This is a genomic window from Agrobacterium sp. BT-220-3, from assembly GCF_025910175.1.
GTDB classification, from domain to species: domain Bacteria; phylum Pseudomonadota; class Alphaproteobacteria; order Rhizobiales; family Rhizobiaceae; genus Agrobacterium; species Agrobacterium oryzihabitans.
Map to the genome: position 1 here is coordinate 1 of NZ_JAPAIX010000005.1, position 115,343 is coordinate 115,343.

104 protein-coding genes are annotated in these 115,343 nt (G+C 59.3%); 29 read left to right on the top strand and 75 right to left on the bottom strand.

Annotated elements, in window-relative coordinates; genetic code table 11:
• The first annotated feature begins 1,205 nt into the window (after positions 1-1,205).
• On the top strand, positions 1,206-2,201 hold the full coding sequence (locus tag OK142_RS14945; protein ID WP_498683598.1) for a ParA family protein: 996 nt from the start codon (positions 1,206-1,208) through the stop codon (positions 2,199-2,201).
• Complete coding sequence (locus tag OK142_RS14950) at positions 2,198-3,049, top strand: SIR2 family protein (RefSeq protein WP_498683600.1); 852 nt, start codon at positions 2,198-2,200, stop codon at positions 3,047-3,049. The genes OK142_RS14945 and OK142_RS14950 overlap by 4 nt, the downstream gene beginning before the upstream one ends.
• Before the next feature lie 90 nt (positions 3,050-3,139).
• Here OK142_RS14950 and OK142_RS14955 read toward each other — a convergent pair whose 3' ends face one another.
• Entirely contained in the window at positions 3,140-3,313 is a 174-nt protein-coding gene (locus OK142_RS14955) for a hypothetical protein (protein WP_498683603.1), read from the bottom strand.
• Between the two features lie 488 nt (positions 3,314-3,801).
• Between OK142_RS14955 and OK142_RS14960 the strand changes: the two genes are divergently transcribed.
• Positions 3,802-4,089 carry a hypothetical protein gene (locus tag OK142_RS14960; RefSeq protein WP_082185956.1) on the top strand — a complete coding sequence of 96 codons (288 nt, stop codon included), beginning with the start codon at positions 3,802-3,804 and terminating at the stop codon, positions 4,087-4,089.
• A gap of 63 nt (positions 4,090-4,152) precedes the next feature.
• Here the strand turns inward: OK142_RS14960 and OK142_RS14965 are convergent, their stop codons facing one another.
• Together OK142_RS14965 and OK142_RS14970 are read right to left on the bottom strand one after the other, a co-directional pair.
• Entirely contained in the window at positions 4,153-4,422 is a 270-nt protein-coding gene (locus tag OK142_RS14965) for a DUF1488 family protein (protein ID WP_216332278.1), read from the bottom strand.
• Positions 4,419-4,712 carry a hypothetical protein gene (locus OK142_RS14970; RefSeq protein ID WP_082184723.1) on the bottom strand — a complete coding sequence of 98 codons (294 nt, stop codon included), beginning with the start codon at positions 4,710-4,712 and terminating at the stop codon, positions 4,419-4,421. Before OK142_RS14970 ends, OK142_RS14965 begins: the two co-directional genes overlap by 4 nt.
• Before the next feature lie 114 nt (positions 4,713-4,826).
• On the opposite strand from OK142_RS14970, the gene OK142_RS14975 reads away from it, so the two are divergent.
• The 3 genes from OK142_RS14975 to OK142_RS14985 all read left to right on the top strand — a co-directional run bounded on the left by OK142_RS14975 (position 4,827) and on the right by OK142_RS14985 (position 5,826).
• Positions 4,827-5,063, top strand: coding sequence for a hypothetical protein (locus OK142_RS14975; RefSeq protein WP_498683605.1), 237 nt, complete (start codon positions 4,827-4,829; stop codon positions 5,061-5,063).
• Between the two features lie 199 nt (positions 5,064-5,262).
• Positions 5,263-5,472, top strand: a complete 210-nt coding sequence (locus OK142_RS14980) for a cold-shock protein (RefSeq protein WP_003504088.1) — start codon at positions 5,263-5,265, stop codon at positions 5,470-5,472.
• Positions 5,473-5,601: 129 nt separating this feature from the next.
• Positions 5,602-5,826, top strand: a complete 225-nt coding sequence (locus OK142_RS14985; RefSeq protein WP_003499608.1) for a hypothetical protein — start codon at positions 5,602-5,604, stop codon at positions 5,824-5,826.
• A 195-nt stretch (positions 5,827-6,021) separates the two neighbouring features.
• Here OK142_RS14985 and OK142_RS14990 read toward each other — a convergent pair whose 3' ends face one another.
• The 13 genes from OK142_RS14990 to OK142_RS15050 all read right to left on the bottom strand — a co-directional run bounded on the left by OK142_RS14990 (position 6,022) and on the right by OK142_RS15050 (position 20,963).
• Positions 6,022-7,617 (bottom strand): EAL domain-containing protein, encoded by a 1,596-nt coding sequence (locus OK142_RS14990; protein WP_498683608.1) that lies wholly within the window; start codon positions 7,615-7,617, stop codon positions 6,022-6,024.
• Positions 7,618-7,735: 118 nt separating this feature from the next.
• Entirely contained in the window at positions 7,736-7,963 is a 228-nt protein-coding gene (locus OK142_RS14995) for a hypothetical protein (protein WP_498683610.1), read from the bottom strand.
• A gap of 96 nt (positions 7,964-8,059) precedes the next feature.
• Positions 8,060-8,506, bottom strand: coding sequence for an SH3 domain-containing protein (locus OK142_RS15000; protein ID WP_313608208.1), 447 nt, complete (start codon positions 8,504-8,506; stop codon positions 8,060-8,062).
• Between the two features lie 126 nt (positions 8,507-8,632).
• A complete protein-coding gene (locus OK142_RS15005) occupies positions 8,633-11,401 on the bottom strand; it encodes an autotransporter family protein (protein ID WP_498683612.1) in 2,769 nt (922 codons plus the stop codon).
• A gap of 465 nt (positions 11,402-11,866) precedes the next feature.
• Entirely contained in the window at positions 11,867-12,790 is a 924-nt protein-coding gene (locus tag OK142_RS15010) for an SRPBCC family protein (protein ID WP_003499602.1), read from the bottom strand.
• Positions 12,787-13,128, bottom strand: a complete 342-nt coding sequence (locus OK142_RS15015) for an ArsR/SmtB family transcription factor (protein ID WP_003499601.1) — start codon at positions 13,126-13,128, stop codon at positions 12,787-12,789. The genes OK142_RS15010 and OK142_RS15015 overlap by 4 nt, the downstream gene beginning before the upstream one ends.
• 131 nt (positions 13,129-13,259) lie before the next feature.
• Positions 13,260-15,050, bottom strand: coding sequence for an ABC transporter ATP-binding protein (locus tag OK142_RS15020; RefSeq protein WP_498683614.1), 1,791 nt, complete (start codon positions 15,048-15,050; stop codon positions 13,260-13,262).
• A gap of 432 nt (positions 15,051-15,482) precedes the next feature.
• Positions 15,483-16,472, bottom strand: coding sequence for a Bug family tripartite tricarboxylate transporter substrate binding protein (locus OK142_RS15025; protein ID WP_137039795.1), 990 nt, complete (start codon positions 16,470-16,472; stop codon positions 15,483-15,485).
• A gap of 105 nt (positions 16,473-16,577) precedes the next feature.
• On the bottom strand, positions 16,578-17,273 hold the full coding sequence (locus tag OK142_RS15030; protein WP_498683617.1) for a superoxide dismutase: 696 nt from the start codon (positions 17,271-17,273) through the stop codon (positions 16,578-16,580).
• 181 nt (positions 17,274-17,454) lie between these two features.
• Positions 17,455-17,784, bottom strand: coding sequence for a GCG_CRPN prefix-to-repeats domain-containing protein (locus OK142_RS15035; protein WP_082184731.1), 330 nt, complete (start codon positions 17,782-17,784; stop codon positions 17,455-17,457).
• A gap of 245 nt (positions 17,785-18,029) precedes the next feature.
• A complete protein-coding gene (locus OK142_RS15040; protein WP_003499592.1) occupies positions 18,030-19,070 on the bottom strand; it encodes a sensor histidine kinase in 1,041 nt (346 codons plus the stop codon).
• A gap of 4 nt (positions 19,071-19,074) precedes the next feature.
• Complete coding sequence (locus tag OK142_RS15045; RefSeq protein WP_003499590.1) at positions 19,075-19,512, bottom strand: response regulator; 438 nt, start codon at positions 19,510-19,512, stop codon at positions 19,075-19,077.
• Positions 19,509-20,963, bottom strand: a complete 1,455-nt coding sequence (locus tag OK142_RS15050) for a sensor histidine kinase (RefSeq protein ID WP_137039792.1) — start codon at positions 20,961-20,963, stop codon at positions 19,509-19,511. The genes OK142_RS15045 and OK142_RS15050 overlap by 4 nt, the downstream gene beginning before the upstream one ends.
• A gap of 218 nt (positions 20,964-21,181) precedes the next feature.
• Here OK142_RS15050 and OK142_RS15055 point away from each other — a divergent pair, with 218 nt between their 5' ends.
• On the top strand, positions 21,182-21,556 hold the full coding sequence (locus tag OK142_RS15055) for a response regulator (RefSeq protein ID WP_003499586.1): 375 nt from the start codon (positions 21,182-21,184) through the stop codon (positions 21,554-21,556).
• Positions 21,557-21,597: 41 nt separating this feature from the next.
• Here the strand turns inward: OK142_RS15055 and OK142_RS15060 are convergent, their stop codons facing one another.
• The 9 genes from OK142_RS15060 to OK142_RS15100 all read right to left on the bottom strand — a co-directional run bounded on the left by OK142_RS15060 (position 21,598) and on the right by OK142_RS15100 (position 33,299).
• The gene (locus OK142_RS15060) at positions 21,598-22,614 is read right to left on the bottom strand and encodes an HWE histidine kinase domain-containing protein (RefSeq protein ID WP_003499585.1); all 1,017 of its coding nucleotides are present in this window, start codon (positions 22,612-22,614) and stop codon (positions 21,598-21,600) included.
• The gene (locus OK142_RS15065; protein ID WP_035243215.1) at positions 22,604-23,059 is read right to left on the bottom strand and encodes a response regulator; all 456 of its coding nucleotides are present in this window, start codon (positions 23,057-23,059) and stop codon (positions 22,604-22,606) included. The genes OK142_RS15060 and OK142_RS15065 overlap by 11 nt, the downstream gene beginning before the upstream one ends.
• A complete protein-coding gene (locus tag OK142_RS15070; RefSeq protein ID WP_498683621.1) occupies positions 23,052-25,262 on the bottom strand; it encodes an ATP-binding protein in 2,211 nt (736 codons plus the stop codon). Before OK142_RS15070 ends, OK142_RS15065 begins: the two co-directional genes overlap by 8 nt.
• Before the next feature lie 148 nt (positions 25,263-25,410).
• The gene (locus OK142_RS15075; protein WP_003499579.1) at positions 25,411-27,222 is read right to left on the bottom strand and encodes an ABC transporter ATP-binding protein; all 1,812 of its coding nucleotides are present in this window, start codon (positions 27,220-27,222) and stop codon (positions 25,411-25,413) included.
• Between the two features lie 4 nt (positions 27,223-27,226).
• Positions 27,227-29,011: a gamma-glutamyltransferase family protein gene (locus OK142_RS15080; RefSeq protein ID WP_498683622.1), complete on the bottom strand. Its 1,785-nt coding sequence runs from the start codon at positions 29,009-29,011 to the stop codon at positions 27,227-27,229.
• Positions 29,012-29,033: 22 nt separating this feature from the next.
• Positions 29,034-29,906, bottom strand: a complete 873-nt coding sequence (locus tag OK142_RS15085; protein WP_498683623.1) for an ABC transporter permease — start codon at positions 29,904-29,906, stop codon at positions 29,034-29,036.
• An 11-nt stretch (positions 29,907-29,917) separates the two neighbouring features.
• Positions 29,918-30,865, bottom strand: coding sequence for an ABC transporter permease (locus OK142_RS15090; RefSeq protein WP_006311351.1), 948 nt, complete (start codon positions 30,863-30,865; stop codon positions 29,918-29,920).
• A 67-nt stretch (positions 30,866-30,932) separates the two neighbouring features.
• Positions 30,933-32,441 carry an ABC transporter substrate-binding protein gene (locus OK142_RS15095; protein WP_003499569.1) on the bottom strand — a complete coding sequence of 503 codons (1,509 nt, stop codon included), beginning with the start codon at positions 32,439-32,441 and terminating at the stop codon, positions 30,933-30,935.
• Between the two features lie 84 nt (positions 32,442-32,525).
• Positions 32,526-33,299 carry a FadR/GntR family transcriptional regulator gene (locus OK142_RS15100; protein ID WP_003499567.1) on the bottom strand — a complete coding sequence of 258 codons (774 nt, stop codon included), beginning with the start codon at positions 33,297-33,299 and terminating at the stop codon, positions 32,526-32,528.
• A gap of 250 nt (positions 33,300-33,549) precedes the next feature.
• Between OK142_RS15100 and OK142_RS15105 the strand changes: the two genes are divergently transcribed.
• The 4 genes from OK142_RS15105 (at position 33,550) to OK142_RS15120 (ending at position 36,204) form a co-directional block, all read left to right on the top strand.
• Entirely contained in the window at positions 33,550-35,028 is a 1,479-nt protein-coding gene (locus OK142_RS15105; protein ID WP_498683626.1) for a PAS domain S-box protein, read from the top strand.
• A gap of 138 nt (positions 35,029-35,166) precedes the next feature.
• Positions 35,167-35,346 (top strand): CsbD family protein, encoded by a 180-nt coding sequence (locus OK142_RS15110; RefSeq protein WP_003499564.1) that lies wholly within the window; start codon positions 35,167-35,169, stop codon positions 35,344-35,346.
• A gap of 7 nt (positions 35,347-35,353) precedes the next feature.
• The gene (locus OK142_RS15115) at positions 35,354-35,701 is read left to right on the top strand and encodes a BON domain-containing protein (RefSeq protein WP_498683627.1); all 348 of its coding nucleotides are present in this window, start codon (positions 35,354-35,356) and stop codon (positions 35,699-35,701) included.
• Positions 35,698-36,204, top strand: coding sequence for a DUF992 domain-containing protein (locus OK142_RS15120; protein ID WP_003499560.1), 507 nt, complete (start codon positions 35,698-35,700; stop codon positions 36,202-36,204). The genes OK142_RS15115 and OK142_RS15120 overlap by 4 nt, the downstream gene beginning before the upstream one ends.
• A 49-nt stretch (positions 36,205-36,253) precedes the next feature.
• Here OK142_RS15120 and OK142_RS15125 read toward each other — a convergent pair whose 3' ends face one another.
• Positions 36,254-36,970 (bottom strand): aspartate/glutamate racemase family protein, encoded by a 717-nt coding sequence (locus tag OK142_RS15125; protein WP_035224947.1) that lies wholly within the window; start codon positions 36,968-36,970, stop codon positions 36,254-36,256.
• A gap of 22 nt (positions 36,971-36,992) precedes the next feature.
• Positions 36,993-37,622 carry a flavin reductase family protein gene (locus tag OK142_RS15130; RefSeq protein ID WP_498683629.1) on the bottom strand — a complete coding sequence of 210 codons (630 nt, stop codon included), beginning with the start codon at positions 37,620-37,622 and terminating at the stop codon, positions 36,993-36,995.
• Between the two features lie 130 nt (positions 37,623-37,752).
• Between OK142_RS15130 and OK142_RS15135 the strand changes: the two genes are divergently transcribed.
• Positions 37,753-38,430, top strand: coding sequence for a GntR family transcriptional regulator (locus OK142_RS15135; protein WP_498683630.1), 678 nt, complete (start codon positions 37,753-37,755; stop codon positions 38,428-38,430).
• 8 nt (positions 38,431-38,438) lie between these two features.
• On the opposite strand, the gene OK142_RS15140 is transcribed toward OK142_RS15135, so the two are convergent.
• The 7 genes from OK142_RS15140 to OK142_RS15170 all read right to left on the bottom strand — a co-directional run bounded on the left by OK142_RS15140 (position 38,439) and on the right by OK142_RS15170 (position 46,878).
• On the bottom strand, positions 38,439-39,464 hold the full coding sequence (locus OK142_RS15140) for an ABC transporter ATP-binding protein (RefSeq protein ID WP_498683632.1): 1,026 nt from the start codon (positions 39,462-39,464) through the stop codon (positions 38,439-38,441).
• Positions 39,461-40,444, bottom strand: a complete 984-nt coding sequence (locus OK142_RS15145; RefSeq protein WP_498683634.1) for an ABC transporter ATP-binding protein — start codon at positions 40,442-40,444, stop codon at positions 39,461-39,463. Before OK142_RS15145 ends, OK142_RS15140 begins: the two co-directional genes overlap by 4 nt.
• Positions 40,437-41,930, bottom strand: a complete 1,494-nt coding sequence (locus tag OK142_RS15150) for an amidohydrolase family protein (protein ID WP_498683912.1) — start codon at positions 41,928-41,930, stop codon at positions 40,437-40,439. Before OK142_RS15150 ends, OK142_RS15145 begins: the two co-directional genes overlap by 8 nt.
• The gene (locus OK142_RS15155) at positions 41,930-43,123 is read right to left on the bottom strand and encodes an amidohydrolase family protein (RefSeq protein ID WP_080840133.1); all 1,194 of its coding nucleotides are present in this window, start codon (positions 43,121-43,123) and stop codon (positions 41,930-41,932) included. The genes OK142_RS15150 and OK142_RS15155 overlap by 1 nt, the downstream gene beginning before the upstream one ends.
• A 5-nt stretch (positions 43,124-43,128) precedes the next feature.
• Entirely contained in the window at positions 43,129-44,079 is a 951-nt protein-coding gene (locus OK142_RS15160; RefSeq protein ID WP_498683635.1) for an ABC transporter permease, read from the bottom strand.
• Between the two features lie 18 nt (positions 44,080-44,097).
• Complete coding sequence (locus OK142_RS15165; RefSeq protein WP_003499543.1) at positions 44,098-45,066, bottom strand: ABC transporter permease; 969 nt, start codon at positions 45,064-45,066, stop codon at positions 44,098-44,100.
• A gap of 246 nt (positions 45,067-45,312) precedes the next feature.
• The gene (locus tag OK142_RS15170; protein WP_035224936.1) at positions 45,313-46,878 is read right to left on the bottom strand and encodes an ABC transporter substrate-binding protein; all 1,566 of its coding nucleotides are present in this window, start codon (positions 46,876-46,878) and stop codon (positions 45,313-45,315) included.
• A 167-nt stretch (positions 46,879-47,045) separates the two neighbouring features.
• On the opposite strand from OK142_RS15170, the gene OK142_RS15175 reads away from it, so the two are divergent.
• Positions 47,046-48,533 (top strand): amidohydrolase family protein, encoded by a 1,488-nt coding sequence (locus OK142_RS15175; RefSeq protein WP_498683639.1) that lies wholly within the window; start codon positions 47,046-47,048, stop codon positions 48,531-48,533.
• Between the two features lie 242 nt (positions 48,534-48,775).
• Here the strand turns inward: OK142_RS15175 and OK142_RS15180 are convergent, their stop codons facing one another.
• The 7 genes from OK142_RS15180 to OK142_RS15210 all read right to left on the bottom strand — a co-directional run bounded on the left by OK142_RS15180 (position 48,776) and on the right by OK142_RS15210 (position 56,586).
• Complete coding sequence (locus tag OK142_RS15180) at positions 48,776-49,792, bottom strand: porin (RefSeq protein ID WP_498683640.1); 1,017 nt, start codon at positions 49,790-49,792, stop codon at positions 48,776-48,778.
• A gap of 490 nt (positions 49,793-50,282) precedes the next feature.
• Complete coding sequence (locus tag OK142_RS15185; protein WP_498683642.1) at positions 50,283-52,457, bottom strand: putative bifunctional diguanylate cyclase/phosphodiesterase; 2,175 nt, start codon at positions 52,455-52,457, stop codon at positions 50,283-50,285.
• A 227-nt stretch (positions 52,458-52,684) separates the two neighbouring features.
• Positions 52,685-53,620, bottom strand: coding sequence for a 2-hydroxyacid dehydrogenase (locus OK142_RS15190; RefSeq protein ID WP_216332240.1), 936 nt, complete (start codon positions 53,618-53,620; stop codon positions 52,685-52,687).
• A 23-nt stretch (positions 53,621-53,643) separates the two neighbouring features.
• Entirely contained in the window at positions 53,644-54,375 is a 732-nt protein-coding gene (locus OK142_RS15195; protein WP_498683644.1) for an amino acid ABC transporter ATP-binding protein, read from the bottom strand.
• Positions 54,356-55,015, bottom strand: a complete 660-nt coding sequence (locus OK142_RS15200; RefSeq protein ID WP_003499527.1) for an amino acid ABC transporter permease — start codon at positions 55,013-55,015, stop codon at positions 54,356-54,358. The genes OK142_RS15195 and OK142_RS15200 overlap by 20 nt, the downstream gene beginning before the upstream one ends.
• Positions 55,012-55,716 carry an amino acid ABC transporter permease gene (locus OK142_RS15205; protein WP_082184744.1) on the bottom strand — a complete coding sequence of 235 codons (705 nt, stop codon included), beginning with the start codon at positions 55,714-55,716 and terminating at the stop codon, positions 55,012-55,014. The genes OK142_RS15200 and OK142_RS15205 overlap by 4 nt, the downstream gene beginning before the upstream one ends.
• 66 nt (positions 55,717-55,782) lie before the next feature.
• Positions 55,783-56,586, bottom strand: a complete 804-nt coding sequence (locus OK142_RS15210; protein ID WP_216332238.1) for a transporter substrate-binding domain-containing protein — start codon at positions 56,584-56,586, stop codon at positions 55,783-55,785.
• 295 nt (positions 56,587-56,881) lie between these two features.
• Here OK142_RS15210 and OK142_RS15215 point away from each other — a divergent pair, with 295 nt between their 5' ends.
• Both OK142_RS15215 and OK142_RS15220 read left to right on the top strand, forming a co-directional pair.
• Positions 56,882-57,202, top strand: coding sequence for a hypothetical protein (locus OK142_RS15215; RefSeq protein WP_216332236.1), 321 nt, complete (start codon positions 56,882-56,884; stop codon positions 57,200-57,202).
• Positions 57,203-57,377: 175 nt separating this feature from the next.
• Complete coding sequence (locus OK142_RS15220; protein WP_498683648.1) at positions 57,378-58,400, top strand: LacI family DNA-binding transcriptional regulator; 1,023 nt, start codon at positions 57,378-57,380, stop codon at positions 58,398-58,400.
• A 163-nt stretch (positions 58,401-58,563) separates the two neighbouring features.
• Here the strand turns inward: OK142_RS15220 and OK142_RS15225 are convergent, their stop codons facing one another.
• From OK142_RS15225 to OK142_RS15255, 7 genes are all read right to left on the bottom strand, one after another.
• Positions 58,564-59,592 (bottom strand): trans-3-hydroxy-L-proline dehydratase, encoded by a 1,029-nt coding sequence (locus OK142_RS15225; RefSeq protein ID WP_498683650.1) that lies wholly within the window; start codon positions 59,590-59,592, stop codon positions 58,564-58,566.
• Between the two features lie 10 nt (positions 59,593-59,602).
• Positions 59,603-61,312, bottom strand: a complete 1,710-nt coding sequence (gene lhpI / locus OK142_RS15230) for a cis-3-hydroxy-L-proline dehydratase (protein WP_498683651.1) — start codon at positions 61,310-61,312, stop codon at positions 59,603-59,605.
• Positions 61,313-61,324: 12 nt separating this feature from the next.
• The gene (locus OK142_RS15235) at positions 61,325-62,566 is read right to left on the bottom strand and encodes an NAD(P)/FAD-dependent oxidoreductase (protein ID WP_498683653.1); all 1,242 of its coding nucleotides are present in this window, start codon (positions 62,564-62,566) and stop codon (positions 61,325-61,327) included.
• The gene (locus OK142_RS15240; protein WP_003499507.1) at positions 62,566-63,288 is read right to left on the bottom strand and encodes an amino acid ABC transporter ATP-binding protein; all 723 of its coding nucleotides are present in this window, start codon (positions 63,286-63,288) and stop codon (positions 62,566-62,568) included. Before OK142_RS15240 ends, OK142_RS15235 begins: the two co-directional genes overlap by 1 nt.
• Entirely contained in the window at positions 63,281-63,934 is a 654-nt protein-coding gene (locus OK142_RS15245) for an amino acid ABC transporter permease (RefSeq protein ID WP_003499505.1), read from the bottom strand. Before OK142_RS15245 ends, OK142_RS15240 begins: the two co-directional genes overlap by 8 nt.
• A 12-nt stretch (positions 63,935-63,946) precedes the next feature.
• The gene (locus OK142_RS15250; protein WP_003499503.1) at positions 63,947-64,612 is read right to left on the bottom strand and encodes an amino acid ABC transporter permease; all 666 of its coding nucleotides are present in this window, start codon (positions 64,610-64,612) and stop codon (positions 63,947-63,949) included.
• A 71-nt stretch (positions 64,613-64,683) separates the two neighbouring features.
• Positions 64,684-65,490 (bottom strand): ABC transporter substrate-binding protein, encoded by an 807-nt coding sequence (locus OK142_RS15255; protein WP_003499501.1) that lies wholly within the window; start codon positions 65,488-65,490, stop codon positions 64,684-64,686.
• A gap of 466 nt (positions 65,491-65,956) precedes the next feature.
• Here OK142_RS15255 and OK142_RS15260 point away from each other — a divergent pair, with 466 nt between their 5' ends.
• A complete protein-coding gene (locus tag OK142_RS15260) occupies positions 65,957-66,994 on the top strand; it encodes an Ldh family oxidoreductase (RefSeq protein ID WP_498683660.1) in 1,038 nt (345 codons plus the stop codon).
• A gap of 259 nt (positions 66,995-67,253) precedes the next feature.
• Here the strand turns inward: OK142_RS15260 and OK142_RS15265 are convergent, their stop codons facing one another.
• From OK142_RS15265 to ftsZ, 3 genes are all read right to left on the bottom strand, one after another.
• Entirely contained in the window at positions 67,254-68,219 is a 966-nt protein-coding gene (locus OK142_RS15265; protein ID WP_498683661.1) for a dihydrodipicolinate synthase family protein, read from the bottom strand.
• A gap of 108 nt (positions 68,220-68,327) precedes the next feature.
• Positions 68,328-69,026 (bottom strand): GntR family transcriptional regulator, encoded by a 699-nt coding sequence (locus OK142_RS15270; RefSeq protein ID WP_031234148.1) that lies wholly within the window; start codon positions 69,024-69,026, stop codon positions 68,328-68,330.
• Positions 69,027-69,317: 291 nt separating this feature from the next.
• Complete coding sequence (ftsZ, locus tag OK142_RS15275) at positions 69,318-70,280, bottom strand: cell division protein FtsZ (protein WP_003499495.1); 963 nt, start codon at positions 70,278-70,280, stop codon at positions 69,318-69,320.
• Between the two features lie 378 nt (positions 70,281-70,658).
• Between ftsZ and OK142_RS15280 the strand changes: the two genes are divergently transcribed.
• Positions 70,659-71,102, top strand: a complete 444-nt coding sequence (locus OK142_RS15280) for a response regulator (protein ID WP_498683663.1) — start codon at positions 70,659-70,661, stop codon at positions 71,100-71,102.
• 480 nt (positions 71,103-71,582) lie between these two features.
• Here the strand turns inward: OK142_RS15280 and OK142_RS15285 are convergent, their stop codons facing one another.
• The 11 genes from OK142_RS15285 to OK142_RS15335 form a co-directional block, all read right to left on the bottom strand.
• The gene (locus tag OK142_RS15285) at positions 71,583-71,729 is read right to left on the bottom strand and encodes a DUF1127 domain-containing protein (RefSeq protein ID WP_003499491.1); all 147 of its coding nucleotides are present in this window, start codon (positions 71,727-71,729) and stop codon (positions 71,583-71,585) included.
• Between the two features lie 159 nt (positions 71,730-71,888).
• Complete coding sequence (locus tag OK142_RS15290; protein ID WP_216332220.1) at positions 71,889-72,491, bottom strand: hypothetical protein; 603 nt, start codon at positions 72,489-72,491, stop codon at positions 71,889-71,891.
• Positions 72,492-72,626: 135 nt separating this feature from the next.
• Positions 72,627-73,745 carry an ABC transporter permease gene (locus tag OK142_RS15295; protein ID WP_216332218.1) on the bottom strand — a complete coding sequence of 373 codons (1,119 nt, stop codon included), beginning with the start codon at positions 73,743-73,745 and terminating at the stop codon, positions 72,627-72,629.
• Positions 73,742-76,519, bottom strand: coding sequence for a ribosome-associated ATPase/putative transporter RbbA (gene rbbA, locus OK142_RS15300; protein ID WP_498683665.1), 2,778 nt, complete (start codon positions 76,517-76,519; stop codon positions 73,742-73,744). Before rbbA ends, OK142_RS15295 begins: the two co-directional genes overlap by 4 nt.
• 11 nt (positions 76,520-76,530) lie before the next feature.
• Positions 76,531-77,595: an HlyD family secretion protein gene (locus tag OK142_RS15305; protein WP_035224903.1), complete on the bottom strand. Its 1,065-nt coding sequence runs from the start codon at positions 77,593-77,595 to the stop codon at positions 76,531-76,533.
• 412 nt (positions 77,596-78,007) lie between these two features.
• Complete coding sequence (locus tag OK142_RS15310) at positions 78,008-79,381, bottom strand: alpha-glucosidase/alpha-galactosidase (protein WP_498683667.1); 1,374 nt, start codon at positions 79,379-79,381, stop codon at positions 78,008-78,010.
• Positions 79,382-79,403: 22 nt separating this feature from the next.
• A complete protein-coding gene (locus OK142_RS15315) occupies positions 79,404-81,074 on the bottom strand; it encodes an ABC transporter ATP-binding protein (protein ID WP_498683669.1) in 1,671 nt (556 codons plus the stop codon).
• Positions 81,075-81,086: 12 nt separating this feature from the next.
• The gene (locus OK142_RS15320; RefSeq protein ID WP_498683670.1) at positions 81,087-82,223 is read right to left on the bottom strand and encodes an ABC transporter permease; all 1,137 of its coding nucleotides are present in this window, start codon (positions 82,221-82,223) and stop codon (positions 81,087-81,089) included.
• 1 nt (position 82,224) lies between these two features.
• Positions 82,225-83,232 carry an ABC transporter permease gene (locus tag OK142_RS15325; RefSeq protein ID WP_498683673.1) on the bottom strand — a complete coding sequence of 336 codons (1,008 nt, stop codon included), beginning with the start codon at positions 83,230-83,232 and terminating at the stop codon, positions 82,225-82,227.
• 143 nt (positions 83,233-83,375) lie between these two features.
• Complete coding sequence (locus OK142_RS15330; RefSeq protein ID WP_498683674.1) at positions 83,376-85,463, bottom strand: ABC transporter substrate-binding protein; 2,088 nt, start codon at positions 85,461-85,463, stop codon at positions 83,376-83,378.
• A 108-nt stretch (positions 85,464-85,571) separates the two neighbouring features.
• Positions 85,572-87,038 carry an alpha-glucosidase/alpha-galactosidase gene (locus OK142_RS15335; RefSeq protein ID WP_498683676.1) on the bottom strand — a complete coding sequence of 489 codons (1,467 nt, stop codon included), beginning with the start codon at positions 87,036-87,038 and terminating at the stop codon, positions 85,572-85,574.
• Between the two features lie 197 nt (positions 87,039-87,235).
• Here OK142_RS15335 and OK142_RS15340 point away from each other — a divergent pair, with 197 nt between their 5' ends.
• Positions 87,236-88,129: an AraC family ligand binding domain-containing protein gene (locus OK142_RS15340; RefSeq protein WP_498683678.1), complete on the top strand. Its 894-nt coding sequence runs from the start codon at positions 87,236-87,238 to the stop codon at positions 88,127-88,129.
• 76 nt (positions 88,130-88,205) lie between these two features.
• Complete coding sequence (locus OK142_RS15345; RefSeq protein WP_498683680.1) at positions 88,206-88,673, top strand: hypothetical protein; 468 nt, start codon at positions 88,206-88,208, stop codon at positions 88,671-88,673.
• A gap of 12 nt (positions 88,674-88,685) precedes the next feature.
• Here the strand turns inward: OK142_RS15345 and OK142_RS15350 are convergent, their stop codons facing one another.
• The 3 genes from OK142_RS15350 to OK142_RS15360 are packed head-to-tail and all read right to left on the bottom strand — an operon-like array spanning position 88,686 to position 93,242.
• Positions 88,686-89,597: a DMT family transporter gene (locus OK142_RS15350; RefSeq protein ID WP_498683681.1), complete on the bottom strand. Its 912-nt coding sequence runs from the start codon at positions 89,595-89,597 to the stop codon at positions 88,686-88,688.
• Positions 89,594-91,996: a PIG-L family deacetylase gene (locus OK142_RS15355; RefSeq protein WP_498683682.1), complete on the bottom strand. Its 2,403-nt coding sequence runs from the start codon at positions 91,994-91,996 to the stop codon at positions 89,594-89,596. Before OK142_RS15355 ends, OK142_RS15350 begins: the two co-directional genes overlap by 4 nt.
• Positions 91,997-92,015: 19 nt before the next feature.
• Positions 92,016-93,242, bottom strand: coding sequence for an ROK family transcriptional regulator (locus tag OK142_RS15360; protein WP_498683684.1), 1,227 nt, complete (start codon positions 93,240-93,242; stop codon positions 92,016-92,018).
• A gap of 245 nt (positions 93,243-93,487) precedes the next feature.
• Here OK142_RS15360 and OK142_RS15365 point away from each other — a divergent pair, with 245 nt between their 5' ends.
• Genes OK142_RS15365 through OK142_RS15390 form a run of 6 tightly spaced genes read left to right on the top strand, consistent with a single transcriptional unit; the run spans position 93,488 to position 100,004 of the window.
• Positions 93,488-94,753 carry a sugar ABC transporter substrate-binding protein gene (locus OK142_RS15365; RefSeq protein WP_003499460.1) on the top strand — a complete coding sequence of 422 codons (1,266 nt, stop codon included), beginning with the start codon at positions 93,488-93,490 and terminating at the stop codon, positions 94,751-94,753.
• A gap of 15 nt (positions 94,754-94,768) precedes the next feature.
• On the top strand, positions 94,769-95,710 hold the full coding sequence (locus OK142_RS15370; RefSeq protein WP_003499458.1) for a carbohydrate ABC transporter permease: 942 nt from the start codon (positions 94,769-94,771) through the stop codon (positions 95,708-95,710).
• A complete protein-coding gene (locus OK142_RS15375; protein WP_003499456.1) occupies positions 95,707-96,549 on the top strand; it encodes a carbohydrate ABC transporter permease in 843 nt (280 codons plus the stop codon). The genes OK142_RS15370 and OK142_RS15375 overlap by 4 nt, the downstream gene beginning before the upstream one ends.
• A gap of 4 nt (positions 96,550-96,553) precedes the next feature.
• Entirely contained in the window at positions 96,554-98,068 is a 1,515-nt protein-coding gene (gene argH, locus OK142_RS15380) for an argininosuccinate lyase (protein ID WP_313613444.1), read from the top strand.
• Positions 98,068-99,108, top strand: a complete 1,041-nt coding sequence (locus tag OK142_RS15385) for an ABC transporter ATP-binding protein (protein ID WP_003499452.1) — start codon at positions 98,068-98,070, stop codon at positions 99,106-99,108. Before argH ends, OK142_RS15385 begins: the two co-directional genes overlap by 1 nt.
• Positions 99,105-100,004 carry a carbohydrate kinase family protein gene (locus OK142_RS15390; RefSeq protein ID WP_498683687.1) on the top strand — a complete coding sequence of 300 codons (900 nt, stop codon included), beginning with the start codon at positions 99,105-99,107 and terminating at the stop codon, positions 100,002-100,004. The genes OK142_RS15385 and OK142_RS15390 overlap by 4 nt, the downstream gene beginning before the upstream one ends.
• Before the next feature lie 12 nt (positions 100,005-100,016).
• Here the strand turns inward: OK142_RS15390 and betC are convergent, their stop codons facing one another.
• Together betC and OK142_RS15400 are read right to left on the bottom strand one after the other, a co-directional pair.
• Positions 100,017-101,531 (bottom strand): choline-sulfatase, encoded by a 1,515-nt coding sequence (gene betC, locus OK142_RS15395; RefSeq protein ID WP_498683688.1) that lies wholly within the window; start codon positions 101,529-101,531, stop codon positions 100,017-100,019.
• A 14-nt stretch (positions 101,532-101,545) separates the two neighbouring features.
• A complete protein-coding gene (locus tag OK142_RS15400) occupies positions 101,546-102,499 on the bottom strand; it encodes a choline ABC transporter substrate-binding protein (RefSeq protein ID WP_498683689.1) in 954 nt (317 codons plus the stop codon).
• 94 nt (positions 102,500-102,593) lie between these two features.
• Between OK142_RS15400 and OK142_RS15405 the strand changes: the two genes are divergently transcribed.
• On the top strand, positions 102,594-103,490 hold the full coding sequence (locus OK142_RS15405; protein ID WP_216332195.1) for a choline sulfate utilization transcriptional regulator: 897 nt from the start codon (positions 102,594-102,596) through the stop codon (positions 103,488-103,490).
• Positions 103,491-103,520: 30 nt separating this feature from the next.
• Here OK142_RS15405 and OK142_RS15410 read toward each other — a convergent pair whose 3' ends face one another.
• From OK142_RS15410 to OK142_RS15435, 6 genes are all read right to left on the bottom strand, one after another.
• A complete protein-coding gene (locus OK142_RS15410) occupies positions 103,521-104,972 on the bottom strand; it encodes an aldehyde dehydrogenase (RefSeq protein WP_498683691.1) in 1,452 nt (483 codons plus the stop codon).
• 16 nt (positions 104,973-104,988) lie between these two features.
• A complete protein-coding gene (locus tag OK142_RS15415) occupies positions 104,989-105,711 on the bottom strand; it encodes an ABC transporter ATP-binding protein (RefSeq protein ID WP_498683692.1) in 723 nt (240 codons plus the stop codon).
• A complete protein-coding gene (locus tag OK142_RS15420) occupies positions 105,704-106,432 on the bottom strand; it encodes an ABC transporter ATP-binding protein (protein WP_137039754.1) in 729 nt (242 codons plus the stop codon). The genes OK142_RS15415 and OK142_RS15420 overlap by 8 nt, the downstream gene beginning before the upstream one ends.
• Entirely contained in the window at positions 106,429-107,337 is a 909-nt protein-coding gene (locus tag OK142_RS15425) for a branched-chain amino acid ABC transporter permease (protein WP_498683693.1), read from the bottom strand. Before OK142_RS15425 ends, OK142_RS15420 begins: the two co-directional genes overlap by 4 nt.
• Positions 107,334-108,206, bottom strand: a complete 873-nt coding sequence (locus OK142_RS15430) for a branched-chain amino acid ABC transporter permease (protein WP_137039752.1) — start codon at positions 108,204-108,206, stop codon at positions 107,334-107,336. Before OK142_RS15430 ends, OK142_RS15425 begins: the two co-directional genes overlap by 4 nt.
• 70 nt (positions 108,207-108,276) lie before the next feature.
• A complete protein-coding gene (locus tag OK142_RS15435) occupies positions 108,277-109,491 on the bottom strand; it encodes an amino acid ABC transporter substrate-binding protein (protein ID WP_498683694.1) in 1,215 nt (404 codons plus the stop codon).
• 133 nt (positions 109,492-109,624) lie between these two features.
• On the opposite strand from OK142_RS15435, the gene OK142_RS15440 reads away from it, so the two are divergent.
• Together OK142_RS15440 and OK142_RS15445 are read left to right on the top strand one after the other, a co-directional pair.
• A complete protein-coding gene (locus tag OK142_RS15440; protein WP_498683695.1) occupies positions 109,625-110,500 on the top strand; it encodes a helix-turn-helix transcriptional regulator in 876 nt (291 codons plus the stop codon).
• A 129-nt stretch (positions 110,501-110,629) separates the two neighbouring features.
• Positions 110,630-110,806 carry a hypothetical protein gene (locus OK142_RS15445; protein ID WP_080600467.1) on the top strand — a complete coding sequence of 59 codons (177 nt, stop codon included), beginning with the start codon at positions 110,630-110,632 and terminating at the stop codon, positions 110,804-110,806.
• 227 nt (positions 110,807-111,033) lie between these two features.
• On the opposite strand, the gene katG is transcribed toward OK142_RS15445, so the two are convergent.
• Positions 111,034-113,205, bottom strand: a complete 2,172-nt coding sequence (gene katG / locus OK142_RS15450; protein ID WP_498683697.1) for a catalase/peroxidase HPI — start codon at positions 113,203-113,205, stop codon at positions 111,034-111,036.
• 215 nt (positions 113,206-113,420) lie between these two features.
• Here katG and OK142_RS15455 point away from each other — a divergent pair, with 215 nt between their 5' ends.
• Positions 113,421-114,341 (top strand): hydrogen peroxide-inducible genes activator, encoded by a 921-nt coding sequence (locus OK142_RS15455; RefSeq protein WP_498683699.1) that lies wholly within the window; start codon positions 113,421-113,423, stop codon positions 114,339-114,341.
• On the opposite strand, the gene OK142_RS15460 is transcribed toward OK142_RS15455, so the two are convergent.
• Complete coding sequence (locus OK142_RS15460; RefSeq protein ID WP_498683701.1) at positions 114,321-115,313, bottom strand: DUF535 family protein; 993 nt, start codon at positions 115,311-115,313, stop codon at positions 114,321-114,323. The genes OK142_RS15455 and OK142_RS15460 overlap by 21 nt on opposite strands.
• Positions 115,314-115,343 lie beyond the last annotated feature (30 nt).

Below are 115,343 nucleotides of genomic sequence, written 5' to 3' on the forward strand. Positions count from 1 at the left end.
CATAATAACAATATCATGATATTGTTATTATGATCGATCGCCACTCAAATCTGAAATCAACTCTAATCAAATCCATCTCGGCCATATAGTTTTCACACATAACAATCCTCCACTCAAAACAGCAAATTCAACATAAAATTCATATATTTACGCGCAATCGCCCCGCAATCCGCAAATTGCAGACCGTAAAAGTCGATTTTGTCAATAGATTCTTACCCGCTTCAAGTCGCGCATATATAATTCATTGCGGTATATATTTTATATGTTTATACGCTGGTTATTATATAAATATACATTTATGGAAGCCACCCCGATCGCATCGGACCTACCCTATTCATATCTGTCAACGAATCCATATTCTCCTTTTGATTGTATAAATATTGCTTTTTGAGCTGCCGATTTCGAAACTTTGCCCTGGCATAAAGAGATCGTGCCAGCTTTCTCCTCATCAAGGCAGTATCCACCCGAGCGGCAAGAACGTACATCTCGTAGAGACCCATCAAACACACCTTTCCTATCACGCGACGCGTTTGCGACCGTGTTATGAGCTTCATCTCTTTTTTCCATCAGCCTTTCAGCTCGATGGACATTTCAACGGGGCACTGAAAATTGCCGCCTATGGAAATGAATGACACTTATCAGTGCCCCGCTTCAGCGGTTTATGCCTGTCAGAGCATGTCCTTCAGCCAATGCGTTTCGGAGAAATAGAGAGGCCCACCACAAACCCGCTTCCATCTCTCCTCCAGTCATTGCCGGAGAACTTTCTCATCAGGCACCGAAATATGAGAGTGACGTCCTCTCTCACAACCGGCGCTGGTTCGGCTTCAAAACCGGAATGTCTCCCGGTTCATCGCAGAACAGGTGCAGTATAGAGCAGGTGAACAGGGTGGGGATGAACGGGGAAGGGAAAAACTTCCTAAAGGCCAAAAGACAAAGCCTTAAGTGAATTTTCCCGGCAGCAGCATAGTTTATCATTTGACCCAGATAAGTACATAGTCCAAAATACAACTTAGCATAACAAGCGTGAATCGTTGACAACCTACCCCATTCTTCGAAAGAGATAATCCGACATCATCAAAATAAATCTCAGCCTCGTAGGAACCGGTTGACAAGCGGCACAGTACGCGCTGAAGGCCGTATCTGTTCTCCACCACTCATCACGCGCAAGTATCTTCAATAAGCTTAACTGAAAATGGATCCGGTTCATGGCGGTATCAATTGCATTTTTTAATAACAAAGGCGGAGTGGGAAAAACAACTTTGCTTTGCAATGTTGCTGCTTATGCCGCTGAAGAGCGTAGCTTAAAAGTTCTTGTGATAGATGCAGATCCGCAATGCAACGCTACACAATATATGTTCGACGATAAGAAACTTTCATACTTCTATGAAGAAACCTCGTCATTTACAGTTTACAACGTTATCCGACCGCTATCCCTCGGAAAAGGATACAGCCGTGACCTTAGCGTAACCACAAGCCCACGGTTTGGGGTAGATGTCCTTCCGGGAGATCCGCGACTTGCGCTCACAGAAGACTTGTTAGCCAAAGATTGGGGTTCTGCTATCGGGGGTGATTCTCGGGGAATGAGGACCACTCTTATGTTCGCTGAGTTGATGAAGCGATGTGATCATTACGATATAGTATTCTTTGATGTTGGCCCTTCTTTGGGATCAATTAATCGCGCAGTTTTGCTTGCCAGTGACTTCTTTATTGCACCTATGTCGATTGATATATTTAGTGTGAAAGCAATCGACAATATCGCAGCTTGGATGTCAAAGTGGCGCAAGCAATGGGAAGTTGGCGTTATAAATGTCGATGACCCGGATGAAGTCGACACCAAGCTCGCTCGAAAACTAGGTTTCCTTGGATACGCCTCCCAGCACTATATTGCCAAAGCCGATGGGTCAGGTGCCAAACGTGCCGTGAATGCTTACGAAAAAATCATGAAACAATTTGAGGACATAGTAGCAACTCAACTCTCCTCAATATCACCATCGCCTGAGCCTATTAATAACTTCCTACTTGGAGCAATTCCCAATCTGCATAGCCTGATCCCCATGTCCCAGTCGGCGCGCGCACCTGTGTTCGGACTCAAGGCGAACGACGGCGTCCGCGGTGCGCATTTTTCTAAGGTCAAAGACGCACGAGAAACGTTCGGTGTTGTGGCAGAAGAAATTCTTGATCGCATAGGGATTGCCCAATGATCGCATGGCCGGACCAGTTGAAGAGGGACATACTGTCAAGGAGAGTTGTTGTCTTTTTAGGAAGCGGAGTTTCCAAGAATTCTTTAGGAAGAGATGGGGTAACTCGTCCTCCACTTTGGACCGAATTCCTTCAAGCCGGACTTGACCGTATTGGCCCAAGAGGAACCTCTCACATCAAACGCGCAATAAAAGACAACGATCTCCTTCACGCGTGTGAATGGATAAAAGTCAAGATGGAAGAAGAGTGGGAACCCTTCTTACGAGACTGCTTTGTGAATCCAGGGTTTTCTCCGGCTGATATTCACAAAGTAATCTTCAAATTAGATCAAAGAATTTACCTGACCCCCAATTTCGACCAAATTTTCGAAAATTTCGTCACTGCTGAAACGGGTGGCCAAGTAACTGTAAAACGGTATTCTGACCAAGATGTGCATAATTTTCTTCGAGAGGATCGAACACACATCATCAAAGTTCATGGCTCAATAGATCACCCGACTGAGCTGATATTCTCAAATCATGACTATGCAAAAGCAAGGGTAGCTCACTCTGCCTTCTATGACGTTCTCGATGCCTGTCTCCTGTCACATACCTTTCTAATCATTGGATGCGGCGTGTCCGATCCAGATCTTTCACTTTTACTAGAAAACCAGAGGTTTAACTTCCCAAATTCACGGCCGCATTATCTTGTCACATCGTCGCGCATGGCACCAGAGATGGTCAAGTCACTTCGATCGAACAGGAACTTGAAATGTTTGTGTTATGACCCTCGTGACAATCATGACGAACTACTTATGTCTTTGAGGGAATTAACGGAGATAATGGACAATGTTCCTCCGCCCCCAATTTAATTCGGAGATGGACCACGTTTATTTTATCGCATTAGGTCCGTTGACGAGCAACTCGGGGCAACAGTGCTCAATGAGAAACTTAGTTCGCAGTTATGCCAACGCGCCCATTGCTTGCGGTGCAACGACCGAGGACAACCGCGGCGTAAAATATCGGTGTTTCGCACCGCCGTACGGATCCTGGATGTTGAGATCTTTAAGGTGTGCCGCGGCGATATCCGCCGCTGAAACTCCGGCAAGCTCGTGCCGGTCCATGAAGATAGGCATTGGTTTCCTCCCAAGAGTATATCGTTGCCTGCTCTTCCAGCCAGTTTACGACTTCACCAAACCATCGTCTATCGCCCGCGTGGGTGACCCTGACATAAGGGCCTCACCGGAGAGGGCGATGGTTGTTCGCGTGACAATTTCGGAGTGCGTGCCATGGTTATCGCGAAAAGAGACCGGAGGCCTTTGATCAGCACTCCCAAACTACCAAATTGCTTCATTGCTAAACGAGCAGAACAGGTCCATTATAATCACTCCAGCAGCCGTATCACGGGCGCTGCTGTTTAAGGGTTGAATACCCTGGCCCTGACAAAGGAGGACGCCATGTCTTCCATATTTCACCAACCCACGAAACATGATCTCGCAACTGTGGCTGGCTACGTCTTGTCTGCGGCAAGCCTTGTGCTGATCGTTTACATCCTCTTCGGAGCATAGTTGCGATAACCGGCTGCAAATGCGCCGGTTCAATGCAACGGAAAGCGGTGTTCGACATGATCGAAAGAACCACAGAGACCGAAATCACATTCACGCATCCATTCCGACTGGAAGCCCTCACGGAACCTCTGGGAGCGGGTACATATCGCCTGGTCGTGGACGAGGAATTGATAGAAGGTTTGAGCTTCACGGCATATCGCCGGGTGGCGACGCATCTGGAGATACCCGCGATTTCCATCGCGGTGGCCCGACGCCAGTTCCTGCAGGTATCATCAGCCGAGATTGATGAGGCATTGGCTCTAGATGGCGCGAGCGCAGACGTTAGCCCGCGTGTCGTTCCCTAATTGCGCCATGGTCGAGCATCGCCGCACGGGTAATCCCGGCGAAGGGAGATCAGGCGCAACCGCCTAGCCGATGTCAGAGGCAGTCAGGATATTCATATTGCGACGCGATTTGGCGTAGACCTTCTGTGCCGCCGCGTAGATGGCCGTGCGCATCGCATCGAAAGAGGAAAGGCATTGAGCTTCCGACATGCTCATGGCATGTCCCCGGCCCTTGGCGAGCGCCTCCGCCTCGACAAAAAACCGGATTTCGAACATGCCGTCATGGCCGAAAAAGCGAACCGCTTTACGCACCTCGTCAAAACTGCGGGCCGTGTTGGGGAAAGCGAGCGTCATGATTTGCTCCCCGTGCGTTCTTTCCTGCGCATGGCGTTACGCCGGTTGAGGGACAGCATGCCGTCGGTCGCTTCCGCTATGCTGAGATGGGTCAGCCTGCGGCCGCCGATGCGCACCGGCACGCCGGTGAAGACATGGTATATCGTCCAGCTCTGATCCCGCTCGATCCGTCTTCCATATTGGGTCTCGAGCGTATCGGAGACGGGAGCGCCGCCTTCGTTCTCCCACGTCTCTATCCTCAGCGCCTGGCGCCGGTGTTCGTTACACGTTTCCATGGTGTTGCCTTTCATATGGAACTTGCACGCGGATTTCGTTCGCGTGGAGCCCGTTTCATTCTACGCCGCTATTGCCATGTTCCGCCGGACGAACGTTACGCGGAGGCATAAAGAAATGGCTGATGGTGTATGATCGCCGCTACCGGCACGCGCCTGTCGCAATGGGTAAAACTTCGCGGCATCGTCAAAAATGACACCGCAGCGCTTACGCAAACATTTGCAATCGGACGAAGAAAAGAACACGGCGCCTCTCTGACACCGCAGCGCCATGCGGCCAGCATGACGAAGCCAAATCATGCGCCCGGATTGCGCGGAAAACAAGGCGATGAGCGTCCACACGCCGCATGGGATAACACAACTTTTTGATGAGATGAAATATCGTCAAAAACCAATAGTTGACACCCCGACGGAGGCAGGATATAAGGGGCAATCGAATTTGCTTGCTTAGCTTTGCTTGTCACGCGTCTGGCACCGCGTTCTGAACGAACCTTTCCTTTCAAAATCGCTATCATCATCCGCAGCGCATGAGTGCTGTGGTTTCTCTATTGCTATGAAAGGGTTCATCATGACCACTGGCACAGTTAAATGGTTCAATTCCACCAAGGGCTTCGGCTTCATTCAGCCTGACAATGGCGGCGCCGATGCGTTCGTCCACATCTCCGCCGTTGAGCGCGCCGGCATGCGCGAACTCGTCGAAGGTCAGAAGATCGGCTTCGAGCTTGAGCGCGACAACAAGTCGGGCAAAATGTCGGCTTGCAATCTGCAGGCTGCCTAAGGGTCTGTGCTTCCCTTTGACCACGGATGTACTGGCACTGCCGGAAGCACGCCAACCCAATCAAGGCCAGGCAAATTGCCTGGCCTTTTGTTTTTCGCTTGCTCTCCGAGCATCATCATCGGAACACCCATGACAGAAAAATACAGTATTTCCCGCCAGAAGGCCGAACTCGCCTTCAGCCACATCCAGACACCGTTCTTCGCGAAGGAAAAAGCGCTTGAGGAGCTCGATTCCATTGCGCAATCCCGTGATGCAAAGACCCTGCGCCTTCGGGAAGCCCGTCTTGCGAAGGAATTGTCGGATCGTACCGCGGCAACATCCGCTCTGCTCGCCAAACGCGCCCGCGCACGTTGATCGATATCCGCACCGTGATCGCCGCTCGGTCAAGACCTGCCTAGACAACTTGACCACCGGCCGGAACGCCGCGAGCATGAAAGCGTTGCAGCCTTTCCGCGCCTAGTTCGAAGTCCATCTCAGCGGCGAGGTGATCAAGCAAGAACCGGCCGAATAACGCCCAATACCCGGGATTCGCGACGTCTTCGCTTTGACCTAGACAGACGCCACCTGAATGACCTCGGGAGCCGAGCCGTATCTCGATTTGTTTTGCCGGTGAAAAACGATGAATTCTTCGGCTGGAAGCGGTCTGGAAAAGAGCCAGCCCTGACCGAAGTCAACACCATGTTCCCGCAGATAGGCCGCCTGCTCTTCTTTCTCGATACCTTCCGCAACGGAAAACAGCCCAAGCTCGCGCGCCATCTCGATGATATGGAGCGTCACGGTGCTGGTCGCCGTGTTCCTGCCGATCGTATCAACGAAGGATTTGTCGATCTTCAGGGCGTCCAGCGGCAATCCCTGAAGATATTGAAGGCTGGAATAGCCGGTTCCGAAATCGTCGATTGCGACTGAATGCCCCGCTTTGCGTGCTCTATCCAACGTGATGCGCGCCGCATCGATGTCGATGAAACCGCGCTCCGTCGCCTCGAGCCATATCTGCTCCTTGCGGATACCCGCACGGGCAAGACGCAGATCGATGAAGTCCAGTATCCGGCCCGATTTCACATCTTCGGCGCAGAGATTGATGGCAATATGCGAACTGCGGTCCCGAACGAGCATGGGGCCGAGATCTGCAATGATGGCTTCGACGACCTGATCGGTGATGGGCTCAATCAGCCCCGTTTCTTCCGCAAGCGGAATGAAACGGTCCGGCCTTACCAGCGTGCCGTCCGGCCGCCGCCAGCGGACGAGCGCTTCGGCGCCAACGCATATATTGGTCTTAAGCTCGATAATCGGTTGATAATGAACAATGAATTCACGGTTTCGAACCGCGATTTCCAGCTCGGTTTCCGGCGAGAGCCGCTTGCGCGACATCCAGATGACGATGCCGACGATGAAGAGCGCAATAAATGCGCCGATCGGCAAAAGCACTGTCAGCTCCCGCACGAGCTTCGTTCGCATCGCCTCCCTCGGCTCGAGAACGATTGCCGTCAGCCCATCTTCCGTCACCACCGAATAAAGCGACGTGTCGGTCATGCCGCGGCCGTCTTTTGCAGGGAGCGCGGAAAGAACCCCTGCATCGGGCAGGTTCTGCGTGCTGATGATCTGGCCTTTATCGTTGAGGAGCGCCAGGGACATCCTGTCTCGCAGCACAATATCAGCAAACCGGGAGGGGGCGACGAGCGCATTGTGATGGCCGAGGTGCAGGCTCGTCATCTGGTCGCCGTGGCTGATGCCGGGCTGGATACGCAACGTCACTTCAAGGCCCTCCGGCGTGACGTAGTCAACGTGGGATTTGGCTACATTGCCAGCGGCGCGGCCCCAGGAGGTGCATTTGATGAAGCCGTTCTCGAAGTAGCCGATCTCCGCGATCGACGGAACGTTGATCGTCCCGATCCGCATCTGCGCAATATGCTGATCCGAACAGGCTGGAAGGTGCGCGGCTTCGATTGCCTCCAATGCGCCCTTCGCCTCCCTGAAGGTATTGCCGGCGCGCACAAGCGATCTTTCGGCAACGAGATCAAGAATGTAGAGTTCTTTCTGGATGGCAACGCGCCAGGACGTCCAGGCCATGGCGGCAATGGGCAATGCGGCTCCGACTATGGCCAGAAATATCCCCATGGCTATTACACGCCAACGTCGCGCCTGCATCATCACTCTCCAAATGGTAGTCTGGGCATCAGTGTCGCAATCTCCTTAATTTTTGCTGTTCAGCGAAACGGTGAAAACCGGGGAACGCAAACTTTGGTTCCTGCCCTCGACGCGGCCTTCAAATCACTGAGACTGCAGGAATGCAGGGCCGATGATAGTTTTCCGCGCCACATTGCCGTTTGCGCTCAATAGCGCGGATCGCTGCAAGTTGCCGCTGCAACTGGGCGATCTGCGTGCTTGATGAAAGCCGGATGCCTGCCGCAGCGCAGCTTTGGGCCTGCGCTGCCGTTTGGCCAATGACCAGCGGAAACAAAAGGAAAATCACCGCTGGCCAGATCCGTGTCATGGCATGACACCCGGCACATGGGACGGACGGTCAGAAATTTCCCGCCTGTCATGTCCAGGAAGCAATGCGCTCATCGCCGGTTTTCCCCGTTCCTGCTCATCGGGGCTGCGGTCTTGGAGGACGCGGGCGATGGTCCCCGTGCGGCGGTCTTGGCGGACGCGGACGATGCTCCCAATGGGGTGGTCTTGGCCGATGGCCCCAATGGGGAGGCTGCGGTCTGTGGACGATAACCGGCAGCCCGATGATCGGACCGACATGAATGACGGCTTGTCGCCGGTTCTGGTATGTGGCCTGAAGATAGTTGCTGGAGGCCCAGCCTCGCTGGCCGGCAAAGATGACTTCGCACCAGCTATAGCCATTCAGGCACCCACGGATGGTGAGCGTGGCACCGGCAGGAATAGTCCCTATCCGGGCATATTGCGTGCCCGGCCCCGTCCTAATATTCACATTGCCCGTCGCATTGGCATTGGCCGCTTCCGCCAGTGATGGCAGCGAAGCGGCCACCAGCAAGGCAAGCGATGCAATAATCTTCTTTACCCGCATTTTATTCCCCCAGATTGTGCTCGGGCCCTGAACCCGATGCTTCACAAGTCGGCATAAATACCGCTCCAGATTCGTCTCTTACGCATTGTTCCAATGTCTTCGCACGCACCTCTGTCGCCCGGCGGGCTACCACTTGATGCTGAGACCGACGTTCCCTTCGATGACGCGCTTCCGTTCACCGCCTAGATTGGTGGTGTAGTCCACCGTCGCAAACAGGCTGACCCTTTCCGTCAGGCTGGCGACGACGCCTGCGCCGAGTTCCAGCGAGGTACCGCCGATTTCGGTGACGATGGGATCGTTGGCGAAGCGGGTGGTCTGGTCGGAGGAAAAGCTGTGCCAGAGATTTGCCTTGAGATAGGGCTGAATGAGACCGCTGCTGGTTTGATAGTTACCCTGCAGCCTGGCGCCCAGTCGTCCGGTAAAGGCACTGTCTGAATCGAATCCGACCGAGGAAAAGCGGTCGGCTGCATCGTCGAGGGAAAGGTTTTGCCAGATGATCTGGGCCTGCGGCTCCAGCGTCCAGTCCTCTGAAAGAGCGATCGGGTAACCGCCCTCAAGGGAGGCCGTAACGCCGGTGCCGTCAATATCCAGCCGTTCCCCGGCTCTTGACGTAGCATCACCGCCGAACCACGTGCCCATCAGAACGGCATCGACATACCAGCCCTGAGCACCGATATGCGTCCAGTATCCACCGACGCTCGTGCCGCTGATATCGACATCGCCCACGGCAAGGTTGTTCCACCCCAGCGCCTGGCCTTTGATATCGCCGTTCATCTTGGAATAACCGACAAACAGGCCGAAGCGGTCGGAGCCCCCTGCCTCGCTTTCACGGCCGAGCAGGTCCTGCCCTGCCTGGAACCCGAAAAGGTTGCCGTCGAAACTCGGCGAGACGGTCCCATCCCATTTCAGCTCGGTATTCTGGCCGAAGGTGCGCGCCCAGCTTGTGGGCATCCATCCGTCATCCTCCAGCAAAGCCTGTTCGCCGCGCCGTTCATGGAAGTTGCCGAGTGTCGAGAGTGCCAGATAGTGCGCAAGCGGCTGCACGGCCGAATAGGCCGGAACCTCGATACGGTAGAGCGGCACGATATCGGCAATCACCGGCGTCGCGCCGGGCGTTGGCGGCACGGCGGAGGCGCTCGGGATCAAGGCAAGCGTGGTTGGCGGTACGGGCGGCGCAGGCGGGGGGCTTGCTGCCGCTGCGGCCTGTGGGGCGGGCGGAGCTTCCGGCTCCGGATCGCCCGCATTGATTGGAGGCGTGGGGTCCGTCGGGTCCGTCGTCGCGCTTCCCTCCGTCGGTATCGGCGTGGGTGGCAGTTGCGAGGCCGGGGGCGCGCCGGTGATGTCCGGTGCCTCAGGCTCTGGCGTCACAATTGGCTGAAGCGGGTCCGGCGCGCCTGCAATCGCCCCGCCACCCGAAACGATCGTCGAGCGAAGATACCAATTGTCCTGAGTGCCGGCCGAAACACCGCCTTTGAACAGGTAATATTCGTAGGCGCCGGCAGCAACACGGCTGTTGAGCGCAAATGCGCTGCCAGCGGTTGTTCCTCCGTTCACGGACTCGACAACCATGATGCCGTCAGCAGTCGTGCTCGCCCCGGCCCCTCCGGCATTGACCACGTTCATCCCCGTGCTTCCAGAAGCCGTGCCGCCATCGATGACCAGCCTGTCGGAGGCGGAGCCATCGCCGCCAAGGACGGTATCGAGAAAGATCTGGCCGCCATTGCCCACGTAATTGCCGGAGATCGTGAAGGTGTCCGAGGCATTGCCGCCGCCATTGGTGAGATCGATACGGCCTGAATTCACCAGATTGGCGAAAGCACCGGCCGTGAAAGCGGAGACTCGTCCATTCGCACCGCCGCCATAGACCGTGCTGGCGGAATCTATGGAAAGCGTACCCGTTCCGGTGCCGCTGTCGCCAAGTGTCAACGTCCCGTCGAACACAAGCTCGCTGTCATTGGTGAGGTTTATTGTCTCCCAGCTGTCGAAGCGGGCAACCCCTCCCGTCTTGACGTTGCTCATCGTCAGGGTATCGGTCCCCAGACCACCGCTTATCTGCGTGGTCGCGCCGATATGGGCGTTGGCCAGATTGGTGAGCGTGGCGGTGTCGTCATCGGCGCCAAGGTCGATGGCGCCATAGATGATGCCACCGCCATTCCAGTTGAACCTGTCGTCACCGAAGCTCAAAAGCACATTGCCGCCAACCGTGCCGCCGGTAACGGTCACGCTGTCGGTTCCGCCGCTGACGCTGATATTGCCGCCGATCGTGCCACCGGAGAGAATGATCGTGTCATTGCCAAAACCGGTCACCAGATTTCGATCGATGACGCCTCCCGACATGTCGAAGACGTTGTCGTCAAGTTTCATGTTGACGCGGCCGATACGGCCACCCGTCATGGTGGCGATATCGCCATCATCGAACGCATCGATGATGCGTCCGTCAGACATGAAGAACGTGTCGAGATTGTCGCCCTGGTTGAGGGACTGGATCGTCCCGCCCGTCATCCGGAAATCGTCGACGCCGCTGCCTTGCTGCACATTGCCGGTAACGGTGCCGCCGGAAATCACGAAGGCGTCGTTGCCGCCCCCCTGAACCACCGCGCCATCTATGGTGCCGGAATAAATCTCGATCCTGTCGGTGGCGCCTCCAAAGGTGACGTTACCGGCGATTGTTCCCGTGCCGCCGGCCGGAAGAAGCAGCGTATTGTTGCCGCCGGTATCATTCAGCCCACCCACCGATGTCCCGGTGTCGCAGATATAATTGTCGTCGCCCGCCGTCGGCGTAAAGATGCAGGCTGCATCCACGGGTTCCGAGTAGAAAAAAATCGCACCCGAAACCAATGCGGTTCCAGAACAGAGAAATCGTCTTAAGCCTTTCAGCTGGCAACGATAATTCATCGGCGGCCCCCCGTCGAATTGAATGATTTCCCAACCCATTCCATTTGACGAATGCGAGTACGACACAGACAAACCGGTGCCGCAACCCTAAGGAGTTGCCGCGAAAACTTCTACAAAACCGAGAGACGATGGCAGGCCAAATAAAAGCCGAGGACCTCACCCGTTGGATCAGTATCTCTTCGTTCAGGCGCGGCAAATATCAGATACGACAAGATGTTCACTGCCAGACAGCGTGGCGATTTGCGTTTTGTCAATTCGCGACCCATTGGGAAAAGCTGCGCCCGTCCGGAACTGGACTTGCAGACAAAGGCAATTTTGAATTTTATCTTTCCATTATATTCGAATTGACGACAATAAGGTTTTTATTGTCGTCCAAAACCATCGCGCACAACTCAACTTTAATCACAAAAAAGTGATGGAAACTTCCTCGAATCCAAGGCCCGCCAAGGGTCAGCCTCTTGGATTTTACAATGCGAAAACAAAGCGTTCCAGTTTGCCGAGCGTCTGCTGACCCAGTTCGATGGCGCCGAATCCCTTCGCCTCCTGGAACTCGGCCTCGGTGCTGAACACCATGCCGAGCACAACTTTCGTCGCGCCATCCTGATCCTCGAAAGAGGCCCAGGCGTCGGCATGTTTCGGCCCGTTTTCTCCCCAGAGCAGCGTATAGCCGATCCTGTCTTCGGCCCGGACCTCGATATAACGATGATGGTTGGGATAGACCGTGCCGTCGGGGCCGATCATGTCGAACACCCATTCACCGCCGGTTCGCAGATCGATCCTCGCGGTGCGACAGGAAAAGCCTTCCGGGCCCCACCATTGCGGCAGCGTCTCGGCGTTCATCCAGGCGTTCCAGACGATGTTGCGCGGCGCCCTTATCGTTCGCTCCAGCACCATGGTCCGTTTGGCCACCTCGGCCAGATTGTCCAGACCGGCACTGAACCCCTGCCGGTAACCCGCCTGCATATCGGCGGCCAGCGAGGAAAGCTGAACGGTTACGGTGAGCCGGCTGCCCTCATCCACGGCTGAAAGATCAGCCGTCACCAGCGCCGCCGACTGCGTCACGCCGCCTGACGAAACCACCTCGTAATTCACACTGCGAGTACCCGGCTGCAGCTCCAGCCATCCGCACTCACAGCGGATATCCGGCTGCCCCTTGACCTTGCAAAGCGAAACTTCACGCCCGCCCACCCTGGTGTCGGCCTCCAGAAACTCCACGGTCACGGAGGGTGTCGGAGCAGCCCAGACGGCCCGCGCGGCAGGTGACGTCCAGACTTGCCAGAGGACCGATAATGGAACAGCGATCACCCGTTCGAAGCTCAGCGTCGCAAAACGGCCGTCGCCAAGATGGGGCTCGGCACGTGTGCCGTCCTGATTGAGTTTAGACATCATTCCGAGCGCTCCTTCGCAGCCTGCATTGCAAATGCCTCCAACCGGTTGAGCCGGCTCTCCCATGTGGCCCGCTGTTCATCGAGCCATGTCCGCACCGGCTCCAGGGCTTCGGGCACGATTGCGCAGGTGCGCACCCGCCCGTCCTTGGAGGTGCTTATCAGCCCCGCTTCTTCCAGCACCGAAAGATGCCGCATCACCGTGGGCAGACGCAGCCCCGTGGGAGCGGACAATTCCATGACCCGCGCCGGACCCTGCGCAAGCTGGGTCAGAATCGACCGGCGCGTCGGATCGGCGAGAGCCTGAAAGATCAGTGACAGTTCGGGTGAATGCTTAGCCATAATACTAACTATCACGCGGCGTGGCTCTGGCGCAAGAAAAAACTTCGTTGATTCGCTAAGTGTTTCTTCTGGAGCGTTTGCCCGCTGATCGCACCAAAGAAAACGCCGGAGCAATGCCCCGGCGTTTCATTTCAGGCCACCAGACCCTTGGTCAGTTCCAGCGCCTGCCGCTCGAACAGTCGGCGATAGATGCCGTCATTCAGCCGGATCAGCGCCTGATGGTCGCCTTCTTCGACAATCTTGCCCTTGTCGAAGACCAGCAGACGGTCCAGCGCCCGCACGGTGGAAAGCCGGTGCGCGATGACCAGCGTGGTGCGGCCATCCATCAGGCGTTCCATCGCCTGCTGGATCTGCACTTCGCTTTCGCTGTCGAGGCTCGATGTCGCCTCATCCAGAATCAGCACCGGCGCATCGGCAAGGAAGGCCCGGGCAATGGCGACACGCTGGCGTTCACCACCCGACAGTTTGACACCGCGTTCGCCCACCATCGTTTCATAGCCCTTGGGGAGAGACATGATGAAGTCATGGGCGCTCGCCTGCTTCGCCGCCTGCTCGATCTCACGCCGCGAGGCGCCTGGCCGGCCATAGGCGATGTTTTCCGCCAGCGTGCGGTGAAACAGGATTGGCTCCTGCTGCACGATGGCGATCTGGTCGCGCAAACTCGATTGCCTGACGCTGGCGATATTCTGGCCGTCTATGCGGATTGCGCCCGCATTGATGTCGTATAGACGCTGGATGAGCTTGACGAAGGTCGTCTTGCCCGAACCCGAATGGCCAACCAGACCCACGCGCTCGCCCGGCTTGATGGTGACCGAGAAGTCCTCATAAAGCGGATCAGGATGCGCGCCATATTGAAAAGTGACGTTATCGAAAACGATCTCGCCCTTCTCGATCTTGATCCGTCTGGCGTCCGGCCTGTCTTCGATGCCAAGCGGCATCTTGTCGAGCAGCACCAGCTCTTCCATGTCGTTCACGGCACGTTGCAGGTTGCGGATATCCTGACCGACATTGCGCAGATAGCCCTGCAACACGAAGAACATCGCCAGCACGAAGGTGATATCACCCGGCGTTGCCAGCCCCTTTTGCCACATGAGAAGACCCGTTCCGAGGATGCCGGCCTGCATGGACACCATCATGAAACCCTGGATCGTGCCGCTCAGCGTGCCGCGTTTCCATGTTCTGCGCGTGCGATTATCCCATTTGGCCAGCACGTGGGTCAGCCGGGTTTCTTCGCGGTTTTCGGCGCCGAAGGCTTTCACGACCGAGTTGCAGCTGATGGCATCCGCAAGCGCGCCGCCGAGCTTGGTATCCCAGGCATTGGCAAGCCTTGCCGCTGGCGATACGAAACCCATGGAAAGCGCCACCGTGACGCCGATATAGATCAGCGACCCGGCACCCACGATCAGGCCCATGACCGGCCAGTAGCTGCCGAGCACGATGGTGGCGCCCACCAGCATGGTGATGGACGGCAGCAGCGCGATGAGCAGCAGGTCGTTCAGCGAATCCAGCGCCCACATGCCACGCGTGATCTTGCGCACCGTCGAGCCGGCAAAGCTGTTGGCATGCCAGTCGGTCGAGAAGCGCTGAACCCGGTGGAAGCCGTTATTGGTGACGTCAGCCATGGTCCTTAGCGTCAGCCGGATGATGCCGTTGAAGATGAACCAGCGCAGCGCCACGCTGGTCAGCCCCAGCGTCACAACGATGACGAAGGCGCGCAGCGCCTTGTCCGCCCCGTTGCCGCCGGCAATGGCATCGACGATCTGGCCGGAGAACACCGGCACCATGACTTCGGCCAATGTGCTGGCGATGACCAGCACGATGATAAAACCCACCAGCGCCCGCCGGTGGCTCCAGTGGTGGAAAACAAAACCGAGCACATGGCGATAGGCATCGGCGCGGAAATCGAGCTTCTTGCGAGACATTTTAACCAGCACGGCGCCATAGGTTCGGCAACCGGTCCTCAAAAACGGAAGTTGGATGGCCACAGCCCGGGCGGGAAACGGAGTGATCCCGTCAGATCAATCGGGCTATGAGGGAAAACAAAACCGCATGGCGCGCGTGCGCGGGGCGGGCCGCGAATGGATATGACCTAGTGTCGGGTCATTCCCTGCGGGAGGATTTCGGTGAATGCTGGTGTCATGCAACGCCTCCCTTTGGTTCGATCTGACGCGGTGAGTATTTTTGTACCTGAGCGTTTCGCCATTGCCAACCGGGTAATTGCAACCTTATGGCAAGTGATGCGAAAACGACACATTGGCCGATGCGACAGGTATGGTCGCGGCCTGTGTCTTTCTGCTGCGCATCCCGGGAGGGGTGCGCAGCGAGATATCAGAAGAGCGGATTGTCGTTCCCGGTCAATCCATCTGCACGTTGGCGTTCTTGACAACCGGTTCCCACTTGGCGATTTCGGCAGCGACATGGGTTTTCAGCTCTTCCGGCGAGGAAGCGACGATCTTGGCGCTGAATTCCGCCATGCGCGCGGCAACGCCGGGATCGGCAAGCGCTTTCTTGGCCGCGGCATTCAGCTTGTCGATCGCCTCGGCCGGTGTGCCGGCAGGCGCAAAGAGCGCATTCCAGGTGTAGGTCTCGTAACCCGGCACGGTCTCGGCGATTGTCGGCAGATCCGGGAAGGATGAAGCCCGCTCGGCCGTGGTTACGCCAAGCGCCCGCAAGGTGCCGGATTTGATGTGGCCGGACGATGAGGGCAGATTGTCGAACATGATCGAAATCTGGTTGCCGAGTAGATCGTTGAGTGCGGGGCCAGCGCCCTTATAGGGAACGTGCTGCATGCTGACGCCGGCCATGCTCTTGAACAGTTCGCCTGAAAGGTGCAGTGGCGTGCCATTGCCGGAAGAGGCATAGGCATGTTTGTCCGGTTCGGCTTTTAGAAGCGCGATCAATTCCGCGACGCTGTTGACGTTCAGTTTCGGATTGACGACGAGCACATTCGGCACCACCACCAGCAGCGAAACCGGGGCGAAATCCTTTTCCGGATCGTAAGGTTTCGTCTTGAGAATGAGCGGGTTAAGTGCGTGGGTGGCAACCGTACCCATCAGGATCGTGTAGCCATCGGGCTCGGCCCGGGCGACGCGGTCGGCCCCGAGATTGCCGCCGGCACCGGCGACATTCTCGACGACAATCTGCTTGCCAAGCTCATCGCCCATTTTCTGCGCGATGACGCGTGCCACCACATCTGTGGAGCCGCCGGCCGCGAAAGGAACGACCAGAGTAATCGTTCGATCGGGAAAGCCCTCAGCGCTCGCCGTCATTCCCAGCATACCAAAAGAAACCGCCGTGGCGGCAAGTTTCAACAGCATGCGCCGTTTCGAAGACCGGTAATTCATGAACCCTCCTGTGACATGGCCTCCCCGCCATCGCGGCATAGTAGCTCAAATGAACCTGAGGGCAAGCCGTTGGCCCTGCTGCGGGAAACAAGAGGACGTGAGGGTCTAAGCGCTCATGCGCTCTTCCACGACACGCCAGTTGACCAGCTTGTCGAGCACGGCGCGGATATGCTCGGGTTTGCGGTTCTCATAGTCGAGGTAATAGGCATGTTCCCATATATCGATGCCGAGATAGGCCGGTCGACCCACCGCGATCGGGTTATTGCCGTCCTCGTAACCGATGAGGGCGAGTTTATCGGCGTCGTCGCGCGTCAACCAGACCCAGCCTGTCCCGAACACGGTGTCGGAAACATCGACTGCGCGTTTGATAAACCCTTCATAATCTCCAAAGGTCTCGTTCACACGGGTCGCGAGCTCACCCGTTGGCCGGTTCGGCCCGCCTGGAACGAACTGATCCCAATAGGCAACGTGGTTCCAGGCCTGCGCTGCATTGTTGAAAATCTTGACATCTGCCGCCTCTTTGGACTTGGCCGCCTCCTTGACGATATCGACAAGCTCCATGTCAGCATAGCGGGTATTGGCTGCCAGCGTATTCAGCTTGTCGTAATAGCCCTTGTGATGTTTTCCGTAATGCAGGCCGACCGTCTTTGCCGAAATGACCGGCGCCAGATCTGCTTCCGCAAACGGCAGGGCCGGCTGTTTCAATGGTAGCGCGGCATGGGCCACATGCGGCCTGGGAAAAATCGCTGCGGCAGCGGCAACAGCGCCGCCCGCGAGAATTGTGCGTCTGGTGATGTTCATATTTTCCTCCTTTGAATGACAACCACATGGGTTAACCCGCAACTACGGCGCAGGTTTCCTCAGGCCGAGTTCAATTCGGCTGCGGACAAAGGGGCATCATGCAAAGACGGGGATTGGGTCAGGCCGGTACGGGACGGGACATAAAGAAAGGCCCTCCCGGTTAAGAGAGGGCCTGATCCGATTACCAGCGATAATAGTCGCGGCGGTCTCGCCATTCGCGGTGTTCGCGCCAGTCGCGCCGCTCACGCCATTCTCTGCGGGCCTGACGCTCGCGCCATTCCCGGCGGCCTTCCCAGCGATCACGCCGGTCCCAGCCGCGCTCATAGCGTGGCGGTCCGTTTGGCCGGCAATATCCACGCGGCGACAGATGAAAACCGCGTCCACAGGCATAGTCGACGGTTTGAACATTCGATGTCGCGGGTGCGGACGGTTGACCGATGGGCATGGCGTTCACGCCGCTGCCGAAGAAGGCGCTAAGAATTATTCCAGCGCTTAAAATCATCTTGCGCATCTCATTTCCCTCCTTGTGGGATGGGGTGATTTAGCGCCCTGGGCCGTGAACTGTAGCTGAATGAAACGAGGTGTTTTCGTGGCAGCAGCCCCGCAATTGTGGCGGATTCTGGCAACCTTCCGCTGCATAATTGCTGAACGGCCTGAATGCCGAAATGGAGAAATCCGAGATCGCCATGATCGTTGCAGAAGGTGTTGAACGCCCCGGGAAGGCCCAATCATTCAGGGACAATATGCGCGTGTTGATTATTGCTTCTCGGTCCACGTCATGATGTAGCGCGTACCCTTGCCGAGTTCAGGATGGGTATGCGTCTGTTCGACACGCGCGCCAATATTCTGCGCCATAGCCATGATCAGCTTCGTACCGAGGCCGGTGCCGCGCGGCGATGCCTCCGGTTTTGAACCGATGCCATCGTCTTCAACCACGAGGACAAATTGCCGGTCCTCTTCGGAAAGCCGAACGCGAACCGTGCCCGACTGGTCGGGATAGGCATATTTCAGCGCATTGGTCAGAAGCTCGGTGATGATGACGCCGAGTGCGACCGCGTGATCCGCCTTGAGGCTGACTTCGCAGAGCGATGTCTCCACCGTGACGGAGGACGAACCGGGAACGGCCTGAAACAGATCGCTGATGATCGACGTGAGGTAGGAATTGAGCGATACAAGGCCGACATTGTCGGTATTGTAGAGACTGCGGTGCACGCCGGCGATGGCGGAAATCCTGCTCTGGGTTTCCAGAAGGGCAACTTCCGCCTCGGGCGACTTCACCGTGTTGATCTGCAGCCTGATCATCGCCGATACCAGCGACAGGCTGTTGGCGACGCGATGGTTCATCTCCTTTACCATCATTTCCGCATGTTCCTTCGCCTTCACCAGCAAGCGGTCGGATTCCTCCTTGTTCTGGCGCAGGCGGTGGTTTTCCAGGGCCTGATTGATGGCCGTGCGCAACAGCGGAAAGAAGTCGTCGCCGACATTCTTTATGACAAAGTCGGCAGCACCCGCCTTGAGGGCGTCGATGGCGATCTTGGCTTCGTTCGACCCGGTCACGTAAAGCACGGGAACGCGCCCCGGCAACGACTGGATCGCTGCCAGAAACTCCATTCCCGTCGATGTCTGGAAATAGTGGTCGAGGACGACCACATCGAATTGCTCGTTTTGAAATAGCTCGAGCCCCGAGGCGACGGAGGCGGCATGCACCACCTCCATTCCATGACGACCAAGGACACGGCTGGAAAGCCGCGCCAGCGCCGGATCATCATCAACATACAAAACGCGCAAATCCATCATGCCTTCAAGGTATCTGAATTACAGAGAAAAACAGGCCGAGGTTCTTGATCGCATTGGCGAAACCTTCGTAGTCGACCGGCTTCGTTATATAGACATTTGCGCCAAGATCATAACATTTCTGGATTTCGGTTTCGTCATCCGTCGTTGTCAGCACGACGACGGGCAAACGGCGTGTATGTTCGTTGCTTTTGATCTGCTCGAGAATGCGGATACCCGACATATCCGGAAGATTGAGATCGAGCAGGACGAGAAGATAGCGATCCTTGCTGACAAGGCCATCGCGGCTTTCGCCGAGGATGTAATCAAGCGCCTTTGCGCCAAGCGTAAAGGGCACGATCTCGTTGTTCACACCCGCACGACGCACGTTTTTTTCAATCAGACGAGCATGACCTTCGTCATCCTCGATCATCACGATCGTTACCTCTTGACCGGTTGCCTTCATTGTTCGCCTTCTTTCGTCACTTTTCTGAGGTCGCTCGGCAGGAGCAGCGTGAATGTGCTTCCTTTGCCAAGCTCGGACTCCACCCTAATGTCACCTCCTAAATTTCTGATTAGCGAACGAACGTGGGCAAGGCCAATTCCTTCCCCGGGCTGATCCTGATTGCCGGCGCGGCGGAAGAGCTCGAATATGCGCTCCAGATCCTGCTCGCCAATGCCGCGGCCATTGTCGCTGACCGCGATGGAGATGGCGCCGCGTCCGGCCGGATAGGCGCGTGCGGTCAATCTGAGCGGGCGTCCCGGCATCTGGTATTTCACCGCATTGTCGAAGAGATTGCCGAGGATCTGGTCGAGGGAGATACGATCCGTATAGACGGTCAGCTTCGATGTATCGACATTGATCTCGCCGCCATTGGCATTGATCTGGTGGCGAACAGTCTCGGAAAGCGATGACAGCAATGTTTCTATATCGACCTTTTCCGGTTGCAGCTTCCGCTGGCCATCGCGGGAGATTTTCAGGATCGCATTGATCAGCTGATCCATTTTGCGGGTCGAGGAGCGGATGAAGCTGATTGCCTCGGGAATATCCTCCTCAACGGCAAGCCGCGCTTCGCGGATTACCTCTTCGCTCGGCGTCTTGCCATCCGCGAGAATGTAAGCCGTGACCGGCTTCAGCGACGTATCGAATTCGGCGAGGAACCCCATTATATTGACGAGCGGCGCCCGCAGATCATGCGTGACGATATAGGCGAAGCGCTGAATTTCCTGATTGGCGCGGCGAAGGTCTCGCGTTCTTTCCTCCACACGCTCCTCGAGATGACGATTGAGTTCATCGACATCATCCCGGGACCGGTTCAGGGCGCGGATATAGGTGAAGACCAGAAGGATCGAGCCACCGACGACGATCAGGATGGCAAAGGCGCCGCCGATCGTCACCAGTTGCAGCCGGTTGGCGGCGCCCAGCTGATCGCCGACGATGATGCGCAGCCGATCGTCGGTATCCGATTGCAGCTTCGACAGGACGGTTCTGATCTCATTCATGAAACGCTTGCCATCATTCTCCCGGACGACTTCCACCGCCTCGGTGATGCGCCCTGCCCTTTGCAGCTCGATTGTTTCGCGCGTTTCGGCCAGCTTGTTGTCGATGGCGCTTGTCATGTCTGACAGAGGCTGCCGGTATTGGTCACGATCCTTCAGCAGGTCCATAAGCCGGGAGCGCCGTTCCGGCAGACGGCTCATGGCGTCCTCATAGGGTCCCAGATATTCGACATTGTTGGTCAGCAGATAGCCTCTCTGACCGGTTTCGATGTCCTGCATCGACGTCACGACATCGAGGATGGCCGCGCGCACGCGGCGCAGTTCGGCTGTTTCCTGGGAGTACCGGTTATTCACCTGCACCAGCCATAACGACATGGCGACCATTCCGGTCAGGATTGCGACACCAACAGCGAGCATGAGAAGGCTTCGCTGAGCGAACGGCGAAAAATTAGTCACAGTAACAATATTCCCGGTAGGCGGCTCATTTGTCGGGCAAATTAGAATATGACAGACGTGGAAGCGAACATTTTATTTCCCGTCTTTGCGGGAACCATCTCTCGGGAAGAGCGTTCAGCAGGGTTGACAGAAAGGCTACCAGCCTGCGCGCGGCCGACGAGATGCAAACGTGGTGAAATATGACTTATAATTTTCAAGGAAAACAAATCCTTGTTCTGGAAGATGATGCGCTCCTGGCGATGGACATGGAAGACTTTCTCTCGGATCTCGGTGTCAGCGTCGTTGGACCTGTTTCCCATATCGAAGCGGCCCTGGAAAAGATCAACGAAGCGGAGCTTGACGGCGCCGTCATCGACCTCAATCTGCGGGGAGAATTGTCCTTTCCGGTGATCGATGAACTGAAGGCTGCCAGTATACCTTTCGTCATCTGCAGCGGATATGCGGAAATTCCGGGGCTTCGTGCCCAGTTGGGAGAATTGACCGTTATCTCCAAGCCGTGTGATTTCGGCAGCCTTCCGGATATTCTGGCGCGGGAATTTTCTCCCGCCGGCTAGTTGGCGGGCGGTCTGTGCCGGTACAGATCCACCGGCACCCTTCAATTCATCGGAAAAACCAGTCGATACTTCAAACCATCGTGGTCGTAGGCAATGGCGCCTTGGGCATTCAGTTCATACTGCGCGCCCTTGGTTATCAGCGTCGTGCCAAAACCCGTATCTTCGGGAGTAACGACGGCGGGACCGCCTGTTTCCTGCCATTGCAGATCTATCCGGAGCGCTCCGTCCTCGTCGCGGACGGGCCTCCAGACGACCTTCACGACCCCGTCGCCGTTCGACAGCGAACCGTATTTTTGCGCGTTCGTCACCAGCTCATGCAGGATCATGCCGAGGGCCAGTGCGGATTTCGGTGAGACATAGATCCCCGCAGGGCCATCGAGATCGACGCGGCCGACAAAGACATTGTGAGGCTCGATTGCCCTTTTCACCACATCGCGGAGATCGGTCTCTCCCCAGTTGCTCTGAAAAAGCAGCGCGTGGCTTTCCGCGAGCGCGCTTACCCTGGCAACAAGCCGCGCCTGATAATCCTCGATCGACCTGCTGCCCTTCGCGGTCCTGCGGATGATCGAGATCACCATGGCCATGGTGTTCTTCACCCGGTGACTGAGTTCGCGAACCAGCAGTTCCTTATGGATTTCCGCCCGCTTCCGCTCCTGCTTTTCACGCGCCTCGGCGAGTGCGCGCTCCACGGCGGAAGGCAGTCTCACCAGCCTTTGCTTGAGGACGTAGTCCGTCGCGCCGCGCCTGAATGCATCGATCGCCGCATCCTCGCCCAGGACGCCGGAAACGAAAATGAACGGCACATCCGGGATTTTCTGCACCGCAATATCGAGCGCAGCCATGCCGTCGAAATCCGGCAGCGAGAAATCGGACAGGATGACATCGAACTGGTTGTTCTCGAGCGCTTCGATAAAAGACGCCCTGCCTACCGCCCGCGTCACGCTCGGCATTGGCGACATGCGCGAAAGCTGTTCTTCTATCAACTCCGCATCGACCGAACTGTCTTCCAGAAGAAGAAGCCTGCATGCATTCATCGGCGGCACCGCGTCATCCATCATTGCGGCGGGCACCCGGCGGCGGCTCGTTCAACAGCGCCCAGAAGACGCCAAGATCCTGTATCGCCTTAAAAAACTGATTAAACTCGACGGGCTTGACGACAAAAGCATTCACGCCCAGCTCGTAGCTCTTCACAAGATCCTGTTCTTCACGGGACGAAGTCAGCATGACGACCGGAATGTGTCGCAAGTTATCGCTGCCTTTCACCTTCTGCAGAACCTCAAGTCCGTCCACCTTGGGCAATTTGAGGTCCAGAAGCACGACGGCGGGATCACCTGCCGGCCGGTTATCGTAAGTACCGCCAAGGGTCAGATAATCGAGCGCCTCGGCACCGTCCCGGGCGACCACGACTTCGTTTGCCAACTGGCATTTTTCGAGAGCTGTCAGCGTCAATTCCAGATCGCGTGGATTATCTTCCACAAGCAGAATAGGTCTCAGTTCAGGCAATTTCTTCCTCTTCAATTTTCATGACCGGCAATGTGAAGGAGAACGACGCTCCCTCCCCGACGGTTCCCGCGGCGCTGACAGAGCCGCGGTGGCGTTCCACAATCCGCCGGACCAGCGCGAGACCTATCCCCGTGCCCTCGAAATCCTCGACACGCTGCAGCCTCTGAAAAACGCCAAACAGCTTGTTGTAATAGGCCATGTCGAAACCGACGCCGTTGTCCTGAACTGAATAGGTGACGTCGTCATCGGTTGCAATTGCCGAAATCGTGATGATGGAGACAGGCTCCTGACGGGAATATTTGATCGCATTGTCGATCAGATTGTACCAGACCTGCCGCAACAATGTCGGATCGCCAAGCGTAACCGGCAGATCGCCGACGTGCCATTCGACCTTGCGGTCCGCAATGGTGGAGAGGACAGAGCGGCGCACTTCGCTGACCAGCTTCTTCATGTCAACGGGTTTCATGCTGATCTGCGCGCGGCCGAGCTGGGAAAAGTTCAGGAGATCATCGACCAGCTTTCCCGCCCCGAGCGCCGCTTCCGAAATCATCTGCAGATAATGCAGCGATTTGTCATCCATGGCGTTGCTACGCTCGCGCAACAATTGCGCAAAGCCGACGATATGCCGGAAAGGCGCGCGCAAATCATGCGAAACGGAATAGGAAAAGGCTTCGAGCTCCTTGTTCGTCCGTTGCAACTCCCGTGTCAGGTCCGCCATTTCTTCGGCCTTGCGCAGGACGATGCCGATAATCGCACTGCGAAGCTCGCGCGCGGCGGAAAGTTCCGCCTCGGACCAGGGGGCGGCGATGTTGCGTACCTGCTCCTTCCAGATTTCGAAGGATTTTCGCGGATGGATGCGACCGCTTTCCTGCACGGTTTTATGCGGGTTGCCGCCCCAACGCACGGTCTTGACCACCTCCGGGCGGAACCAGATCAGCCAGCTTCCATGCAGCTCCGAAACGCGCATTGCAACAAGCCCGCTGGCAACGGATGCATAAGAGGCGGCGGCTGGATAAATCTCGGGAAGGTTCGTGGTTGCGAAGACGTCAGCGATTTCCTGTTCCCCAAGCCATAACACAAGGTCCTCGACCTCGTGCCTCGGTGGCGTCTGGCCTACCAGATGGCACTCATCGTCCAGAACAAGGGCGGCACCATCCGCGCCGACCTGCTTCAGCAGATCCTGTCTTTCGTCCTCGCCACCAAGAAGGCCGTCCACCCATTTCGGGGCTGATGCCATGCCGTTCAGCAGGCGGGCCTGCACATATCCAAGTTCAACGCGGCGCGACGCATCTTTTGAACTCTGCTCCATCGCAATTCGCATGGACAGCAGCTGCGCTGCGAAGTCACATGCCTCGCGCACGGACCTGGAAACGGAATGCGGTGCCGCATGATGGCAGGCAATAAGCCCCCACAACCTGCCATTGACGATGATCGAGACGGACATGGACGCCGCCGTTCCCATATTGCGCATATATTCGATATGAACCGGCGAGACGCTGCGAAGCTGCGACAGGCTCATATCGAGCACCGCACCCGTCTCCGGATTGATCTGTGGATTGACCGGAACTGGCTTGTAGCCGATGTCCGGGATCATGCGCAGGCGGTTGATCGTGTAAAGCTGCCTCGCCTGAGGCGGAATGTCGCCAGCCGGAAAACGAAGCTCGAGGTAAGACGGCAGGGCGCCGCTTCCCGCTTCCGCCACGACATGCCCGCTCCAGTCCGGTCCGAAATCGTAGATCAGGGTGCGGTCGTAACCGCTGATCGAGGACACGAGCTGCGCTGTCCGCAAAAGCGCGTCCTCAAGCGACGGCACGCTGTTCAGATATTGTGCAAAACCCGTCAGCTCGCCCATCAGCGCTTCCGCCGATTCGCCCTTCCTCGTTTCCTCGAATTCGAGGATGATCAGGGTGCCCGAACGATGGGCGGTGACGTGCAGACCCTTGTCGGCCCAGACATATCTGAAATTGCTCTCGTCATTCGCATACCAGGCCGACAGGGCATCCCTGAAAGGGAAAACACCATTGTCAGCCACGGTCCCGACCGGCAAGGGCATGTCGAGATAGCGCTCAAGATTGTCGCTTGCCTGCAAAATTGCCAGATCGCGCGCGGAAAGGACCAAAAGCGCGCCGTGTTCCTGGATGGCGCCGGGGATGTGGATGGGCTCGGCGCCGCAACTATCCAGTTTCGGCGTAGCTGAACTCATAAATTTCTCCAGCCGCTTTCCTGCGGAAGACCAATCGACCTGATAACGAGCCGCCAGCCTAGTCATTATTGCGGAGATGTAAACGCGTGCTTTTTAGAAAATGCGCAGAGACCGACGGCACCCGGGCCATCGGCGTCGGCTGCAAACCTTACCCCACCTGAACCAGATGGCCAGGTGAAACCGTCCTGTAGTTCCGCTCAGGCACCTCATAACCCATGGCCCGTATCGGACTTTTCAGCTCGTCATTGGATATGCCGCGTCTTATCCCGCGCCGCGCCGGATCAGGCACCGGCACCGCCGCCATGAGTTTCTTCGTATAGGCATGTTGCGGATTGTCGAAGACGGCCGCGCGCGGGCCGATTTCGACAATTTCGCCGAGATACATCACAGCCACCCGGTGGCTGACGCGCTCCACCACCGCCATGTCATGGGAGATGAACAGGAAGGCCAGATTGAGGCTCTGCTGAAGGTCGAGCAACAGGTTGCAGACCTGCGCCTTGATCGAAACGTCGAGCGCCGACACGCTTTCATCGGCAACGATGACCTTCGGATCAAGGGCAAGCGCACGGGCGATTGCGATACGCTGGCGCTGGCCGCCGGAGAATTCATGCGGGTAACGGCTGGCCATATCGGCAGCCAGACCAACCTTTTCGAGGAGATCGGCGGTCTTTTCCTTTGCCTGTTTCGTGGTGCCCAGTTTGTGTTTGATGAAGGGTTCGGAAATCGCGGTCCCCACCGTCATGCGCGGATTAAGCGACGAGAACGGGTCCTGAAAGATCATCTGCACGGACTTGCGCATATTGCGCAGGCCGACCGTATCAAGCCGCATGACATCGTAACCGTCGAGCGAAACCTCGCCGCCCGAAGGCTCCACAAGGCGCATGATCGAGCGGCCGGTGGTCGATTTTCCGCAACCGGACTCGCCGACGAGAGCGAGCGTTTCGCCCTGAAACAGGTCGAAGGAGACGTTTTCGACGGCATGAACCGCGCCCGTCTGGCGCGCCAGCAGGCCGGAGCGAATGGGAAAACGTGTCACGAGGTTCTTGACCGATAGGACCGGCGTCTGGCCGCTCGCAACCGTCTCGGCCACTTCCACCGGCTCGGTCGACAGGCCGGTTTTCATGTCGAGGACCGGAAAGCGCGTCGGCCATTGCCGGTCGCGCATGGAGCCGAGCTTCGGCACCGCCGAAAGCAGCGCCCGCGTATAGGGATGCTTGCCGCGTTCGAATATATCCCCGGTCGGTCCGGTCTCAACCTCGTCGCCCCGGAACATGACGATGGTGCGGTCGGCGATCTCCGCCACCACGCCCATGTCATGGGTGATGAACAGGACCGACATGCCCTCCTCTTCCTGAAGCAACTTTATCAGGTCGAGAATCTGGCCCTGAATGGTGACGTCGAGCGCGGTTGTGGGTTCGTCGGCGATCAGCAGTTTCGGCCGCGAGGCGAGCGCCATGGCGATCATCACGCGCTGGCGCATGCCACCGGAAAACTGATGCGGATATTCATCGAAGCGACCGGCCGCGTTGGGAATGCGAACCTTTTCCAGAAGCCGGACAGTCTCTGCCCTTGCCTGCTGCTTCGAAAGGCCCTTGTGCCGGATGAGGACCTCGGAAATCTGGCGGCCGATCGTGAAGATCGGATTGAGCGACGTCATCGGCTCCTGAAAGATCATCGAGATGTCGTTGCCACGCACGCCCCGCATTTCCCTCTCGGAAAGCGCCAGAAGATTGCGCCCGTTCAAGAGAACTTCACCCTCGATCCGGCTGGAATTTGGGCTAAGCAGGCGCATGATTGACAGCGAGGTGACGGATTTTCCGGATCCGGACTCGCCGACAATGGCGACGGTTTCACCCGGAGCGACATCGAAGGAGACGTTGCGCACAACGCTCTTCCACGCATCATCGACAAGGAAAGAGGTGGTCAGGTTTCGAACGGAGAGGACAGGTGTCGTCTTCATGGTTTTATCGCCCCACCGCATAGGCCTGCATCAGTCGCGGCGTTGCCGCGGCCCGCAGCAGGCCGTCGGCATCGCGTCGCGCGGCGGTCAGGCGCCCTACCGACCAGGCATCGGCAACGGTGACCTTGTGGCCACGGCGGCGAAGCTCCTGCAGCGTGATGTCACCCGCTGTGCTTTCCACCATGATTTCGCCCGGCGAGCTGGTGCGCGGATAAAACGAGCCCGGAAAATGCGAAGTGTGGAAAAGCGGCATGTCGATGGCCGCCTGCAGGTTCTTGCCGTGATGCGCATATCGCAGGAAGAAAGGCAGCTGCCATTGGTCCTGCTGGTCGCCGCCCGGCGTGCCGAACACCATGGAAGGACGTCCCTGATGCAGCGCAAGCGAGGGCGTCAGCGTCGTGCGCGGGCGTTTTCCCGGAGCAAGCGAAGTCGGCAGGCCTTCCTTTAGCCAGAACATCTGGGCGCGGGAATTGAGCGCGAAACCGAGACCCGGCACGATGGGCGAGGATTGCAGCCAGCCGCCCGACGGCGTGGTGGAGACCATGTTACCCCAGCGGTCGATGACATCGATATGCACCGTATCACCGCGCTTTTCCGTCAGATGCGACATGGTCGGTTCGTAAACCGCGCCCTTGCCGCTCATTTCCGCGAGCATGGCCATGGTGGCATCCACCTGCTTTTCGTAACCCGGTACGGTGCCGGGGCGCAGCTCGAGCGATGCCTCGTTGCCGATCAGTTTACGACGCCCGGCATTGTAGCCCTCGGAGAGAAGATATTCCGTGGGAATCTGGCCGAATTCCGGATCGCCGTAATAGACCTCACGGTCGGCAAAGGCGAGCTTCATGGCTTCAACGATCGTGTGGATGAAATCGGGACCGGACGGGTCCATGGCCGCGATATCAAAGCCTTTCAGCAAAGCGAGCGACTGCAACAGCACCGGTCCCTGCCCCCAGGCGGGCGTCTTGGCAATCGTCCAGTCATGATAATCGAGCGTCTGCGGCGCTTCGACGGTCGCATGCCAGTCTGCCATGTCCTGCGCCGTCAGCACGCCCTTGTGCCTGGTGCCGCTTGCATCCATGACTTCGGCGGTCTTGACGTAAGTGTCGATAGCTTCCGCTACGAAACCCCGGTAGAAGGCATCGCGCGCCGCTTCGATCTGGTTCTCGCGACCCGAACGCGCTTCGGATTCAGTGACGATCCGCTTGTAGGTTTCCGCAAGTACAGGGTTCCTGAAAAGGGCATGCGGTTCTGGTGCGGCACCGCCCGGCAGCCAGGTCTCGTAGGATGTCGGCCATTCCTTCTCGAAAAATTCCGCCAGCCCCTTGATGGTGGCGGAAACGCGCGGCAGGGTCGGATGTCCGTATTCGGCATAATAGATGGCCGGTTCCAGCACCTCGCGGACGCTCATCGTGCCGTAGTCGCGCAGCATCAGCATCCAGCCGTCGAAGGCTCCGGGAATGACGGTTGCGAGCAGCCCGTCGCCGGGGATCAGCTTCAGCCCTTCCGACGTGTAGTGCTCGATTGTGGCTCCGCTCGGAGCAGGCCCCTGCGCGCAGATGACTTCGACCTTGTCCTTCTTCTTCGAATAAAAGACCGCAGGCATGTCGCCGCCCGGACCGCAGAGATGCGGTTCAACGATCTGTAGCACGAAGCCGGTGGCGACCGCCGCGTCGAAGGCATTGCCCCCCTTTTCGAGGATTGCCATGCCCACCGACGATGCGATCCAGTGCGTCGACGTGACGACGCCGAATGTGCCGAGAATTTCGGGGCGTGTGGTGAATTCGGTCATTCAGTCAGTTCCTTATAAGAAATCATGCTTCGCGCGGATCGAGCGCGTCGCGCAGGCCGTCGCCGAGGAGATTGAAGCCAATGACGACGAGGAAAATTGCAATGCCGGGCCACATCGTCATCCATGGCGCCTGGCTCAGAAAGTTCTTCGCGGTGTTCAGCATGGACCCCCACGACGGCGCCGGCGCCTGCTGGCCAAGGCCGAGGAAGGAAAGGCTCGCTTCCGCGATGATGGCGGTCGCAACCGTCAAGGTCGCCTGCACGATGATGGGGGCAAAGACATTCGGCAGAATGTAGCGCGTCATGATGTCGACGTGGTTGAGGCCGATCGACCTTGCGCCCTCGACATAATCCTCCATCTTGACCGCCAGCACCTGACCGCGGGTCAGCCGCACGAAAATCGGCATGGCGGAAAGCCCGATGGCGATCATCGCATTGGTAAGGCTCGGGCCGAGGAAGGCAGCGAGAGCAATCGCCATGATCAGGAAGGGCATGGCGAGCAACGCTTCGGTGATGCGCGATATGACCATATCCACCCAGCCGCCGAAATAACCTGAAATCAGGCCGAAGGGCACGCCGATGACCACCGCGATCATGACGGAAACGACGCCGGCCATCAGAGAGGCGCGGGCGCCATAGATCATGCGCGAGAGAATGTCGCGGCCGAGGTCATCGGTGCCAAGCCAATGGGCGGCGGACGGCGCCTTGCGGATGGCCGACCAGCTGGTCGCAATCGGGTCAGCAATCGGCAGGATGGGTGCTGCAACGGCAAGCACCGTGAAGAAAAGCACGATAATCAGACCGGCCAGCGCCGATTTGTTGCGCTTCATTTTCTTCCAGGCGCGGCTTTCCTGCCGCGGCACCGGTACGGACAGGTTTTGATCGAGAGCGGTCATGATATCAGGCCTCAGATCGTCGCCCTGAGGCGAGGGTTAAGCAGGACATAGGCAATGTCCGCCAGCAGGTTCATGAGGATGAAGCCGACCGCGGTGCAGAGCACGATGCCCTGGACGACGGCGTAATCGCGAGTGAAGACCGCATCGACGGTCATCTTGCCGAAACCGGGAATGGTGAAGATTTGCTCCGTCAGAACCGCACCGGCCAGCAACTCACCGAAAAGCAGTGCCAGCAGCGTGATGACGGGCAGAAGCGCGTTGCGAAAACTGTGCGACAGGATGATCTCGCGCGGCGAAAGACCCTTGGCGCGGGCGGTGCGGATATAGTCCGAGCTCAGCACCGCGACCATTGCCGACCTGGTGTGGCGCATCAATGTCGCCGCAAGGGCATTGCCGAGCACGAAGGCGGGCATGATCATCGTTTCGATGGAGCGAACGGGGTCGACGAAGATCGATTCATAACCGGATGCTGGCAGCCAGCCGAGCTTCACTGAAACCAGCAAGATCAGCATGATGCCGAGCCAGAAATTCGGGATCGACAGGCCGGAAAGCGCCACGATATTGGCCGTGTAGTCGATCCATGTATTCTTCTTGACGGCGGCGAGAATGCCGATCGGAATGCCGATGACCATCGCGAAGAACATCGCCATGACCGCGAGCTGAATGGTGACCGGCAGCTTCTGGCCGATCAGTTCCAGCACGGGCTGGTTGGTTCGCAGCGAAATACCGAAATCGCCGGTCACCACGCCGCCGAGCCAATTGAGATATTGAAGCGGCACCGGGTCATTCAGGCGATATTTCTCCCGCAGGAATTCGATCGTCGCGGGGTCTCGCTCCTCACCCGCCATGGCGAGAACCGGATCTCCGGGCAGCAGTTTCTGCAGCGAGAAGACGAAGATGGAGATGATCAAAAGCGTCGGGATCGCGACAAGCAGTCGCTTGCCGATGTAGACAGGCATGGCATTGCCCCCGTTCGTACACATTCTGGAGGGCCGCACGGCAAGCCGTGCGGCGGATTTGAAGCGCTTAGTCCTTGCTCACACCGAGAAGGCGGATCATGCCATCAGGCGATGGCTCCCAGCCCTTGACCTTCTTGGAGATGGCATAGGCATAGGGCTGGTGGCCGAGATAGATGATCGGCATGTCATCGTTGAGGATGACGCTCGCCGCATCGTATTTTTCCTTGCGGACCGCATCCTCGGTCGAGGCGCGTGCTTCATTCAGCAGCTTGTCGACTTCAGGATTGCAATATTTCACATCGTTGATGCCGCCCTTGCAGGTGACAAACTGGTGAAGATTGCCATCGGGATCGATACGACCGGACCAGTCGGAACGGCTGAGCTGATAGTTGCCGGCGGTCTGTTCGGAAAGTAGCGTCGCGAACTCCGTGGCCTTCAGGGTCACGTTGAAACCGGCTTCCGCCACCATGGACTGGATCACCTGCATCATCTGAGTCTGCGTGGTGTTGTTGGCGTGCTGAAGTTCGACGTCGAGCGTCTCATAGCCCGCCTCCTTCATCAGCTGCTTGGCCTTGTCGATATCGCGGGGCGGCACGGCCAGGTTCTGGTTGAACCAGGGGCTTGTGGGTGGGAACGACTGATTGCCGGCCTTGGAAGTGCCCTCAAAGACGATCTGACCGATCGCTTCGCGGTCAATCGCGTAAGAGAAAGCCTGACGCAGGCGCTTGTCCTTGCCGAGCGGATTATCCGCACGCGCACCATTGTTGATGTTGACATACATGGCCATGTAACCCGGACCAATCACGTCGGCATAGGTCAGGTTGGCGTCGTTCTTCACGGATTCCGCGTCGGATGCCGAGATGCGCTCGGCAATATCAAGATCGCCCGAGCGCAGGTTTGCAAGCTTCACCGTGGTATCGGGGATCGGCAGATAGACGATTTTGTCGACCTTGATCTTGTCCTTGTCCCAATAATCGGCGAATTTTTCGAGCACGATACGGTCCTGCTGGATGCGCTCAACGAATTTGAACGGCCCTGCGCAGACCGGCTTGGAGCCGAAATTCGCGCCCAGTTCCTTGGCTGCCTTCGGCGCGACGATCATACCGGCGCGGTCGGAAAGCTGGGCAAGCAACGTAACGTCAGGCGTCTTCAGCGTGAACTTGACCTCCAGCGGGCCGGTCGCCTCAACCTTCTCGACCGAGGAAAGCTCACTCTTGCGGCGGGATTCCGGCAGGGTCATGTTCCGCTCGATGGTGGCGACGACAGCCGCCGCGTCGAGCGTCTCGCCATCGTGGAACTTCACACCGTCGCGGATCTTCATCGTCAGCACCTTGCCGCCTTCGGACCAGGCCCATTCGGTGGCAAGCTGGGGAACGATCTTCATGTCCTGGGAAATGTCGACCAGCTTGTCGCACATGGCGGTGTAAACGATACGGCCGACGAAGGTGCGCGATTGCGCGGGATCAAGTACATCCGCGTCATCGTTGAGACCGATGCGCAATTCGGAGGCCATCGCCGGTGCCGTCAGGAACGCACTGGCCAACAGGGCCGCAGTCAATGTGTATATCTTCTTCATGTTCCATCCTCTGGTCTGGTTGTCTTTGTTTTTTCGTTGTTTTTGTCATTGGCCGGCCGAAACCGACAGGTTTTGGTCCGCGGCCTATGAGGCCGGCGTAAGCGGTTGGTCGGCTTCGTCTGGGCTTTGGGGCGCGCTGTCTTCTGCGGCCTTCTCGTCCTGAAACCCGAGCGACGTGGCGCGGATCAGCCTCTCCTGATGCATGAGAAGATGCTGGCGCATCGCTTCTCCGGCTCTGGCTGGATCGCGGTCGGCTATGGCGTCAACGATGGCCATATGCTGCTCGAAAGACGCCCTGCCATTCGTGCCGGTACGGCGGGCAAGTTCTCGTATCGACTGCCAGGCATCATCCTGGCGAATGCGGTTGACGACGTCAAAAATCGACAGGAAGAGCCTGTTGCCGGCGCTCTGGGCGATCTGGCGGTGCAGCGAACCATCCCATAATTCCTTGGCGTCGGCATCCGTGCTTTGGCCGGTCTTCTGGACGAGGGCGCGCATACGCTCCACCTCGGCGGGCTTGGCGCGCATGGCCGCAAGCTGCGCCAGTTGCGGCTCGATGCGCAGACGCACCTCCATGATTTCCATGATGTCGGTGCCGGCGACCAGTTCGGTGACCTGAGCGGACCAATCATCCGGCTTTTCACCCACAAAGGTCCCCGCCCCCTGACGCCGCCAGATCAGCCCTTCAGCCTCCAGAACCTCAAGTGCCCGGCGAACCGCGCGACGGCCGACATTGAAGGTTTCCGCAAAGGCCCGCTCCGTCGGCAAACGGCCGTCCTTCGCGAGATCCTGCGTCTGAATATACACGCGCAGCTTCGCCAGGGCGTAGTTGGAGTTGTCGTTAGGGCCTGCTGCCACGTCGCACCATTTGTTGAACCAATCTCACATTGGTTCATTTGTTGAGAAATTTTCGCGGACGTCAAGCGCATTTTTGAGCGGTAAAAATGGCCGCTCAAAATATGGGCACGCAGCGTTTTTTGAGGGCAGGAAAAGCATGGCTCTGCCGCATTGCTGACCCGAACGCATTTCCCGTCCGCTACGCCCAACGCAACACTTGCCGAGACCGCGCGTTATAACGTGCGCAAACCATCAAAATGCCGGGGGCGACATGGACGACAGCGTAAACATTCCCAAGATCAACCGGCTGGTGCTGCAAAACCTCATAGCCGGGCTGAGCGACGGGCTTATCCTCCTCGAGAATGACGGGACGATCGCCTGGGCGAACAGGGCGGCGCTTGAGATGCACCGCATTGAGGCCCTGTCGGACCTTGGCGAGAATGCTGTCGATTACAGGCGCAGATTCACGCTCCGCTATCGCAACAATCATCTGCTCGGTGAAGGACAATATCCGCTGGAGCGGCTTCTGGCCGGCGAGACTTTTGACGAGCTGACGGTGGAGGTACTGCCAAGCGGTGACGAGGCGGAAAGCCGGGTGCACACCGTGCGCGGGCTTATTCTCGAAGATGCGGGTGCCAAACCTGATGTTCTGGTCCTTATCATTCGCGACGAGACGCCGCGCTTTGAGGCGGAGGCACGCTTTGAGAGCGCCTTCAATGCCAATCCCGCCCCCGGCCTGATCTGCCGTCTGGAGGATGAGCGATTCATCCGCGTCAATCAGGGCTTCCTTGAAATGACGGGCTTTACGCACGAGGAAATCATCGGCATCAGCGTCGAGGAACTCGGGCTGTTTTCCGCTTGCGATACCGGTGAAGACGCACTGAAGAGGCTGCATGAAGGCAGGGTCATCCGCCAGCGGGAAGCGCTCATTCCGATACAGGGAGGCGACCGGCTGGTCATCGTTGCGGGCGAGACGATCGCAGTTGCCGAAGAGCCCTGCATGCTCTTCACTTTCGCCGATCTTGATGGACGCCGCAAAGCCCAGAACGCGCTGCGCCAGAGCGAGGAGCGGTTCTTCAAGTCATTTCGCCTGTCACCGGCACCGGCCGCCGTCTCAAGGCTGGAGGATTTCGTTCTGACCGAAGTCAATGACGCCTTCCTGCAATTATGCGGACGCAAGGAGGCAGAGGTGGTGGGCAAGACGGCAAGCGAATTGCGGCTTTGGGAAGACGTTTCGGCCCGCCGGGATCTGGAAAAGCGGCTGCGGGACAATATCCCCATTCGCAACGAAAACATGCGCATGAAGCTGAGCGATGGTGGTGCCGCCGAATGCACCGTTTCCGCCGAGCGCGCCGAAATCAACGACCAGCAATGTGTCATCTGGGCGATACAGGATGTGACCGAGCGGAGACGGTCGGAGAATGAACTGATCGAAGCGATCGAGAGCGTGATGACCGATACCTCATGGTTCAGCCGCACCGTTGTCGAGAGGCTGGCGGGACTGCGGCAGAACGCAAGCCGTGCAACGCCTTCCGCCTCGCTCAAGGACCTGACGGATCGCGAGGAAGAAATCCTGTCGCTGATCTGTGACGGTTGCAGCGACAAGGAGATGAGCGAAAGGCTTCACCTTTCCAAACACACGATCCGAAACCATATCGCTTCGCTTTACGGTAAGATCGGCGTGAACCGCCGCACTGCCGCCGTCATCTGGGCGCGTGAGCGCGGCTTTGCCGGGCGCAAGGGAAAATAAGCCTGATCGAGTGAAAATAGGTCATTTTGTACCAGTTCAACTAGTAGCTAATGCCCTGCTAAAGGCGCCTGCGCCGAACTACCTTTCCATCATGCCGTTATCAACAGCGGCAGCATCTAACGATGGAAGGAGTTCGTTATGGATAAGAACCGGATCGACGGTATTGCCCGCCAGGCAAAGGGCACCATCAAGGAGGCCACCGGCAAGATAACCGGCAACGAGAAGCTTCAGGCGGAAGGAAAGGCTGAAAAGATTGCCGGCCGGGCGCAGGAGAAACTTGGCAAGGCGAAAGACACCATCACCAAAGCTTTGAAGTGATCCCCAAATGTTCAAGGCAGGAGGTTTCACGATGATGCTCTCAGGCGATGCACACAGGGCGACGGGTTTCAATCCGCAGGAAGTCAGCCTGTGCGCCGCGCTGCAGGCGCTGATCGCCTATGCGGATGGGCAGGAAAAGAGCTGCATATCCGTCACATCTTCGGATGGGCGCATCATCCTAACCGGTGAGGTTGAAACTCTTTCCGCCTTCGAACGAGCGGTCATCATCGCAGAATGTTTCGCGTCGCGGCCGATCATCGCCGATCTGGCGATCCGTCAGCGGACGCGGACTTACCTGGATGCGTCTTCCCCACGCATTCATCTCGTGACTAACAACAGGAGTGATACACCATGAAGAAATTCGTTCTTGCAACCGCGATTGCAACGCTTGCGCTCGCGCCAATCGCTTCCGCCGAAACAAAGCATAACTCCAAACGCACGGCAGAGACCGCACAGAAGGAACGCGTGGGCACCCTGTCCTGCGAAATCGCCGGCGGCGTCGGCCTTGTTGTCGGCTCCAGCAAAAGCGTGGACTGCCAGTTCCGTCAGCGTTCCGGCAAGACCGAGCGCTATACCGGCAACATCGGCAAGCTCGGCCTCGATATCGGCGTGACCGGCAAGACCTACATGAGCTGGATCGTGCTCAACACCGCCGCCAGCCGTATCGGTGACGGTGCGCTGAGCGGTGATTATGTCGGCGCTTCCGCCGGAGCTTCCGTTGGCGTGGGTGTCGGCGCCAACGCGCTCATCGGCGGTAACGCCAAGAACTTCGCACTTCAGCCCATCAGCGCCGAAGTCGGTACGGGCGTGAACGTTGCAGCCGGCGTCTCCCGCCTGCAACTGAAGCACGTTCGCTAACCTCTCTCCCCGATGCGCGGTTTCGGGCCCTCCCGAAACCGCAGTTCACTCAGGCGACGAGCTTGGTTTCCTTGATGCGCGGATAATCATAGGCATTGACCTTGGAGGTGCTGTATCCAGCGCCCACCAATGCCTCCGCCAGCTTGACGGCGGCGGTGACGCCATCGATCACGGGGACGCCCGTTGCCTCGCGCAGCCTGTCGCACAGTGCCGACATGCCGGCGCAGCCAAGGATGATGGCTTCTGCCGCATCCTCTTTCTTTGCCGCTTCGATTTCGCGGATCAGCATCGCCTCTGCGGCATGCGGATCCTCCTCGAGACCGAGCACCGGCAGATTGATGGCGCGGACCCGGCGGCAATGCCGCTGAGCGCCGTAATTGTCGACGAGGTCTTCGATAATCGGAATGGAACGCGGCAGCGTCGTGATGATGGAAAACCGGCGGCTGATGGTCATGGCCACCTGAATGCCGGCCTGGCAGATGCCGATGACGGGGCCACGCGCCACTTCCCGGGCAGCATGCAGGCCCGGATCGTCAAAGCAGGCGATGACATAGGCATCGACGCCCAGACGCTCGCCCTTGCGGATCTCTTCCAGCATGCCCGGAACAGCCAGTGCCTCATCGGCCCCGCCTTCGATGCTGACAGGCGTATCGAGGGGATTTGTCGCTGAGATCGTCGTGTGCGCCTGTTTGACACGCAGGGCGCTGTCCAGCGCCTGCGCCGTCATCGAGGCGGTTGAGTTCGGGTTGATCAGACGAATATGCATTCAGGCTCGCCTTTCGGGACGCTCATTTGCCATCTGGCTTGATGAAGTCGGTCATCGGTGGCGCCTTCAACACAAACTGGCGATCCGAGGTGATGTAATTGTCGGCATGGAGGCGCGCGATCGGCTGGTATCTGTCCGGATCGACATAATGCCCCTCCTTGTCGAGGCAGTCCCTGTGGACATGCATATGCACGACCTCCCCCAGCACCAGCGCGCGACGCGGGTAATCGATCACGCGCTCGACGCGGCATTCGAAGGCGCAGGGCGATTCCGCCGCAAAGCTCGCATCGATCTTGCTGCAGGGTGCAGGCGTCAGCTTCGCCATGGAAAGTTCGTCGACCTCGCTGTCGAAGCCGAGGCCGCAGACGAGCATATGTTCGGAGATGGTCATATCGACCATGTTGACGACAAACTCGCCGGTGCGGCGAATATTGGCCATCGTATCCTTCTCATCACCATTCAGACGCGGCTGGATACCCAGAACGACGATGGGCGGATCATGGGAGAAAACGTTGAAAAAGCTCATCGGGGCCGCGTTGTTGTGGCCTGCGGCCGAGCGCGTCGTGACAAGCGCTATCGGCCGCGGGCCGATGAAATTCGTCAGCAGTCGATAGCGGCTCTGCGGCTCAAGCGCGGTGAAGTCGAATTCCATGACAGGCGTCCTATTTATAGTATACAATATTGTTTCATATTGTTGACAATTATGCAACCAAAACCCTGTTGAAACAGTTGACTTTTTCGGCGGCATCACGCTTCTCTAACCCTAATGGAGAGCGAAACAAATGACCGAGCAGAACGGCCAGTCCACGCAGCAAATTGTCGAGAAAGTCTGGCTGTCGATCGCTGAGCGTCGGCTGCGCCCCGGCGTGCAGCTGAAAGAGGAGCAGCTGGCGACGATTTTCAACGTCAGCCGCGCGCGTATCCGTCAGGCGCTCTCGGTGCTGGAACGCGACGGTCTCGTCACCATCGTCCCCAATCGCGGCGCCTTCGTTTCGAAACCATCGGTCGAAGAGGCGCGAGACGTGTTCTTCGTGCGTCGCACCGTGGAGCAATGTGTCGTAGAGCGCCTGTGCAGATCGGCGACCAAAGCCGATCTGAAGCGGCTTCGCGAGCATGTGGCCAAGGAGCGCGTCGCCAATGCTCACAACATCACCACGGATATCATCAAGCTTTCCGGCGGCTTCCACCTGCTGCTTGCGGAAACGCTGGGTTCCGATTTCCTGTTCACCACCATGCGCGACCTCATTTCGCGTTCCTCCCTCATCACCGCCGTTTACCGCAATACCGACCGCTTTAATTGCGGACCGGACGAGCATGCGGAAATCGTCGACGCGATTGCCAACAACGATCCGGCAAAAGCCATACACCTGATGACCCATCACCTGGAACATGTCGAAGCGGAGCTCGATCTTAGCGAAATCCGCGACCTTTCCCACGATCTGCGCGCCGCACTCGCCTGACCTTCCGGTCAGACGAGCTCCCGTGCCGCGACCACCCGTTCTTCCTGCTCTTCCACCAGATGGCATGCGACACGTGTGCCGCCAGTAAGCGTGCGCACCTGCGGCACCTCCGCCGAACAGCGCGCCGTCGCAAGCGGACAACGCGGATGAAACGTGCAGCCGGATGGCGGCTTGAGCGGGCTTGGGACTTCACCGGCAACCAGTTCCCGGTCGCGGCGCGGCGCGTCGATATTGGGAATGGTCTGCAGCAGAAGCTGGGTATAGGGGTGGCGCGGGCGGGCGAACAGCTCCTCGGTGTCGCCCTCCTCCACGATGCGACCAAGATACATGACCGCGATACGGTCCGACATGTGGCGAACGACGCTCATATCGTGACTGATAAACAGATAGGTCAGCCCCAGCTCGTCCTGAAGGCGACGCATCAGGTTCAGCACCTGCGCCTGCACCGAAACGTCGAGCGCGGATGTCGGCTCGTCGCAGACCAGAAACTCCGGCTCGCTCGCCAGAGCGCGGGCAATCGAGATGCGCTGGCGCTGGCCGCCTGAAAATTCATGCGGAAACTTTTCGCCGTCCGAAGTCGAAAGGCCGACGGTGCGCAGCAGCTCTTCCACACGTTCCATGGTTTCTGCACGGGTCGCGCGCAGTTTCAGTTCGCGGATAGGCTCGGCGATGATGTTCTTCACCCGCCAGCGCGGATTGAGCGAGGCATAGGGGTCCTGAAAGATCATCTGCGCCGAAAGCGGTGTATCCTTGCGGCCCTTGGCGAAGCGGAAATCACCCGCGCTTGGGCGAAACAGGCCCGTCACCAGCCGGGCAACCGTCGATTTGCCGCAGCCGCTTTCCCCGACGATGCTGAGACAGCCGCCGGCCGGCACCGTAAAATCGATGTCGTTCACCGCCTGCACGAATTGCCGGGGCTTCCGTTCGATGACGCGATTGAGCCATGGCGCGGAGACATCGAAGGTCTTGGTGAGACCCTTGACCGTCAATGCCGGCGTTTTTTGTGCGGGCGTTTTAACCACGGACGTTTTCATGCTGTACCTCCTGCGTTCATCCAGCAGGCGCTGGCGCCATCGCCCGCCGCTTCCAGTTCCGGCCGCTCGCGAAGACAGCGCGGCCCTGAAAATCCGCAGCGCGGATTGAAGGCGCAGCCGGGCGGGATGGCGTCGAGACGCGGCATGGCGCCGTCGGTCTGGTTGAGCCGTTCCACCCGCGCGCCAAGCGAGGGAATGGAGGCCATCAGGCCCTGCGTATAGGGGTGCTTCGGCGCATGCAGAACCTGTTCGACCGGACCAACCTCGATCAACCTGCCGGCATAAAGCACGGCAACGCGGTCGGCAGCCTCGGCGATGACGCCCATATCATGCGTGACGAGCATAACAGCGGTCTGCTTCTCCTTGCAGAGCCTGCGCAGAAGCGAGATGATCTGCGCCTGGATCGACACGTCAAGCGCCGTCGTTGGTTCGTCGGCGATGATCAGCTTCGGCGATGCCGCAAGTGCGAGCGCTATGACGACGCGCTGGCGCATGCCGCCGGAGAATTGATGCGGATAATGATCGATGCGGTCTGCCGGAGACGGAATGCCGACATCCCGCAAAAGCTGGACCGCACGCGCTTGCGCATCTTTTTTCGAGAGCGGCAGATGCTGCCGGATCGTCTCGACCAGCTGCGCACCAACCGTGAACAGCGGATTGAGCGAGGTCAGCGGATCCTGAAAGATCGCGCCGATTTCCCGGCCACGGATGCTTTCCATCGCCCTGTCGTCGAGTTTGTCGATGCGGCGCGAGCCGAGCCATATCTCGCCATCCGCGATGCGGCCCGGCTTTTCCAGCAGGCCCTGTATCGCAAGGCCCGTCATGGATTTTCCGGCACCGGATTCCCCGACCACACCGAGGATTTCACCGGGACGGATGGAAAGGCTGATGTCCGAAAGCGCCGTCACCGTTCCCCGGCGGCCGGGAAACTCGACTTTCAGATTGCGGACATCGATAACCGACTGGTTCATGTCATCCATTGGTGTTCACCTCCACCGGGTAGCTCGGGGGGAAGATTTCCGAAACGGGCGGATTGGCCCAGCTTCGCTCGGGATATTTTGCAATCAGCCCATCGAACTGCGCCTGCGCCTGAATGCGGGCACGCGCCATATCGATATTCGCGACCTCTCTCTCCCGCATGGAGAGACGGCCATCGACAAACACCGCGCGCGTGATCTTCCCCGAACCGCCGGTAACAATTGTCGTGATCGGATCGACGCTGGGCGCCATCACCGTGTCATCGAGATCGAAGACCGCGATATCGGCGCGGGCACCCTTGGAAAGATGCCCGAGATCGGAGCGACCCAGCGCCCGCGCGCCGCCAAGCGTTGCGGCATCGAACAGATCGGCCGAGCGGACCCTGTCGGGCGCGCCATCATTGATACGGCAGGTGATGAGACCGACAAGCAGGTTCATCAGCATGTCGGCGGGCGCCGTATCGGTGCCCATCGCAATGTTTATTCCAAGCTGCCGGCAGGCGGAGAAGGACGACAGCGTGCTGCCGCTTCTGGCCGACACCAGCGGACAGTGGACAATCGACACGCCGTTTTCCGCGTAGAGCGCCAGATCTTCCTGCGTCGCATTGGTGGCGTGCGGCGCGATAAGGCGGTCGCTCAAGAGGCCGGCCCTGGCGAGCCATACCGGCGCGGTCGAGCCGTGGAGCTTGCGGACCGTGTCCACTTCCATGGTGCCCTGCGCCATGTGCAGGCGGAACTTGCAGCCAAGATCACGGGCGGCGGCATCGGTTCTCTGCATCAGCGCAAGCGTGGATGTTTCGACGCGATCAGGTGCCAGCATACCGCGCACGAGATCGCCGTGCCTTCCTGTCTGCCTCTCGATGAACGACACCGCCTCCTTCAGTCCCTGAAGGCCGCGCTCCTCATCGAACACCGGCACCATGCGTCCCGGCTCTTCCAGCACCATGCCGCCGGAGCGGAAGGCGGGGCTGAGATAGACCCGGAGACCAAGTTCGCCGGCAGCATCGGCTGCGGCTTCGAATTCGGCAACCGTTTCTCCCCATTCACGATAAAACAGCGAGGCAATGGGTGCCGCCGTGGTGATGCCGTTGAGGAGGAGCTGGCCGAAGGCGAAACGCTTCTGGAAGGCAAGCTCTTCCCCGGAATACATCTCGTAGGGGCCAGCCTCGACATAGGAGCGAGGCCAGACACGGCCCTTCGCCCAACCGGGGTGATTGTCGATGCCCAGAATGGTCGTATCGAGATCGGAAAGGGCATCGAGGTCGATCAGGCCGGGGCTGATCAGGGCATTGCCGAAATCGACGCGGCGAGCAACCTCACCGGGAAAGCCATGACCGACGAAAAGGATTTCGCCGTTCTCGAACACGACCTCGCCGTTTTTCAGCAGCCGGTGAGACCCGTCCTTGTGGCCGACCACCCAACTGGCGGTGAGCAGCGTGCGACCGGAGGGACGTTCACCAAGAGCGAGAGACTGAAGCGGTTCGCTCATCATGGTGCCTCCACCACGGCCTTGCCGCCTCTGGCGGTGACACGCCCGCCCTTCACGACCAGCGGTCTTGGGGCAATGTCGACAACGGCATGGGCAAGGGTCTCGCCAGTCAGCAGCGTGAAGTCTGCAGCACAGCCAACGTCAAGACCGTAATCCTTGAGGCCCATGACATCGGCACCGCCCTGCGAGACGACATGCAGGACGTGGGCAAGCTCGATATCCGAGCGCAGACCGTTCTTCATGCCGATGATCTTGGCGCGGTCGAGCATATCCGGCTGGCCCCAGGGACCCCAGGTGTCGCGAATGCCGTCACAACCGCCGCCGACACGCACACCGGCTTCCTTCAGGCGCATGATAGACGGCACATTTGCCGAGGGCGCGCCCGTCGTCAGGATCGCCACATCGAGCCGGGCAATCTCATCGATCAGTTTGCCGACCCGGAGATAGTCATTCATGCCGAGCGCAAAGGCGTGGCTGATGGCGACCTTGCCTTCCATGCCGTTGGCGCGGATGCGCTCGAAAATCAGCTCCATGGTGAAGGCGCCGAGATCGGCAGCCTCATGCAGATGAATATCGATCGGCACGCCGTGCCTGACCGCGAGTTCAAAGAGGATATCGAGCTGGCCTTTCGGATCGCGATCGATGCCGCAGGGATCGATGCCGCCGAGGACTTCACAGCCCTGTTTCAGCGCCTCATCCAGCAGTTCCACCGTGCCGGGCATGACCATGACGCCGGACTGCGGGAAAGCAACCACCTCGATGTCGATGATGCCTTTCAGTTTCTCGCGCGTTTCCCATATGCCTTCGACAAGCTTCAGGCCGTGGGTCGGATCGATATCCACGTGGCTGCGAATATGCGTGCCGCCGTTTGCAGCAAGACCGATGGCGTGGCGCATGGACTGGCGGTGCGGATCGATGCCGATCTGGCTGCGGTTCTCGCGTTCGAAATCGATCCGTCCGCGCAGGATTGCGGCGCGGTTGTTCTCATGCCAGGGCATGCCCCAGGTCGTCTTGTCGAGATGGGTGTGGGCATCGATGAGGCCGGGCGCGAGGATTGCGCCGTTGCCATCCTCGACCGGCATGCCGGGTTCGGCCTCGAACTTTCCAAAACCGGCAATCTTTCCCTGCCTTATCATGATGTCGCAGGTGTCGCCCGCCATGGGCCTGATGTTGCGGAGCAGAAGATCGTGCATGGAACTCACCTCAGTTTCGGATTGAGCGCATCGCGCAGCCAATCACCCAGAAGGTTGACGGTGACGACGAGCAGGCAGAGCTGGAAAACGGGAAACAATACGATCCACCAGGAGCCGGAAAACAGGAACTGGTTGCCGATGCGGATCAGCGTTCCGAGCGACGGCTGGCTGGGCGGCATGCCGATGCCGAGGAACGACAGCGTCGCCTCAGTCAGGATCGCCATGCCGAAATTCAGCGTGGCGGCAACCATGATCGGCGTCAGCGTATTGGGCAGAATATGGTTGGCCATGATGCGGCGCGCGGGAACGCCGATGAGCTTGGCCGCCTGCACATAATCCTTGCCGGTCTCCACAATCGCCTGGGCACGCACGGTGCGCGCATATTGCACCCAGGCGGAAAGCGCGATGGCGAGAATGAGCACGGCGGATGCGCCCACCTCTCGAAGACTGTCCGGCAGCATCTGCCTGACGACCGTGGAGACGAGGATGGCCACCAGAATTGTCGGAATGGAGAGCGTGATATCGCCGATGCGCATCAGGAGATTGTCTGAAAAACCGCCGAAATATCCCGCAACCAGACCGGCGGTCATGCCGATGACCAGAGACAGCGCCACGGAGGCGACACCGATGACGATGGATATGCGCGTGCCGTAAAGGATGGCGGAGAGCATGTCGCGCCCCTGCGTATCCGTGCCGAGCAGGTAGGGCCATTCTCCACCCTCCTGCCACACCGGCGGCAGTTCGGCCTTCCACATGTCGAGCGAAGCGCCGTCATAGGGGTTCTGCGGTGCGATCAGCGGTGCGAAAATGGCGGCAAGAATGAGGATCGCCAGGATCAGCGCGCTGATCTTGGCCGATCTGCTGTGGCTGAACGACCAGTAGAGATCGCTGTTGCGTTTGCGCTTGATGAGCGACGGGCGGGCAGGTTTTGCCGTTTGCGGAAGGTCTGTGGCCATGAAACCGGCTCCCTTCGGTTAGCGCGCGGTGCGCAGACGCGGATCGATCACCGCATAGGCAATGTCGACGAACGTGTTGAGGACAACGAAGATGAAGGAAATGATGCAGAGATAGGCCGCCATGACGGGGATATCGAGAAATGTCACCGCCTGTATGAACAGCATGCCCATGCCCGGCCACTGAAACACCGTCTCGGTAATGAGCGCAAAGGCGATGAGCGAACCGACATTCATCGTCGTCAGCGTCACGACAGGCATCAGACAGTTGCGCAGCGCATGGCGGAAATAGATGCGCCAGCGGGGAATGCCGCGGGCACGGGCGAACTTGACGAAATCGGAGCGCAGCACCTCCAGCATTTCGGCGCGCACCAGGCGCATGACCAGCGTGATCTGGTAAAGCGAGAGCGCAATGGCGGGCAGAATGAGCGCCGCACGCCCCGACGAGGTAAGCAGGCCCGTGGACCACCAGCCAAGCTGCACGACATCGCCTCGACCGAAGGCCGGCGCCCAGCCAAGCGACACCGAAAAGACGAGGATAAGCAGAATGCCGACAACGAAACTTGGCAGCGAGACGCCGACAATCGACAGGAACTGCAGGCCCTCCGTATACCACTTTCCACGCCGGATCGCCGTCAGCACCCCAAGCGGCAGGCCAACGACGAGCGAAAGGACCGTGGCCACCAGAACAAGCTCCAGCGTGGCCGGAAACCTTTCCGCTATGAGCGGCAGCACCTGCTGGCCGTTGCGATAGGAAACGCCGAAATTGCCCTGGGCCGCGTCTTTGACAAACCGCAAATATTGCGTGGGCAGACTGTCGTTGAGGCCGAGCCGCTCACGCAAAGCGGCGCGATCTTCCTGCGATGTCTGCTCGCCCACCATCAGCTCGACGGGATCTCCGGCAAGCCTGAAAATGAGAAATGCAATAAGCGCGACGGAAAGCATGACCAGAATGGCATTTCCCATACGCTTGATGATGAAAACCAGCATTGTTACCTCTCGGATGCGAACCCATGGACATGATGCCAGCCAGGTTCGACCATTCTTTTCCAGAGACGGGGCACAGGTCGTTTACGCCTGCCGCATTGTCGACAATAACATCGGCAGCTACTGGCAAATCTCCAGCGGCGACGAGCCGCATCGCTTTCTGCCCAATATGCCCGCAAGTGACGAAGGCTGCCCCGGATGGCCCAAAAGGCGTTCGGCACGATGCCGAACGCCTTTCAGAGTTCCGGATTATTTGTCGAGTTGCGTCAGCCAGTGGCGCGGCTTGTTGTCGGCGCGGAAATCGACGCTCTTCACCTTGCCAAGCATCGCCCATGCAATCGGCTGCTGGTGCAGCGGCACAAGCATCGCCTCGTCCTTGGCGATCTTCAAGGCCGCCTCTTCAAGGGCAAGACGTTTGGTATTGTCCTGCTCCTGCGCTGCCTGATCCACCAGCTTGTCGATCTCGGGGTTCGACCAGCCGCCATAGTTGGAGACGCCCATTGCGCCCTTTCGGGTGGAGAGTATCTGCGACAGGAAGGAGAAGGCATCGAGCGTCGGTTCGTTCGCCCAGCTGAGGTTGAAGACATCCGCCTTGCCGCCATTACGCTTCGGAGACTGCACGGAGCGGGGAGCGATGTCGATCGTCGGCTGGAAACCGCCACGCTTCAGCATGTTGGCGACGCCGGAGCAGATATCTTCCTCGTTGATGCTCTCGTCATTCATGCAGGTATAGGTGAAAGCGAGGTTCTTCATGCCGGCATCGGCAAGAAGCTTCTGCGACTGCGCCGGATCGGCGGGCTGGAATGTATCGAGCGACTTGGCATAACCCGAAATTTCAGGCGCGATGAGCGAGCCGGACGGCCTTGCAAGGCCGCGCATGACCTTCTTGTTGATGAGATCGCGATCGATCGACAGTTCGAATGCCTGGCGAACACGAAGATCGTTAAAGGGGTTCGGCTTGCCGTCCTCCAGCTTTTCGCGGCGGTTGAAGCCGATGAACAGCGTGCGCAACTCGGTGCGCTTCTTCACCGTGATATTGGGCGAGGATTCAAGCCGCGGCAAATCCTGGATCGGTGCGGAATCGATCAGGTCGATTTCGCCGGAAAGCAAAGCTGCAACACGGGTGGCAGCAGAGGCAATCGGCACGAATTCGATGCGGTCGAGATTGTGTTTCTTCTGATCCCACCAGGCCTCATTGGCGACAAGAACCGTCTTGCTGTCGGGCACGCGGCTTTCAAGCTTGAAGGGCCCGGTGCCGTTGGTGTGCATCGTCGTATAGCCATCGACCTTGGAGGCGAAATCGGTCGGCTTCTCGCTATTGTTATCCTTCAGCCACTTGGCGTTGAAGATGAAGATATTGGTGATGTCGTTGAGGAAAAGCGAGGTGGGTGCGGTGACGTCGAGATCGACGGTATAATCATCGACCTTCTTCACGCCTGCAAAAACCGGAATATTACCGCGCAGCGGCGAAGTGGCATCCGAGGCACGCGTGAAGGACGCGACGACATCGTCAGCGGTGAAATCGGCGCCATCATGGAACTTCACACCCTTGCGCAGGGTGAAACGCCAGGTCTTTCCATCAACAAGCTTCCATTCCGTCGCAAGAGCCGGCTCGATCTTGAAGTCGGGTCCGTAACGGACAAGCCCCTCATAGATATGATTGAGAAAGGCGAGGTTGGAGGTGGACGGCACCGAATATGGATCGAGCGAATAAAGGTCGGCGCGGCCGGCCCAACGCAGGGTTTCAGCACTTGCGGGAACGGCAATGGCGGCCGCCGCCAGGGCGGCCAGGACGAAACTTCTCATTCGGGACATTTGATCCCCCCTTTTTATAAATCGTTGAAGTGCCGGCTGACCTACCGGCCGGACAAGGCGGAGTATTGTTTCGCTCAGCCTTATTGTCAATAATATTGTTGACAATTATCGTATCCAAAATCGACGCATCCTGAATACCAGCTGCGAACACATGGGAGGAAGGCTAAATGGGGAATTTTCTGCTGTTGCACGGCACGATGGTGACCGTGGACCGCGAGCGACGCATCATCGAGGATTGTGGCCTCGCCATAAAGGACGACCGGATCGTCGATATCGGCACGGCAGAGGAACTGGCGCCACGCCATACCCACAAGCAGGTGATTGACTGCCGGGGTAAACTCATCATCCCCGGCCTCATCGATGCCCATGGCCATGCCGGGCACGCCTTGATCCGCAGCATTGCCGCCGACACCAATGCGATGTGGATGAAGGTGGTGACGCCGACCTATTACCACTATGTCACGCGCGACTACTGGTATGCGGACGGCCTTGTCTCCGGCATCGAGCGGCTGCGCGCCGGTGTCACCACCGGCGCCAGCATCATCACCTCCATGCCACGCGCCGATGATCCTGTCTTTGCCATCAACCACGCCCGCGCCTATGACGAGATCGGGATTCGCGAAATCATCTGTGTGGGACCTTCCGGCCTGCCCTGGCCGCACCCGGTGACCCGATGGGAAAGCGGCTCTCCGGAGCGCCGCAACATCAGCTTCGAGGAGATGATCGAGGGCAGCGAAGCCACGATTGAGGCCTTGAACGGAACGGCTGATGGACGCATCAGCGTCTTCCTGACACCCTTCACCATCGTCCCCTCGGTTGAACCCTCCAACGCTTCAAGCCCCGACCAGGCGGTGAAACTGACAGACAATGACCGCATGCAGGCCCGCCGGATACGCGAGACCGCCCGCAAAATGGGCGTCCGACTGCATTCTGACGCTTTCGCGGGACAAATCCGCATGGCCTTTCAGGACAAGGAAAATGCGCTGCTTGGCCCCGACATCCACCTCCAGCATTGCTGGGGCATCTCGCATGACGAGATCGACATTCTGGCGGAAACCGGCACGCGCGTGACCCATGCTCCGCCCGGCCGCGCGACGCCGATCATGGAAATGATGTCCAAGGGTATCCGTGTCGCCATCACTACAGACGGCGCGGCACCCAGCCGCCACTTCGACATGCTGCAGACCGCGCGCATGGCGCAATTCACGCAACATCTTCTGCACAATCACGATCGCTACCTGCTGCCGCCCGGCAAGATATTCGAAATGATTACCATCGACGCCGCCCATGCCATCGGCATGGAGGATGAAATTGGTTCGCTGGAAATCGGCAAAAAGGCTGATATCGCCATCATCGATATGCGTAAACCGCATCTGATGCCGATGTGGATGCCTGTGCACCGCCTCGTACATCAGGTTTTGGGAAGCGACGTCGACACCGTTTTCGTGGATGGCAAGATGCTGATGGAAAACGGTCGCGTTCTGACGACGGATGTCGATGCGGCCATCTCCTTCGGGCAGGAAGAAGCACTGGCCCTCGCCGCCCGCGCCGGTCTTGAAGCACACATGCATGATCCGGGTTGGGGACGCCTGTTGCGGACCTTCGAAGAACCGGTCCACCCGCCCCTGCCGCCCGATCCGGCGTTCGGTCGGTAATCTGGCAAAACAGGGCCATCAAGCGCTGCAATGCATCCACGCTTGCAGATGGCCGCGATGACATTGTCGACAAAGCCGCGCGCAATCCCTCACGACAATAAAAACTCCCCGGCCTGGAGGGGTCCGGGGAGCAAACCTGACTTCATGTCAGGAACTTTGACTGGAGCTAGCACTCACCCGTTCGAAAACGGGGTGGATCTGAGTCATCTAACCAGGTTTATGCTTTTTTCTTATGTGCAGTATTAGAACGAACGCTGCAGGCGAACGAAGCCGGTCCAAGCCTCAGGCTTGTTGTCGATATCGAGGTAGTTTGCGGTGAGCTTCGTGGTGAGGCCGTCTGTGATCTTGTAATCAACCGTCAGACCAGCCTTCCAGGCGTCGTTGTTGGAGAACTCATCCCAGGAAACGAGACCGTAGCTGCCGTAGTACTGGAAGCCGGGGGTGATCTTCAGCTTGTCGGTTGCCTTGATCGCATATTCAGCAGCAACTGCCCACTCGGACACGCTGTAGTAAGCGTTTGCACCGGAAGCCCATACACCGGACAGGCCAAGCGTGCCAGGACCAACACCAGCCGTTGCGATCAGGCGGACAGAGCCGTTTTCGCGGTCAGTGTCGTAGCCGCCGATGAGCTGGAGGGTTACGCTGTCGAGCTTTGCGCCAGCGCCGAGAGCAACACCGATGTTGTTGTCACGCTCGTTGTAAGTGCCGACGGAGATGCCTTCGAGTTCGTCAACCGAAGCGCCTGCCCAGAAGGAACCTGCGTCGTAAGTGTAACGAATAGAGTTGAACAGAGCGTTGGAAGAGAGGTCGTCCGTTTCGCCAGAGAGGCTGTCGTCCCACCAGCTGTAGAACTTACCGACCTTTAGGCCGCCGAGTTCGATGAAAGCCTGGTCAACGAAAACGCTCGAGGACGAGGAAGAACCGTTGTCAGCATTGCCACGAAGGCCGATGAAGCCACGCAGAGCGCCGAGTTCGGTGTCGGTGCGAGTGTCAACTTCGAACTGAGCGCGTGTGAGCGAGTTCCAGTCAGACGTACCCTTGGCATCACGGCCAAAGTTGGTCTGGAAACGGATGTAACCGCCAAACTTCAGGCAGGTTTCGGTGCCGGGGATGTAGAAGAAGCCGGTGCCGAAGGCGTCGCAGACGCGAACATATTCCATGGCTTCCGGCTCGGCAGCGACGATAGCGTCAGCGGCCTGTGCGCCGGATACTGCTGCGAGAGCGGCAACGGAGCCGATCAGAAGGCTCTTGATGTTCATTTTTAATCTCCAGTCAAAAATTTTTCAACAAATGCGCAAAACTGAGGGCTGGTCTTTTCCCTGCCGCCCGCCTCTCTGCGCTGATTCAGCAAATGACAGAAAGTACCGGAGACTCGCAATTCAAATCGAACAAATTTAAATATATAGAAAGTACACTCTTAAATTAAGTAGTAAAATTACAACAAATTAACAGATTTATATATAGTAATTTTATGTTATATTTCTCAATAATCCAATTAATTACTTATAAAATATAACACGATATGCAAATATAATTATATTACAATCCACACCCCCGGCAGCCAGCACCTTGCGGGGTGAGGACTGCATCTGCATTTATAACGAAAGGAAACAAAACGGGCTTTCGTTGCCGGGTTCGATGCGGAGAAGAATAGCAGGCGCAGCAATCGAAACGGCGCAATGCGACGGAGATGACAGAGCGCACTCCGTGTTCAGCCAACCCGCTAATGGCGGGCTGTCAAAGCGGCCCCTATTGCATTTCCTTGGACAGGCCGGTTGGGAACATCGTCATGTTGCCAAGCATATCCCCGATCACTTCCGCCTGCACCGGGCGGCTGAAATAATAGCCCTGCCCGTAGGGGCAGCCGGCGGCGCGCAGAAAAGTGGCCTGTTCGCCGAATTCCACACCTTCGGCAATGACATCGATATCGAGAGACCCGGCAAGCTGGATCATGATCGAGACTATGGCGCTGTCCTTGGTTTTTTCCGGCAAATGAGTGAGGAACGATCTGTCGATCTTCATGCAAGACAGTGGAAAGGTCTTCAGCATGCCGAGGCAGGAATAACCGATGCCGAAATCATCCAGCGCCAGGCTGACACCCATCTGCTTGATGGCGCGCATGATGCGCACGGATGTTTCCACATCCTGAATGATAAGCGTTTCGGTGATTTCTATTTCCAAAAGGGATGGTGCAAGGCCGGTTTCTTTCAGCACGGACCGGATCTGATCGACCAGGCCGCTCTGGAACTGCCGGGGCGAGATATTGACCGCCATCTTGACGGGCGAGAGACCTGCAGCGGTCCAGACCTGCGCCTGCCGACAGGCTTTTCTGAGAATGGCCTCTCCCAGTTCCACAATGAGCCCGGTTTCCTCCGCAAGGCCGATGAATTCCGCAGGACCGAGCAGGCCTTCTGCCGGATGCTGCCAGCGCACCAGCGCCTCCACGCCGCTGATGCGCCCGGTTCGAAGATCGACCTGCGGCTGGAAATGCAGGACGAACTCGTCCCTTTCCATCGCCTTTCGCAGCTCCTCGATGCGGGTGAACTTCTTGCGCAGATCATCGGCCATGCGCGGCGTGAAGGTGGCGATGCCATCGCGACCGTTATGTTTGGCCTCATACATGGCCAGATCGGCGGCCGCGACGATTTCCGCCGTGGTTTCGCCATGCTCCGGGAAGAACGCCATGCCGATGCTGCATGTGACCTTGATATCATAATTGCCAAGGCGAAGCGGTTGCGAAACGGCTGCGCGGATGCGCTGCAGCCGGCTTTCGAAATCTTCCCTGTCCTTTTCCAGAATGATGACGAATTCGTCTCCGCCCACACGCAGCACAAGATCGTTTCGCCGCAGGCTGCGGGCAATGCGCTCCGCCGTTTCCGACAGCAAAGCATCGCCGATGCTGTGACCGAGCGTATCGTTGATCTGCTTGAAATTATCGAGATCGAGGAAGCCGATGCCGACCTTTCGTTTCGCCCTTGCCGCCGCCGCCAATATGTCCGGCAGCCTCGTATCCAGAAAACGGCGATTTGGTAGCCGGGTCAGCATGTCGTGATCAGCCAGAAAGGCGATATGTTCCGCCGCCCGTTTCCGGTCGATTGCAAGGCCAGCCATCCGTGCGGCGGCGCCGATAAATTCCACAAGCGCCGCATCCGGCGTGCGGGCGGCCAGCATGCACCAGACGAAGCCATGCGCCACGCCTTCGCTCGCGGGAATATCGAAACTGAAGGCGATATTATCCGGCGGGCAGGTGAGATCGGCGGGATCCTTGACGGAAGAAAGCAGTGTAGTGAGCCCTTCATGAGATGCCAGTGCGGGAGAAGCATAGACGGAAAGCTCACCCGGCACCGCATCGAACACCCGCACGGCACAGGCAAGCCCGGTGGCAAGATTTTCGATGGCCGTGACGAACTCCTCGAGAAAATCCTCGATACGCGCTGCCGCAACGATCATTTCGAGAATGCGCGCCTGCGCCTGCAGCAGTCTCTCCGAGGCTTTTTTCTGGGTTATATCCCGCGAGGCGCCAACCACGCCGATGATATTGCCGGCCTTGTCCTTGAGAGGCACGCGCGACATCATCAGCCAGCGATCGATATCGCCGCGCATGGCGCGCTCCTCGTAGCCGAGGTCCGGCTCGCCGGTGCGCATCACCCGCGCCTCGGTATCGGGAATGCCGGCAAGTTTTGCCGCATCGCCATGAATATCGGTGTCAGTGAGCCCGATCAGTTCCTCGACGGTGTCGAAGCCGTTCTCGCTAACGATCGCCCGGTTGGCGAAGAGAAAGCGCCCCTCCAGATCCTTGGCATAGATGAAATCCGGCACATGGTCGATCATCGCTTCCAATAGCGCGTGCCGGTCGGAGGGGTTGGTGTTTTCGGCGGTTGCAGGAGGAGCGGAAGGGCCTACGTCGCGCTTCGTTCGCGACATCCGGTTCTGCACGGGTGTCTTCGGACCTTTGGAACGCACCTCTCCGCCTCATCGCTTTATAAGGAAGCGGAATAGTAGGATTGTACGTCTTATATAAAGATGAACAAAGGGAGGAGATTGCGCGGTAATTGCCGTCTTTCGCGGCCCTATCCGCCGAAAGCAGCCGGAAACGAAAACGGCGCGACAGAAGCCGCGCCGTCAGACGACAAACGTCAATCTGGCATTCGTCAGACAACCGGCGTCGGCAGGTCCTTGCCGGCGAAGTGGGCATCGAGATTGGCGAGAACCAGATCGGCCATGGCGCGCCGGGTCTGGTGTGTGCCACTGCCGACATGCGGCGCGAGCGTGACGGTATCGAAGGCGAAAAGCGCCTCCGGCACACGCGGCTCGTCTTCAAAGACATCCAGAGCTGCCCCACCGATCGTGCCGCTGGAAAGCGCCTCAACCAGCGCCTTCTCATCCACCAGCGAACCACGCGCCACATTGACAAGCACACCCTGGGGACCGAGTGCCTTCAGCACATCCGCATTGACGATATGGCGTGTTTCGGCGGTGGCGGCGGCGGCGATGATCAGCACATCGCAATTGGCGGCCAGCGCCTCGATGCTGTCGTAATAGTCATAGGACACGTCACGGCGGTTTCTGGCGGTGTAGGAAATCCGCGCATCGAACCCTTCAAGCCTTCTGGCAATCGCCTGACCGATGCGGCCGAGGCCGAAAATGCCATAGCGGCGGCCGGCCACACGGGTGGAAAGACCCATATCGCCCTTCAGCCATTGGCCGGTGCGCACATGCTGATCCGCCTGCGGCAGCTTGCGCGCCTGCGCCAGAACCAGACCGAGCGCCAGATCGGCAACATCCGCCGTCAGCACGTCAGGCGTATTGGAAACGCGGAAACCGCGTTGCTTGGCTTCCGCCAGATCCACCTTGTCGAAACCGACGCCGTTGATGGCGACAATTTCAAGATTGGGGAGTGCCGCACCAATATCCGCCGGCAGGCCGATATGACCACCGGTGACGACGCCGCGGATTGCAGCACCCTTTTCAGAAAGGAATGCCGCCTTGTCTGCAGCCTCGAACAGGCGATGCACTGTGAAGCGCTGCGCAAGTTCCTGTTCGAGTGCCGGGATCAACGGGCACAATTGCAAGATTTCAGTAGTCATGAACTTTCCTTTGTGCCGGTGAACTATTTCACATCGGCCTTGACGAATTGCCGGAGTTCCGGCGTTTGCGGATTGGCGAAAAGTTCCGCCGAGCGGCCCTGCTCCCAGATCTTGCCCTTGTGCATGAAGATGGTTTCGGTCGCCACGCGCCGCGCAAAAGCCATTTCATGGGTAACGAGGATCATGGTCATGCCGCCCTTGGCGAGGTTTTCCATAACCGTCAGCACTTCCTCGGTCAGCTCAGGGTCGAGCGCCGAAGTCACTTCGTCGAACAGCATAACCTTCGGCCGCATGGCGAGCGAACGGGCAATCGCCACGCGCTGCTGCTGGCCGCCGGAAAGCTGGTCGGGATAGGAATCGAATTTCTCCGACAGGCCGACGAGTTGCAGAACCTCGCGGGCAATGTCCTTCGTTTCCGATTTGGCCACGTCCTTGACGATACGCGGGGCGAGCATGATGTTTTCGCCGACCGTCAGATGCGGGAAAAGATTGTAGCTCTGGAAGACGATGCCGACATCGGTACGCAGCTTGCGCAGCGCTTTGGCATCGTCGCCCAGCGCATGGCCGGCGATTTCGATGCGACCGGAATTGATCTTCTCCAGCCCGTTCATGCAGCGCAGCAGCGTGCTCTTGCCCGAACCCGAGCGGCCGATGAGGGCGAAGACTTCTCCGCGACCGACCATCAGCGACACACCTTTGAGGACCTCCAGAGCGCCAAAGCTCTTGTGAACGTTTTCAACGATTACTTCCGGCATGAAGCCTCCTTTCCAGCCAACGCGACAGCTGGGACAACGGGTAGCAGACGATGAAATAAAGCACGGCCACCGCGACGAAGACGCGGAACGGCTGGAACGTGGCATTGTTGATGAGCTGCCCCGCTCTCGCCAGTTCGACGAAACCGATGATCGATGCGATGGACGTATTCTTGACGACCTGAACGGCAAAACCGACGGTCGGCGGCAGGGAAATGCGGATCGCCTGTGGCAGGATGACGTATCGGTACTGCTGGGCGCGGGTGAGCGCCAGCGATTCCGATGCTTCCCACTGCTGCTTCGGCACCGCCTGGATGCAGCCGCGCCAGATTTCCGCGAGATAACCCGACGTATAGATCGTCATCGATGCACCGGCGGCGATCAGTGGCGGCAGTTCCAGTCCGGCAAGGCTGAGGCCGTAATAGGAAAGGAACAGGATCATCAGTACCGGAATGCCCTGGATGACCTGAATATAGGTGCCGGCTGCAATGCGCAGCAGCTTGTTATCCGACGTGCGGGCCAGTGCGATGAAAAAGCCGACGATGCCGCCGCCGATGAGCGCAATGATTGTCAGAAGCACGGTCCATTGCAGGGCGGTGAGCAGAAAGCCGAACTCGTTCCAGCCGAATGTTCGAAGAGTCATGACTGCACCTCCGGCAAGGCGGTCATCGTCTTGCGCGCCACCCGGCGGCCAAACAGCCACATGCCGACGAGGGCAAGGATGAGCCGCAGGCTGAGCGCCAGCGCAAGATAGATGAGCGTGACGACAATATAGACCTCGAAGGAGCGATAGGTCTGCGATTCCACGAAGGCAGCGGCAGCCGCAAGCTCGTGGGTGGAAATGGCCGAACATATGCTCGATGCCAGCATCATCAGCACGAACTGGCTGCACAGCGAGGGATAGACCTTGGCGATGGCAGGCACGATGATGACGTGACGATAGATCTGGTATCTGGTGAAACCAAGCGCTTCGCCCGCCTCGATCTGCGACTTGTGCACCGCCTCGATGCCGGCGCGGATGATTTCCGTCGAATAGGCGGCAAGGTTGATCGTCATGCCGATCAGCGCTGCCGTATCCGCCCCGACGCGAAAGCCGAGACCCGGCAGACCGAAATAGACGATGAAAAGCTGCACCAGAAATGGCGTGTTGCGGATTACCTCCACGTAAGCGTCCACGATGATGCGGACGATGCCGCCATTGATGGAACGCAGCGAGGCCAGAAGAATGCCGAAAGCGCAGCCGAGCACGATGGAGAGAACAGACAGCTTGATCGTCAGCCATATGCCGTTCAGAATCTCGTTCTGATATTGGGCGAGCGCGCCGAATTGAAAAGTATAGGACATGCGTCACTCCGTTGACATTTCCCGGCCCGCCGGAATGTTCCCCGGCGGGCGCGTTGAAAGGCTCAATCAGAAGCTTGGCAATTGCGGCAGCGGACGGCCGGTCCACTTCACCGAGATACGGTCAAGGTCACCCGACATCTTCATGAGATAGATGGAGGTGTTCAGCCACTGACGCAGCTCGAAATCCTCCATCTTCGTCGCCATGGAATTGCCCTGCTGGAAGAAGGTGAAACCGACCTGCAGACCGGCTTCCGGACGCTGCTTGATGATCGCCTCGCCGACCGTGGACGGCAGGGCTACGGCATCGACCTGACCGGCAAGCAGAGCCTGGGCGCTGGTGGAATCGTCTTCATAGACGACGATTTCGAGACCTTCGACATTGGCCTTGCGCAGCGCGGTTTCCTGCGAGGAACCGCGATTGACCGAAACCCGCTTGCCTTTCAGGCTGTCGAGATTTTCGAACTTCTGGTCCTTGCCGGAGATGATGTCCATGTTGAAGGCGCTGTAGGGCTGCGTGAACATCACGGTCTTGGCGCGTTCGCCGGTCGGCGCAAGCGTCGCGACAAGGAAATCGACCTTGCCGGTCTGAAGGGCGGGAATACGCGCAGGCGGCGTTAGCGGCACCAGTTCGACCGGCAGCGACAGGTAAGAGCCGATGAGGTTGGCGACATCAACGTCATAACCGGAAGGATTACCCTTCTCGTCCACCATGCCCATCGGCGGCGCACCGGTGAGAACACCGATCTTGACCTTGCCGCGCGCCGTGATCTCGCTGAGCGAAACGGCATGGGCCGAGGTGGTCGCGGCAAGCGCTGCTGCGGCAACGCTGACGGCAACGGTCATGTTCTTCAGGAATCTGGATATGCTCATGGTTTCTCCTCCAACCTTATAGTGGCTGCCCGAACGGAACAGCCGGCCTTGCGCAGATCGAAAAATGTTCTCGATAACATTTCGACGCGATTTACAAAAAACTCCTCCCAAGATGACGCAAACGCTCAAAACCACTCGAATTTACAAGTAAATTCAATGATTTTTGCCGAATATCGATTTTCCTCTCATCGACATCATTTCGCGTTCTTGGCAGGAAGAGTAATGCATGTTATCGGTATCATTGCAAGTCCGATCTACAGAACTGTTGCAATCGGCATTCATTCGGGAGGAAAGCATGTACACACGTTCGGCCATTTTCGAAGGCAATATCCACCCCGGCCGGGAGGAGGAATTTTTCCGCATCGTCGAGGAGAAGCTTCTGCCGGTCTGGAAGCGCATGCCCAACGCGCAGGCCGTGCGGGTCATGCGCACCGAGCGTACGGACCCGGACGCCGCCGCCATCATCATGGTTCAGGAAATCGACTACCCCTCCATGGAAGCCGTCGAAGAAGCGCTGGTATCGCCGGTCCGGATGGAGGGCCGGGTACTGACGGATGAGATGATGAGCATGTGCGACGGGCGTTTTTATCATCTGGTCTATCGCCGAGTCGCATAAATCCGGTGCACGCCGCACCGATCTGCAATCATGCGGCGTGCTTTCCCTCCCTGTCTTCGTGTATGTCTTGTCCTGAAACCGGTTCGAATTGTTGCCGGCTTAAAAACTGGGGAGACATGCTTTGGTGGAGCGCACGCCCTTGGCCGCAGCGTTAGTCACGTCAAAAAAAGCAACCATGAGCGACGTCTCGAAACTCGCAGGCGTCTCCAAGATGACCGTTTCGCGCGTGCTGGCCGATCCTGCGCTGGTGTCTGAGGAGACACGCCAGAAGGTGATGAAGGCCATCGAGAAGCTGGGTTATGTGCCTGATAGAATCGCCGGTTCGCTTTCCTCCCGGCGTACAAATTTCATCACCGCCATCCTGCCGACGCTCACCAACTCCAACTTCGCCGACAGCGCACAGGGGCTCGCCAACGCGCTGCGCGCCGCCGATTACCAGTTGCTGATCGGCTACACGATGTACGACCTTCAGGAGGAGGAGCGCGTCATCCGCACCATGATGGAACGCCGCCCCGACGCCATCGTCGTTGCCGGAACGGTGCATACCAAGATGGCGAGCGAAGTTTTGATGCGCGCCGGCATCCCGATCGTGGAAATATGGGACGTTCCCGAACATCCGATCGACCACGCGGTCGGCTTCTCCAACTACGAAGTGGGAAGAAACGCCGCCAAATACCTGATATCACTTGGTTTTAAGAGGATCGGAGCGCTGGGGTCGCGGGCTGATGGCGATGTGAAGGACTGGCGTGGCGAAAGCCGTCTTCTCGGCTTTGGTGCCGCACTTCGCGAAGCCGGCATTGCCGATGACCTCATCATCCGCGAAGGCAGCGCCCCGGTCTCCTATGACCATGGGGCCAAAACGCTCGGCTCGCTGCTGGCGAAAGCCCCGGATGTCGAAGGCATTTTCGCAGTGTCCGATATTTCCGCTGTCGGCGCGCTGATGGAATGTCACCGCCGCGGCATTCACGTGCCCGACCGGATTTCCATCCTCGGCTTCGGCGATTTCGACATTGGCAGGCAATGTTATCCGGCAATTTCGACGATCCGTGTCGATGCCCAGATGATCGGCCGTAAGGCCGGCGAATTGCTGCTGTCCATTTTGGAGCCGGAAAAAGGTGCTGCCGTTCCCGAAGGTGCGCGGGTGGATGTCGGGTTCGAGCTGATCGTGCGCGAGACGACGAAGCGGCTGGGTGGCTGAGTAGCCCTCCTCCCTCATTCCTGTGCTTGTCACAGGAATCCAGTCAGCCCAAGTCCTTGGGCTGGAAGGACTCTCTCCGCCGCGCAGACGCGCGTCGGCTGGATTCCTGTGACAAGCACAGGAATGAGGGAAGAGCAGGCACTCGCCCCTCTGGTAGAGTCGTTTAACGCGCGCCCCACGTATCCGTCAGACGATACCCCTCCGGCCACGGATCCGACGGATCGAGCATGTGCTGGTGGATGCCAGTGATCCAGCCGCGGCCGGAGATTTCCGGCAGGATGGCCGGGCGGTCGCCGACCGTTGTCGTTCCGAGAATGCGGCCGGTAAAGGTGGAGCCGATCAGCGACACCGCCGTCAGTGTTTCGCCTTCCTTCATTTCACCGCGTGCATGCAGCACGGCCATGCGGGCGGAAAGTGCCGTGCCGGTGGGCGAGCGATCCACTTTGCCCGGCTGGATGGCGACGGCAGCACCGGCCCGTAGGCCCTCGGCGGTACGTTCCACCTTGCCCGCGAACAGGCAGAAGGAAAAATGCCGCCAGTCAGGGTTCTCAGGATGCTCGAAGCTCAAAGCCTTGTTGGCGGCATTGGTGATGCGCACGCCGAGGCGGGCGATCTCGTGCGCTTCTTCCGGCTTCAGGCTGAAACCCATCGCCTCGGCATCGACGATGACGAAACTGTCGCCGCCATAGGCCGTGTCCACCTTCAGCGTGCCGAGGCCTTCGACCTCGAGTTCGACGTCCAGCTTTGCGGCAAAGCTCGGCAGGTTCTGCACGAAAATGCGCTCGGCCTTGCCGTTGCGGCATTCGGCGCGCACCTTCACCAGCCCGCCCGGCGCTTCCAACAGCATATGGGTTTCCGGCTCCTGCATCGGCACGATGCCGCCGTCCAGAAGCACGGTGGAAACGCAGATGGAGTTGGAGCCGGACATGGGCGGCGTGTCTTCCGGCTCCATGATGATGAAGGCGGCATCTGCGTCTGGATGTTTCGGCGGCACCAGCAGGTTGACGTGGCGGAACACGCCGCCGCGCGGCTCGTTGAGCACGAAATTGCGCAGCGTCTCATCACGGGCAATGAACCGGCTCTGTTCCCAGATCGTCTCACCCGGCGGCGGCTTCACGCCACCAACGATCACATCTCCCACCTCGCCTTCCGCATGGGCGGAAATGACGTGAACGGTCTTGATACTGCGCATTGAAAACTCCTCAGGAAAGCCAGGAAGGAAGACGGGAAATGGCGTGGCCGGTCAGCGCGCTTTCAACGCAGTCGGCAAGGCTGCCGAAGCGCACTGCGCGGCCGCTGAGGCCGGGGCCGTAATGGGCGTATTTGCCGGAATTGGTCATCAGCGCCTTTGTTTTCGTCGGGAAAACCGGCTCGGAAATCGAGCACCAGCAGAGATCGGGCAGCACCTGCACACCACTCTCATGCAGGCTTTTCAAGGTGCCGTCCTGGCCGGCCGCGTCGATGACCTGCTGTCCTGCAGTGACGATGACGGCGACATCCGCATGACGCCTGCGACCGGAGAAGGCATCCGCGAGCGCGCGGCATTCTTCCAGCGACGCATGGGGGCTGCCAATGGCGACGAGCTGCACATCCTGCGGCCCCTCATTCAGAAGCGACCAGCCGGCGGCCATATCGGCAAGCGAAATGGTGACGGTTTCGGCTGTTTCCACAGGCGCAAGCCCGGCCTCCGGGGTCACACCCTCGATATGCAGCATGGGAGCGGCCGAGGTCGTGCCGAAAGCGGCGCAGAGCGCTTTCAAATCATCCCGCGATGGCTTTGCGACGGCGAGTCCGCGCAGAAGCGGAATGCAATCGGACGCCGCCTTGCCGGCGAGGTAACCGACGAGCGGCCAGAAGGCATCGTTGATTCCCTCAGGCAAAGCCACATCGACAATGTGTTGCGGCCGGCGGTTTTCCTCGAGATAGACGCCAGACAAGGGTGCCCTGCCCGTCAAGGCGATGCAGAGATCGAGAAAATCCGGGTGTTTGGCGGTGCGCGCACCGAGAACCGTGTTGGCGAAGATCACCGCATTCGATTCGGCCCAGGCGATCATGTCGCCGGCCTGCGGCGCGCTGTCGAGGAGATAGGGCGAACAGGTAAAGGTTGGCCGACAGCCCATGCGCACATAGGCATCCGCAAGCCTTGCGGCCGGATCGCCGAAATCCTCCGGCACGCCCTGGGCGCGCCAATGCGCCTTGTCCACCGAAATGGCGTTCATGGTCGTGGGCACGCGTACCTTCGCACCCATCTCCGCCATTTTTTCCGCAAAGGTGAGATTGGCGGGGCTCGCATAGATGCAGCCGTCAATATGGCCCTGCGTGACATCGACCAGCGCTGACGCCCCCTGCTGGGCGGCCATGGCGATGATGATGCGCATCGCCTGCTGCGCGGCAATGCCATCACGGCCCTCGAGCATTGCCCGGTCGTCACCCTTGAGATCGAGATGCGCCGTCGCCGGCGGTGCGATTGCCAGGGAAACGCCATCGGCCTCGATGGTCTTTTCACCGATACGGACATGAGCGGCGCGGGAGAACCGGGCGAAATTCTCCGTGTCGAGGCGCAGCACCGGCAAAGGCTTGCCGAACATTTCGGCGGCGATCAACGCACCCAGCGTCAGCACATCTTCGGCCTCGCAGAAAACCAGCGCCGAGGGCGCGCGGCCCGTCAGGATGAGATCGAGCAACACGCCCGAACCGGTGCAGGAACCGCGGCTGGTGGGCATGAACAGCACGCCGCCGGTGAGACAGACGCCATGCAGCGGGTGGTGCACGTCAATGACCTTGCCGGTGGCGGGATCGACGCCGCCCCAGAAGCTCAGCGCCTCGGTGGTGGCGATCACCGCACCTTCAGCCGCACCGGCCAATATGCTGCGTGCCTGAGGCACGGCTGTTGTCGAAAGGGAAGAAGACATCGGAAATCCCCGTCAGAAACGTTGTGGCGAAAATGCCCTTGTATCGATGGCGGGCTTTTGCCCCGTCAGAAGATCGGCGACGATGCAGGCCGTGCCCGCCGATTGTGTCAGTCCCAGATGGCCGTGGCCGAAAGCATAGACCACCCGCGCCGTGTGCCGTGCCTGACCGATGGCCGGCAGGCTGTCCGGCAGCGAGGGGCGAAAGCCCATCCATTGCTTGCCGCCTTCGGTCCTGAGGCCCGGCAGGAAGCTCGCCGCCTTTTTCAGAAGCGCTTCGGAGCGGGCGAAATTGGCCGGCAGCTCAAGCCCGCCCAGTTCCACCGCACCGCCGACGCGAATGCCGGAGGAAAGCCGCGTGACGACGAAGCCATGGCCGCCGAAGGTCACCTGGGTGCGCAGATCAAAAGCGCCGGACGGCAGGGTGGTATTATACCCCCGTTCCGTTTCCAGCGGAATTTTTTCCCCGAGCGAGCGGGCGATGCGATGCGAAAAAGCGCCCGCCGCCAGCACGACCTTGCCGGCCTTGCGGGTGCGCCCGTCATGGCTCACCACCTCGACGCCGTCTTCCAGCGGCCTGAGTGCGGCAATATCGAGCCGTTCGATACGCCCGCCAATGGCGCGGAAATGTTCGGCAAGTGCAAGCGTATAAAGCCTGGGATCGGCAATGGAATACCAGCCGGGTGTAAACGTGCCGCAGGTGAAACGCGGCGCAATGCCGGGCTGTATCTCGGCCATCTGCTCGGCATTGAGGTGGCGAAACTCGATGCCGTGGCGCTCGCGCACCTTCCAGCCGGGAAGCGAACTCTCGAATTCGGCTTCGCTTTCATAGACCTGGAGGTTGCCCTCCTTGCGCAGCATGGCGATCGTGTCGGTCTTTTTAAGGAAGGGCTCAAGCTTGGCCTTCGACAGATCCATCAGCGCAGTCTGGGCGGCAGTGGAATGCTCGACCTTGGAGGCGGCACAGGCACGCCAGAAGCGGAGCATCCACGGCGCGATCTTCAGCGCATAGGCCGGCGGCACGCTGAGCGGACCGAGCGGATCGAGAAGCCACTTCGGCGCTTTCCAGAGAATGCCGGGCGACGCGAGCGGCAATATATCGGTGAAGGCGAATGCGCCGGCATTGCCTGCCGACGCGCCTGCCGCCGGCCCTTCGCGGTCGATGACGGTGACCGAAAGGCCGCGCGTCTGCGCGGCGATTGCCGCCGAGAGGCCGACAACGCCGGCCCCGATAACGATGGCATCATTGGCTGGCATTACCGCACGCTCGCCAGGAACTTCTGCGTCTCGGCATGCTGCGGCGCGCCGAACAGCTGGTCCGGCGTGCCGATTTCCGCCATCACGCCCTGATGGAAGAAGGCGACGCGGTTGGAGACATCACGGGCGAAGGCCATTTCATGGGTGACGCAGATCATCGTCATACCCTCATCCGCCAGCATCTTCAGCGTGTCGAGCACTTCGCCGACCAGCATCGGGTCGAGCGCGGAGGTGACTTCGTCGAACAGCATATATTCCGGCGACATGGCAAGCGCGCGGGCAATCGCCATACGCTGCTGCTGACCGCCAGACATGCGGTTTGGATAGACCTTCAGCTTTTCGGCAAGACCCACATGGGTCAGTTGCTTGACGGCGATTTCCTCGGCCTGCTCCTTCGAGATGCCGAGCACCTTGCGCGGCGCCAGCATGACGTTTTCCAGCACCGTCAGATGCGGAAAGGCGTTCCATTGCTGGAAAACGATGCCGACCTTGCGGCGCAGCTTGTTGAGATCGGTCGATTTGGCATGCACTTCCGTGCCGTCGATGACGATCTTGCCGCTGTCGATCGGCTCCAGGCCGTTGATGCAGGTGAGCAAGGTCGACTTGCCGGAGCCGGAGCCGCCGATGATGGTGACGACCTCGCCTTTGCTGACGGTCAGGTTGATCCCTTTCAGAACCTCCAGCGGGCCGAAGGATTTGCGGACGTTTTCGATCTCAATCATTGGGGGACCACCGTCTTTCGAGATACCCGCCGAAACGGGCGATGGGGAAGCTGATAAGGAAATAGATGGCGCCGCAGATCATGAGAATGGTCAGCGGTTCCTGTAGCCGGGTGACGAGGATCTGCGAGGCGCGCAGAAGCTCGATGAGGCCGAGCCACAGCACCAGCGCCGAATCCTTCATGACGCCGAGTGTCAGCCCGATCCAGGACGGCAACGACACGCGGGTGGCAAGCGGCAGCACGATGTAGCGCATGTCCTGCGACCAGGTCATGCCGAGCGACCGGCAAGCGCGGCGCGTGTTGGACGGCACGGCGCCGATGCCGCCACGCACGATTTCCGTGCAATAGGCTGCCGTATAAAGCGACAGCACGACACAGGAGGTGGTGAAGGGCGGCCAGCCGAGCTTGGCGATCGACTGGAAGGAATTTCCGAGCACCAGCTGGATCAACAGCGGTACAGAGCGGAAAATATCCAGCACGAAGGTCAGCGGCAGGGACCAGTAGGGCCCGAGCTGGACACGGATGACGCCGAAGATGATCCCCATGATGGTGCCTGCCGTGACGGCGACGGCGGTGACGGCAAGCGTCATCCCCGCACCCTTGGCCAGGAAGGCGAGATCACTCCAGGTGAGAGCGGTTTCAAACATGGCTCACCTCTCTCAGTAACGGAACAGACGCCAGGCCAGCATTCTGGCGGCGAGCGTGACGATCTTGGCGATCACGTAATAGATGACCGCGGCGAGCGCGAAGAATTCGAAAGTGCGGAACGAGCGCGCATTGAGGGCCTGCGTGACACCGGCAAGGTCCGTATTCATGCCGACCGTGACACCGAGCGAGGTCATCAGGATCGCCCAGACCATCTGGTTGGTGGCGGGCAGGAAGGCGACGCGCAGCATCTGCGGCATGATGATGAGCCGGAAGGTCTGCATCGACGTCATGCCAAGCGAGCGGCCGGAACGGGTCTGCGTATCCGGTATCGCTTTCAGCGCCCCACGGAAGTTCTCCGCAAGATAACCGGCATTGTTGAAGGCGATGCCGACCAGAAGCGCCGTATAGGGGCTGAGGTGAATGCCGAAATTGCCAAGCCCGAAATGGGCCATGTATATCTGGAACAGCGCCGGCGTGTTGCGGGCAACCTCCACCCAGATGGAGGCGAGTGCGCTTAGAATTCGGTTACCGGAAAGCCGGAACAGCGTCAGCACGATGGCGAAGGCCAGACCGATCACCATCGAGAGAATGGCAATCTGCAGCGTCACCACCGCACCGTCCAGAAGCTGCGGCAAAGCCTTCAGCGCCTGATTCCAGTGAAATGTATAGTTGAACATGGGCGTCCCGCCTTTTCAGAAACGATCAACGGCGCGATCATCTTGACCGCGCCGTTTACGAAAAGTCCTGATCAGCGATAAACGCCGTTGACGGTGAGCGAGGGAACTTCGCCGCCAACCCATTTTTCATAGAGCTCGGCGTAGCGGCCGGTGCGAACCTGCTGGTTGATGAAGAGGTTCAGGTAGTTGATGAAGCCATATTCATCGCGGTTGGTGAAGAGCGCGACATAGTCGATGTCGTAAGGCGCCTTGCCGACCACGGAGATGCCGGCGAACTTGCCGCCCTTGACGTTGGACTGCGCAACCGTCGAGGTGGAAACGGTGGCATCGATCTGGCCCTGGCTAAGCGCGAGGAACACATCTGCCTGGGTCTGGTAAGGACGGAATTCGCCGACGCCCCATTCCTTGACCGACTTTTCAAGCGCGATGGCTTCGAACGTGCCGGCGGTTGCACCGACGGTCTTGCCCTTCATGTCTTCAAAAGACTTGATGCCGGACTTGTCGTTGGCGGTAACGGCCATTTCGAAGGCGAAGTAAGGCACCGTCATGCCGACCGTCTTGGCGCGCTCAAGCGTATCCGACGTGGAAGCAACGCCGACATCGACGCGACCGGACATCAGCGCGGGAATGCGCTCGGGGAAAGGCGTTTCGACGATTTCAGCCGTGACGCCGAGCGCCTTGGCGAGATCGTTGCAATAATCGACATCGAAGCCGATCGGATTGTTGGCGTCATCACGCGCGCCCATGGGCGGGAAATCGAGCACGACGGCGCAACGCAGCGTGCCAGACGAAATGATGTCGTCAAGTTTGTCGGCCTTGGCCGGAGTAATAGCGAAAGTGGCGGCCAGCAGGCCGGCGACGATGACCGATTTTTTCATTCTTTATTTGCTCCCACAATTGGTCTGCCTTTGAAGGCGCGGTCACTATTTCCCCACGGGAGCGATAAATCAACATAAAAATACAAGGAGTATACAAAAAGAATTTTTTGCATGTGCGAATGATCGGAATTTTGTCAGGCAAGCTTTATGGAAAACGGTGCAGGAAAATGTGGAGCGGCGCAGAAAGGCCCGACGCCCCTCATTCCTGTGCTTGTCACAGGAATCCAGTCGGCACGCGTCGGCGGGACGGGAAGAGTCTTTTCAGCCCAAAGACTTGGGCTGGCTGGATTCCTGTGACAAGCACAGGAATGAGGGCGCGGGAAACGTCGTGGAAAACCGGGAGCTTTGCGCCTAGCGCTTTGATCTGCGCTCTCATAACACTTCACTGAAAAGACGAGTTGCAATAGCACCGCCTTTGTATACTTTATGTATTCAAAATGTGCGAGCCCGACATCGGAGGATTATGATGAGCGACACCACCACCTTGACCATTGGAGAGCTTTCGGCCCGGATCGAAGCAATTTTTCGCAAGGCCGGTCTCAATGCCGTCCAGTCGGGAGCGATCGCACGCGTCATCACGGCCGGTGAGAGGGACGCCTGTAAATCCCATGGCATTTACCGCATCGAAGGTGCGCTCCGCACCGTCAAGGCGGGCAAGGTGAAGCCCGATGCAATCCCGGAAGTGGCCGAAGATGACGGCACGGCGATCGTGAAGATCAACGCCAATGGCGGATTTGCCAACCCCGCTTTCGAGCTTGGCCTGCCTGTTCTGGTCGAGCGGGCGAAACGCTCCGGCATCGCCGCGCTCGTCATCAATGACTGCACCCATTTCTCGGCGCTCTGGCCGGAAGTCGAGGGCCTTACGTCGAATGGCCTTGCCGGGCTGGTGATGTGCCCGAGCTATTCCACCGTAGCACCCACCGGTGGAGCCAAACCGCTGCTCGGCACCAACCCCTTCGCCTTCGGCTGGCCGCGCAGGGACACTTCCCCTTACGTCTTTGATTTCGCGACATCGGTTGCGGCGCGTGGTGAAATAGAGTTGCATCGGCGCGCGGGAAAATCCCTGCCGGAAGGCTGGGCTCTGGATGCCGATGGCAAGCCGACGACCGACCCCGAGGCGGCCCTTGCCGGCTCGATGCTGCCCTTCGGCGGCCACAAGGGATCGGCCATCGGCACGATGATCGAACTTCTCGCCGGCATCATGATCGGCGACCTGACCAGCCCCGAAGCGCTCGAATTTCTCGGCACCACCACGCTTGCCCCGACCCATGGCGAGTTGATCATCGCCTTTTCGCCGGAAGCCTTTGCCAAGGGCCGCCCGGGCGATCCCTTCCAGCGGGCTGAAGTGCTGTTCGACGCCATCATCGGCCAGGGCGCCCGCCTGCCGTCCGGCCGACGCTTCACTGCCCGCGCCAAATCCGAAAGCGAAGGCATCACGCTCACCGCCGCCGAAATGGCCGGGCTCGACCGGCTGCTGGAAAAGGGGCTGGATGCGGTCTCCTGACCGCGTTTGGATGTGGGAATGAAAAAGGCCCGCGATTGCGGGCCTTTTTCATGGTGACACCGCTTCCCGCTCCGTCACCCCGGACTAGATCCGGGGTCCAGTGCGATCAAGTCCTTGATCGCAGAAGAGTCCTTTCACAGCGCAGACGCGCTGTGGCTGGATGCCGGATCAAGTCCGGCATGGCGGAGGAGAGACATCAAACCTCATCACATGCAAAAAAGGCCCGCAATTGCGGGCCTTTTTTTACAGCAGCAATATCTCAGGCCGCCTTGCAGGCCTGCACCGCGCCCGGAAGCTTGCTCCAGTCGGCGTACCAGCTGTTGAACAGCTTGAACTGCGCCTCGACATAACCGCGCTGGCTGTCGGTCAGGGCGTCGGTTTCGTTAAAGTGCAGCGTGTATTCCCTGTCGCCCTTCAGCACCATCATGTGCTTGAAATAGAGAACCAGATCCGGGCCTTCATCGAAGGAAGAGAGCACGGCCAGCGCTTGTTCCAGCTCCAGCGCGCGGGCACGGGCATCGGCATCGCCCTTGGCGGCAGCCTGCGACAGCTTGCAGAGATGAATGACTTCCTTCGGCAGCACGTTGCCGATGCCGGTGATGGCACCCGTTGCGCCGCAATTGACGAAGCCGTGGACGACGGCGGTATCGACGCCGATCATCAGGGTCACGTCATCATCGCGGCTGGTGATGTTTTCAGCGGCATAACGCATATCGGCCGGGCCGCCGAATTCCTTGAAGCCGACGAGGTTCTTGTGTTCGGCACGCAGCGCGAAGAAGAGATCGGCGCGGGTGGCGAAGCCGTAATAGGGGCTGTTGTAGATGACAGCCGGCGTTTCAGGAGCCGCCGCGAGGATGGCCTTGAAATGCGCCTTCTGGGCGGAGATGACCGAACCGCGCGACAGGACGCGCGGAATGACCATCAGGCCCTTTGCGCCAACCTTCTGGGCGTGGGCGGCATGCGCCACGGCGGATGCCGTGTTGACGGCGCCGGTGCCGACGATGACCGGAATGCCGGCTTTCACCAGACGCTCCACGCCTTCCATGCGCTGCTCGTCCGTCAGGAGCGGCCAGTCGCCCATGGAACCGCAATAAACGACTGCCGACATTCCATCGGCGATCAGTTCCTTGCCCTTGCGGACAAGCGCGTCGAAATCGGGAGTGCGATCATCCTTGCAGGGGGTCATCAAGGCGGGAATCACGCCGGAAAAAATGCTGGCCGTCATTACTAGCTCCTAAGGGACAGTTTTTCAGGAATGGACGCACCTCCGCGCCATCCTTTCGACAAGGACACTACAATCTTGTATTTTATTTGTCGACAAGAAATCGACAAGCTATAGATTTATTTCCAGGCGCTCGTTGCGCACCAGCAGTTTCTGCACCTGCCGCACGATCTGTTCGGCGTGTTCGCGGGCCAGTTTCTCGGAAAGAACGGTATCGCGCGCGGCAATCGCAGCGATGATCTCATCATGATCATCGACGAAGCGTTTCGGCAGGCGATCGTCATAGGACTGATAATAAAGCCTGAGGATGCGCCGTCCCTCGTCCAGCAGGCGCTTGAACAGGCTGGTGAAATAGGGGTTGCGCCCGGCTTCGGCGATCGAAAGGTGAAGCGCGGCATTGGTAGAAATCATCGCCAGCGCATCCTGCTCTTCCACCGCAATGGCAAATTCCGCATTATGGGCGCGGATGCCGGCCAGATCCTCCGGGCGATGATATTGCGCGGCAAGCTGGGTCGTGACCCGGTACATCAGCACCAGCGCATCGAAATAGGTATGCATGTTGAGGAAATCGATATTCGACACCATGGTCGAACGGTTCGGCAGCGTATCGATCAGACCCTCGCCCGAAAGCCGCACCAGGGCCTCGCGAATGGGCGTGCGCGACATCTTGAACCGCTCGGCAAGCTGCACCTCGTCAATGGGGCTGCCGGGCGGCAGGACCAGATCGAGAATTTCGTCGCGCAGCAGATCATAGACCATCTTCACGCCAGAGCCGCGCTTGCGCTCGGCAGATGCAATAATATCCGTCATCATCAAATCCCTCTTGTCGACATAAAGAGTACTATTATATTTTTTCCCGATCAACGCCGCGTTGCATCGCCCGCACTTCGAATGGCGGAATAATTGTTCAAAAACAACAAAAAGCCGTCGCGAAAATTACCCGCGACGGCTTTGCTTATTCAATTTGTGGCGCTGGTGCCTTGCCAGCCAACGCCGCGGCTCGGAACGGACAGTTTACAAATGGAGCGAGGAGCACCCACCTTGCTTCTTCTCCCCACGGGGAGAAGAAACGAGCCGCGAAGTCGCTCCTCAAACGAAACGTCAGTTGCGCAGGCCGGTGGCCACGACGGAAATCTTGAAAGCACCGTCCAGCGTCGGATCGAAGGAGGCGCCCATCACCACATCCGTCTCCTCGCTGACCGCCTCGCGCACCAGCGTCATCGCCTCATCGATCTCGTAAAGCGTCAGATCGTTGCCGCCCGAGATGGAGACCAGCGCGCCGCGCGCCTCCTTCAGCGAGGGTTCGCCGAGCAGCGGATTGGCGATGGCAGCAGCTGCCGCTTCCGAGGCGCGCTTCTCGCCCTTGGCCTGGGCCGTGCCCATCAGTGCACGTCCGCCATTCTTCATGACGTAGCGCACATCGGCGAAATCGAGATTGACCAGACCTTCGCGCAGGATGAGATCGGTGACGCAGCGCACGCCGAGCGACAGAACCTTGTCGGCCGTCTTCAGCGCGTTCTCGAAGGTGGTGCCGGCATCCGCAATGCGCAGCAGGTTCTGGTTGGGAATGACGATGACGGTATCGGCTGTGTTCAGCAGATTGGCGAAGCCGTATTCGGCAGCCCGCATGCGGCGCGCACCCTCGAAGCTGAACGGCAGAGTGACGACGCCGACGGTCAGGATGTTCTTCGCACGGCAGGCTTCGGCGATGACGGGTGCAGCACCCGTACCGGTGCCGCCGCCCATGCCGGCGGTGATGAAGCACATGTCGTAACCGCTCAAGTGATCCATTATCTCGTCGAGCGAATCGATCGCGGCCTGGCGGCCGACTTCCGGATCAGCACCCGCTCCCAGCCCGCCGGTCAGCTCGGAGCTGAGCTGCACGAGCCTTGGTGCGTTGGTCTTCTTCAGCGCCTGCGCATCCGTATTGGCCGCGATGAAATCGACGCCGCCAATGCCCTCGGCGATCATGTTGTTGATCGCATTTCCGCCACCTCCACCAACGCCGATAACGGCGATATTGGGCGTGTTGCGGGCAATGGTGGCGCGCGGAGACTGGGTCATCGTTTTATTCTCTTTCTGAACTCATAGGGTCTCGCGCCGTTTTTTGAGCGCGGCACGCGAATGATCGGCAAGGTCCCAGCACTTTCCTTCTGATGCGCGAAGGAGGCTGTAACGCTTTGAATTTGCATGTAAGCCGCTCTGCCGCTTGCGGCAAATGGCCTGTACTCCTGGGGCGAAAGATGCGCTACGGCGACGTTCTCCGACCCCTTCCCCGGATGAAAACCGAACCGAATCAACTGCTTCGCTATCGAGAGGTGATAGCTGAAAAGCCATGTGGTTTACACTCCATTCACCATGTTTATCTCACTTTGGAACGAGTTGCTCCGACAAGTGTTTGCTTGCCGACAGCGCTAAGGCGCACAGAATGGAGGCAGGCATATGTTGGCAGACGTCTTGCAAAGCGAACCGGGTTTCCACACGGAACAACCGCGTGTGCTGATCGTGGAAGACGAGTTCCTCATCGCCATGGATATCGAGGATTCCATTCTGCAGGCGGAAGAAGAGGCCAATGTCATCGGCATCGCCAACCGGCTGGATCAGGCCGTGGCGCTCGGCAGCCGCGCCGACATCGCCTTCGTTGACGTCAACCTTGCCGACGGCCAGACGGGCCCCGAAGTCGGACGGCGGTTGTCTCAGGATCATGGCGTCGTGGTGATCTTCATGACGGCGAACCCGGAAGTGGTGGTCAATCTCGGCATCGGCGCCGGGGTGATTGCAAAGCCCGTGCCGCAGGATGCCGTCGAACAGTGCCTCACCTACGCACTTGCCAGACGCGCCGGCAAACGCGCCGTCACGCCAATCGGCATGATGGTTTTCGACTGAGCTATTTTTCCTGAAGGCAAACGAAGAGACGAAAACAAAAAAGCCTGCCGCGGGAGGAGGTGCGGCAGGCTTTTTGAAAAAATGAACAGCGATATGGGAGGAGGAAAACCGCTGTCCCCGGGGCAATCCTTGGGAGGAGGAGTAGGATCGCCCGCATACCGAAACGATGTGGGAGGAGGTACATCCGTTTCGATGATTGGAAGATAGCATTTTCCTGCGCGTTTTGCAGGCACAAGGTTGCAGCACAGATATGCGTTTGGCGCATAACCAATATTGGCGGCAGAATTCCCGGCGACTATTGCGCCGAGACCGCCGCAATATCGCTGCAACGGCACCAGTCACCGTCCCTGAATACATCACCGCCCGTTGCAGGCAATGATCCACGGATCAAGGACGGCGATATCGCAGCAGCAGAGTCCAAAAACAAAAACGCCCGCTAAGCGGGCGTTTGGGCATTCAAAAGCGGCATTTTCGCCTTGATTACTTGCCGACTGCGGCGCGGGCGACGCTGGTGATCTGGCTGCGGTCGAGACCGAGATCATGCAGTTCGCGGGCGCTCATGCGGCCGAGTTCGTTGACGGTCTGACGATATTTGCGCCAATTGTTGAAGCTGCGTGCTACGTTCATGACATGACCCTTTCTGAGGTTTAGGTGACGTCAGCAACGTTTTCGTTCCGGCGTCCTTCGATGTCCTCTATATGCGCCTTGTCGTGACCAATGAACAGGCAGAATAAGGCAATCCACCCATGCACTGCACGCAGGGCATGCAATTTGACTGCAAAAGCGTCAGAACTTGTAGCGCACGCCGAATACATTGGCATTGGTCGCACCCTTCATGTTTCCAAGCGTCTTGCCGCCACCGGAACGGTGGTGAAGCCGCCAGAAGAGTTCCGTCGAGGAATCCTCGCTGAAGGAGACGTTGATTTCCGGACCGAGGTAAAACAGGACATTGGCATTGCCGTCATCCTTGATTTCCTGCTCCCGCTCCCGGCCGCGCTGTGCGTCGTTCACGAGGCTCAGGCCCGCCGTGAAGCTCGGGGTGATGAACAGGCGTTCTCCGAGCCTGATCTGCTCGTAGCGCGCAACCGGCCCCGCCCAGACCTCGCCGGAGAAGCCCTTGCCAAATCTCGCGGCAATGCCGATTTCGCCACCCAGCTTCACATTGCCGATGCTGTAGGGATAAAACTGGTAACCGCCACCAATAATGGCGTTCCTCTCATATTCCACCGGAATGAGAGCCGCGCTTTTCAGCATGTCTTCCTTCGTCATGGCGCCGGCAAAACCGAATATCGCTTCGCTCGTCTCCGAAGTCATATCCTCCGACGCGAAAGATGATGTCGCGGCCAGTGCTATCATGGCCGCCAGCGACAGACGTGCTGCAATATTCATTCTGCTACTCCTGAACAAAGCCCGCTTTACCCAGCCGTCCTCATAGGCATATTCCCCGAAGGCGAACATACCGTTACCGAACACAATAAATTCAACACGGGCGAATTGGCCGGAAAACAGGCATTTTTCCCGGGTTTAACGCAGGAATCGCCTGAAACGGCGAAGCGCAAAAACGAAAAGCGCGCTGCCGATGGCCAACAGGGCCAGCAATTGCGGCCAGACGACATCCAGCCCCGCCCCGCGGAAAAGCACCGATTGCGCCAGAATGACGAAATGGGTGTTGGGTGCCAGAAGCATGAGATACTGGATGATGTCAGGCATGCTCTCACGCGGCGTCATGGCGCCGGAGAGCACCTGCAACGGCAATAGAAACAGGATCAGCAGCATGCCGAACTGCGGCATGGAACCAGCGACCGTCGCCAGAAATATGCCCATCGAGGTCATGGCGAAGAGTTGCAGGGCGGTTCCGAGCAGGAAAAGCGAAAGCGAGCCTTCGATCGGAATGGCGAGCAGCCCCCTGACGACAACGAACAGCGAAAATGCCGAGGCAACCAGCACCACGAGGCCCATGGACCAGACCTTGCTCAGCATGATTTCCAGCGGCGTGACCGGCATGACCAGCAGATGCTCGACCGTGCCATGCTCACGCTCGCGAATGAGTGCCGCCCCCGTCAGAACGATGGAGAGCATGGTGATGGCGGTGATGATGTTATTGATCGATCCGAACCACGATTTGTCCAGTTCCGGGTTGAAACGGGAACGCAGCGTCAGGTCCACCGGCACCGAGGTCGTACCGCGATAGCGGTTCATATATTCCTGGATTTCGCTGGTCACGATGGTCTGGACATATCCACCGCCGCTGAAAGCCTGGCTCATGCGGGTGGCGTCGATGTTGAGCTGAATGGCCGGCTGCTGTCCCGCCATCAGGCGGCGCTGGAAATCCGGCGGAATGTTGAGCGCGAAAGTGTCGAGCCCCGCATCCATGCGCTTGTCCATTTCAGCAATGGAAATCTGCTTTGGCGGCGCAAAATAGGGCGGATAAAACGCCGTGCTGATGCGGCCCGAAAGCGGCGACTGATCCTCATCGACAATCGCGATGGCGGCATTGTTCAGGGTTTCCGGCAGCGCGCTGGAGCCGGTATATATCTGCAGCGTGAAGGCGTAGACGATGAGCAGCAGCAACATGCCGTCACGCGCAAGACCGCGCAGTTCCTTGATGCCGAGCTGGAAGATGTTGGACGAAAACAACCTCATGACGCCTGTTTCCTCAAGAGAGCGGCGCCGGCGATGAGCAACAGCGGAATGGCGATGATGAGTGGCAGGAAAGAGCCGGAAAGGCCTGCGAAGTCCAGCCCCTTCGAAAAAGTCCCGCGCGAAATCGTCATGAAATAGGTCGCGGGATAAATGTTGCCGATGAAGGCGCCTGCGCCCTGCAGCGACGAGACGGGATCAATCATGCCCGAATATTGCGTCGCCGGAATGAGCGTCAGCAGGGCCGTGCCGAAGATCGCGGCGATTTGGCTCTTCATGAAGGACGACATGACGAGGCCGATCGAGGTGGCGATGATGACGAAGAGCAAGGCTCCCGTTGCGTAAGCAAGATAACTTCCCGTAAACGGCACCCGGAAGATGAAGATGGCGAATACCGTCAGAAGCAGGAAATTGAGCATGCCGAGGGCGACATAGGGCAGCTGCTTGCCGATCAGGAATTCCAGCCGGGTGGTTGGCGTTACGTAAAGATTGACAATGGAGCCGAGTTCTTTCTCCCGGACGACGCTGAGTGCCGCCAGCATGGCCGGAATGAGCATGAGCAGCAGCGGAATGACCGCCGGCACCATGGCGACAAGGCTCTTGACATCGGGGTTGTATCGATAGCGCGTTTCGATGCTGAAGCTGTTCTGCGTCGCCGCACTGCCATAAATCTCGGCCGCCTTCCTCGCAAGCCATGTCTGGTGCATGCCCTGCACGTAACCGCGCACCGTCTCGGCCCGCTGCGGCATGGCGCCATCGATCCAGGCGCCCACCTCCACCGTCTTGCCGCGCAACACGTCCCGGCCGAAACCGGGAGGAATTTCGATGGCGAGGCTCAGTTCGCCATCGCGCATGCGCCGGTCCATATCGGCATAATCGCGGATCGGTTCCTTTTCGATGAAATAACGGGAACCGGCTATATCCAGCACATAATCGCGGCTGATGGTGGAATCGTCGCGGTCCAGCACCGCAAAGGTCAGATCCTCGACATCCAGATTGATGCCGTAACCGATCACGAACATCAGGATGACGCTGCCAAGCACCGCCAGCGTGCCGCGAATGGGGTCTCGCTGCAGTTCCAGCGCCTCGCGGCGCGTATAGCTGAACATGCGCCTGACATCGAAAAACCGTTTGCGGGCGGGCGCTGCATGTGGCGTCACAGGCACATCCGCTGCCGCGACCGGCACCGCCGCCGGTTCCGCCTTTTTCACGCCGGACGCATCTTCGAGATAGGCGACGAAAGCCTCTTCCAGCGTTGCCGCATTCCGGCTCTTGGCAATCGCGTCCGGTGTATCGCTGATCAGCACCTTGCCGGCATGCATCAGCGAAATCCGGTCACAACGCTCCGCCTCGTTCATGAAATGGGTGGAGATGAAAATCGTGACATTATCGTTGCGTGAGAGATCGGCAAGGATTTGCCAGAACCCGTCACGCGCCACCGGGTCGACACCGGACGTCGGCTCGTCGAGGATGAGAATGTCAGGCGAATGGATCATCGCCACCGCCAGCGACAGTCTTTGCCGGATGCCAAGCGGCAGATCGTCCGGCAGGGTCTCCATAACCGCGCCGAGATCGAAACGCTGCGCCATCTCGGCGATGCGCGGCTGAATTTTCTCTTCCGGCAGCTTGAACAGCCGCGCGTGAAGATCGAGGTTCTGCCGCACCGTCAGTTCGGAATACAGTGAAAAGGCCTGGCTCATGTAACCGACGCGGTGGCGGATGGCCATGTCGCTGGCATCCACCTTGTGCCCGAAGAGCTTGGCCTCGCCTTCGCTGGCGGCCAGAAGCCCGGTCAGCATCTTCATGGTCGTGGATTTTCCGCAGCCGTTCGAGCCGAGAAAGCCGAAAATCTCGCCGCGCGGAATCTTGAAGCTGACATTGTCGACGGCGGTAAAGTCACCGAAGCGCATGCTGAGATGGGACGCCTCGATGGCATAATCGCCATCATCACTCACCTTGCGCGGCGCGATGTGCACCTCGTGGTAGCCCTTTCGCTTTTCTTCCGGAAGAAGCGCGATGAAGGCGGCATCGAGATTTGCAGCCGAGGTGCGCTCCAGAAGCTCGGCAGGCGATCCCGTTGCCAGAATTTTTCCGCCATCCATGGCAACCAGCCAATCGAAACCGGCGGCTTCCTCCATATAGGCCGTGGCGACGATGACGCTCATGCCCGGACGCCCGGCCCGGATCGAATCGATCAGTTCCCAGAACTGCCGGCGCGACAGCGGATCGACACCCGTGGTCGGCTCATCGAGAATGAGCAGGTCCGGATCGTGGATCAGCGCGCAGCAGAGCCCGAGCTTCTGCTTCATGCCGCCCGAAAGCTTCATTGCCGGACGGTCGGCAAAGGGCTCGAGGCCGGTACTTTTCAGCAGTTCGGCAATGCGCGCCTGCCGCTCCCTGCCGCCCTGCCCGAACAGCCGCCCGAAAAAGTCGATATTCTCGAACACGGACAGGGTGGGATAAAGGTTCTTGCCCAGCCCCTGCGGCATATAGGCAATGCGCGGGCAGGTATCCTCGCTGTGGCGCGGATCGGACATATCGCCGCCCAGAACCTCCACCTTTCCCTTCTGTATGGCCCGTGCGCCGGAGACGAGCGACAGGAGGCTGGATTTACCGACACCGTCCGGCCCGATAAGCCCGATCATCCGCCCGGACGGAATTTCAACCGATATGTCAGAGAGAGCAACCGTGCTGCCGAAAGCCAGCCGCACATCGGTGAGGCGCGTAACCGGCGCGTCCCTATCGTTTTCACTCTTCGTCGCGTTGGGTGTGCCCATGGCGGCCACCGTCACTTGACGAGGTTACGTTCGAGATTTTCCGGCCAGGCCGCCTGCGGATCAAGCCGGACATAGGCCATGCCGGGCAGGCCGGTTTTGACATACTGAATGTATTTCTGCAGCAGTTCCTGCGGGATCTGCGCCCGCACCCGGAAGGTCAGCTTCTGGCGCTCTTCCTCGGTCTCGACCGTTTTCGGGGTGAACTGCGCGACATCGGCCACGAAGGAAACCTTGGCCGGAATGGTGTATTGCGGCGCGGCATCGAGGATGAGGCGCACGTCAGACCCCATCGATGTGCGGCCGGCCTCCGCCGTCGGCAGGAAGAACGTCATGTAGACGTCGCCGAGATCTACGAGGTTGAGAACGCGTCCGCCGGCGGAAAGCACCTCTCCGGGCTGGGCGATGCGATATTGCACGCGGCCGTCGCGCGGCGATTTCAGCGTCGCATCGGTGATGTCAGTCTCGATGCTCTCAATATCGGCCTGGGCTGCATCAACCGCCGCTTCTGCGTCGACGATCTGCGCCCTGGCAGCGTTGATGGCGGCGTCCGAAGCGGCAAGCGAGGCCTCAGCCGAGGCAAGCGTGGCGCGGGCGGATAGCTCGGCCGCTTCGCTGTCGTCGACAATCTGCTGCGACACCGCGTTGCCGGTCAGCAGCTGTTTCGAACGTGCATTGGTCTTGGAGGCGGAATCGAGCTGCGCCTTGCGCTGTTCCACCACGGCCAGAGCCGATGTTTTTTCCGCCTCCCGCTGGGCAACGAGGCTGTTTGCGGTATCGATCGCTATTTTAGCGCGGCGAAGCTGTGCTTCCGCCTGGCGCTTCTTCGCTTCCAGCTGGGCCGTGTCCATCTGCGCCAGCACCTGCCCGGCCTTCACGAAGTCGCCCTCGCGCACCATGATATCCTGAAGGCGGCCCGCTGTTTTCGTGGAAATATCGATCTCCACCGCCTCGATCCGGCCGTTACTGGCCACGAACCCGGCGGGAAGTCCCTCCCCCGTCAGCTTCGACCAGAAGAAATAGGCGGCAACGGCAACAGCCAGAACCACCAGACCAATGAGCAAGCCTTTTTTAGACATCCGTCTTCCCCATGAACCCTTCAGGTTTCAACCGTAATACGTAAAAACCGAAGAAGCCAGCCACCATCGCGTTCAGAATTCGCACCCGGCATTTCTTCTGTTTGAGGAAATGGGCCGGGTCATGCGGCTTTTTAAGTGAGGGTGCGCTTCGTGGCTTTGACACAAGTCAAGTGCATGAGAGGTTTCGGGCAGCGGTTGGAAACGCCATGGGAACCCAGCACCGAAAGTGATGGACAGCATGACAATCCCTCCGTCATGCTCGGGCCTGTCCCGAGCATCTGCTACCCATCAATTTTCGCTACGTGGTTGGATCCTCGGGACGAGCCCGAGGATGACGTCGAATATGGAAAGAGGCGTGTCGGTGAACGGCCGCAGACGAAACCCCGCGACTTCCAATTTACCGCCCCCCATTTCACACCGCCCGCGCCCGCTTCACCTCCACCTGCGTCCACTCCGGCAACCAGTCGCGGTGTGCGACGAGGAGATCATCCACCAGCGACCAGATCTGGTCGAGGTCGAGTTCCGCCGCTGTGTGCGGGTCCATCATCGCCGCGTGGAAGATGTCTTCGCGGTTTTCGGTCATCAGCGCCCGCACCGTCAGCTCCTGCACATTGATGTTGGTGCGCATCAGCGCGGTGAGCTGCGGCGGCAACTCGCCGATATAGGTGGGCTGCACGCCGTTATGATCGACAAGGCACGGCACTTCCGCCGCACAATTGGCCGGCAGCGAGGTGATGCAGCCATTGTTGCGCTGGTTGCCGTAAATCACCGAGGGTTCGCCGGTCCAGACCGAGTTGATGATGGAGGAGGCATATTCCTTTGACTGCTTGACCTCGATCTTCTCGGCCGAACGATAGGCCGCCGCCTGCCCCTTCCAGCGCTCGATCTGCTCGATGCAGCGCTTCGGATATTCATCAAGCGGAATGCCGAATTTCTCGATCAAATCCTCGCGTCCTTCCTTGATGAAATAGGGCGTATATTCGGCGAAATGCTCGGAACTTTCGGTGACGAAATAACCAAGCCGCGTCAGCATCTCGTAACGCACCTTGTTGGGGCAACGCGGGTTCCAGCCGGGCTTCGGTGCCCGGCCTTCGCGATAGCCGCGCACGAGGTCGGGATAGAGGTTCTTATAGCTGCCATCCGGCTGGCGGTGCTCGAATTCGAGGAAAAACGCCATGTGGTTGATGCCGGCCGAACGGTAACGGATTTCCTCATAGGGAATATCGAGATCGTGGGCGAGTTCCATGGCCGTGCCCTGCACGGAATGGCAAAGCCCGACCTGCCGGATCGTCGGGTATTTCTCCGCAATCGCCCAGGTGTTGATCGCCATCGGGTTGACATATTGCAACATGATCGCGTTGGGGCAGACGGCGAGTATGTCTTCGCAGATCTTCCACAAATGCGGCACGGTCCGCAGGCCGCGCATGATGCCGCCGACACCGAGCGTATCGGCAATGGTCTGGCGCAGGCCATATTTGCGCGGCACCTCGAAATCGGTGACCGTGCAGGGCTCATAACCGCCGATCTGGAAGGCGACGACGACAAAATCGGCACCCGTCAGCGCCTTCTTCTGGTCGGTATAAGTCTCGGCTTTCGCCTTTGCCCCGAGCGTCGAAATCAGCTTGTTGACGACGATGGCGCTTTCCTCCAGCCTTTCACGGTTGATGTCCATCAGTGCGATGGTGGCGCCCGAAAGGGCCGGACGTTGCAGCACGTCACCGATGATGTTCTTCATGAACACCGTGGAACCTGCGCCGATAAATGTGATCTTGGGATCTCTTGCCATTTCTACCTCCGGCATTTGGCATTCAAGCGATTTCGAAGGCGGCTCGTACAAGCCGCTGAGTATATTCGGTTTTCGGGCGGGTCAGAACCTCCTCGACGGGGCCTTCCTCAACGATCCTGCCGCGCTGCATGACGATGACGCGGTGGCAGAGCGCGCGAACGACCTTCAGGTCGTGCGAGATGAACAGGTAGCTCAGGCCCCGCTCGTCCTGCAGCTTGCGGAGCAGGTCGATGATCTGCGCCTGAACGGAAAGGTCGAGCGCGGACGTCGGCTCATCGAGCAGAATGAATTCCGGCTCCAGCGCCACCGCACGCGCAATGGCGATACGCTGGCGCTGGCCGCCGGAAAATTCATGCGGGAACCGTGAGAGGATGTTGCCGGGCATGCCGGCCGCCTCCAGCGCGTCGCGTACCCGCTCCAGCCTTTCGCCCTTGGTCCTGCCCAGCCCGTTGATGACAAGCCCTTCCTCGATGATCTGGCCAATGGTCATGCGTGGGTTGAGCGAGGCGAAAGGATCCTGAAAAACGATCTGCATGCGCGAACGCAGGGGCCGCATTTGAGATCGGGACCGGCCATCGACCCTCTCGCCATCAAAGATCACCTCACCGGCCACCGGATCGTTCAGCCGCAGCAGGGATTGTCCGAAGGTCGTCTTGCCGGAACCGGATTCACCGACGAGCCCCAGCGTCTCGTGCCGATTGAGGGTGAGCCCCAGACTGTCGACGGCGATCAGTTCCTTCAGTTCGGGCTTGAACAGGCCGCCGTAGCGCATCATGAAGGAAACCCGCACGCCGTTCGCCGTCAGCAGCACGCCGGAATTTTCCGGCAGCGGTTTGGCCGTGCCATGCGGTTCGGAAGCAAGCAGCTTTTTCGTATAGGGGTGCTGCGGCGCTTCGAAGAGCTTTTCCGTGGTGTTGTGCTCGCGCATCTCGCCGTGCTGCATGACATAAACGTAATCGGAAAACTGCTTCACGATCGTCAGGTCATGGGTGATGAGAACCACGGCCATGCCGCGCTTCTTTTGCAGATCACGGATGAGGTTGAGGATCTGCGCCTGCACCGTGACGTCGAGCGCGGTGGTGGGTTCGTCGGCAATCAGCACATCCGGATCGTTGGAAAGCGCCATGGCGATCATCACACGCTGCCGCTGGCCGCCGGACAGCTGATGCGGATATTGCTTCAGCCGCGCTTCCGGTTCCGGGATCTGCACCTGCCGCAGAAGATCGAGCGCCCTCGCCTCGGCCTCTTTCCGGCTCAGTTTCGAATGAACCCGGATCGCCTCGACGATCTGGCTGCCGATCGTATAGATCGGGTTCAGCGAACTCATCGGTTCCTGAAAGATCATCGAGATGCGGTTGCCGCGCAGCGCCCGCCGCTGGCGGCTCGAAAACTTCAGAATGTCGTCGCCGTTGAAACGCACGGTCGCGGATTTCGAAACGGAAGCCCGCTTCGTCAAAAGCCCCATGATCGTGCGGGCCGTGACGGATTTTCCCGAACCGGATTCACCGACGATGGCAATCGTCTCGCCGCGATAGAGCTGGAAGGAGATGTCCTTCACCGCCTCCACCGTTCCGTGCTCCACTTTGAAGGTCACGGCAATGTTGCGAGCATCAATGATGGCAGCGTCGTTTCGGTCATCGGCGTCAAAGCGGATGGCGGGCGCGTAAGTGTTGTTCTGTGCAGCAGCAACCATGTTGCGCTCCTCTCAATAGGGATCGACGGCATCGCGCAGGCCATCGCCCAGCGCGTTGAAGGCGAAGACCGTGACCAGCACGAAACCAACAGGTGCGAGAATCCAGGGATAGGAACCGATGACGGAATAGGTCGCGGTATCCTGCAGCATCAGCCCCCAGGAGATGAGCGGCGGTTTCACCGCAAAGCCGAGGAAACCGAGGAAGGATTCGAGCAGCACGACGCTCGGAATATGCAGCGTCACGGCGACGATCACATGGCTCATCACATTCGGCAGGATATGCTGGAAAATGATGCGCCGGTCGGTGGCACCGACGGCAATCGCCGCACGCACATAATCGATACGCGCCAGCGCCAGTGTTTTTCCCCGCACCTCACGTGACATCTGCGCCCAGCCGAGCGCCGACATGACACCGACGACGAAAACAAGGAAAACGGTGGTCGGGGCCGTGACCGGGATGAGCGAGGTCAGCGCGAGATAGAGCGGCAATTGCGGAAACGCCAGAACCACTTCCACGAAACGCTGCACCCAGGCATCCAGCGGCCCGCCGAAATATCCTGATATCAGCCCGACGCTGGTGCCGATGACGGTGACGATGGCGACAACGCTAAGCGCGATGGCGAGCGAGATGCGTGAACCGTAGATGGCGCGGGAGAGTACGTCTCGTCCGAACTTGTCAGTGCCGAGAAAATGCACCGGCTGGCCGTCCGTCGAGCCGAAGAAATGCCGGCTCATCGGGATGAGACCCAAAAGCCTGTATTCCGCACCTTTGACGAAAAAGCCGAGATAAACCGGATTGTCGTAGTCCGGCCCGACGATGGGCTGGAAGGTGATCGGATCGAGCTCTTCGGTCTCGGCGATGGCATAGACGCGTGGCAAAAGGCTTACATTGCTGTCCTTGTCGCTGAAGCGCACGACCTGCGGCGGCGAGAAGCTGCCATGGGTTTCGAGCGGATTCATCGGCGCGAAGAAATCCGCGAAGATGGCAATGAGGATCAGAAGGACCACCAGCACCAGTCCGATCATGCCGGTGAATGAGCGCCTCAGACGCCGCCAGACAAGTGCGAGATAGCTCTCATTGCCATGGGCGGAGCGGTCGGGTTTTGCGGGGGCGGCGGTTTCGGTCTTCATCTCGTCAAACGCCATCATCTCAGGCCCTCCCGAATTCGCGCACGCGCGGGTCGAGCATGGCAAGCAGCATGTCGGCGATGATGTTGCCGACGATCAGCGTTGCAGCCAGCACCATCATGAAGGTTGCGGTGACATAGACATCGCCCACCGCCATGGAGCCGACAATGGCGGGCCCCACGGTCGGCAGCGCGAAGATGATCGCGGTTTCGATCTCGCCGCTCAGCATGTAGGGCAGCACGACGCCCTGATACATGACGAGCGGATGCACGGCGTTCGGCACCGCATGGCGCATGATGACCGCACCTTCCGAAAGCCCCTTGGCGCGCGCCGTCTCGACATATTGCGCATTCAGCGTATCGAGCAGATTGCCGCGCATCACCCGCATGTTATAGGCGAGGCCACCGAAGACGGCGATGGCAACCACCGGCCAGACATGGCTGACGAGATCGACGAATTTGCCCCATGACCATGGCGCGCCACCATATTGCGGCGAGAAGAAGCTGCCGATCTCAGACACGTCGAAATGAAACACCATGAGATAGACGAGGATCAGCGCCATAAGGAAACGCGGGATCGTCATGCCGAGGAAGGCAACGGTCGACAGAAGATTGTCGACCCAGGAATATTGCCGTGTAGCCGCCCAGATGCCGAAGGCGATGCCGAGAACGGATGCAAAGATGTGGCAGACCAGCGCCAGCGCAATGGTGCGCGGCAGGCGTTCGCCAACCACATCGGCGACCGGCTTGTTGTAGTAGAAGCTGTAACCGAAATCGCCGCGTGTGACGATGCCGCCGATCCAGTTGAAATATTGCACCACGAGCGGTTTATCGAGACCGTGTTCGATACGGTAAGCCTGCGCCTGCGCTTCGGCCTGCTCGAAGGACGCGCCGCCCTGGTTCATCAGTTGCGAGCGGATATAGTCGGCATAGTCGCCGGGCGGTGCCTGGATGATGGCGAAGGTCACCACGCTCAGGATCAACAGCACCGGAATGGCGGAGCCTATGCGTATCGTCAGAAATCTCAGCATCGAACGGTCTTCTCCATTGGGTAATCCGTGTGTCTCCGGCCGCGCTTCACGCGCGACCGGTACCGGGTTTTCTCCGGGAGGAGTTCTCTAAAGTTTTCGCATTTCCGGACGGAAAACCGGGGTCCACTTTTCCTGGAAATGCTTTAGTTGATCGGGCCGCCCTCACCCGGCTTGCCTGGAAGCTGCTCGGGGAAGAGTTCGTATTTGCCCTGCTTGTCAGCCGCGACCCAAAGGCGTTCGCGGATGATGGCGTCTTCAGCCCAGTTGAACATGAAGATCGGCGTGCCCTGCGGCACATTCGAGAACCGCTTGTTGACGATGAGCGCGCCCGGATATTCGGTGAGACCGATCGTATAGAGGTTCTGCGTATAGACCTTCTGATACTGCTTCATCAGTTCCGCCCGCTCGGCATTGTCCTGCGAGGAGATGAACTTGCGCACGAGATCGGCCATCTCCTTTTCGAACGGCATCAGATCCAGTTCCTTGCCTTCAGGGGCGCGGTGGTTCCAGCTGGTACGGGGGCCAACGGGCGCCAGCTGCTCGGTATTCTGCACCACCGACGAAAGCTCGGTGGAATTGCGCCGCACCAGCCAGTCGAACTGACCGCCATAATGGGCGGCATCACGCTGGTTGGAATCGAGGCTGTTGATGACGACGCGAAGGCCGAGTTTCGCCATCTGGCCAACAAGACCTTCCGCGAGGCTCTTGTCCGTCGCATAGCCATTATTGACGAGAAGGGTAATTTCGACATTGCGGCCATCAAGCGTTTCCTTCGGGAAATTCAGGAAACCATCGCCATCCGTGTCCTTCAGGCCGATCGAGGCGAGTGCGGCCTTGGCGGCTTCGAGGTTGAAGGGGTAATAGACCGTGGAGGCGCGGTCATAGAAGCTGGTGCCAGACGAAATGCCACCCGGATAGATCGCCGTGAAAGGCCCCTTCACCAGCGAGTCGCCAACCGCCTTGCGGTCGATGGCCGATGTGACCGCCTGACGGAACACCTCATTGCGGTTCAGCTCGCGAATGGCCTGCCCGCGCTCGTCCGGATTGCCCCAGCCATTGGCGGAGAAATTCATCTGCAGATTATAGCCGATGAGCCGCGGCCCGAAGGCAAGGCGGGCCGGCGCATTCTGATCGGCAGCGCGTTTCAGCGAAGCGACGAAGTTTTCCGGCTGCTCGAGATTGGAAAAATCGCCCGATCCCGCCACGGCCTGCACATCACGGTCGGCCCAGGTGGAAAGCTTGTAATGCACCTCGTTGAGATAGGGCAGCTGCTGGCCCTTCTCGTCGACCTTCCAGTAATAGGGGTTGCGCCTCAGCACGATGATATCATCGGGACGGTACGTGACCGGCACCCACGCGCCCATGACAGGCATGTTCATAAACTCGGGCGGAAAGGCGTTCTTGAACTGGTTATAGGTGTTTTTGGAATATTTCGGATGCTGCGGTTTCAGAATATGCGACGGTCCGGGGCAGAAGCTCGGATAGGCCATGGTGTAGAGATACTGCTTGGGAAAGGCGCTCCTGAAGGTCCATTCCACCGTATAATCATCGACCTTCGTGAGTGTCGTTCCCTCACCGAAGGCTTCGGGCGATGCGCCGCCGCCAAGCGGCGAAACATTGGGATCGACGACCGCATCTTCCCAGTAGAACATCACGTCATCGGCATTGAATGGCTCGCCGTCCGACCATTTGGCGCCCTTGACGAGATGCATGGTCAGCTTGTGGCCATCCTGCGACCATTCCCAGCTTTTGGCGAGATTGGGCAGCGGTTCGGTGTCCTTGGCATCCACCTGAAATAGCGGTGCCGTGCGCGTCAGGCATTCGGAAAGCGCGATATCGATGCCGCCCCAGCCCTGGCTCTGGCCGGCAATGTAATTCCAGCCCTCGGGCCGCCCGCCGACCACATGGCGCATGGTATCGCCATAAACGCCGACACCATCGGGCATGTTGCCGGTCTTGTAAACCAGCGGCTCCTCGGGCAGACGCTCCTTGAGCGGTGGCAGCTTGCCGGCTTTTTCGAATTTTTCAGTGATCCAGTCCGGCTCGCTGTAGCTCGGCAGCGCCTTGAATTCGAGGATCGAGTCGCGGGCCACATAATTGATCTTGCCTTCCGCCGGAAATTGCGGCGGCTCTGGCGGCGTGGTGGTCTCGAAAGCATTGGCACTGAGTGCGATCATCGAAACACCAAGTCCCAATGCCGCGATGATACCGATCTTGCGTTGAAGTTGCATCGTCATTCCTCCCAAATGGCAGCTCTTCGACCGCCCACCCTCTGTGATCGTTCTGGCCGTGGCGGCGAACTCCCTTCCGCCGCCCGGCCTGTTCCCATGCCTTTTCCTTCAAACAGCCTTTTTCAGCGCCGATTTCTCGGCCCGCAATTCCTCTATGGAACGCACATTGCGGCGGGCGGCACCGGCCCAGTCGCGGGTCTTGATGCTGGATTTCGCAAGCCGCTCCTTTGCCGCCGGTACTGCATCCGCATATTGCGGCAGCCAGCGTGCCTGCGCGACGACCATCTCATCGACCATCTGCCAGACCTCCTCCGGCGTGGCGACAGCGCCGACCAGCGGATCGTGCAGTACAGCCAGCTTCAGCAGATCGATATCGCCGCTGACCGCCGCATGCACCGACATGCGCTGCACGTTGATGGAGGCCATGCAGGTGGCCGCACAGGCTTCCGGCAGCGTCACGCCCGAGACCATGTTGATGCCGAAACGGTCGACGAAACCGGGGGATTCAATGATGGCATCGGAAGGCAGATTGGTGATGACGCCATTGTTCCTGACGTTGAAGTGGCCGCGATAGACGCGCCCGGTTTCCAGCGCTTCCAGAATGTGGCTCGCATGTTCGTTGGAGCGCTTCGCCGGGTCGATGGGCTTTGCCGCCGAGGCGAGGAACTGCGGAAACTCCGTTTCGAACCAGTTGCGCGTTTCGGTGGAGTGGCGCAGGTAACCGCCGGTTTCGCCATGAATCCAGTCGGACATATCGATCCAGCGGGCGATTTCCTCCGGCCGCTTGCGATACCACGGCAGATATTCGGAGAGATGGCCGTTGCTTTCCGTCGAATAGACACCAAAACGCTTCAGCACGTCGATGCGCAGCTTCTCCTGCTGCGAGAAAACCGGATGCGCCTCGAAGGCGGCAATCAGCTCTTCCTTGCCGATCTTGCGGCCGTTGAGCCTCAGATCGATGAACCATGTCTGATGGTTGATGCCCGAGCAGATGTAATCCAGTTCGGAAACGCTTTTCGCCCCGAGAATTTCGGCGATCTGTTCAGCCCCGTGCTGAACGCCGTGGCAAAGACCGACCGTATCGACCTTGCCATATTCGATGGCGGCCCAGGTGTTCATGGCCATGGGGTTGGCGTAGTTCAGGAATTTCGCGCCCGGTGCCGCGACTTCGCGGATATCTTTGCAGAAATCGAGAATGACCGGAATGTTGCGCTGGCCATAGAGAATGCCGCCGGCGCAGATCGTATCGCCAACGCATTGGTCGATGCCGTATTTCAGCGGAATGCGAATGTCGTCCGCATAGGCTTCCAGCCCGCCGACCCGCACGCAGCTGATGATGTATTTCGCGCCTTCCAGCGCCCGCCGCCGGTCGGTATCAGTGGTCACCTTCACCGGGAAACCATTGGCCTCAACGATCTTTTGGAGGATCGCCTTGATCATATCCAGATTGTGCTGGCTGATATCCGTCAGCGCGACTTCGATGTCGCGAAACTCCGGCACGCACAGGAGATCGGTGAACAGTTTTTTCGTGAAACCGACGCTGCCTGCGCCAATAATAGCGATTTTGAAACTCATAACGCCACCTCTGTTGCAAATCGAACGGGTGAAACGGGCCGAAGGATCATAAAATGGCGCTACAGAAAAATACCCGTAAGAATCCCGGAAAACCGGCCTTCCTCCCAATTTTTCAGCAGCAATATCCCGCTGGCTGTCTCCTCGGATCGGGATTATGCGTATAATAAGAGACAGGACCAGAGAAGGATTATGCTTTCATGGGTAATTTTGTGCTGCGTGATTTGATCGATCAGGGACCCGGCATGCGAACCGTCTCGCTGCCGCGCGGACGCCAGACCCTGCACACCATGCCCACCAGCAGCGGCTATGAAATCCGCCGCGGCGGCAACTATGATTGGGACGGGCGAAGGCGCGGCCAGACGCCGTTCACAGTGCTGCAATATTGCATCGGCGGACAGGGCAATCTGCGCTACGAAAACCGTCATTATGTGGTGAAGCCGGGTGAAACCCTGTTGCTGCTCATTCCTCACAACCATCGCTACTGGCTGGAAGAGGGCAAGGAATGGGAATTCTTCTGGATTTCCATGAATGGCGAGGAAGCCCTGCGCATTCACCGCAATATTCTCTCCGTCACCGGCCCTATCCTCAAGCTTCAGCCGGAAACCATCGATCATCTCGCTTATTGCTGTTCGCGTCTCGTCAACGGCGCGGAAACGCCGGGAGCGGCCTCCGCCGTTGCCTATGAGGCGGCGATGACGCTTTATGACGACGTTTTCGGCTCGCATCCCTCCTTCGGCGGTGAATATCGCACCCTGCAGCAGGTGCTGAGCTACATAGACAGCCATCTCGGCGAGCGGCTTTCCGTCAGTGACCTTGCCGCCGTCGCCGGCCTCAGCCGCGCGCATTTTTCCCGCATCTTCACGGCAAGCGAAGGCCTGCCGCCGGCGGAATTCTTGCTGCAGCGACGATTGCGGCGGGCGGCGAAGCTTCTCACCACGGCCGGCAACATTCCCATCAAGGAGGTTTCCGTGCTGTGCGGCTTCGAGGATCCGAACTACTTCTCCAAGGTCTTCCGCAGGCTTTACGGCACCAATCCGAGTGAATTTCGCACCACCGGCATGTATGCGAGCGTTCAGCAGAACAGATCGTGAAAAAACAACTTCGTTTTGCCATGTTTCAGGCGATTAAGGATGAATGACGTTACGCCCTTTTCGGAGACCGACCGAGGTGAAGAACAGAATCCGGATGATCCTCATTTTTCCGATTCGGGCGCTTATCGTGCTTGCCTTGGTCCTCGACGGCATTTTCCGCCCTCTCTACCGGCCGATCATCAGGGCCATTTCCAGACTGACATTCATCAGGAAACTGGAAAGCCGGATTGACGGATTGCCGCGCCTTGCCATTCTTTTGCTGCTTGCGGTGCCATTTGCCATTGCCGAACCGATGAAAATCATCGGCCTGCTTCTCATCGCCCACGGCACCGTCAAGACGGGCGTTGCCGTGACGATCCTTGCCCATCTCGCCACCTTCCTGATTGTCGAGCGCATTTATCACGCGGGTCGGGAGAAGCTCCTCACCTATGCCTGGTTCGCATGGATCATGCGATATGTGCGTTTCGCGCGGTCCTTCTATGATCGCTTCAAGCTTGCCGCATTGAACTGGATCCGCCTCAGGGTTCTGGCGCACCAGAGATAGTTACAACACCTGTCACCGTCGGTGGCGCAACGTCTTCAGGAGATATTCCACAAAGGCCGTTGCCTGCAGAGAGACGAGAATGATGGCGATGCCGAAGACGACGCGGGCCTCGGGCACCTCGTCAAACAGGAAATATCCCACAGCCGTCACAAACAGGATCGACAGATAGCCGACGGGTGCGAGCACGCTTGCATCGGCAATGCGATAAGCCCGCAGGAAACAATATTGCCCCATTTGCGCAAGCAGGCCGATGGCGAGCAGCGGCCCCCAGTCGAGCGGCGCGATCGGCTTCCATGTCCAGATCGCCGGAACCGCGGTAATGACGGCGAGGCCAACCGTATAGAAGACCATCATCACCGTGGTGTTTTCCTGCCGAAGCGCCCGGGTCTGGATCACCGCAAGAGCACCGAATACCACCGAGACGAGGACGACGAGCACGCCTGCGTTGAATTCAGCGCCGCCCGGCCCGATGACGACGAGAACGCCGACAAATGCAAGGCATGCCCCAGCCCAGCGATATCGGCTCACCCTTTCGCCGAGAACGGCGACCGCCATCGCCATCGTCACCAGCGGGCGAGAGAAGCCAACGGCATTGACGGTGGCGAGCGGCAACAGTGTGATGGCGACGAAGTTGCTGGTGAGTGCAATGGCGTTGCAGCAGATTCGGAAAAGATTGCGCCAGGGATATTTGACGTTCACCATTTCCATCCGGTGCCGCCAGATGAGCGGCAGGATGAAGATCAGGCCGATCATCGCCCTGATGAAGACGAGTTGAAAGGCCGGATAGGTAACGCCCTGCGCCTTGACGAGGGCTGTCATTCCGCCCGAAACGAGGGCCATATCCAGCAATAGCCAGCCGATGCCCGCGCGGGCATCGGTTTCGCGCGGGTTCTCCTGTTTTTCACTCTGGTCCTGGCCATTCACGCGGGTTGCACAAGGTTTGCCATGACGCGGAACGCCCCCGGCACCAGCTTGTCCATCTGGTGGTGAAGGACGAGGCTCGTATGCGTGTGCCGGCCCTTGCCAATCGCCGCCGAGACCAGCGCACCCTTCAGGGGCTGTTCATCGACATCGTGCATGGCAAGCAGGGGCTCATAGACATCATCCCAGCGCGAGGCGAAATAGAGCCCGCGCTCCTTGTCCCAGCCCGTCCAGTCAGCAGCACTGATCGTGTTGGGCCCGACAAGCAATGGATGATCGGGCAGCAGCACCGTCACCTCGGCATTCGGATCGGTCACACGCCAGCGCAGGGACGGCTTGCCGATTTCAAGCCGCCTCACCGGCGTCGTCTCCGGGTTCCATCCATCGGTCGGCCGGTGATAGAGCGTGACAAGATGGCCGCCCTCTTCGACGAATCGGTGGAGCCGCTCCGTTGCCGCAGCCAGATCCTTTCTGATGCCGAAGGCGAAGATGCCGACAACAATCGTCGTAAACGACGAGAGATCACCGCCAAGCGCCTGCGCATCCAGTTCGGTGACATCAAGACCCATGCGAGAAAGCCATGACCCGACCCGGTCGGCACCGCCACCGACATAACCGATGCGCGCACCCTCGGGCAGTTTGAGGTCCAGCGAGAGGATTTTCAGAGCGGAAGGTGCGAGAAACCGCGTCCGTCCGATATGCGGATAGGCGATCGGCGTGATCTGGAAAGCCGGCTGCGAACCGACAGTCGCTTCGATCTGGGCAAGGCCCGTCGTAGCGTCGCCGGTGCGTTCGGCCACCCAGTCACTGCCGCTCTTGCGCAGGTTCCAGCCGCCCGCACTCCTGAACGACAGCGGCGCATCGGCACCCCTTATATGCGCCTGAAAAACATGGGCGTCCTGCCCCTGTCCAAGCGGAACCAGAAGCGCATCGGGCGCGATCGTCAGCGACTGCGCGGGCGTTACGAAAAACGGCTCCTCCAGATCGAAGTTGGCCGAAACGTCCCGGCCTTCGACTCTTGCGGAAAGGCGCACCGAGGCCTGGCCATTGCCGCCTGACGCTTTCCAATCGGGCTGATAGAGACCGGAAACAGTGGCGTCCTGATCGGCGACAAGTGAAAAGACCCGCGTCTGCCCTAGCGACTGAAAGGATGAGGAAACGCCAGCCGGAAGAACCGGGGTAACTTCGACCTGAAACTCACCCGCCTTGTCAGCAAGTTCCACGTAGAGCGCGGATGTTCCGCCCGGAACGATCTCTGCCGGCTGGGCATAAGCCCGCTCGAAAAGATCAAGCGCCGTCAGGATAGCGGCATCGACCTGCGCCCGTTTGCGCGCGATCCGGTGCCCGTGCAACGCCTTGAAATCCTGCGCTGCGGCCTCATCGACCTTCTGCAAAAGAGTTGCCGCCGAAAGAAGTGACGCCGTGATCCGCTGCGTGTCGGGAAAGGCTGCGATTGCGTCGGTGATTTCCTGTTCGGCCCCAACCAGCGCCTTTGCCAATTCGGCGTCTAGCCCGGGAAAATCCGAGAGATCGGTCAGCGACGACGGCAGCCCGTCGAGGATCGAACTTTCCCCGCCGCCCGCGATGCTGGAGAGCTCAAGATGCAGCGGCCAGACTTCCTGCGCCCGCTTCGGCCAGTGCCCCATTCCCTGCGATGCATGGTAATAACGCGACCATTCGCCGATACGGTCATATTGCGCACCGGTGGCCTCCTCCTTGCCCGGAGCATTGACTATCAGCGTTGTCTCCGGCGGAGGCACTTCGTCATCATAGGTGTCGCCACCGCCCGACCATGCGGGAAGATAATATTTGGCCACCTTCCAGGGTTTCAGCCCCTCGGAGAAATGTTCGGGATAGGCCGCAGGATCGGCCGCCAGCGTGATCGCGGTTTTCGCCGCGCGCGTCATGGCGCGGTGGTGCCCGTGTTGTCCCGGCACATCGAGAAATGTCGGGATGACGATATCGGGCCGTTCCTTGCGATAGGCGCGCACCAGCCGCTCGACGATGCGCTGCTGCCCCCATCGACCGAAGGTCTGGTCACCATCCTTGGAGAAACCGAAGTCGTGAATGATATCCGCCGGGCCATGGCCAAGCCAGCTTACATCCGCATCGATGACGCGGGCAGCCTCCTCCAGCTCCCGCGACCGGATGACGCCAAGCGCGCCCAGCCGCTCAGGCCCCAGCGCATTCTGCCCGCCTTCACCGCGCGTCGAGCAGGCGATGATGGTCCGCATGCCAAGTTCCATCCGGAAATAGGCGAGAAGTCCGTTCTGCTCGTCGTCCGGATGCGCGCCGGTGTGCATGACGGTGACAGCGGATTTCAGTGCGCTCAGTTTGCGATGCAGGCGCACAAGCCATGGATCGGCCATCTGCCGTTCGATGCGCTCCCGGGGGTTAAGCATGGGTGGTCTCCTCCAATATTCAGCCGGGCACCTGCGCTGCGGCGCCCAAGGACGTCTCAAGTTTTGGTGTGACGATGTCGAACAGCGGCAGGGCGGCGGCACCAAGCGCCGCCGTCAACTGTCCTGATTTGCCGTGGATGACGCGCGGCAACTCCCTTTGCCGCCGGCTTGCGACCGAAGTCGGCAGATGCCCCATCCGCGCAATGATCTCGCTGATGATGATTTCCGGCAGCGCGCCACCGAGAATGACCGTCTGCGGATCGAGAATGTTCTCGAGCATCGCAACCATCGGCGCCAGATGGACGGCGGCCTCGTCGATCCACTCCATCACCACCGGATTACCGGCCTTGAACAGGGCCTCAAGATCATCAAGCTCCGTATCCGCCACACCGGCGCAGACGAGCTTTTCCTTGAGCACATAAACGGAAGCATAGGCCTCCAGGCAGCCCCTTTGCCCGCAGGAAGGGCAAGGCCTTCCCTTCGGCGAGACGGTCACATGGCCGATTTCGCCGGCATTGCCGAACGCGCCACGATAGGGCGAGCCATCCTGAATGATGCCGAGACCGATGCCGACACCAAAATAGATCATGCAGAAATTCGGGATCGCCAGGCCCGCACCGAACAGGCGCTCGCCGACGGCGGCGGCCGTCGCATCGTTTTCAACCACGACCGGTTGGCCGCAGGCCTCGCTCAGCATCTGGCGGGCATCGATACCCACCCAGCCGGAGAGCGTCGTCGGGCCGACCGAGGTCATGCCGTCGATCTCGAAAGGTCCGGGCATGACGACGCCGGTGCCGAGCAGCCTGCAACCGACATTTTTGGCAACCGCGGCATGCTCTGCCGCAAAGGTCTTGAATATGGCTTCCGGCGTCGTGTCCTTGAGCGGCGTGACACGATGGGTGCGCAACACACCGGCGAGATCAAGGCCGACGGTGACCATGTGGTCGGCGGCGATCTCCACCCCGATCGTCGCGCCGCCATCCGGGTTGACGGCAAACTGGATCGGCGGCTGGCCCCTGCCGGTGCGGCGGCGGCCAAGCTCCTTCAGAAGCTCCTCCCCCACCAGCTCATCGACGATATTGGCAACCGCCTGAGGTGTCAGATGCGTGATCTTGGCGATCTGTGCACGCCCGAGCGACCCGTGCCGCCGGACGATGTCGAGGACGACTCGCCGGTTGTGCTCGCGGCTGCGCTCAGGATTTTTTCCGATTGCTACGGGATAGGCATCCACCGTGTGCACCGTCATCTCTTCAACTTCCCGTCCGTTAGAAAATTCATAGCGTTGAAATGACGATAAGCGCAATATAATAATTCAAGTAAATTATCTTATTGACAAATGCCCGCCTTCAGAGAACCGTAGAGAGCGACCGGGGGTCAGGCTTGCATGGGGGTGGAACACGGAAAATCCCGCTGCCGGCAAATCGATGAGAGCGCGCGAAAGCGCGGATAAAGGGAACTATCACTCCGCATCCGGAAGACCGGGCGGGGAAAATGGAGGCTTACATGCGCAGGGCAACTTTGTTCGCCGGCTTGGTCGCCGGCTTCAGCACATTTGCGTTCAACGCCGCTCAGGCGGTTGAAATCGAATATTGGCAATATGTCTTCGACACACGCGTCAAAGCGATGGACGAGCTTATTGCGGAGTTTCAGAAGGCCAATCCTGACATTACCGTCAAACAGGTGACCTTCCCTTACGCCGACTACCAGACGCGCGTCATTGCCGCCAACATGTCCGGCAAGGGCCCTGACGTCATGCAGCTGTTTTACGGCTGGCTGGACAAGTTCGCAGCCGGCGGCATCTTGCAGCCGCTGCCGACCGACGCTTTCCCGCATGACAAGATCGAAAGCGATTTCTTCCCGATCGTCAGCGCCATGAAGCGCGGCGATGATTATTACGGCCTGCCGACGGCGGTTCGTTCGCTTGCACTTTTCTACAACAAGAAGCTCTTCACCGAAGCGGGCCTCGATCCCGCCAACCCGCCGAAGACGCTCGATGAATTCGTCGCTGCCGCAGAAAAGATCGCCAAGCACGACGCCGCTGGAAACCTCACCGTTGCAGGCTCCACACTCGACATGGGCGGCCAGGACCACCAATGGTGGCGCGAGGTTCTCATCCGCCAATATGGCGGCGAGCCCTACACCGACAACGACCAGAAAGTCGCCTATGACAGCGAGGCGGGTGTTCAGGCCCTGAAGTTCTACACCAGCCTGCAGCTTGAAAAGAAGATCGGTCAAGTGGGCTTCATGGATGAAGGCCAGGCCGCCTTCCGCGCCGGCAAGGCGGGCATGACCATAGACGGCACGTTCCGGCTGGGATCGTTCAGAACCATCAAGGACTTCGAGTGGGGCGTGACCGAGCTTCCCACCAATGACAAGAATATCCGCTCCAACTATGCCAGCTATTTTGCCAACGGCATCAGCGCCAAGACGAGCGGCGAAGAGCTTGAAGCGTCGAAGAAATTCCTCGCCTACATCTCCTCACCGGAAGCCATGGCGATCTGGCTGAAGACCGTGGGCGAATTGCCGGCACGGCGTGCGGCAGCTCTGACCGAAGAGAACCTGAAGGACCCGGTCTACGCACCGTTCCTGAAGGGTCTCGAATACGCCCACACCACCCTGTTCATGGACGAGGCCGCCCAGCGGCAGAACGCCATCGACATGACGAACCGGATTTTGCTCGAGGGCCAATCCGTCGAAGACTCCATCAAGCAGGCCGCCGGGGCCGAGCAGGAAATCATCGACGCGGCCAAACCCTAAAACCCAGGTCCAGACATGACAGCGATCGATCAACAGGGGGCGGCATCCGGCCGCCCCGGCGGCTCCTTCGGGGATCGCTTTTCCATGCGCACGAAACGGCTTGTGTGGATCTGGAGCTTTCTGGCTATCCCGATCCTGTTTTACAGCATCATCCGTTTTTACCCGACACTGCAGGCCTTCTGGCTGTCCTTCACCAACTGGGACCTGCTGCGGCCGGCAAAATTCATCGGCGTCGCCAATTACGTCAAGCTGTTCAAGGACCCGCAATTCTGGAAGGTCTTCAGGAACACCTTCACCTATCTCATCATCGGCACGCCCATCAGCCTCGTTCTGGCTTTTGTCATCGCCTTTTATCTCGATCGGGTGCGTATCCTGCACGGCTTCATCCGCGCGCTCTATTTCCTGCCCTATCTGACGACGGCAGCGGCGATGGCCTGGGTCTGGCGCTGGTTCTATCAGCCGCCGCCGATCGGCATCATCAACGACGTGTTCGGGATGATCGGAATTCCGCAGCAGCCGTTCATCCGCTCCACCGATCAGGCGCTTTATTCGGTCATGGTGACAGCCATCTGGGCGGGCCTCGGTTTCCAGATCATCATCTTCATGGCGGGCCTGCGCTCCATTCCGTCGACATTTTATGAAGCCGCGCGCATCGACGGTCTTGGCGAGTGGGCGATCCTTCGAAAGATCACGCTGCCTCTCCTGAAACCAACCACCGTTTTCCTCGTGGTCTTCTCCTCGATCGGCTTCCTGCGGATTTTCGATCAGGTCTACAACATGACCACCAACGATCCGGGCGGCCCGCTCGGCTCAACCAAACCGCTGGTGCTGATGATCTACCAGACCGCATTCAATTCCTATGCGATGGGTTATGCCGCCGCGCAGACGGTCGTCCTGTTCACCATTCTTCTTGTCGTATCGCTGGTCCAGCTCTGGGTCCTGAGGGAAAAGAAATGAGCGAAGCGCTGCCACTCTCCCACGCCCGCATCCGCCCCGGCCGCATCCTTGCCTGGACGCTGTTGTTCATCGGCGGCCTGATCATGGTCTCGCCGCTGCTCTTCATGTTTTCGACCTCGTTCAAGACGGCGGACCAGGTCTATGACCTCCGGCTCATTCCCGCAGCACCGACGCTTGCAAACTACATAACGGTGATGGCCGACGGCCGTTTCCTCCGCTGGTTCTTCAACTCCATCTTCGTTGCGGTCATCGTCACCCTTTCCAACTGCTTCTTTGACAGCCTGGTTGGTTATACGCTCGCAAAATTCGAGTTCCGCGGTCGCTACTTCATCTTCCTCGCGATCCTTTCGACGCTGATGATCCCAACGGAAATGCTTGTCATCCCGTGGTATCTGATGTCCAGCCAGCTTGGCTGGCTCGACAGCTACTGGGGCATCATGTTCCCTGGAATGATGACGGCCTTCGGCACCTTCCTGATGAAACAGTTCTTCGAGACGGTTCCGAACGACTTCATCGAGGCAGCGCGCGTCGACGGGCTGAACGAATTCCAGATCTGGTGGAAGGTCGCCCTGCCGCTGGTGACGCCCGCGCTCTCCGCACTGGCAATCTTCACCTTCCTCGGCAACTGGACCGCATTCTTCTGGCCGCTCATCGTCACCACCAGCAAGGAACTCTACACCCTGCCGGTCGGCCTCTCGAGCTTTGCCGTGGAACAGCAGATCCAGTGGGAAATGATCATGACGGGCGCTGCCATTGCGACCATCCCAACCCTTATCGTCTTCATCGTCCTGCAACGCTACATCGTTCGCGGTGTGATGCTGGCAGGCCTGAAAGGATAACACCATGGCCGATATGAACCCGCGCCTGTCCGACACCAGCAAGTTTCCCGATCCTGTCTACAAGGAAACCGTGCTGCGTCCGCTTTTCGACGGCGCCAAGAACCACCATGTCGACGGTTTCCGCCGCATCGATCGCGCCCATCTGGTCATGCTGCGCGAAACCGGCATTCTCGATGCGGACACGGCAGCGAAAATCGCCGGAGCGCTTGATGACATTGACAGGACCATCAACCCGTCGGAACTGGTCTATACCGGCGAGGTCGAGGATTTCTTCTTCCTCATTGAAAAGGAACTGAAAGCCCGCATCGGTGTCGATATCGCCGGCCGCCTGCACACGGCCCGCTCGCGCAACGACATTGACCACACGCTTTTCAAGATCGGTCTGAAAGAGAAGATCGACACGCTCACCGCCAAGGCGCGGCTTCTGCTGGCGGCCCTGATCGACGCTGCCGAGCGCAATGAAAAGACGCTCATCGTCGCCTATACCCACGGGCAACCGGCCCAGCCCACCACCTTCGGCCACTATCTTTCTGCCGCCATCGAAGTGCTGATCCGGGATATCGACCGTTTCACCGAGGCACGGCGCATCGTCGATCTGTCGCCGATGGGTGCTGCCGCCATTACCACCTCGGGCTTTCCGATTGATCGGGCGCGTGTTGCAGAACTTCTCGGCTTTGCGGCACCCTTGCGCAATTCCTATTCCTGCATCGCCGCAGTCGACTATACGACGGCGACCTATGGCGCGATCGAACTGATGTTCCTGCATCTCGGCAGGCTCATTCAGGACTTCCAGTTCTGGACGAGCTTCGAAGTCGGGCAAATCTACGTGCCGAATTCGCTGGTGCAGATCTCGTCGATAATGCCGCAGAAACGAAATCCGGTCCCGATCGAACATCTGCGCCACCTTGCCAGCCAGACATTCGGGCGGGCACGGACCATGCTCGACGTGATGCACAACACCCCCTTCACCGACATGAACGACAGCGAGGGTGAAACCCAGGGCATGGGTTACGAGGCCTTCGCCTCTGCCGGCCGGGTGCTCGATCTCCTTGCCAGCCTTGTTGGCAAGATCAGTATCGATCCGGAAAGGGTCGACCAGAATATTCGCCGGTCCTGCATCACCATCACGGAACTGGCGGATTCCCTCGTGCGCATCGAAGACCTGTCATTCCGGCAGGCCCATGAAATTGCCGCGACCGTCGCCAAGAGCGTTGTCGCGCTGAAGGGTGACCTGCCAAACGACGGTTACCAGCCGTTCCGCAAGGCGTTCCAGGAACTGACCGGACGCGAGACCGGCGTCGACGAGGAAAAGTTCAGGCAGATCGTCTCGCCCGAGCACTTCGTCGCCGTGCGCAGCCGCTTCGGCGGCCCTGCCCCCGAACCGATGCGGGAGGCGATTGCGGCCTATCGCGACAAGCTTGGAACTCTTGAAGCCGAGGCACAACGATCCACCGACCACGAAGCGGCGAAAGCCGCAGAGCTTGCAGAGAAATTTACCGCCCTGACGGGAGCGCGATAATGGCGACAATCGAACTCAATAAACTCGTAAAGCGCTACGGCAAGGTGGAGGCGGTCAAAGGCATCGACCTTGCCATTGAAGACGGCGAATTCGTCGTTTTCGTCGGTCCTTCCGGCTGCGGTAAATCCACGACGCTGAGAATGATCGCGGGTCTGGAGGAGATTTCCGGCGGGACGCTGAGAATCGCCGGGAACGTCGTCAACGAGAAAGAACCGAAACAGCGCAACATCGCCATGGTCTTCCAGAACTATGCGATCTACCCGCATATGACGGTTCGCCAGAACATAGGCTTCGGGCTCTATACCTCAAAGCTCGACAAGGCGGAAAAGAACCGGCGTATCGAAGAGGCCGGTCGGGTGCTCGGACTTGAGGCATTGCTCGACCGTCGCCCCGCGGCCCTCTCGGGCGGCCAGAGACAGCGCGTCGCCATCGGCCGCGCCATGGTGCGCGATCCCTCAGCCTTCCTTTTCGATGAACCTCTCTCCAATCTCGACGCCCAGTTGAGATCGCAGATGCGCATTGAAATCAAGCGCTTGCATCAACGTCTTAAGACGACAACCGTTTACGTTACCCATGATCAGGTGGAAGCCATGACCATGGCGGATCGGATCGTCGTCATGAAGGACGGTCATATCCTGCAGGTCGGCACGCCCTCGGAGCTTTACGAGACGCCGGTGGATGTCTTCACCGCGCGGTTCATCGGCAGCCCCTCGATGAACCTGCTGCGCGGCACGAGAACAGATAACAGCGTTGCGCAGTCGGCCACGGGCGATCTGCTGATCGGCATTCGCCCGCATGATCTGCTTGTTGGAGAAGGCGAGACCAATCAAGGGGCCTTCTCCCTCGAAGGGACGGTCACCGCCGTGGAGCCGCTCGGCCCCGAAACGCTGGTTCACCTCGATACGGCAACGACGTCCGTGATCGCGACGGCGAGAGGAAAGTCCATTCCAACTGTGGGCAGCCGGTTGCAATGCCAGGCGCAGGCAGGCGCGCTCTATGTTTTCGATGCCAAGACGGAAAAGCTTCTGGGCCGCGCATGATGACGACAGTCACGGATAAATCAGCGGTCATCAGTGTTGGCCGCATCTATTGCGACCTCATTTTCACCGGGCTTGACGAATTGCCGGTGCTTGGCCGGGAACTGTTTGCCAGCGACATGGAAATCGCCGCCGGCGGCGGGGCTTTCATTGCAGCCGCCCATTTCGCCCATATCGGCCGCACGGCCACGCTGCTGGCAAGGCTCGGCACCGACACATTCTCGCGGGCCATCGGCGAGAAGATGCAGCAGAGCGGTGTGGACCTGCAATTCCTGGAGCACTCAGCGGATGCGGGGCCTCAGGTCACCGTCGCAACGGTGGTTGGCCAGGACAGGGCTTTCCTGACCCGGCGTGCCGGTGCTGCTCGCCCATCGACCCTTGATGCCGCCTTTGGCTGGAAAAGGGCCTGCCATCTGCACATCGCCGAATTCGCCACGCTTCACGAAATCCCCGATCTCGTTTCGCGTGCGAAGCATAGCGGACTGTCCGTCTCGCTCGATCCGAGCTGGGATGCCTCGCTTATTTACGACAAGGGCCTGCTCAAAGCCTGCGAAGGCGTCGACGTGTTTTTGCCCAACCTCGAAGAAGCCGAAGCGATCACGGGCCATTCCGACCCCGAGGCGGCTATCAGGGCGCTTTCCGATGCATTTCCTGTCGTCGCCCTGAAAGGCGGCGCGCAGGGCGCGTGGGTCTCCGCGCAGGCAGAACTGCACCATGCAGCGGCGAAGAGCGTCCCGGTCATCGATACGACCGGCGCGGGTGACGCGTTCAATGCCGGTTTCATCGATGCCTGGCTTCGGCGCGAGGGCGAGAAGCAATGCCTGGAGGCCGGTGTGGCGGCGGGCAGCCTTGCCGTGCAGGCCACGGGCGGCGCGCCGCGAGCCAACGCCGCCGCATAATCCCTGCCAGCGTTACTCGCCGCGCGGGTAACGCTGGTTCTCTTCCAGAACATTCAGATCCATGTGGTTGCGCATGTAGCGCTCCGACGCCCTCTGCAACGGCTGGTAGTCCCACGGATAATAGGCGCCGTTGCGCAGCGCCTTGTAGACCACCCAGCGCCGCGCCTGGCTTTCCCGCACCGATGCGTCGAAAACGGGCAGTTGCCAGCGCCGGCCGATCTCGGCGGAAAGCGATGACAGCACGTCGGCAAACTCAGGATTGCCGGCAAGGTTCGTGCGCTCCCCAGGATCAGCCTCAAGATCATAGAGCAGCGGCGGATCGGCCTCGCAGACCGAGAGCTTGTAGCGGCCGTCCCTGATGGCGACAAGCGGTGTGATCGAACCCTCGGCCGCATATTCCATCGGCACCGGGCCGCGCTCGCCTGTTCCCGCAGCCAAGGCCGAAAGGTCTTCGCCATCCGTCCAGCGTTTGAGCGAGGTGATATCGAGGCCAGCAAGACCGCAGAGCGTCGGCGTGACATCCAGTGTCGAGACCGGCGTGTCGATAAGCGCCGATTGCCAGCCGGGTGCTGCGATCATCAGGGGGACACGGGCCGAGCCCTCGAAAAAGCACATCTTGAACCACAGGCCGCGCTCGCCCAGCATGTCGCCGTGGTCGGAGAGGAAGAGGATGATCGTGTCCTCCTCCATGCGCGTCGCCTTCAGCACGTCGAGAATTTCGCCGACCTTCTCATCGATATAGGAGATGTTGGCGAAATAACCGCGCCTCGCCCGGCGTATCTCGTCCGGCGAGATATCGAAGGCCCGATGGTCGCAGGCTTCCAGCAACCGCTTCGAATGCGGGTCCTGCTCCTCGAAGGCAATCGCTTCCGACTGCGGGTCGAGCGCCGGGCAATCCTCATAAAGATCCCAGAATTTCCGCCGCGCAACATAGGGGTCATGGGGGTGGGTGAAGCTGACGGTCAGGCACCAGGGCCGGTCATCGAGGCGGCGCGACAGGTCGTATAGTTTGCGGGTGGCGTGATAGGCGACTTCGTCGTCATATTCCATCTGGTTGGTGATTTCGGCAACGCCCGCGCCGGTCACCGAACCGAGATTGTGATACCACCAGTCGATCCGCTCGCCCGGCTTGGTATAGTCAGGCGTCCAGCCGAAATCCGCCGGATAGATATCCGTGGTCAGGCGTTCCTCGAAGCCGTGCAACTGATCCGGACCGACGAAATGCATCTTTCCCGAAAGGCCGGTGTAATATCCCGCCGCCCGCAGATGATGCGCATAGGTCGGAATATCAGAGGCGAATTCGGCGGCATTGTCGTAAACCCGCGTCCGGCTTGGCAATTGCCCGGACATGAAGGACGCCCGGGCCGGTGCGCAGAGCGGGCTCGCCGTATAGCTGTTGGCGAAACGGACGGACCGCTCCGCCAACGCTTTCAGATGTGGCGCATGGAGAAAATCGGCCGGGCCATCGGGAAAGAACGTCCCGTTGAACTGGTCGGCCATTAAAATCAAAATATTGGGACGCGGCATTTCACCCTACAGTCTCAGAGGCCAAGTTTGCCTTTGACGGCATCCGCACCCGGCTTGCCATCCAGCGTGGTCACGCCCTGCAGCCAGCCATCCAGCGATGCCGGATTGGCCTTCAGCCACGCCATCGCCGCCGCCTTCGAATCCTCGCCGCCGAGAATGGAACCCATCAGGGCGTTTTCCATACCGATATCGAATTTGAGGTTCTTGAACAGCGTCGCCGCATTCGGGCATTGCTGCGGCCAGCCGGTGCGGGCGAGCGTATAAACCTCGGCGCCGCCGAAATTCGGACCGAAATAGGCGTCACCACCCGAAAGATAAGCGATATCGATCTTCTCGTTCATCGGATGCGGCGCCCAGGCGAGAAAGACCACCGCTTTCTTGTCCCTGCCCGCCCGTTCCACCTGCGCCAGCATGGCCTGTTCGCCGGATTCGACGAGCTGCCAGCCCTTCAGGCCGAAATCATCGGCGTCGATGATCTTCTGAATATTCTGATTGGCAGGTGCGCCCGGCTCAATGCCGTAAATCTTGCTTTCAAATTCGTCGGCGTGTTTGGCAAGATCGGAAAAATCCTTCACACCCTTTTCCGCCACATAGGCGGGCACCGCCAGCGTGAATTTCGCGCCCTCAAGGTTCTTCGTCATCACCTCGGCGGCCTTGGCCGAGCTGAGATCATCAACGAAGGATTTCTGGGCGGGCATCCAGTTGCCGAGAAAGACGTCGATCTCGCCGTTTTTCATGGCCTGATAACCGATCGGCACCGACAGCGTCTTCACGTCGGCCTCATAACCCAGCGCATCCAGCAGCACCGAAGCGACGCCGTTGGTGGCGGTGATGTCGGTCCAGCCGGGATCGCTGAGGCGGATGGTCTTGCAGGCGGCATCATCGGCCGCATGAAGCGGGGTGGAGAAGGCCGCCACGGACAGAAACAGGCCGGCGGCGATGCGGTGCAGATGAGAAACGGTTTTCATTGCGGCTCCCCTTTTATTAGTCCAGTTTATTGAACACCACATTGTTTTCGCCTGTGAAGCGGGTATTTTTCGATGTCTTATATAAGGATTTTTTATGACAGATAGGCCGCTCGACCTCGGATGGATGCGCATTTTTACCGAGATCGCCCGGCGTGGCAGTCTGACGGCGGCGGCAGCATCATTGCGGCTGACCCAGCCCGCGGTCAGCTATCAGATCCGACGGCTGGAAGACGAATTGGGCGTCGCGCTTGTCCGGCGTAAACATCGCGGCATCGAACTGACGGCCGAGGGGCGAAAACTGTTCGACATCGTCTCGCGCAACGTCGATGCCATCGATCTTCTCGCGCAGCAGCTTCGCCGGACGGAAGAACGGCAGACGATACGTCTGCATACCGACTACGCCTTCTCGTCCCTCTGGCTGATCCCGCGCATGCATGGTTTTCGCGCGCTCAACCCCGATATCAACATCCAGATCGTCGCCACGCAGGATCCGCTCGGACAGGGCAAACATGACAGCGACGTGATGATCATTTTCGGCACGCGACAGGATGCGGGCGACGGTGCGGTGCTGCTGCTTTCCGAGAAGGTCACGCCCGTCTGTTCGCCGGCGCTTCTGGCGGAGACACCGGCACCGGCAAGCGTGGCGGATTTTTCACGGCTGAAACTCATCCACCTTGAAAACACCTCGCAGACCCACTGGTTCGACTGGCCTTCCTATTTCAAGCATTTCGGCGTGCCGAGAAGCCCGGAAAACGATGGCGGTGACATCAGCTTCAACAATTACACCATGGTGGTTCAGGCAACGATCGGCGAACAGGGTTTCGCGCTCGGCTGGGCCGGGCTGGTCGATCCGCTGGTCGAGGCGGGCGTGCTGGTGACAGCAGGCCCGAGCCTCGATGCGCCGGGACGTGGTTACTGGCTGATGAGGCCGAAAAGTAATGATAGCGCGGTCCGGAAACTTACCGGCTGGCTGATTGACGAGCGGCGATGACGCCGCCCGCCAGCGTGTTTCGCTTCCGGTTCAGATCGGATAATGCAGCGGACCGTCCTGAAGCGTGACCCAGCGCAATTCGGTGAATTCCGCAATGCCCGCCGTTCCCCCGAAACGGCCGTAACCCGAGGCCTTCACCCCGCCAAAGGGCATCTGCGCCTCATCGTGAACAGTGGGGCCGTTAATGTGGCAAATGCCGCTTTCAATCCGTCCGGCAATGGAAAGCGCCCGCGCCTGATCCCTGCCGAAAATGGCGGCGGAGAGACCGAACTCGGTTTCGTTGGCGATGCTCACGGCCTCATCGATGCTCGCGGCACGGATGATGGAAACGACCGGACCGAAACTCTCCTCCGAATAAAGCCGCATGGCCGGTGTGACGCCATCGACGGCAAGCGCATCGAGCATCGTGCCGTTTCCGCTGCCGCCGGCCACCAGACGAGCGCCCTTGGAAACGGCATCATCCACCAGCGCCCGGATGCGGGAGGCGGCCTCGGCGCTGACCAGCGAACCGAGCGGCGTTTTGCCCTCGCGCGGATCGCCGGCCTTCAGGCTCGCCGCTTTTTTGGCGAATGCCTCCACGAAGGTACGGGCAACGCTGTCGAGCACGATGATGCGTTCCGTCGACATGCAGATCTGGCCCTGGTTCATGTAGGCGCCGAAGGCCGCGGCAGCCACTGCCGCATCGATATCGGCATCATCAAGCACGATGAAGGGGGCCTTGCCGCCAAGCTCCAGCAATGCGGGCTTCAGGTAACGGCCCGCCGTTTCGGCAATCACGCGGCCGACGCGGGTGGAACCTGTAAAATTCACCCGTCTGACGGCGGGATGGGCAATCAGCGCATCGACGATCTTCGCCGCATCTTCCGGCGCATTGGAAACCGCATTGAGCACCCCTTTGGGCAGACCGGCGGAGGCGACCGCCTCGATGATCAGCGCATGGGTGCGCGGGCAAAGCTCCGATGTCTTCATCACCACGGTGTTGCCGCAGGCGAGCGGCGTGGCGATGGAGCGAACGCCGAGAATGACCGGCGCATTCCACGGCGCCATGGACAAAACGACGCCCGCCGGCTGGCGAAGCGCCATCGCCATGGTTCCCGGACGGTTGGAGGGGATGATCTCGCCCTTGATCTGTGTGGTCAGGCTCGCCGCCTCAACCAGCATGTCGCTTGCCAGCTTCACGTTAAAACCGGCCCAGGCATCCGTCGCGCCGATCTCCTCCTTCATCGCCTGGGTAATCTCAGGCCCGGCAGCGAGAAGCGCTTGGGCCGCCGCCAGAATCAGGCGGCGGCGCTCACCGGGGGGCGTTGCCGACCAGACGGGGAACGCAGCCGCTGCGGCGTCCGCCGCACGCGTGGCATCCTCCAGCGTTGCCGCCGCCGCGCTGGTCGCCACATCCCCGGTGATCGGGTTGTTGCGCTCGAAACGTTTGCCGTTTACGGCCGGGCAATGGTCGCCGCCGATGAAAAGATTGACAGTCTGCATGGTCTTCCTCCTGAATTCAGACAATGGCGGCGGTGGTGCCGCCGAGAAACGCCCGTTGCACGGCGGGATCGGCGGAGAGGGCTTCAGCCGTGCCCGCACCCACGATCCTTCCTGCTTCCAGCAAATAACCGCGATCGGCAAGTGCGAGGCTTTCGCGCACATTCTGCTCCACCAGCAGGATGGAGAGGCCGCTCTTTTTGATCTGCGCCAAAGCGGCAAACAGCTCCTGCGTGACGATGGGTGCAAGACCAAGGCTCGGCTCGTCCAGCAGCAGATAATCCGGTGCCGACATCAGAGCACGGCCGATGGCGACCATCTGCTGCTCTCCGCCGGACATGGTGCCGGCAATCTGCTGCCGCCGCTCCGCCAGACGCGGAAACAATGAAAAGATATGCTCGCGTGTCGCCTTTTCCGCCGCGCGGGCGTGACGGGGGTTCGCGCCGAGACGCAGATTTTCCGCAACCGTCAGCGCCGCAAAAATTCCGCGCCCCTCCGGCACCAGCGCGACGCCGCGCTCCACGATCTGGTGGGCGGGAACTGTGGCGAGGGAGGCGCCATTGACACGCACCTCACCCGAGGCCGATGCGACGAGCCCGCCGACTGCTTTCAGCAGCGACGACTTGCCAGCGCCATTGGCGCCGAGAAGCACGACCGTCTCACCCGGCGCGACATTGAGAGATATGCCGTCAACCGCGAGATGTTTGCCGTAACGGATTGTCAGTGCGTCTATTTCAAGCATGTGCCGCTCCCAGATAGGCGGAAATGACCTGTGGATCGTCAAGAACCTCCGAAGTCGGCCCGTCGGCGATTTTGCGGCCGGCAGCCATCACCACCGAACGCGGGCAGAGCGCGCGCACGGCAGCCATGATGTGTTCAACGAGCAGGATCGTCGTTCCCTCCGACGCCAGACGGCGGATCAGCGCAATCCCCTCCTGAAGCTCGGTGGGATTGAGACCGGCCAGCCATTCGTCCAGCAACAGAAGCTTCGGTTCGCCGGCAAGCGCCCGCGCCAGTTCAAGCCGCTTCTGGTCGATATAGGTGAGATCGCCGGCCGGCATGGTCTCCCGCCCGGCAAGCCCGATCCTTTCAAGGCAGGCGCGGGCAACCCTCTCCGCCTCGAGCCGGGCCAGCCGTTGCGGCCCGAACATGGCCGACACAGCGACATTTTCAAGCAGGGAAAGCGAGGGCAGCAGCCGCACGAGCTGGAAAGTGCGCGCCACGCCGGCACGCGCGATAACATCCGGCCGCCTGCCCGCTATCTCCTGCCCCTTGAGCCTAATCGAACCTTCGGTCGGCTTCAGCGCACCGGAGATCAGGTTCATCAGCGTGGTCTTGCCGGAACCGTTCGGCCCGAGCAGCCCAACGACCTCGCCAGCCTTGATGGTGAGGCCAAGACCATCGACCGCCTTCAGCCCGCCGAAAGTCTTGCGGATATCGGTGATTTCAAGAACCGTGCTCATGCGGTTTTCTCCTTCCCGCGCAACTTCTCCAGCGCCGCCAGCACGCCATCCGGAAGGACGAAGACGATGAGAATGAAAAGGCCGCCAAGGATGATGGAAAAATGGTTGGGGAAATTGGCGCCCAGCCATTCGAACAGCAGGAAGAGCGGCACTGCTCCGAGGATCGGTCCCCACCGCCGGGTTGCTCCGCCAAGCAGAGCCATGATGACCGTCAGGAACGATACCTGCGGGTTGAACACGATCGCCGGCTCGATATAGACCCAGCGCGGCGCCTGAATGGCCCCGACAAGCGTGATGATGGTGGACGAGAGCACGAACAGCGTCAGCTTGGTGCGGGCAAGATTGATGCCCGCATGCGCAGCCACGACCTCGTCATCGCCGATCGCCTTCAGCGCCAGCCCCAGCTTGCTGCGATCGATCAGGATCGCCAGAAGAAGCGTCACGACAGCCAGCGCCAGCAATTGCCACAGCACGTGTTGCGGCTCCAGCGGCAGAAAAATGTAGCGCCCGAGCGTGCCCGTCACATTCACCTCGTACCACGTGATGAGCTGGCGGATGAGTTCGGCAAGACCGAAGGAGAAGATCACGAAATAGATGCCCGCAACCCTGAGCGTCGAAAGCCCGACGACAAACGCCAGCCCCGCGCCGACGAGAGCCGCGCACAACAGCACCAGCGGCCAGGGCAGCACTTCACTCAGCACCGCGACCGTGTAGGCACCGACACCGAAGAAGGCGACGGTGGCGAGCGAAATATAACGTGTCGGACCGGAAAACATCGCCCAGGCGGAGGCGAGCGTCGCATAACCGAGAAGGCCGATGATGACGCCCACGCCATAGGCATCGAAAAACCAAGGGGAAAGCGCCAGCAGCGCAACCGCTGCAAGGCCGAGAAGAACGGGGATCATTTGCCCCTCCTTGCGAAGATGCCTTCCGGCCGCCACAGCAGCACCACGAGGAAGAGCAGATAGGTGGCGGCAAGTGTGAGGCCGGGATCGACATAAACGAGCACGAAGGTTTCCACGAGACCGAGCAGCAGGCCGGCCACCAGCGCGCCGAGCAGATTGCCGACGCCGCCCATGATGACGACGACAAGCGCCTTCATGGTGAAGACCACGCCGTAAGAGGCGGAGAAGGTCTGATACATCGAGATCATCACCCCACCCGCGACGGCAAGCGCACCGCCAAGGGCAAAGCCGATTGAGGCCACACGATTGACGTCAATGCCGACCAGCGGCGCAGACCGGGGCGCAAGCGCCACCGCGCGCAGGTTGAGACCCCAGCGGCTATGGGTGAGAGCGAGATAAAGGCCACCGCCGATTGCAACCGAGAGGCAGAAGGACAGGAGCCGGTTCAATGCCACGGTCGTGCCGAAGATATCGACGCCATCGGCAAGATAGGAATAGGAGTGATAATTGCCGCCGAAGACCACGAGCATGATGCCCTGAATGACGAAGAGCAGGCCGAAGGTCGCCAGAATGGAATCGACCTCAAGACGGCCGGAACCGCCCGAACGGCGCACCAGCGGCCGCATCATGACACGGTAGATCAGGAATGACAGGCCGTAGCCGAGCGGCACGATGATGAAGAGCGACCAGAGCGGCGAGAGGCCGTAACTGGAAAACAGCACAAAGGTGATGAAGGCAGCGGCAATCAGGACCTCGCCATAAGCGAGGTTCATGATGCGGGCGATGCCATATTGCAGCGAAAGTCCAAGCGCGATCAGCGCGTAGGTCCCTCCCAGCATCAAGCCGAAGATGAGGGTGGATAAAAACAAGGGGATCTCTCCAGTATGGGAAGTGACCGAAGCCTGCGGGCCGGGGTTTACCACCCCGGCTCGCAAGGACTTACCATTGCGGCTTCGGAACGACTGGCTTTGCCGCACCCGGCCGGTCTGCGGGGGCAATCGCCACGAAACGATCGCCCTGCCATTGCCCCGCCCACCAGAGCTGGCGAAGCTGGTTGTCCTCGAGCTTGACCGGGCCGATGACGGTTTCGAAACTTCCCGTCGAGAGGTCGCCCGCAACCGCCGCCTTGTCGAGGCCGACGCGCTGGATGGACTGGGCGAGCATTTCGAGGCTCGCATAGGTTATGGCGCTTGCCCAGCTGTCCGGCTTTACGCCGATGAAGGCCTCGTGGCGCTTGAAATAGTCCTCGATCTTTGCGCTGCTGCCATCGACACCGCCGATGCTGATCACGCCCTCATGTTTGCCATCCGACACTTTCGGGAAGATCGGGAAAGCACCGCCGACGCCGACATAGAGCACCTTCGGGTTGAACTTTGCCGTCTGCGCCTGTTTCGTCACCGCGAAACTGTCAGGCGGATAGGAAAACGCGATGAAGCTGTCGGCCCCGCTCGCCGCCGCCTCATTGACCAGCGCTGCGAAATCGGAGGTGCCGACCGGATAGGTCTTGTCATAGGCAAGCGTAAAGCCCGCTTCCTTCAGCGCCGGCCGCGCCGCCTTGATGAGATCGATGCCGAAACCGTCGGCCACGGAAATCACCGCGACCTTGTCATTGATCTGGCCGGCAGCGCGCGCGGCTTTCAGAACGTCGGCAAGCGCATTGGCATAGTCATGGCCGCCGCCCAGCATCCAGAAGCTCTTTTTCCAGCGCGCCGCAAAATCGGGCGCCTTGTCTGTCACGCCGGTCACGGCCAGCTGCGGATACCCGAAACGGTCGTAAAGTGGCGCGACGGCGAGGTTGAACCCCGTGCCCCAGGGCGGCAGGATGAAATCGACCTTGTCCTGGCTTGCCAGACGCTCGGTGAACCGTACCGCGTCTTCGGCAGACGAGCGGTCGTCATATTCGACCACTTCCACCGGCAGGCGCTTTCCGTCCGGCAAGGTGAGGCCGCCGGCATCGTTGACTTCCTTCACCCATAATTTGTAGTTCGGAATGGTGGTGATGCCCGCGCCCGTGGCATTGGCGCCGCTTTTGGAAACGGCGTAACCGATCTTCACCGATGTACGGTCCTGTGCATGGACATGGCCGAGCGACACTGCCGACAGGGCAGCACCGGAGAGCAGGCAGAACAGCGTTCTGCGCTTCAGACTATTCATGATTTTCCTCCCAAGGCGCGTTAGTGGGGTGGCCGTTCTCCTCAAGGCTTTCCCTGCGCTGATGAAAGTTTAGCAACGACAGGCGCATATAAAATGCACTAGTGTAGTGCATTATTGTACTTTTGGAGGATGAATGCCGCTTCACAGCCAGATAGCTGCAAACAGGATTGAGACGACGGCGCGCATGCTCACCTCGTCGCTACGCGTGTCTGAGTTCAAACTGGAACGCGGCGGAGCCCATCTTGTCCTCCTCTCTGCCGGGGAAGCGGAGATCGTTCAGGGAGAAAGGACACTTGTCATTACCGCACCGGGGCTTGCCTGGTTGCCCTCCGCCGGTCCAGTCGGCCGCCTGAGGCTCAATGCCGGCAGTCGCGGATCGCTGCTGAAAACGACCGAAATCGGCCTTGCGCACGCCATGCCGACCGGAACGAGCGCCATGACGGTGCGCAGCACATTGCAGCGCGTCCTGACACAAACGCTGACGGAAAAGGATCGGAAGGAACTGGCGGGTTATCTCGACACCATCGCGGATGAAAATTTCCGGTCGACAACCGGCTCGGATACGATCATCGCCAGCCTGTTATCCGTCACCCTTATCCGCATCTGCCAGCACGCCATGGCCGACGTTGCAGGTGCGGCTTCCACGGCGGGCAGCCTTACCGAGCGGTTTGTGTTGCTGGTCAGCCAGCACAAGCGCGATCAATGGGGCGTGGAAGACTATGCGGGGCAACTCGGCGTCAACCGTGAACGCCTCGGATTTGCGGTGCGCAAGGCGACAGGGCTTTCACCACAGGCCTATATTCACCGCGAACTGCTTTCCGAAGCCCGCGACCTTCTTCTTAACTCTTCACTGCAAGTTGCTGAAATCGCGTTTCGATTGGGATTTCAGGACCCGGGATATTTCAACCGCTTCTTCACCCGCAACGAGGGCACCTCACCCGGACGTTTCCGGCGAATGGGGATGCGCATGCAGACCATACCGCCGCCGTCCTATGCGGCATGGCCGTGAGTTCTGTTCCATGGTTGGAATGCAAGCATTGTCATGTTGCCATGCGATCCCGCAACAAAGTAAGCCCTGGAACCTCCGCACCGGCCATCCGTTGATCTCCAGATGAATGAAATCACGAAGGAGATGACAATGAACGACAAAAAGGAACCGGGCGATTTCGCCGACAAGAAGCGCGAAGAACAGGGCCGCGGCGTCATCGTCGCGGGGCCGGATGCCCATGAAAATGAAAAGGGCGGCAAAGCGCCGTCGGGGAAAGCCGAAAAATCATCCCCGGACAAACCGATAAAGTCCTCGGACCGTAGATAAGTTGGTGAGGTTGCGCGGCTTTACATTCAAGCCAAAAACTTCTGAATCCTTCTCCTCCGTCATCCTCGGGTTTGTTCCGGGGGTCCACAAATGTCTCAAGCGATTTGACGGGGATGGATCCTCTGGTCAAGCCCGAGGATGACGTCGAGTTCGGGCAACAATCTATCTACTTGCACCTCCCTGATTGCTCAGGAAGGTGCTTTTTATCGGGTTCGTTTCACTTCCGATCAGAGAAGGTCGAAACGGTCAGCGTTCATCACCTTCGTCCAGGCGGCGATGAAATCGCGAACGAACTTTTCCTTGTTGTCGTCCTGCGCGTAAACTTCCGCATAGGCACGCAGGATCGAGTTGGAGCCGATCACGAGGTCTACGCGCGTCGCCGTATAGCGCGTTGCTCCGGACTTGCGATCGCGGATCTCGTAGAGATTGCCGCCGGTCGGAACCCAGGAATAGGCCATATCCGTCAGCGTTGCGAAGAAGTCGGTGGTGAGCGAACCGGGGGTCTGCGTGAACACACCATGGGCCGCGCCGCCGTAATTGGCGCCGATGACGCGCAGGCCGCCGATGAGAACCGTCAGTTCCGGCGCGGTGAGGCCTAGAAGCTGTGCGCGGTCCAGAAGCAGTTCTTCAGGGCTGACGACATAGTCCTTCTTTACCCAGTTGCGGAAACCATCCGCCAGCGGCTCGAGCGGTGCAAAGCTGTCCGCGTCGGTCTGCTCGGCGGAGGCATCGCCACGGCCGGGTGCGAAAGGCACGGCGATGTCGAAGCCGGCAGCTTTCGCCGCCTGTTCCACACCGTAATTGCCGGCGAGAACAATCACATCCGCAATGCTCGCGCCGGTTTCACGGGCAATCGGTTCCAGAACCGAGAGCACGTGGGAAAGACGGGCCGGCTCGTTGCCTTCCCAGTCCTTCTGCGGTGCGAGGCGGATACGGGCACCATTGGCGCCGCCGCGATTGTCCGAACCACGGAAGGTGCGGGCGCTATCCCATGCGGTCGAAACCAGATCGGCAACAGGCAGACCGGAAGCAGCGATCTTCGCCTTTACCGCGGCAACATCGTAGCTCGTGGAACCCGCCGGAATGGGATCCTGCCAGATCAGGTCCTCAGTCGGAACGTCGGGACCGATGTAACGGGCCTTCGGACCCATGTCGCGGTGGGTCAGCTTGAACCAGGCGCGGGCGAAGACGTCGGAGAAATGGTCCTGATCGTCCTTGAACTTCAGCGAAATCTCGCGGTAGATCGGATCGACCTTCAGGGCCATGTCGGCATCGGTCATCATCGGTATGGTGCGGATCGAGGAATCCTCGACGTCAACCGGCTTGTCCTCTTCGGCGATCGTGATCGGCGCCCATTGCGATGCACCGGCGGGGCTGTGCGTCAATGTCCACTCATGCTTGAAGAGCATGTCGAAGAAGCCGTTGTCCCACTTGGTCGGTTCGCTCGTCCACGCGCCTTCGATACCCGACACGACCGTGTCGCGGCCAATACCGCGGCCCTGGGTGTTGATCCAGCCAAGACCCTGATATTCCGGGCCTGCAGCTTCCGGATCGGGGCTGAGATTGGCGGCGCTGCCATTGCCGTGGGATTTGCCGATGGTGTGGCCACCGGCGGTGAGAGCCACGGTTTCCTCGTCATCCATGCCCATGCGGGCAAAGGTCTCGCGCATCTGCGCCGCCGTCGCCAGCGGATCGGACTTGCCGTTGACGCCTTCCGGGTTGACGTAGATGAGGCCCATCTGCACGGCGGCAAGCGGGTTTTCCAGCGTCGCGGGCTTGGTCACGTCGCCGTAACGGCCGTCGCTCGGCGCCAGCCATTCCTTTTCGTCACCCCAATAGGTGTCCTTTTCCGGTGCCCAGATATCCTCGCGACCGAAAGCGAAACCAAAGGTCTTGAGACCGGCAACATCGTAAGCGATCGTTCCGGCCAGCGCGATGAGGTCAGCCCAGGAAATCTTGTTGCCGTATTTCTTCTTGATCGGCCACAGCAGGCGGCGGCCCTTGTCGGTATTGACATTGTCAGGCCAGGAATTCAACGGCGCAAAGCGCTGGTTGCCGGTGTTGGCGCCGCCACGACCGTCCGTTACGCGGTAGGAGCCGGCCGCATGCCAGGTAACGCGGGCCATCATGCCCACATAGCTGCCCCAGTCGGCCGGCCACCATTCCTGGCTGTCGGTCATCAGGGCGCGCAGATCGGCCTTCAGGGCCTCGACGTCGAGCGTCTTCAGCGCTTCACGGTAGTTGAAGGAGGTGCCGAGCGGATTGGTCTTGGTGTCGTGCTGATGCAGGATGTCGAGGTTCAGCGCATTCGGCCACCATTCGGTCACCGATTTACCGGAGGCCGTGTTGCCTCCATGCATGACGGGACACTTGCCAGCCGGTTTTGAAGTTGCGTCCATTTCGCCCTCCGATGGGTTTAGCAATTAAACAAAATAATCATTGCGACATGTGCAGCATGTTGGCGCCAGAACCCGCAGCAGGCCATCTGATGAACACCGTATAGCGGGTTTGGCGATCCTTCATCGCTACATCCTGTTTCTGTCATGAAGATGACTAACAGCCGGGTTCCATAATTTCCAATTGTATATTCTAAAGGCTGCGATATGCTGAACTTATGATTGCCCTTTCTATGAAACATCTCCGCTACTTCGATGCGCTGGCCAAGATCGGCCATTTCGGACGGGCGGCGGAAGCCTGCGCCATTTCCCAGCCAGCCCTTTCGCTGCAGATCCGGGAACTTGAGGAATTGATCGGCGCGCCGCTCGTCGAACGCGGCAGCCGACAGATCAGGCTCACCGCTCTTGGCGAGGAATTTGCCGAGCGCACCCGTTCAATCCTGCGCTCGGTGGATGAGTTGCAGGATCTGGCGCGGGCGCGGCATGGTCCTCTCAGCGGCCGCCTGCGCATCGGCGTCATTCCAACCGTAGCACCCTATCTTTTACCACAGGTCATCAAGACACTCACCCGGCATTATCCCGGACTGGAGGCGCGCCCGCGTGAGGCGGTGACGCAGAAACTCATCGAGGACCTTCTGGAAGCCCGGCTGGATATGGCAATCGTCGCCCTTCCGGTGTCCGAACCGTCGCTGGAAGAGGTCCCGCTGTTTTCAGAGGAATTCATTCTCGTGCGGCCGATGGAAGATGCGGGCATGCCGGTGCCCAGCGCCGACAAACTTGGCGAAATGCGCCTGCTGCTACTGGAGGAAGGCCATTGTTTCCGCAATCAGGCGCTTTCCTTCTGCAGCACCACCAATGCGCCGCCGCGGGTGCTGATGGAGGGCAGCTCCCTTTCGACGCTGGTGCAGATGGTCGGCGCCGGCATCGGCGTCACGCTCATCCCGCAGATGGCGGTCGATATGGAAACCCGGCAATCCACCGTTTCGGTGTTCCGGCTGGCGGAACCGCGGCCCTCGCGAACCATCGGCATGGTGTGGCGCAAGAGCAATCCGCTTTCGGCGCAGTTTACCCACATCGCCGAAATCGTCCGGGAATGCGGCCTGCAGAAACTGGGCCTCTCAGACGCGCCCGAAACCTAGAGTGTCGCTCGACCTGCTCTCGCAAAATCTCTCAGCGAGGCTGAAGAATGCGAGCTTCATGTGGCTGCGCTTGTCCGCACCGCCAAGCGCGGAGACAGGCACCTTGAAACCGAAAATGTCATCCGGTTCGGCGCAGCGTTCCCGCCAGAAGGCGTCGATATCCGCCAGCAACATTTTTTGCCGCTTCGCGCGACGGCGCGTGATCGGATGTCTGGCGTGGTCGATTGCAAAATACGCGCCTGCATTCCCCGGCAGAAACCCTTGCAGGACCATCAGCACCGCCTCCTTCGGGCGAAGGCCCGACAGGTCGCGGGTGACAGCCACCATCTCATGTTTTGCGGCGCGCGGTCCCTGCATCCCCCCGACCACAACCGTCCAGTCTTCCCCCTGGCGCTGTGCTGCGAAAATGAACTTGACCGTCCAGAGGATGGTGTCGTCGCGCGCGCGGATCAGTCTCACCGCGAAAGCGCCCTCGTGCCGGCCGCCGCAGAGATCCGCCAGGGCCAGAGTGCAGCGATACACGTCGCCACGACCGCTTACGGTGCCAATCTCCATCGTCTTCCCAGCCCAAAGCGAGGCCATGGTATCCGCTGCGAAACACTTGCTGGCGAGCACGAAATTATCCATCAGGAAATCAAGTCGCTTTCGGTAGGAGATTCTGCCCATGAGGAATTTCGACAGGGGTTTTTGAAGAAGCGCGTCATGCGGTAAAGGCAGGTTTCGCTCGACTGAAAACCGCTCGAGATACCGCCACCATCGAAAGGTCGTGAAGGGATGCGCAGCAAAACGCATCCAGAAAAGCAGGCCTCGTTTCCAATGGGCGCGCAGGATGAATGTGGCGATACTCCATCCCATTGAAAACCGGTGCGGCTCCGGGCAATCGACGGATGCCGTCTCTGAAGCGAGGGAAATCAATTCTGATCCGGAAATGGATTTCTCCGCCTCCAAGGCGGAAATATCTATATACTGCATTTAATAATTCCGAATTATATTAGTAATTTA

Bases quoted from the DNA above. Each gene is read 5' to 3' on its own strand.
- OK142_RS15305 (WP_035224903.1), bottom strand. From the start codon at position 77,595: ATGTCTAAAAAAGGCTTGCTCATTGGTCTGGTGGTTCTGGCTGTTGCC.
- OK142_RS15150 (WP_498683912.1), bottom strand. From the start codon at position 41,930: ATGAGCGAACCGCTTCAGTCTCTCGCTCTTGGTGAACGTCCCTCCGGT.
- OK142_RS15085 (WP_498683623.1), bottom strand. From the start codon at position 29,906: ATGACCGCTCTCGATCAAAACCTGTCCGTACCGGTGCCGCGGCAGGAA.
- OK142_RS15075 (WP_003499579.1), bottom strand. From the start codon at position 27,222: ATGAAGACGACACCTGTCCTCTCCGTTCGAAACCTGACCACCTCTTTC.
- betC (WP_498683688.1), bottom strand. From the start codon at position 101,531: ATGCCGCGTCCCAATATTTTGATTTTAATGGCCGACCAGTTCAACGGG.
- OK142_RS15120 (WP_003499560.1), top strand. From the start codon at position 35,698: ATGAAGAAATTCGTTCTTGCAACCGCGATTGCAACGCTTGCGCTCGCG.
- OK142_RS15365 (WP_003499460.1), top strand. From the start codon at position 93,488: ATGGAGGCTTACATGCGCAGGGCAACTTTGTTCGCCGGCTTGGTCGCC.
- OK142_RS15010 (WP_003499602.1), bottom strand. From the start codon at position 12,790: ATGATGTCTAAACTCAATCAGGACGGCACACGTGCCGAGCCCCATCTT.
- OK142_RS15205 (WP_082184744.1), bottom strand. From the start codon at position 55,716: ATGTCCTATACTTTTCAATTCGGCGCGCTCGCCCAATATCAGAACGAG.
- OK142_RS15290 (WP_216332220.1), bottom strand. From the start codon at position 72,491: ATGAATATTGCAGCACGTCTGTCGCTGGCGGCCATGATAGCACTGGCC.
- OK142_RS15330 (WP_498683674.1), bottom strand. From the start codon at position 85,463: ATGCAACTTCAACGCAAGATCGGTATCATCGCGGCATTGGGACTTGGT.
- OK142_RS15315 (WP_498683669.1), bottom strand. From the start codon at position 81,074: ATGGTTGCTGCTGCACAGAACAACACTTACGCGCCCGCCATCCGCTTT.
- OK142_RS15410 (WP_498683691.1), bottom strand. From the start codon at position 104,972: ATGCAGACTGTCAATCTTTTCATCGGCGGCGACCATTGCCCGGCCGTA.
- OK142_RS15115 (WP_498683627.1), top strand. From the start codon at position 35,354: ATGTTCAAGGCAGGAGGTTTCACGATGATGCTCTCAGGCGATGCACAC.
- OK142_RS15125 (WP_035224947.1), bottom strand. From the start codon at position 36,970: ATGCATATTCGTCTGATCAACCCGAACTCAACCGCCTCGATGACGGCG.
- OK142_RS15220 (WP_498683648.1), top strand. From the start codon at position 57,378: ATGAGCGACGTCTCGAAACTCGCAGGCGTCTCCAAGATGACCGTTTCG.
- OK142_RS15320 (WP_498683670.1), bottom strand. From the start codon at position 82,223: ATGATGGCGTTTGACGAGATGAAGACCGAAACCGCCGCCCCCGCAAAA.
- OK142_RS14990 (WP_498683608.1), bottom strand. From the start codon at position 7,617: ATGCAGGCGCGACGTTGGCGTGTAATAGCCATGGGGATATTTCTGGCC.
- OK142_RS15175 (WP_498683639.1), top strand. From the start codon at position 47,046: ATGGGGAATTTTCTGCTGTTGCACGGCACGATGGTGACCGTGGACCGC.
- OK142_RS15245 (WP_003499505.1), bottom strand. From the start codon at position 63,934: ATGTTTGAAACCGCTCTCACCTGGAGTGATCTCGCCTTCCTGGCCAAG.
- OK142_RS15285 (WP_003499491.1), bottom strand. From the start codon at position 71,729: ATGAACGTAGCACGCAGCTTCAACAATTGGCGCAAATATCGTCAGACC.
- OK142_RS15140 (WP_498683632.1), bottom strand. From the start codon at position 39,464: ATGAAAACGTCCGTGGTTAAAACGCCCGCACAAAAAACGCCGGCATTG.
- OK142_RS15160 (WP_498683635.1), bottom strand. From the start codon at position 44,079: ATGGCCACAGACCTTCCGCAAACGGCAAAACCTGCCCGCCCGTCGCTC.
- OK142_RS15050 (WP_137039792.1), bottom strand. From the start codon at position 20,963: ATGCTCGCTGTTGGTGTCGCAATCCTGACCGGAATGGTCGCCATGTCG.
- OK142_RS15255 (WP_003499501.1), bottom strand. From the start codon at position 65,490: ATGAAAAAATCGGTCATCGTCGCCGGCCTGCTGGCCGCCACTTTCGCT.
- OK142_RS14965 (WP_216332278.1), bottom strand. From the start codon at position 4,422: ATGACGCTCGCTTTCCCCAACACGGCCCGCAGTTTTGACGAGGTGCGT.
- OK142_RS14970 (WP_082184723.1), bottom strand. From the start codon at position 4,712: ATGAAAGGCAACACCATGGAAACGTGTAACGAACACCGGCGCCAGGCG.
- lhpI (WP_498683651.1), bottom strand. From the start codon at position 61,312: ATGTCTTCTTCCCTTTCGACAACAGCCGTGCCTCAGGCACGCAGCATA.
- OK142_RS15445 (WP_080600467.1), top strand. From the start codon at position 110,630: ATGAACGACAAAAAGGAACCGGGCGATTTCGCCGACAAGAAGCGCGAA.
- OK142_RS15460 (WP_498683701.1), bottom strand. From the start codon at position 115,313: ATGCAGTATATAGATATTTCCGCCTTGGAGGCGGAGAAATCCATTTCC.
- OK142_RS15040 (WP_003499592.1), bottom strand. From the start codon at position 19,070: ATGATGGATTTGCGCGTTTTGTATGTTGATGATGATCCGGCGCTGGCG.
- OK142_RS15015 (WP_003499601.1), bottom strand. From the start codon at position 13,128: ATGGCTAAGCATTCACCCGAACTGTCACTGATCTTTCAGGCTCTCGCC.
- OK142_RS15225 (WP_498683650.1), bottom strand. From the start codon at position 59,592: ATGCGCAGTATCAAGACCGTTCACGTCATTTCCGCCCATGCGGAAGGC.
- OK142_RS15335 (WP_498683676.1), bottom strand. From the start codon at position 87,038: ATGAGTTTCAAAATCGCTATTATTGGCGCAGGCAGCGTCGGTTTCACG.
- OK142_RS15185 (WP_498683642.1), bottom strand. From the start codon at position 52,457: ATGTCGCGAACGAAGCGCGACGTAGGCCCTTCCGCTCCTCCTGCAACC.
- OK142_RS14975 (WP_498683605.1), top strand. From the start codon at position 4,827: ATGATCGCCGCTACCGGCACGCGCCTGTCGCAATGGGTAAAACTTCGC.
- OK142_RS14960 (WP_082185956.1), top strand. From the start codon at position 3,802: ATGATCGAAAGAACCACAGAGACCGAAATCACATTCACGCATCCATTC.
- OK142_RS15235 (WP_498683653.1), bottom strand. From the start codon at position 62,566: ATGCCAGCCAATGATGCCATCGTTATCGGGGCCGGCGTTGTCGGCCTC.
- OK142_RS14980 (WP_003504088.1), top strand. From the start codon at position 5,263: ATGACCACTGGCACAGTTAAATGGTTCAATTCCACCAAGGGCTTCGGC.
- OK142_RS15375 (WP_003499456.1), top strand. From the start codon at position 95,707: ATGAGCGAAGCGCTGCCACTCTCCCACGCCCGCATCCGCCCCGGCCGC.
- OK142_RS15055 (WP_003499586.1), top strand. From the start codon at position 21,182: ATGACTTATAATTTTCAAGGAAAACAAATCCTTGTTCTGGAAGATGAT.
- OK142_RS15210 (WP_216332238.1), bottom strand. From the start codon at position 56,586: ATGAGCATATCCAGATTCCTGAAGAACATGACCGTTGCCGTCAGCGTT.
- OK142_RS15035 (WP_082184731.1), bottom strand. From the start codon at position 17,784: ATGCGCAAGATGATTTTAAGCGCTGGAATAATTCTTAGCGCCTTCTTC.
- OK142_RS14945 (WP_498683598.1), top strand. From the start codon at position 1,206: ATGGCGGTATCAATTGCATTTTTTAATAACAAAGGCGGAGTGGGAAAA.
- rbbA (WP_498683665.1), bottom strand. From the start codon at position 76,519: ATGGGCACACCCAACGCGACGAAGAGTGAAAACGATAGGGACGCGCCG.
- OK142_RS15155 (WP_080840133.1), bottom strand. From the start codon at position 43,123: ATGCACGATCTTCTGCTCCGCAACATCAGGCCCATGGCGGGCGACACC.
- OK142_RS14955 (WP_498683603.1), bottom strand. From the start codon at position 3,313: ATGCCTATCTTCATGGACCGGCACGAGCTTGCCGGAGTTTCAGCGGCG.
- OK142_RS15060 (WP_003499585.1), bottom strand. From the start codon at position 22,614: ATGATGGATGACGCGGTGCCGCCGATGAATGCATGCAGGCTTCTTCTT.
- OK142_RS15390 (WP_498683687.1), top strand. From the start codon at position 99,105: ATGATGACGACAGTCACGGATAAATCAGCGGTCATCAGTGTTGGCCGC.
- OK142_RS15020 (WP_498683614.1), bottom strand. From the start codon at position 15,050: ATGTCTCGCAAGAAGCTCGATTTCCGCGCCGATGCCTATCGCCATGTG.
- OK142_RS15415 (WP_498683692.1), bottom strand. From the start codon at position 105,711: ATGCTTGAAATAGACGCACTGACAATCCGTTACGGCAAACATCTCGCG.
- OK142_RS15005 (WP_498683612.1), bottom strand. From the start codon at position 11,401: ATGAATTATCGTTGCCAGCTGAAAGGCTTAAGACGATTTCTCTGTTCT.
- OK142_RS15130 (WP_498683629.1), bottom strand. From the start codon at position 37,622: ATGGAATTCGACTTCACCGCGCTTGAGCCGCAGAGCCGCTATCGACTG.
- OK142_RS15110 (WP_003499564.1), top strand. From the start codon at position 35,167: ATGGATAAGAACCGGATCGACGGTATTGCCCGCCAGGCAAAGGGCACC.
- OK142_RS15385 (WP_003499452.1), top strand. From the start codon at position 98,068: ATGGCGACAATCGAACTCAATAAACTCGTAAAGCGCTACGGCAAGGTG.
- OK142_RS14950 (WP_498683600.1), top strand. From the start codon at position 2,198: ATGATCGCATGGCCGGACCAGTTGAAGAGGGACATACTGTCAAGGAGA.
- OK142_RS15360 (WP_498683684.1), bottom strand. From the start codon at position 93,242: ATGACGGTGCACACGGTGGATGCCTATCCCGTAGCAATCGGAAAAAAT.
- OK142_RS15325 (WP_498683673.1), bottom strand. From the start codon at position 83,232: ATGCTGAGATTTCTGACGATACGCATAGGCTCCGCCATTCCGGTGCTG.
- OK142_RS15310 (WP_498683667.1), bottom strand. From the start codon at position 79,381: ATGGCAAGAGATCCCAAGATCACATTTATCGGCGCAGGTTCCACGGTG.
- OK142_RS15145 (WP_498683634.1), bottom strand. From the start codon at position 40,444: ATGGATGACATGAACCAGTCGGTTATCGATGTCCGCAATCTGAAAGTC.
- OK142_RS14985 (WP_003499608.1), top strand. From the start codon at position 5,602: ATGACAGAAAAATACAGTATTTCCCGCCAGAAGGCCGAACTCGCCTTC.
- OK142_RS15080 (WP_498683622.1), bottom strand. From the start codon at position 29,011: ATGACCGAATTCACCACACGCCCCGAAATTCTCGGCACATTCGGCGTC.
- OK142_RS15440 (WP_498683695.1), top strand. From the start codon at position 109,625: ATGCCGCTTCACAGCCAGATAGCTGCAAACAGGATTGAGACGACGGCG.
- OK142_RS15265 (WP_498683661.1), bottom strand. From the start codon at position 68,219: ATGACGGCCAGCATTTTTTCCGGCGTGATTCCCGCCTTGATGACCCCC.
- OK142_RS15250 (WP_003499503.1), bottom strand. From the start codon at position 64,612: ATGTTCAACTATACATTTCACTGGAATCAGGCGCTGAAGGCTTTGCCG.
- OK142_RS15455 (WP_498683699.1), top strand. From the start codon at position 113,421: ATGATTGCCCTTTCTATGAAACATCTCCGCTACTTCGATGCGCTGGCC.
- OK142_RS15420 (WP_137039754.1), bottom strand. From the start codon at position 106,432: ATGAGCACGGTTCTTGAAATCACCGATATCCGCAAGACTTTCGGCGGG.
- OK142_RS15070 (WP_498683621.1), bottom strand. From the start codon at position 25,262: ATGAGTTCAGCTACGCCGAAACTGGATAGTTGCGGCGCCGAGCCCATC.
- argH (WP_313613444.1), top strand. From the start codon at position 96,554: ATGGCCGATATGAACCCGCGCCTGTCCGACACCAGCAAGTTTCCCGAT.
- OK142_RS15270 (WP_031234148.1), bottom strand. From the start codon at position 69,026: ATGACGGATATTATTGCATCTGCCGAGCGCAAGCGCGGCTCTGGCGTG.
- OK142_RS15170 (WP_035224936.1), bottom strand. From the start codon at position 46,878: ATGTCCCGAATGAGAAGTTTCGTCCTGGCCGCCCTGGCGGCGGCCGCC.
- OK142_RS15405 (WP_216332195.1), top strand. From the start codon at position 102,594: ATGACAGATAGGCCGCTCGACCTCGGATGGATGCGCATTTTTACCGAG.
- OK142_RS15090 (WP_006311351.1), bottom strand. From the start codon at position 30,865: ATGCCTGTCTACATCGGCAAGCGACTGCTTGTCGCGATCCCGACGCTT.
- OK142_RS15000 (WP_313608208.1), bottom strand. From the start codon at position 8,506: ATGCGGGTAAAGAAGATTATTGCATCGCTTGCCTTGCTGGTGGCCGCT.
- katG (WP_498683697.1), bottom strand. From the start codon at position 113,205: ATGGACGCAACTTCAAAACCGGCTGGCAAGTGTCCCGTCATGCATGGA.
- OK142_RS15195 (WP_498683644.1), bottom strand. From the start codon at position 54,375: ATGCCGGAAGTAATCGTTGAAAACGTTCACAAGAGCTTTGGCGCTCTG.
- ftsZ (WP_003499495.1), bottom strand. From the start codon at position 70,280: ATGACCCAGTCTCCGCGCGCCACCATTGCCCGCAACACGCCCAATATC.
- OK142_RS15295 (WP_216332218.1), bottom strand. From the start codon at position 73,745: ATGAGGTTGTTTTCGTCCAACATCTTCCAGCTCGGCATCAAGGAACTG.
- OK142_RS15025 (WP_137039795.1), bottom strand. From the start codon at position 16,472: ATGAATTACCGGTCTTCGAAACGGCGCATGCTGTTGAAACTTGCCGCC.
- OK142_RS15200 (WP_003499527.1), bottom strand. From the start codon at position 55,015: ATGACTCTTCGAACATTCGGCTGGAACGAGTTCGGCTTTCTGCTCACC.
- OK142_RS15240 (WP_003499507.1), bottom strand. From the start codon at position 63,288: ATGATTGAGATCGAAAACGTCCGCAAATCCTTCGGCCCGCTGGAGGTT.
- OK142_RS15165 (WP_003499543.1), bottom strand. From the start codon at position 45,066: ATGCTGGTTTTCATCATCAAGCGTATGGGAAATGCCATTCTGGTCATG.
- OK142_RS15400 (WP_498683689.1), bottom strand. From the start codon at position 102,499: ATGAAAACCGTTTCTCATCTGCACCGCATCGCCGCCGGCCTGTTTCTG.
- OK142_RS15180 (WP_498683640.1), bottom strand. From the start codon at position 49,792: ATGAACATCAAGAGCCTTCTGATCGGCTCCGTTGCCGCTCTCGCAGCA.
- OK142_RS15370 (WP_003499458.1), top strand. From the start codon at position 94,769: ATGACAGCGATCGATCAACAGGGGGCGGCATCCGGCCGCCCCGGCGGC.
- OK142_RS15095 (WP_003499569.1), bottom strand. From the start codon at position 32,441: ATGAAGAAGATATACACATTGACTGCGGCCCTGTTGGCCAGTGCGTTC.
- OK142_RS15215 (WP_216332236.1), top strand. From the start codon at position 56,882: ATGTACACACGTTCGGCCATTTTCGAAGGCAATATCCACCCCGGCCGG.
- OK142_RS15425 (WP_498683693.1), bottom strand. From the start codon at position 107,337: ATGATCCCCGTTCTTCTCGGCCTTGCAGCGGTTGCGCTGCTGGCGCTT.
- OK142_RS15045 (WP_003499590.1), bottom strand. From the start codon at position 19,512: ATGAAGGCAACCGGTCAAGAGGTAACGATCGTGATGATCGAGGATGAC.
- OK142_RS15340 (WP_498683678.1), top strand. From the start codon at position 87,236: ATGGGTAATTTTGTGCTGCGTGATTTGATCGATCAGGGACCCGGCATG.
- OK142_RS15105 (WP_498683626.1), top strand. From the start codon at position 33,550: ATGGACGACAGCGTAAACATTCCCAAGATCAACCGGCTGGTGCTGCAA.
- OK142_RS15030 (WP_498683617.1), bottom strand. From the start codon at position 17,273: ATGAACATCACCAGACGCACAATTCTCGCGGGCGGCGCTGTTGCCGCT.
- OK142_RS15260 (WP_498683660.1), top strand. From the start codon at position 65,957: ATGAGCGACACCACCACCTTGACCATTGGAGAGCTTTCGGCCCGGATC.
- OK142_RS15190 (WP_216332240.1), bottom strand. From the start codon at position 53,620: ATGACTACTGAAATCTTGCAATTGTGCCCGTTGATCCCGGCACTCGAA.
- OK142_RS15435 (WP_498683694.1), bottom strand. From the start codon at position 109,491: ATGAATAGTCTGAAGCGCAGAACGCTGTTCTGCCTGCTCTCCGGTGCT.
- OK142_RS14995 (WP_498683610.1), bottom strand. From the start codon at position 7,963: ATGACACGGATCTGGCCAGCGGTGATTTTCCTTTTGTTTCCGCTGGTC.
- OK142_RS15355 (WP_498683682.1), bottom strand. From the start codon at position 91,996: ATGCTTAACCCCCGGGAGCGCATCGAACGGCAGATGGCCGATCCATGG.
- OK142_RS15135 (WP_498683630.1), top strand. From the start codon at position 37,753: ATGACCGAGCAGAACGGCCAGTCCACGCAGCAAATTGTCGAGAAAGTC.
- OK142_RS15280 (WP_498683663.1), top strand. From the start codon at position 70,659: ATGTTGGCAGACGTCTTGCAAAGCGAACCGGGTTTCCACACGGAACAA.